This window comes from Roseburia sp. AF22-2LB (assembly GCF_003461125.1).
GTDB lineage: Bacteria > Bacillota > Clostridia > Lachnospirales > Lachnospiraceae > Roseburia_C > Roseburia_C amylophila.
Genome location: NZ_QTWM01000004.1, coordinates 1 through 115,343 on the forward strand (window position 1 = coordinate 1; position 115,343 = coordinate 115,343).

Consider the following 115,343-nt stretch of genomic DNA (forward strand, 5'->3'; position numbering starts at 1 on the left):
GAGTCAGGGCGTTATTTACAGGGATACTCTCGTCCCGAACCCGTGGGACAGTGTCTGAAATGCTGCTTGTATCTGCTGCTATGATTTTACTACTTTGCGTGATAGAATATATTTATATGAGAGTGGTCAAGCGCTCCAGTGATCGGTATTTGCTGACACTGATGCAGCCGCAGAGAGAAGAATAATTTGGAAGGAGGTGCTGTCATGAAAAGAATTGCTGTTGTGGAAGATGAAGTCTATATGCGGGAAGAACTCTGCGATATGCTCCAAAAGGACGGCTATCTTGTGGAGGCAATTACCGAGTTTGAAGATGCCGCTCGGCTCTTGGCAGCCCTCCGCCCTGACCTTGTGATCTTAGACCTGAACTTGCCGGAGATCAGTGGCTTTCAAATCTGCCAGGAGCTAAAGAATAAAACTGCTATCCCCGTCCTGGTGCTGACTTCCAGAGATCAGGTAAAGGATGAACTGCAAGCGTTCCAGTTGGGTGCCGATGAATATTTGACGAAGCCGTGCAGAAAAGATCGACTTCTTGCCAGGGTATCCAATATTCTCAAAAGGTATGAAGGCCGTACCAATCTCATAGAGGGACCAGATTTCCTGTTAGACCAGCAGACCTACACGCTTTATATTCATAATACCTCTGTGGTGCTTCCAAAAAATCAGGGAAAACTGTTGGTCGCTCTTTTGTCCGGCGGCGATGCTCTGGTCACGACGGAGCAGCTTTGCATGGCACTATGGGGAACCACGGAATACATAGATGAAAATGCCTTGCAGGTTAACCTAACCCGGCTGAAAAAAACGATGTCCGCCCTTGAAATGAAGCAGCGAATCGTTGCAGTTCGAGGAATGGGCTACCGTTTGGAAGCGGAGGTGTCTCTATGAAGCAGCTTTGGCACATGATAGAACGGTACTACCCCTGGCTTCTGTTGCTGCTGGGCGTGGATTGCTTTTGCGCTGTCATTCTTTGGATTTCTGACATTCAGGTATTTCAAACCTTGATCGGGTTAGTAGTTCTGACGAGCATCCTTTTGTTTTCAGCGATTCTGTTTGTACTAAACAAGAGGGAGAACACCCACATGGAACTGTTCCGAGATTTCCTCAGTGATCCTACCATCTGCAATGAAGAACGGCTGCTCAGTGCCATTAGTCAGAAAGAAGGAGAATCTGTCCGATTTTTGGCTTCGGTTTTACGGGAATACAAAAACGAGAGTAACAATATGGCGGATGCCCTACGGGACTATGAAGAATACGTGGAGGGCTGGGCACATGAAGCGAAAACGCCCCTATCGTTGCTGACCATGCTCTTGGATAACCGGAACGATGAAATCTCTCCTTCCCTGCAAGCAAAGCTGGATTATGTCCGCAGTCAGCTTCAGGAGGATGTCACGCAGATGCTGTACTATGCCCGGTTGAAGAGCAGTACAAAGGATTACCGATTTGAGGATGTCAATTTGAATGACTGCTTGGGTGAAGTTCTGGAGGACTATGCCCCACTTCTTGAAGAGAAGCATTTTGTCATTCTCAACAAACTGCAATCTGAAACAGTCTATACAGACCGTAGAGGACTTCAGTTTATGTTGGGACAAATCGTTAGCAATGCCATCAAATATAGCAGCGATAGTCCCATGCTTACAATTTCCGTGATACATTCGGAGACTGCAGATATCCTTTCTGTTGAAGATAACGGCATTGGCGTAAAAAAATATAATCTGCCGTACATTTTTCAAAAGGGCTTTACCGGGGATTCTACTGACAGCAGAAAGAAGGCTACCGGTATGGGACTTTACCTGGTTAAGAAGATGGCCGACGATCTAAATCTTCATCTGGAAGCAGCTTCCCAGTGGGGAAAGAGCTTCAAGATTGTCATCTTCTTTCCTAAATTGAGATCCAACGGAGGGAAATAATATAAACAGAAAAACGCCCGCAGGATTTTCTCCTGCGGGCAGCGTGTTGTCAGCTATCCCAAGGCTTGTATTCTGTTACAGTTTTCAAATAGGTTTCGGGATCGCCGTTCAAGATAAGGTCTGCATACTCCAAAGGAGCGTTGTAGATCAAATAATCCAGCTCTGACCGCTGATACATATTGTCAGCAATCTCGTTCTCAACGACGATAGTGTCAATCGCAATCATACTGCCGTCGCTGAATTTCACTTCCACACAGCAATTATCCATATTGTAGGCACAAGATATTAAGGTTTTCATGGTATGTCCTCCATAATTCGTAATATAAAGCGAAAATCCCGTCTGACTTCCTGTTAGAAATCAGACGGGATTTGTCCGTATGCACCCCGGAAACCGTCAGCTAACAGTTGATAAGTAAATTAGTTCCTTATCACTGTTAAGCCAAAGGTTTCTGCGATTTTGAAAGAAAAATGGATGTGTGTTTCTGTTTCCGTAGAGTGATGATATAAGTGGAGGTTTACCCCAGGGGATAGGCTTTTGGGAACGGAGAATATACATTTTGGCGAAAGGATACTTTTTCGCAAAAGTGGTTTTGTTATAGGAGCGTATGATGAAGGATATAGAACAATTAGCAACCCAATTTCGGAAAGCGATTGATGAGGCATTGGAAGCTGGGGAGTTTGATAACGACAGCATATATCGCAGATTTCCACGTGCTTGCTGCGGAGATACGAGTGATTTGTTGGCTCAGTATTTGCTGGATAAGGGTATCAAAACAGATTATGTCTGTGGAACGTATTGGGGTAAAACAGATGGGAATGGACAATCCCATGCGTGGCTGATGGTAGACAAGCGTATTATTATAGATATCACTGGTGACCAATTCAGTGGCAGGTCTACATTTCTTAATTATGACAAATCCGTCTATGTTGGACAGGGAGATGATTTCCATAGACTATTTGAGGTGGAAGATAGAGATATTCATGAACATCGAGGGCTGAGTGCATTGGGCGGTTTTTGTGCGCCGAGACTATGGGATTTGTATAGGAAAATTCTAAAATACATTTAATCATCCGCTTTTTATGGGGATAAAACCATTACCCCACTTTGAAAACCTATTGCATACTTTCGCTATGCAGTATAAAATAAGTGTTCAGGGGAATATTGAGACTGTGGTTCTTTTGTCCCAATTGTAACAGAAGCCGGATGATTACATTAATGTCACAATTGAACTTGATAATGTGGATATAACATCTGCAGAGACTAAGGCTACATATGATGAGATAAAGAAGTATGTGGCTGAACATAATGCCGGCATGAAGGTTTCCAATCTGTATATTTCGCAGGTAAAGAGAAAATGCAGAATTGAAGTTGGAAAGAATTTGTGCGTTGCAACGAGGAGAATAGTTAATAAAGAGAGGCGCATATGCTATGCCAGGTATACTCGTGGTTGAAGATGATGAAAATTTAAATCGTGGAATTACATTTTCACTGAAAAAATCCGGATATGAGGTTTTTTCAGCAGAATCAGTGAAAAAAGCGAAAAGAATTGCAAGTGATAATAATGTGGATGTTACCATTTGTGATGTGAATCTTCCGGATGGGAATGGACTGGAATTTGTAAGGTGGATGAGATGCAATTATAATACATACATTATTTGTCTTACAGCACTAGATCAGGAGATGGATCAGGTCATGGGATATGAAGCAGGGCCCGATGATTATATTACAAAGCCGTTTAGTCTTTCGGTACTTCTTTTGAAAATAGAAGCACATTTCCGCCGCAGACAGGAGAAAACGGAAGCCGGAAAGATGATTTCGGGAGATATCGTATTTATCGCAGGAGAAATGAAAGTCCTGATAAAGAGTCGTGAAATCAGTCTGACAAAAACGGAGTTGAAAATGCTGACTTTTTTTCTTCAGAATCCGAAACAGATTCTTTCAAAAACACAAATATTGGAAAATGTGTTTGATCTGGAAGGGGATTTTGTGGATGAAAATACAATCGCTGTCAATATCAGAAGACTCCGTGAGAAAATCGAAGACAATCCGGCTGCACCGGTCTATATAAAGAATATCAGAGGTCTTGGGTATATATGGAATCAGGAGGTAAGGCAGTGACAAAGAGATATCGCAAGAAGATTACAGTAGTGCTCTCCCTGGTATTACCTGTCATATTATTGTTTGCAATATTAAATTGCTTTACCACATATGTGTTTTATGAAGATTATAAATATAAAATGAATCTTATGACAGAGATTGCTGCAAAGGAAGATTTTTCCGGGCTGGATGCTGTTTCGGAATTGCTTAAGGATAAGGATGTTGAAACCAACGAACAGGGAATGCAATTATTGGAGCAATATGGCTACTGGGGGAATAAAGGGAATGCATTTTATTCGCAATTCCGGCATCAGGTTATGGTGACCGGTGCTGTAAGCACTGTGATATGCGTGCTTCTTTTGACTTTTTTACTTTATTGGAAGAAAAAAGAAGATGCGTGTCATCAGAAAATTTTAGACCGGTTGGAAGAAATTCTGATCAGATTCCGTGAAAATAAATTTGATGCTTTACTGAAAACGGAAAATCATGCAGAACTGGAGAAATTGAATGACCAGCTTGAAGCAATCGGACATCATATTCAGTTGCTAAAGGAAGAAGCACGGGAAGAAAAAGAGAGCACGAAAGAAATGGTTTCTGATATCTCTCATCAGTTAAAGACACCGGTTGCAGCTTTGGATACATGTTTTAGTGTGCTGATGCAGAATGACTTAAGTGCCACAGAACAGGAGGAGTTTCGTATCCGTTGTCGGAGTGCTCTGGATGGACTGGAGACATTATTGCAGTCGCTTCTTGAAATATCCAAGATGGAAACCGGACTGATTCAGATTAATAAGAAAAAACTTCCGCTTATGGATACTGTCATATCTGCTGTGAACCGTACTTATCCTAAAGCGGATGAGAAAGAAATTGAATTCGTTTTTGACTATGAAAAAGAGCTGGAAACATGCACGATTATGCAGGATAAAAGGTGGCTTGGTGAAGCTGTGATCAACGTTCTGGATAATGCAATCAAGTACAGCCCGGATGGTTCAAAAATATTTATCCGGCTACAAAAAAGAAACGATCTTGTAAGAATGGAAATTGAGGATCAGGGAATTGGTATTCCGCAGAATGAGTATCACAAAATTTTTCAACGATTTTACAGAGGAAGTTCCAGGAAGGTCATGGAAAAGAGTGGTACAGGAATCGGACTTTTTCTATCGAGAGAAATTATCGAAAAACACGCAGGTACAATCATGGTAACCTCCGGCAAAAAGAAAAAAGGAAGCACGTTTGTGATTCAATTACCATATGTTGGTTAAATTTTAAGTGAGCAGATATCTTACAATTCTGTAAGACTTCTGCTCGTTTTTTGAAAGTGAAATGAAAGATTGTCCTGCTACAATCTGGATGTAGGTTGAAAAAAGACCAAAGAAAGCGTACTGAAAAGATATGCTTTACAGAATTGAGAAGGAGGCAACACATGAGTGTGATATTAGAAACCAGGCAGCTTTGTAAGTATTATGGCGCAGGTGAGAATCAGGTCAAAGCGGTAAATCAGGTGGACATTCAGATTGAGCAGGGAGAATTTGTCGCAATTGTCGGAAAGTCAGGTTCCGGTAAAAGTACATTACTTCATATGCTTGGAGGGCTTGATACCCCGACAAAAGGCAGTGTTACTTTAGCAGGGAAAGATTTATACAGGATGAAGGAAGATGCCCTTGCTGTTTTCCGCAGAAGAAAAATCGGATTTGTTTTTCAGGCATTTAATCTGGTTTCATCTGTTAATGTCTGGGAAAATATTGTACTGCCACTGGGGCTGGATGGAAGAAAAGTGGATGAAGCGTATGTAAATGATATCATTGCAACTCTGGGGATTGAAAAGAGGATTTACAATCTGCCAAATCAGTTATCCGGAGGACAGCAGCAGAGAGTAGCAATTGCAAGAGCACTGGTGAATCGTCCGGAAATTATATTTGCAGATGAGCCAACAGGAAATCTTGATTCTAAGACCAGTGATGAGGTAATCGCTCTGCTTAAGATGACAGCAAAAAAATATGGACAGACAATTGTAATGATTACCCATGATGACGAAATTGCACAGGTCGCTGATCGTATTCTGGTAATTGAGGACGGACAGGTGGTGGATTTCAGATGAAGACAATAAGCAGGATTGCATATAGCAATGACAAAAAGAACAAGACAAGAAGTATACTGATTATGATGTCCATATGTCTGACTACGATGCTGCTTGTGATTATCAGTACTGTGGGAAATGGAATGATCCGTTTACAGAAAAGTCAGGCGGCAGGCTCATATGGAAGCAATTATGGTCTGTTTGTCGCAGCAGATGCCTCGCAGTTAAAAGAAGTAAACCGCCGTGCGGAAATAGATGCAATAGGAATTATGTGTACAGAAGGTATCATAAAAGGCAATGAAAACGGCGGGTTTGTCTGCATGGATGAGACTGCAAGAAAAATGCTTCCCTATAATAAGGAATATGAGTTAAAGGAAGGAAAGTATCCGGGAGGAACGCAGGAAATTGCCGCAGGAAGAGCATTTTTTCGTGCAATGGGATATGATGATGTAAAGGTCGGAGATACGGTTACACTGGATTACCGTGCAGGGATGCAGTCAGAATATAAGCCGGAAGAATTTGTTGTCAGCGGAATCCTATATGATCGGGATGAGTATACCATCGAGGCATCTTATGTTGCTTTCGGGTCACAGGAGTTTTATGATGAGCACGTCGCAGAGAATGACAGACAGTATAATATTTATTTTACTTTAAATGATTCTGCAAATGTATCTATGAATAATATTGAACCGGTTATAAAGCAGATTGCAGCAGCTTGTGGAATCGAAGAAAAAAACGTTATAGTCAATGATCTCTATTTGCAATGGGTCTTGCAGCCGAGTTATGAAACGATTGCGGTATGTGGAATTCTGATTCTTGCAATTGTACTTTTCTCTGTTGTGGTCATTTATAATATTTTTCAGGTCGGTATTGTCAACAAGATACAGGAGTATGGAAAAATCAAGGCTCTGGGAGCGACAAAAAAGCAGATGAAACAACTGATCTTCAGAGAGGGCATTTTTTTGACCTTTTTTTCAATGCCGGTTGGATTGCTTCTTGGTTTTCTGATTGCAAAATGCGGTTTTAACTGGCTGGTAGAACAGGGAAACCTTGTATCAACCCAAACTGGCTCTATGGGAGTCCAAAATCAGCAGGTGCCACTGTTTTCCCTGCCTGTTATGCTTCTATGTATTTTCGTATCATTTCTTACCGTTGCTTTGGCACTGCGTAAACCAATGAAAATTGTTTCACGGATTTCACCTATCGAAGCAACACGGTATTTAGAAAATGCAGAAACACAAAAAAAAGGAAAACGAAATGGCAGAAAAAATGTCACCGTATTTTCTATGGCAATGGCAAATGTAACGGGTAATCCCAAAAGAACTATTGGTACTATCCTCACAATGGGTTTTTCTTGCGTATTGTTTGTGATTATCTCTAATTATGTGGGAAATATTGACACGGAGCATGAAGCACGTCTTTCCGTTAATCATGGACAATTTGAACTGCAGCTTGACTATTCTGCTGAGTATGATGAAAGATATCCGGAGAATAATCTGGATACGATTCTGACGGATGATCCATTGAATGATTCGCTGATTGAAGAAATCAAAAGCATTCCGGGAGTAACAGATGTTATGACGAGAGAGATTGTCTCTGTAAATCTGAACGGAACAAGATTTCCGGCTATTATTGTGAATAAAAAGGATTTTGATTTTATGCGCCAGGACGGGGATATTGGCTCTATGGACTATGATCAGGCGGTAAAGAATGGTGATATTTTCTTTGGCTGGTCAACGTGGATGGAACAAGATGGGTATGCTCTGGGTGAATCCATTGCATTTGACTTTGAGAATGGAAGTGGAACCTATACCTATCAGGGAAAGATTGCAGGATCTTTTGTAAGTGCGGACACTTATCTTGTCATTCCGGAAGGTGTATATCGTTCCATGAATCCGAGAGGAACAGCCTATGGCTATCTGTGGGTGGACTGTGATAAAAAAGATGTGGCATCTGTAGAACAAAGTCTGAATACTTTGATTTCTGATACTTCGCATATAAAAATGGATACTTATCATGCGCAGTTACAATCTGCCGAATTTGCAAGCAGAATGATGAAGCTTGGCTGTTATCTGTTTATGGCGGTTGTGGGACTCATCGGGTTTATGAATATGGCGAATACCATGATCATGAATATTACGACAAAAAAGCAGGAATATGGTATATTACAGGCTGTGGGTATGACAAATAAACAATTAAATTTATGTCTGCAGTTACAGGGACTGATTTTTACGGTTGGCACCATATGCGTAGCTTTGATTATTGGTCTGCCGCTCGGCTATACACTTTTTTCCTATGCAAAACATAATGGAATATTTGGAATGAATATCTATCATGTTCCAATCGTACCAATTTTTATTATGATTTTTTTGGTTGGTCTGTTGCAGATTGTACTTTCCTGCGTTTTAAGCAGTAATCTGAAAAAGGAAACGCTGGTTGAAAGAATAAGGTATCAGGGATAGCAAGTAATATGTAGTGAACTAGGTCTTAACGAAGAGGAGAAATAGATAACTTCCAATTTGTATGTATGGTAAATCTAAACTGTATTTTAGCAATATTTCCTGGGTGGGGGCAGAAAGCGCCCCCACACCCACGTGAAAATATAATTGCAGGCGATTACATTTTAGCAGATACGCAAGCGTTTCTGAGTAAGCGTCACAGACAACAAAATAAGAAAATTTTGATAAGGCATATCACTGGAATAAGTGAGTGTTTTTTTTGTTTTCAAATATTCAATTAACTGAAAAAGTAAAAAAGTTTTCCTCAGGGGCTGTAAAAATACCTTTCAGCGTTTCGTATTAATGAAAGGGTATTTTTTGCAGGAAAAATAAAAAATTTTCATCAAGAGCCTGTGTTTATGCCCTTCATCTTTTATATATGTGTAAGAACATTTTTTAGCCGGCATAAAAATGATTTTTACAACAGTTAGAAACAGAAATGAGGCGAGAAAAGAATGAAATATGAGTACATGAAGGAGTCAGAGCAGATGATTCAGTACTTCCGGTTTCCGAAGTTTTTGCTAAAACTGCGAATTTCTCAAACTGCAAAATTCCTTTATATGATTTTGTATGACCGGGCGCGGATATCGAGAAAGAATAGCTGGATAGACAAGTATGGAAACGTTTATCTGATATTTCCAATAGATGAATTGTCTGTTCAAATCGGCAAATGCAAATCTTCTGTAAAAACAACATTGAAGGAATTAGATGATGAGGGATTATTGGTTCGCAGATTCGGTGGATTTTCAAAACATAATCATTTATATGTAAAAATTCCATCTGATGAGATAGGTTTACAGCCAGTTGACAATAAGGCGGTTGAAAAGATGGCTATAACAGAGTCAGAAAAGCAACCATCATCTAGCCGAAAAAATGGCTGTGCAGGAGTCGGAAATGTGGCACCTAGTAAAGTAACTGAGAAATATAAAAGAAATAAATATTATGAAGTAAATTAAGGTAGTTTAATATGGAAGTGGGATGACGCTCTGGCTTAGGCTGGAGTGTTTTTTCTGTGGAAAAAACATAAAAAAAATATTATAATAGAAAAGAAATTTTAAGAAAAACGGAGGAGTTAGGAAAATGAAATCGAAATCCGGAAACAAGAAATTATGGATTGCTGTTATTATTTTCGTACTGATGATAGCCGGAGCAATCGATAATCATTCGGATAATAAGAAAGAAAAGTCTGGCAGTGAAAGCTCCGTTGCTACGGAAGCGCAGACTGAAACAGAGACGGAAAGCAATACAGAGTCGGGCGGTGATACGGAGGATTTTGTTACCGAGGGAGTTATCAGTAATACCTATAAGACGGATAGCAGTTCCGCCGGACAGATGCAAGTGCATTTCATAGACGTAGGGCAGGGTGATGCTACATTGATATCCTGTGATGGTCATTACATGCTGATAGACGCCGGTAATAATGACAAAGGAACAACGGTACAGTCCTATCTTATGAGCCAGGGTGTAGAGAAACTGGATTATGTCATAGGAACACATCCGGATGCAGACCATATTGGCGGACTGGATGTAGCAATTTATAAATTTGACTGTGATACGATTATCATGCCAAATGTGGCAAATGATACCAGAACCTATGATGATGTGGTGCAGGCAATGAAGTCCAAGGGCTATCAGACTACTTATCCGGTAGTTGGAGAGACTTATACTTTGGGCGGAGCAACTTTTACCATCGTGGCACCGAATGCAGACTATGGAAATGACATGAATGACTGGTCGGTGGGTGTGCTGGTGCAGAATGGCAACAACCGTTTCCTCTTTACCGGAGATGCAGAAGAAAAAGCGGAAGAGGACATTTTAAGTAATGGAATTGATGTTTCCGCAGATGTCTATGCAGCGGCGCATCATGGAAGCAAAACAGCCACAAGTCAGGCATTTTTGGATAAGGTATCACCAACTTATGTGGTAATCAGTGCCGGTGAAGGCAATAAATACGGACATCCTCATGCAGAGGTGCTGAACCGTCTGCGGGCAACAGGTATATCTGTGTTCCGTACCGATGAGCAGGGTACGATTGTTGCAACATCGGATGGAAATAATATCACCTGGAACTGCTCTCCATCAGAAAGCTGGAAAGCAGGAGAACCTACCGGAAGCAGTGATACTACAAAAAATGCAGCATCTTCCGGAGCAGGAACTTCGAATAATGATAGCAGCTCGTCTGTGGCAAATAATTCAGCTGCAGACAGCACTACATCATCAGGCAGCAGTGATGCAGGTATAGCTGCCGGTACAGCCGGCAGTTCAGCCGGCGAAAGCAGTTCTGTTATGGTACATATTACAGACACCGGTTCAAAATATCATTCGGCAGGTTGTTCTTATTTAAAAAAGAGTGACCATGAGGTGACTTTGTCAGAGGCGAAGAGTATGGGACTGGAACCATGCTCAAGATGTAATCCGCCGCAGTAATGAGAAAACCTAATCGCCAAGCGCCTTGCACTTTTTATAAAGTTAGTATACAATAATTGAAGTTAGAAATAACTAACTTCGTGCAAATCATAGGGACTCCTTTAGAATATGGAGACGGCAATATCCATATTCACCGGAAGAAATATTCTTCCGGGAGGAAAAGTCCTGTATCTGACAAAATGTAAAGAGGAAAGGTGAGTATAGGACATGAATTACTTAGAGATTGAAAAAGTAGTCGGACGTGAAATTTTGGATTCCAGAGGAAATCCTACTGTAGAAGCAGAGGTATATCTTGCAGATGGTACAGTAGGAAGAGGGACTGCACCAAGTGGTGCATCAACCGGAGAATTTGAAGCACTGGAATTAAGAGATGGAGATAAATCAAGATACCTTGGCAAAGGGGTAACGAAGGCGGTAGAAAATATCAATACAATTATCAATGATACAATCACAGGAATGGATGCATCTGATATTTATGCAGTTGATGCGGCAATGCGTAAGGCAGATGGAACCAAAGACAAATCCAGACTGGGAGCCAATGCAATTCTTGCGGTATCCATTGCAACAGCAAGAGCAGCAGCTATTTCTTTAGATATTCCACTGTATCGTTTCCTTGGTGGAATTTCCGGCAATCGTCTTCCGGTACCGATGATGAATATTGTAAATGGCGGATGCCATGCGTTATCATCTGGTCTTGATGTGCAGGAATTTATGATCATGCCGGTAGGTGCACCAAGCTTCAAAGAATGCTTAAGATGGTGTGCAGAAGTATTCCATGCACTTGCTTCTATTTTAAAAGAGCGAGGACTTGCAACCTCTGTTGGTGATGAAGGTGGATTTGCACCTGCATTAAAATCAGACGAAGAAGCAATTGAAACCATCTTAGAGGCAGTAAAGAAAGCAGGCTACGAGCCAGGCAAAGACTTTAAGATTGCTATGGACGCTGCATCCTCCGAGTGGAAGAGCGAAAAAGGAAAAGGATACTATAAGCTTCCAAAGGCTGGTACAGAATATACTGCAGAGCAGTTGATTGAACACTGGGAAGCATTATGTGAGAAATATCCAATCATCTCTATCGAAGATGGTCTGGACGAGGAAGACTGGGAAGGATGGCAGAAGCTTACTGCAAGACTTGGAGACAAAGTGCAGTTAGTAGGTGATGACTTATTTGTTACTAATACCGAGCGTCTTTCCAAAGGAATTGAACTGGGCGCAGGAAATGCAATCTTAATTAAGTTAAACCAGATTGGTTCCGTATCTGAAACCTTAGAGGCAATTAAGATGGCACATAAGGCTGGTTATACCGCAATCAGTTCCCACCGTTCCGGTGAAACAGCAGATACCACAATTGCAGATTTGGCAGTTGCATTGAATACCTGCCAGATTAAGACCGGTGCACCAAGCCGTAGTGAGCGTGTTGCAAAATACAACCAGTTACTCCGCATTGAAGAGGAATTAGGTGACAGTGCAGTATATCCTGGAAAGAAAGCATTTAATGTGAAATAATCGTACTCCTATAGATAAATGATATTCTTTAACAAACACCAAAGAAGCTGCAGTACGGCAGCTTCTTTTGGCGTACCGGGAAAATGGAAGGGTGGTTATTATAGAGGGAAAAAGAAAAAATGCATAAAAAATGGATAAATATGCATCAAACTTAGTGACTATTTGTTTTGCGAAAAAGGTTGAAAAAACCTTCCCGATATGGTAGAATTTTTACAATTTAGGTAGCCTGTGCAGGTTTGGTGCATTTTTTATGCAAAAGGAAGGAAAAAGAGATGACTGACTCTTTTTTTTTGCGCAGGTATCGGAAGAATAGAAAGGACAGGGTGAACAAATGAAAGCTTTTCTTATATTGGAAGATGGCAATGTATTTACCGGAACCAGCATCGGTTCAACACGGGAAGTCATCAGTGAAATTGTATTTAATACGTCGATGACAGGGTATTTAGAGGTACTGACAGATCCATCTTATGCAGGACAGGCGGTAGTAATGACATATCCTTTGATTGGAAATTATGGAATTACACCGGATATGGAGTCAGGACGTCCATGGGTAGATGGATATATCGTAAGAGAATTATCCAGAATGCCAAGCAATTTCCGTTGTGAAGGAACCATTCAGGATTTTCTGAAAAAATACGATATACCGGGAATTGCAGGAATTGATACCAGAGCATTAACCAAGCTCTTACGTGAAAAGGGAACAATGAATGGAATGATTACAACAGATGAGAATTACAATCTGGATGAGATTATTCCAAAATTAAAGGCTTACACCACAGGAAATGTGGTAGATAAAGTAACCTGTGAAGAGAAAAGCGTATTGCCTGGAAAGGGCAAAAAAGTAGCACTGTTAGACCTTGGTGCTAAGAGAAACATCGCCCAGTCATTAAATAAAAGAGGCTGTGAAGTTACCGTTTATCCGGCACACACCACAGCAGAAGAAATTTTAAGCACGAATCCGGACGGAATCATGTTAAGTAATGGACCTGGAGACCCGAAGGAGTGCAAGGAGATTATTGCAGAGATTCGTAAATTATATGAATCTGACACACCGATTTTTGCAATCTGCTTGGGACATCAGCTGATGGCACTTGCAACCGGTGCAGACACATATCATTTGAAATATGGTCATCGTGGAGGAAATCATCCGGTTAAGGATTTAAAGACCAACCGTGTATACATTTCCAGCCAGAACCATGGTTATGCAGTAGATACCAATACCCTGGATGAGAAAATTGCAAAACCGGCATTTGTAAATGTAAACGATGGAACCAACGAAGGATTAGAGTATGTCGGAAAGAACATTTTTACCGTACAGTTCCATCCGGAAGCATGTCCGGGACCACAGGATTCTGCTTACCTTTTTGACCGTTTTATTGAGATGATGGGAGGAACGAAATAATGCCTAAGAATAAAGATATTAAAAAAGTATTAGTAATTGGTTCTGGTCCGATTGTCATTGGACAGGCTGCAGAGTTTGACTATGCAGGAACACAGGCATGTCGTTCTTTAAAAGAAGAAGGAATCGAAGTTGTTCTGGTAAACTCCAATCCTGCTACCATTATGACAGATAAGGATATTGCAGATGAAGTTTATATCGAGCCATTAACTGCAAAAGTATTAGAGCAGATTATCATAAAAGAAAAACCGGACAGCGTCCTTCCTACTCTGGGTGGACAGGCTGGCTTAAACCTTGGTATGGAGCTGGCAGAATCCGGATTCTTAGAGAAACAGGGTGTCAAACTGATTGGTACAACTGCTGAGACAATTTTCAAGGCAGAAGACCGTCAGGCATTTAAAGATACCATGGAAAAAATCGGTGAGCCGTGTGCACCATCCCAGGTAGTACACAATGTGGAAGATGGTATTAAATTTACCAATACCATCGGATATCCGGTTGTACTTCGTCCTGCTTATACCTTAGGAGGAAGCGGCGGCGGAATCGCACATAATGAGACAGAGCTTATCGACATCTTATCCAACGGACTTCGTCTGAGCCGTGTCGGAGAAGTACTGGTAGAACGTTGTATTGCAGGCTGGAAGGAAATCGAGTACGAAGTAATGCGTGATGCCAATGGAAACTGTATTACCGTATGTAATATGGAAAATATTGACCCGGTTGGTGTACATACCGGAGACTCTATCGTAGTAGCACCTTCCCAGACATTAGGTGATAAAGAGTACCAGATGCTGCGTACTTCTGCACTTAATATCATTTCCGAATTAAATATTACCGGTGGATGTAACGTACAGTATGCACTGCATCCGGAAACCTTCGAATATTGTGTTATCGAGGTTAATCCTCGTGTATCCCGTTCTTCTGCATTAGCATCCAAAGCAACCGGATATCCGATTGCAAAAGTTGCTGCAAAGATTGCACTGGGCTATACCTTAGATGAAATCAAGAATGCAATTACCGGAAAGACATATGCAAGTTTTGAGCCGATGTTAGACTACTGCGTAGTAAAAATCCCAAGACTTCCATTTGATAAATTCATCACTGCAAAACGTACGTTAACAACACAGATGAAAGCAACCGGAGAAGTTATGAGTATCTGCAATAACTTTGAAGGTGCCCTGATGAAAGCAATCCGTTCCTTAGAGCAGCATGTAGACAGTCTTTTATCCTATGACTTCAGCAAGCTTTCTGATGAGGAGTTACAGGAGCAGTTACATGTAGTAGATGACCGCAGAATCTGGGTTATTGCAGAAGCACTGCGCCGTGGCGTATCTTATGATAAAATTCATGAGATTACAAAGATTGATAAATGGTTTATTGACAAACTGGCTATCTTAGTTGAAATGGAGCAGGATTTAAAGACAAAACCACTTACCGTAGAGCTTTTAAAAGAAGCAAAACGTATGGAATTCCCGGATAAAGTCATTGCAGATCTTACCGGAAAGAGTGAAAAAGAAATTCATGACATGCGTTACGAAAATGGTATCGTAGCAGCCTTTAAGATGGTTGATACCTGTGCCGCAGAGTTTGAAGCATCCACTCCATATTACTATTCCGTATTTGGCAGTGAAAACGAAGCAGAAGAGACAACACCGAAGAAGAAAGTACTGGTATTAGGTTCCGGTCCAATCCGTATCGGACAGGGTATCGAGTTCGACTACTGTTCCGTACACAGCACCTGGGCATTTGCCAAGGAAGGCTGGGAGACAGTTATCGTAAATAACAACCCGGAGACTGTATCAACAGACTTTGATATTGCAGATAAACTGTATTTTGAGCCGTTGACACCGGAAGATGTTGAGGCAATTGTAAAATTAGAAAAACCGGACGGAGCTGTTGTTCAGTTCGGTGGACAGACCGCAATCAAGCTGACCGAAAGCTTAATGAAGATGGGTGTCAAGATTCTTGGAACCAAGGCAGAAGATGTAGATGCTGCCGAGGACAGAGAGCTCTTTGATGAAATCTTAGAGAAGACCGGAATCCCAAGAGCAGCAGGTGGAACTGTATTTACCGCAGAAGAAGCCAAAGAAGTTGCACACCGTCTGGGTTACCCGGTACTGGTTCGTCCTTCCTATGTATTGGGCGGACAGGGTATGAAGATTGCATACAATGATGAAGAGATTGAAGAATTTATCGGAATCATCAACCGTATTGCACAGGATCACCCGATTCTGGTTGATAAATACCTGATGGGTAAGGAAATTGAAGTAGATGCCGTATGTGATGGTACAGATATTTTAATTCCTGGTATCATGGAGCATATCGAGCGTACCGGAGTACATTCCGGAGACAGTATTTCCGTATATCCGGCACCGACCATCAGTGATGAAGTAAGAGAAATGCTGGTAGAATATACCAAGCGTTTGGCTCAGGCATTACACGTAGTAGGACTGATTAACATTCAGTTTATCGTAATGGACGAGCAGGTATATGTTATCGAAGTAAATCCACGTTCCTCAAGAACGGTACCATATATCAGCAAAGTTACAGGTATTCCAATTGTAGACCTGGCAACCAAAGTTATTATTGGTAATACCATTAAAGGAATGGGTTATACCCCGGGACTTGCACCAACCGCAGATTATATCGCAATCAAGATGCCGGTATTCTCCTTCGAGAAACTGCGTGGAGCAGAAATCAGCCTTGGACCGGAAATGAAGTCCACCGGAGAATGCTTAGGAATTGCCAAGACCTTTGATGAAGCTTTATACAAAGCTTTCTTAGGAGCAGGTGTTCAGCTTCCGAAATATAAGCAGATGATTATGACGGTAAAAGATGCGGACAAGCCGGAAGCAGTCGGTGTAGCAAAACGTTTTGCAGCCTTAGGCTACAAGATTTATGCAACCAGAAGTACTGCAAAATATTTACAGGAGCATGGCGTAGATGCACTGCGTGTCAATAAGATTACCCAGGAGTCACCAAACGTTATGGACTTAATCTTAGGCCATAAGATTGACCTTGTCATCGACACACCGACCCAGGGAAATGGTGATAAGAACCGTGACGGATTCCTGATTCGTCGTAATGCAATTGAGACCGGCGTATACTGTATCACGGCAATGGATACAGCCAACGCACTGGCAACCAGCTTGGAAAATGCCCAGTCAGAGCTTACTCTGGTAGATATTGCAACCGTGAAGAATATTTAAGAGAAAAAACAGCCTCATGTGTTTCGAGTGGAACACATGGGGCTGAAATTTTTGCTGTCAGGCATCTGTAAGAAGCTGCCGGTAGCAGGCGCAGGCAGCGTTTATATAATATATACAAAAACGGAAACATAATTTGAATAAAAATGACAATTGACAAAGAAATGTAAAATGGTTAATCTGATAGGTAGTTGCTGAAGAATCAGCGGGAGTACTGAGCTATGGAAAATGATATGAAATAATCGGATAGGACAATTCATAGATACCGGAATTCTCCGGTGATAATCCCAAATGATATGAGGCAATAAAAATAGAATAGCAGGTCTTTAAGGAGACCAATAAGGTTGAATTATGAAAGAGGAAGATTTGGATGCTGCATATTATATGGAGAAAGAACAGTGGCATTAAGTAACTCACAACAATGGTGGGAAGAAGCTGATTTTGATGTCTTTTTTAAAGAATTAGAAAGAGAACTGAAGTTAAGAATTCCGGATAAATTCTTAAAAGCGCATCGTTGGCGATGATATGAAAGAAGCACTACTAAGGAGAAACAGACATTGCGTGATACAGTAATGAATGAAAAATATTTTAGGGAATATATTTTGGAAGAGACAGGAAGAATAAAAAATTTTCAAAATAAGTTAGAAAATAATGAGGTAAGAGAAGATAGAATTTATTCGGTAAAAAGAAAGATTGATGCTATACAATTTGAATTACTTATTGCAAGATATTCTAGTGGTGAAGATATAGAAAAATTAGAAAATGATTTTATACAGTTATTAAATGATATGCCATTGTATTGGAATGGTAATTCTGGCTATATTGATATGCTGTGGATGATGGCACTTGCAATTTTATTCGATGTAAGTAGAGAAAAGTTTGGTATATTGTCGGATTTGGTAACTCAATATAATCGGAAAGATGCTTTATTGGAATTTTTTGTTAATTACAAAATGCATGGAAGCATAGAACAACTGGAAGGAGACTATTCCTTTGGCTTCCCATATGATAAGCTGTCGGATATTATTGCAAATAAAGAAAAAGCAATTGAAAAAATAAAAGAATATTTGGAAAAATATTGGTATGTGGGACATAAAAATATGGGATGGTACGATATTCATAGAGCAAAAGAAAAATTGTATTACGGTTACTGGAGTTTTGAAGCAGGAGCTATTGCAAAAATATTAAATTTAGATGACAGCAATTTGAAAGATGTACCGTATTATCCATATGATTTGGTTCACTATAAAAGCAATAGTATGTAATCGGGATTAGAGGATATAAAAGGCGTTTTATATGTTGTGGGATAAATTAACGGAAGAGAATTATGTGATATATGTAAACAGAGACATTGATTTAAAGATAAAAGTTTTTGAATTGATGGAGAACGATGAAATATATATCAACTATAAGGGATTTAATTTGACAATACCTATGTTGGTATGGGAGTTTGGTGAAGATTTAAAGTTGGCATCAATAGAAGATGTTCGTATGGAAGGCAACGACCGATTTGATAAACATTTTGTTATTAAAAAAGAGGATAAAGAAAAGTTTTTAGATGAAATATATTTCTTTTTTGTTGATAATCATATGGATTCTGTTTTAAATGAAAAGTATCGAGCAAATTGGTGATAAAGCAAAAAAATATTTTATAGGATGAATATGAAAATAAAAGTAAGAAGAGAAGCTGCTAAATGCACAAATTGTGGAAAACTCTGGATGATGCGAAAAAGGTGCAGCGAATAGAAAAAGCATTAATGGAAAATAAAGTTATCTAATGATACAGTGGTGTATACCAAATGGAGAAAATCAGGGAATGAGAGATTATATTAAAAGTGAACAATATTTCGACGAATTCATAGCGGAAGATACAGCCAGGATTTTAAAATTAACCCAAAAAGTAAATGGCGGAGAAGTTAGACCAGAAAGATTAATGCCAGTAAAACAGGGAATTTTTCGTATTAAACTTGGAATTATAATAGCAAGGTATTCTAAGGGAGATAACATAGCTTGTTTAAGAAGTGATTTTATGGAAATATATGAAGAGTGGATAATGTCCTTCTTTTCACCGATTGCATATAATGAGAATTTAAAGATGCTATCACTTGCAGTCCTATTTGAAATAGAGCAAAAACTGATTACATTAACAAAAAGAAAACTGAAAGAAAAAGAGGTAAAGGACTGGTTGTTGCTTTTTCTGATGGGGGAAAAACAACCTAATTTACCCCTTTTATTTCCAGACAGATTTCAAATAATGAAAGAGTTAGTTAAAGAAAGAGATAAATCAGATTTATTGGAGAAATATTTGAAAGAGGACTGGTATAATAAAGAATACGAGTGTTATGAGGCTCATAAAAGTGACCAGAATATATATTATGGTTACTGGAGTTTTGAAGCAGGAGCTATTGCAAAAATATTAAATTTAGATGACAGCAATTTGAAAGATGTACCATATTATCCATATGATTTGGTCCATTACAAAAAATAAAATTCCCGTGGAGAAAATGAAATGTGGAAAATCCAAAAGAAAGAAAAATTTGATATTTGGGAAAACGACTTATGTTCATTGAAAGTTCAATATGAAGAAAGTAAATGTAGAGTTTATGTTAATTATAAAGGGTATAATGTTGTTGTTCCGATGGGAATATGTGGATTTGAAGATGAAATTCAGGAAAGAAAGATAAAGTATGAGGTTGAGGGAGAAAAGGGAATTTTAAACTCTTTAAGTTATGTAGTCGAGAAAGATAATTTGAGACTGTTTTGTGATATGATATTCTTTTTTTTGACTGAACATAGCTTAGACAGAATGTTATATGAAGAATTTAAATATTAAATAATAGCTGTCCCATTTAAAAGAAACCCACATATGTTCAAGGTTTTCTTGGATTGAACATATGTGGGCTATTCTGTATTGATAATCCTACACCAGCTTCTTTCTTGCAGCCTTTTTCTTTGGTGCCGGCTCGGCAGCGGCTGTTGCGGCAGCCTGATTCTGGCGCTTGCGGAACCGGTCGGCTACATCTTTGATATATTTGTCTGAGGTAAAATGCTTTAAAGTATTTTCATCAATGGCAATCCGGTTATCCATGGTCTTCATGATATCCTGAATCTGGATAATGTCATAGATGTGCGGGTCACGCAAATCAAAGATTTCATTATTAGTAAACTGTAAGATAAGAGGTTTGGAATAATCCTCCGGGTTATCTTCAAGAATCATTGCCTTTTCGCCATTGGATAAATCTACACAGGCACCTCTCGGAAGAATGTGGATGCAAAGAGAAAGTGCACGGACAATCTTTGTATCATATTTTTCCGGAAACTCCTGCAAATATTTCATGGCAACGATTTCGGAAATTGGCTCATTGGTTAGGCTCATGGCGGTCATCCGGTCAAAGGCATCTGCAACCTGTAAAAGCTTTGTGCCGCTGCTGCGGAAAATCTTGGATGGGTCAGCAGTCTCTTCCGGAGCGGAGAGTGTAATAAACTGGGTAATGATTTTTAAAGCATCCGGTGATAACTTTATACTGTGAGTCTGCGGATTCAGATAATCTAAGCTCTTGATATGGCAGGCAAGGATTTTCTTTTCGTCTTCTTCTGTTAAAGGATCCGTTTTTTCAGCAAGCTCGGTCGGAACCAAAAGCCAGCCAAAGTCATAGAGCAGAGCAGCCGTTACACAGGTCTGCTGAAAATCATCCGGCATATTTAACTGGTGAGTCAGCATGGCGACCAGAATAGCAACGCTGATGGAATGCTTGTATACATAATCCGCAGAGCTTCTTAAATTCTGCGCAAAGTTCAGCTTGTGGTCAAGACGGCCATACTGGGACAGAATCGAAGAGACCAGCGTTGGAAGCTTGTCCGGCTGTCTGCCTTTACGAATCATATCCATGCAGTCGCGAAGCTGGAACATGGAAATGGTCTGGAACTGTTCGAAAGCAATATCCTCGTCGGATAATGGCGGAACCGGTTCGGCAGGCTCCAGAATATAAATACCAATCAGCTCGAAATTCCGGATACTTTCGATACCCTGCCGGGTCAGTCTGGTGTCGCGGTCATAAAGCATGACGCCCAATTTATTATAGATAGGTTTAGCAAGACGCATGCCGGGTTTTAAGTCATCTGTCCGTATAAATAGCATAGCGGTTACCTCCTTACAAAATATGTTTTTCTCCGTTAAAATTCCTAGTTCAAATATAGCACAAGCAGAGAGGAAAAACAATCTTGGGATTGAAAAAGAAGTGTAGTTTTTCGTTGCATTTTCATAAGAAAGCCGTCTATAATAAAGGAAGAAAACAAGAGGCGTGATAAATCCATAAAAGAGGATAAAGATATGAAGAAAAACAGTAAACAACGTATGTTTTCCGCATTGCTGATACTGTTTCTGCTGATACAGATGACGGTGCAGGCAGACACCGGCATAAAGGAAAGAGTGGATCTGGCATCTAAGGACACCGGAAGCAGCGTGGAAGAACTGGAACGTCAGAGAGAGGAACAGCAGTCGCAGCTTGATTCCTTGAAAGAATATCAGATAAATCTTTCCGATGAACTGACGGAATTAAATAATGGATTGCAGGAAATCAGCAACGAACTGGCGGATACCCAGGATGAAATTGCGGCGAAAAATGTGGAGATTGAAGCAGCAGAAAGCCGGATTGCAGAGCTGACAACACGTTCTGAGAGCCAGTACGAAGCCATGAAGAAAAGAGTACAATATATGTACGAAAATGGCAATCAGTCTTACCTGGAGCTGCTGCTTGGAGCAAGCTCCTTTTCGGATTTTTTAAACCGGATGGAATATGCCAAATCCATTTATGATTATGACAGGCAGGAGCTTTCTGATTATCAGGATACACTGGCTGAATTAAAACAGCAGAAGGAAGATTTAGAGACGGCAAAAGAAGAACTGCTTGCGGCAGAACAGACGAAGCAGGAGCAGAAGAGCAAGGCAGACAGTCTGGTGGCAGCCCAGCAGGAAAAAATAAGCGCAGCAAAGTCGGACGTTGCAGAGGCAGAGACGGAAATTGCAGATACGGATGCGGAAATCGCAAGACAGAAAGCCTATGAGGAAGAATTAGAGGCACAGAAGGCGAAAGAAGATGCAGCCCGTCAGGAGGAGATTAAGCGTCAGGAAGAGGAACTTATTAACAAGCAGCAGCCGGATGCTTCAGATAATAGTGCAAATCCGGATGGGACATCCACCGGGGATAATGCCACAGGAAGTGATACTTCCGGTGGCGGAACAGTGAATACCAGTGATGTTGCCATGCTTGCAGCACTGATTCAGTGCGAAGCAGGCGGCGAAAGCTATGAAGGGAAGCTTGCCGTTGGAAGCGTGGTCATGAACCGTGTGGACAGCAGTTATTTCCCGGATACCGTGGTAGGTGTCATCTATCAGAGCGGGCAGTTCTCACCGGTAGCCAGCGGTCGTTTCGCAGTAGTGCTTTCATCCGGGGCAGATGCGTCCTGTGTGCAGGCTGCCACAGAAGTGTTAGCAGGCACAAGAACCTTAAACTGCTTATATTTCCGCAGAAACAACGGACTGATTAATGGAACTGTAATCGGAAACCATGTATTTTATTAAGGAAAGCTGAAAATCCGGCTCAATAAAGCAAGTTTCACTTGCAAAAATCCCCTTTCTATGATAACATCAGATTGTCGGGAAAGAGCCGGAAAGGCTTTCTTTTATTTTTTTTACAAAAGATTGTTAAAAAAATAACAATAGTAAAAGGCAAATTTAATTCAGAAGGAGACGAGAAAATGGCACAGAAAGTAGTTTTAGCAGGCGCATGTCGTACCGCAATCGGTAAAATGGGAGGAGCTTTAAGCAATACTCCAGCCGCAGATTTAGGCGCAATCGTAATCAAAGAAGCATTAAACAGAGCTGGTGTTAAACCAGAACAGGTTGATGAAGTAATGATGGGATGTGTAATCCAGGCAGCACAGGGACAGAACGTTGCACGTCAGGCTTCTATCAAAGCAGGTTTACCAATCGAGGTTCCTGCATTTACATTAAACGTAGTTTGTGGTTCTGGTTTGAAATGTGTAAACGAAGCTGCAAACATGATTATGGCTGGTCAGGCAGACATCGTTGTTGCAGGTGGTATGGAGAACATGTCTATGGCACCTTACGCTATGACAAAAGCTCGTTTTGGATATCGTATGAACAATGCAACAATTATCGATACCATGGTAAATGATGCATTAACAGACGCATTTAATCATTATCATATGATGATTACAGCAGAGAACGTATGTGACAAATACGGAATTACCCGTGAAGAGTTAGACGAGTTCTCAGCAAACAGCCAGCAGAAATGTGAAAAAGCAATTGCTGAAGGCAGATTCAAAGACGAAATCGTTCCTGTACCTGTTAAGGTTAAGAAAGAAACTGTTATGTTTGACACAGATGAGGGACCACGTCCAGGCACAACTGCTGAGTCATTAAGCAAATTAAGATGCTGCTCTGGTAAAGAGGGCGGACTTGTTACTGCAGGTAACGCTTCCGGTATCAACGATGGCGCAGCAGCAATCGTTGTTATGAGCGAAGAAAAAGCAAAAGAGCTTGGTGTTAAACCAATGGCTACATGGGTTGCAGGAGCACTTGGCGGAGTTGAGCCGGAAATCATGGGTGTTGGACCTGTTGCTTCTACAAAGAAAGTTCTTGCAAGAACCGGAATGTCTATTGATGATTTCGACTTAATCGAGGCAAACGAAGCATTCGCTGCTCAGTCAATCGCAGTTGCAAGAGATCTTGGATTTGATATGTCTAAGGTAAACGTAAACGGTGGTGCAATCGCACTTGGACATCCTGTTGGAGCATCTGGATGCCGTATCTTAGTTACATTGCTTCATGAGATGCAGAAGAGAGACGCTAAGAAAGGTCTTGCTACTCTGTGTATCGGTGGTGGAATGGGCTGCTCAACAATCGTTGAGAGAGACTAATTCACTCTTTCTGAATAAGTAAATATACCCGGGAAGTGCAAAACGCTTCTCGGGTCTTGCGTTGCAAGTTATAACCCAGAAGGCTTTCGTTTTCGGGTAAATATAATACATGAATTTTTAAGGAGGACTAACATGAAAGTTGGCGTTATTGGTGCAGGTACCATGGGACAGGGCATTGCAAAAGCATTTGCTCAGGTAGAAGGATATGAAGTAGCTCTTTGCGACATCAAGCAGGAATGGGCTGATGGCGGAAAAGAGAAAATTGCAAAAGGATATGCAAGACTGGTAGAAAAAGGAAAAATGACACAGGAAACTGTTGACGGAATCCTTGCTAAAATTACACCAGGTTTAAAAGAGAATCTTTGCGCAGACTGCGATTTAATCGTAGAAGCAGCATTCGAAGATATGGGCGTTAAGAAGACAACATTCCAGGAGCTTGATAAGATTGCTAAACCAGAATGTATCTTTGCTTCTAATACATCCAGTCTTTCTATTACAGAAATCGGAAATGGTCTTACCCGTCCAATGGTAGGTATGCATTTCTTCAACCCGGCAGACAGAATGAAATTAATCGAAGTTATCGCTGGTGTAAATACTCCTGCTGAAACAGTAGAAGCTATTAAGAAAATCTCTGTAGAAATCGGAAAAACTCCGGTACAGGTAAATGAAGCTGCAGGTTTCGTAGTAAACCGTATCTTAATCCCAATGATTAACGAAGCTGCATTTATCAAAATGGAAGGTGTATCTGATATCGCAGGTATCGACGCAGCTATGAAGCTTGGCGCAAATCATCCAATGGGACCTCTTGAGTTAGGTGACTTCATTGGTCTTGACATCTGCCTTGCAATCATGGATGTACTTTACAACGAGACAGGCGACAGCAAATATCGTGCATGTCCATTAATCCGTAAAATGGTTCGTGGTGGTAACCTCGGCGCTAAGAGCGGAAAAGGATTCTATGTATACAACGCTGACCGTACAAAGACCCCGGTTGACGCTCAGTAAAATAAAATTTATGGAGGATTTCAGAACATGGATTTCAGTTTAGATAAGAAACATGAAATGGCGAGAACTCTGTTCAGAGATTTCGCAGAAAACGAAGTAAAACCTCTGGCTCAGGAAGTTGATGAGACAGAAGTATTCCCACAGGGAACAGTTGATAAAATGGCAAAATTTGGTTTCATGGGAATTCCGGTACCAAAGGAGTACGGCGGACAGGGATGTGACCCATTAACCTATGTTATGTGTGTAGAAGAGTTATCTAAAGTTTGTGGTACAACAGGTGTTATCGTATCTGCACATACTTCTCTTTGCATCGACCCAATTATGACTTACGGTACAGAAGAGCAGAAACAGAAATATGTAAAGCCACTTGCAACAGGTGAGAAGCTTGGCGCATTCGCATTAACAGAGCCTGGTGCTGGTACAGATGCCCAGGGAGCACAGACCAAGGCTGTATTAGATGGTGATGAGTGGGTATTAAACGGATCTAAATGCTTTATTACAAACGGTAAAGTTGCAGACGTTTATATCGTAATCGCAATCACAAGTGTTACCGAAGATAAGAGAGGAAGAAAGAAGAAGAACTTCTCTGCATTCATCGTGGACAAGGGAGCTCCTGGATTCTCCTTCGGAACAAAAGAAAAGAAAATGGGTATCCGTGGATCATCTACATACGAGTTAATCTTCGAAGACTGCAGAATTCCAAAGGAAAATCTGTTAGGACCGGAAGGAAAAGGATTCCCAATCGCTATGCATACTCTGGATGGCGGACGTATCGGTATCGCAGCTCAGGCACTTGGTATTGCAGAAGGTGCATTAGACAGAGCAGTTGCATACACCAAAGAAAGAAAACAGTTTGGTCGTTCTATCGCTCAGCAGCAGAATACCCAGTTCAAGCTTGCTGATATGGCAACCAGAATTGAAGCAGCTCAGATGCTGGTTTACAAAGCTGCTATGGCTAAAGCAACACAGAAGGTATATTCTGTAGAAGCAGCAAAAGCAAAATTATTCGCAGCAGAAACCGCAATGGCAGTTACTACAGAAGTAGTTCAGTTATTCGGTGGATACGGATACATCAGAGAATACGATGTAGAGCGTATGATGCGTGATGCTAAGATTACAGAGATCTACGAAGGAACAAGCGAAGTTCAGAGAATGGTTATTTCTGGCGCATTATTAAAATAGTTTCTGACAGATCGGCGCAAAAGGATTTTAAACGAAAAATCATGGCGCACACAAATTAAAAATATAAGGAGTGAATATACCGTGAAAATAGTTGTATGTGTAAAACAGGTACCAGATACAAAAGGCGGAGTAAAATTTAATCCGGATGGTACTTTGGATAGAGCTGCAATGCTCACTATCATGAACCCAGATGACAAAGCAGGTCTGGAAGCAGCATTAAGATTAAAAGATCAGTACGGTGCAGAAGTTACTGTACTTACCATGGGACTTCCAAAGGCTGATGAAGTTCTTCGTGAAGCAATGGCAATGGGCGCTGACAAGGGAATCCTTGTAACAGACCGTGTATTAGGTGGTGCAGATACCTGGGCTACTTCTACTACAATCGCTGGTGCATTAAGAAACCTTGACTATGATTTAATTATCACAGGTCGTCAGGCTATCGATGGAGATACCGCACAGGTTGGCCCTCAGATCGCAGAGCATCTTGGACTTCCGGTTATTTCCTATGCACAGGATATCAAAGTAGAAGGTGACAGCGTAATCGTTGAGCGTCAGTTTGAAGATGGATATCATGTATTAAAAGCAAAAATGCCTTGCTTAGTGACAGCATTATCTGAATTAAACGAGCCGCGTTACATGACTCCAGGCGGAATCTTCGATGCATTTGACAAAGAAGTAACTGTATGGGGCAGAGCTGACCTTAAAGACGTAGATGATTCTAACCTTGGTCTGAAAGGTTCACCGACCAAAATCGCAAAAGCATCTGACAAAGTCCGTAAAGGTGCAGGCGAGAAGGTTGCTCTCGATACCGACGAAGCAGTATCTTACTTAATTGGCAAATTCAAAGAGAAACATATCATCTAATAAAAATAAGGAAAAGTGGTGAATAAAATGGGTTTAGAAGAGTATAAAGGAGTATTTGTCTTTGCGCAGCAGGTAGACAACACATTAAATGGTGTTGCTTTTGAGTTACTTGGAAAGGGCAAAGAACTTGCAAAAGATTTAAATACAGAAGTAACTGCAGTATTAATTGGTTCTGATGTGAAAGGTCTTGCAGATCAGCTTGCTGAGTACGGCGCTGATAAAGTTATCGTAGTAGATGATCCGGAACTGAAGAACTACAGAACAGAGCCATATGCACATGCATTAGCATCTGTAATCAACGAATTCAAACCAGAAGTTATGTTAGTTGGTGCAACAGCAATCGGTCGTGACCTTGGTCCTACTGTATCTGCAAGAGTTGCAACAGGTCTGACAGCTGACTGTACTGTTCTTGAGATTGGTGATTTTCCAATCAATCCGGTTGGAAACCAGGAGCAGAAACACAATCAGTTACTGATGACCCGTCCTGCATTCGGTGGAAATACCATCGCAACAATTGCTTGTCCGGATAACCGTCCTCAGATGGCTACTGTACGTCCAGGCGTTATGCAGAAAATTGCTCCAATCAAAGGTGCAAAAGCAGAAGTTATCGAGTTCAATCCAGGATTTACACCAAACAACAGATATGTTGAAATCATGGATATCGTAAAAGAAGTTAAGAATACAGCAAACATCATGGACGCTAAGATCTTAGTATCCGGTGGTCGTGGAGTTGGTTCTAAAGAAAACTTCAAACTGTTAGAGGACTTAGCAGAAGTTCTTGGTGGAACAGTAAGCTGCTCCCGTGCAGTTGTAGAGAATGGATGGCTTCCAGTTGACTTACAGGTAGGTCAGACAGGAAAGACAGTTCGTCCTCAGATTTACTTTGCAATCGGTATTTCCGGAGCAATCCAGCACGTAGCTGGTATGGAAGATTCTGATCTCATCATCGCAATCAACAAAGACGAAGATGCTCCAATCTTCGACGTTGCAGATTACGGTTTAGTAGGAGACTTAAACAAGATCGTTCCAGCTCTTACAAAAGCTTTAAAAGAGGAAATGGCTGCAAAATAATCCGTTTACGGATGTAATATTTCATCTTGGATGAGTCTCATTTGAGATGTGTGATAAAAGGGTGTCATGCAAACCGGAAGATTTGTGTGATGCCCTTTTTATGTGCTTAGCGGGAAAATTGCAAAGTATGTTGCCTGTAGTTAAACCGCAGGTATTTTTTTTGGTACATACATTGTATACAGTGGAAAAAAGTGGTATTCTAAACAAGGTTTGCAGGAAACTGTTTTGGCAGTGTGGCAGACAAATAATATTGTGGCATCGGCAGACAGATGCAGAAAAGAGGAAGAGACTATGAATAGAAGTAGCAGAACAGTGAAACTCGTTGAGATGGCTCTGTTGGTTGCAATCATTCTGATTCTGGCTTTTACCCCACTTGGTTATATTAAGACACTTGGTCTGGAAATTACATTGATTGTAGTTCCAGTTACAATTGGTGCCATTATTTTAGGACCATTGGGTGGAGCAGTATTAGGAGCAGTATTTGGAATCACAAGCTTTATCCAGTGCTTTGGAATGAGTCCTTTTGGAGCAGTACTTCTTGGCATCAATCCATTCGGAACCTTCGTGGTATGTGTAGTATCAAGAATTCTGATGGGCTGGTTGACCGGACTTATCTATAAGGGATTATCCAAATTCCCGAAGATGAAGAACTGGAAGATTTTAATTGCCAACCTGGCAGGACCAATCTTAAATACCTTTTTCTTCATGTCAACACTGGTAATCTTTTTCTTCAGCTCCGATTACATACAGTCACTGGCAGGCGGCTTAAATCCATTCCGTTTTGTTATTGCCTTTGTAGGTGTCAACGGACTGATTGAAGCAGCAGCCTGTTTCGTGGTAGGAAGTGCAATTACCAAGGCTTTGCAGGTTGCAATGAAAAATAAATAAAGAATATCTGCTTCAGATAAAAAGAGGAATGCTCTGTTTTCGTAATTAGAAAACAGAGCATTTTGTATGCTGGAAATTTGCTGAATATAAGAATGAAGTTATGAATTGTCATAACAAAAACGGTATTTACTGCCACAGATATATTCATATCCAACATGGATGAGCTCATTGTGAATATCATACATTTCTGTATGAAAAAGAAACAATGGGTCACCGGGTGAAATATGAAGAAGATTGGCTTGTTCCGTTGAGGCTTTTACTGCATCAATATAAGAATTCTGTGAACAACCAATGCAGATATCATATTTTTCACGAAATAGCTGATACAGAGAGCTATCTAAAGGTTCTGTCAGCAAAAATGAAAATTTGTGACATGGATAATAATTGTTCTCAATCATAATAGGTGTTGCATCTGCATATCGAATACGTTGGATATAAACAATAGAATCGCCCTCAAAGAGTTCAGCATTATCAAGATGATACTGTTCATATGGTATGACTTCACGTTTGGTTACAATAGTAGATGCCTCCATTTGATTGGCTTTGCATGCATCGGAAAAACTGAGAGTATGTTCCAGTTTACGAAAAATTTTCCGCTCTTTTACAAAGGTTCCTTTTCCCTGTTTCTTAATTAAGACCCCCTCATTACATAATTCAGTAATTGCACGCCTTATGGTAATACGGCTCACATGATATAGTTCAGACAATTCAGTTTCTGTCGGGATTTGCTGACCGGAAATATAAATTCCTTTTTTTATTTGTTCGAGTAAATCATTTTTTAACTGTTCAAACAGTGGTATATCACTGGTTGTGTTCAATTTCATAATAATATCACCTCACAAACATTATAATAACATATAATGTTTTGCATAACAATATGAATTTAAAAAACATCATATTGAAAAGATTATGTGAAAAATTGTATAAAAAGTAATAAAAAGTAAAGGGAAAGTATAAAAAATAGATAATAAAATGTTGAGAATGCTGAAAGTGATTTGAGAAAAAGAAACAATATTGCAATATAACGTTATATGATGATATAATCAATTTAACAAAAGGAGGTGGAAAAATGCAAAAAGAAGCAGACAAGATATTTCAATCAACCTGTATTTTTGATTCTGTTTCAGAAGAGGCATATCCAGGATATGTGGCAATAAAAGGAAAACAGATTCTTGAAGTCGGATGTGGAGATATCCCAAATGAACTGGTGGGTGAATCTACTGAAGTTGTGGACTATGGAGAGGGAACCATTTGCCCGGGATTTGGTGATACCCATACATTTTTCACAGGATATGTAGTGGATTATCTTGGTGTGGATTTATCAGAAGCAGTTAATCTGAAACAAATAGTTGAACGGTTATCAGAAAATCTGGAAATGAATCCGGAGACGGTCGTTTTATTTGGAAATCATTTACAACCGGAGCTGGCAGAAAAAATAAATAAGGGAGGTGAATTGGAACAGGTTAAAAGACCGGTTATTTTATTTACTGCCGGACATGGGTATTGTGCTATGAACAAAGTTGCAGAAGAAGTGTTTGGGTTTACACCAGATACATGCGGAAGTTCAGAGGCAATTTATAAAATTATGAAAATTTATCTGAATGATAGAGATTTTATTATTCCACAGTTTAAGGCATATATGTCTATGTTAAACAGCCATGGGATAACATCTGTAAAAGAAATGGGATTTGATAATTTTTATGGATTTACAGATATATTGGCTGAATTGGAACAGAAAGCAGAATTGAGCCTTCGGATTTCCTTTATGTCACAACCAGTAGGAAAGAAAATGGATTTAGCATATGGAAAAGAAATGAAGAAGAAATATCATTCTGATTTTTTAAGGTTTTCCGGTTATAATCAGATGACAGATGGATTGATTGTCTCAGAAGAGGCAGATCTGATGGAGCCATATGAGGGAAAAGATTATTGTTGCCAAAAGAATATTGATTATGCATTATTAGAAGAAGATGTACTTACAGCAGACCGTGAAGGATTCAGATTTACATTGCATTCTGAAGGGGATGGTTCCTTCCATAAAATTCTTCAGATTTATGATAAATGTGAAAAGGAAAATGGAAGATTAAAGAATCGACATGGAATTACTGATTTGGAATTGACGGGTGCAGTGGACGAAGAAAAAATGGCACAGCTTGGAGTCTTTGGTGAGATTTATACACAGGTTTATAAGTTGGATTCCTGTGAAAATTGGAAACAAGACTATGATGAAAAACTTGGTAGCAGGCGGAGCCGTTATATGAATTATCGTTCAATGGCAGATCATGGTGTGATTTTAAGTGGTGCAACGGATCTTCCGATGTTAATACCGGATATACCTGAGGCAATTTATTATGGATGCGGAACCTATGCCGCAGATGGAAAAGAACCGGTTCAGCCGGAAAATGGTCTGACAATACCGGAAATGTTAAAAACCTGGACAATTGGAAGCCAGTATGCCATGGAACAGGAACATATATTAGGAACGCTGGAAAGCGGTAAGCAGGCTGATATAGTAGTTTTTGACAGGAATCTTTTCAAAACAGATATTGAAGAAATTCGAAAGGCACATGTTTTAAGAACCATATGTGCTGGACAGGATGTTTATAAAGAAATGGAGAATAGGTAAAGGAGGTTTTGCGATGAGTGACAAAACAAAAGCACATTTGAGTGCAAAAACGTTATGGGTACTTTTTATTCTGGGACTTGTAAATGCAGTTATGTATTGTTTCCCTTATATCAGATATGTGTTTTATGATCAGCAGATTGCAGCTATGGGAATTACAAATACCCAGTCAGGAATTTTAATGACAATTTATGCGGCAGCAAATACGATTACATTGATTCCCGGTGGAATATTAGCTGATAAGTGGTCTGTGAAAAAATGTCTAGTAGGCTCTATTCTGGGTTCTGTAGTTATCGGAATTATTTATGCACTTACCATGAATTTTGCAGTAGCCTGCGTATTATGGGCTGGACTTGGTGTGTCTACAATTTTTGTATTCTGGGCAGCAATAACCAAAGCAGTAGGTCAGGTTGGCACAGCAGAAGAGCAGGGAATGTGTTATGGAATTTATTATGCTGCATCAGGTATTATTTCTGCAATTTTAAATGCAGTATGTTTACAGGTAAGCCGTTTATCAGATGACCCATCTACTTCCTTTAGTATTGCAGTATGGGCAATGGTAGCATTTACAGCAGTTGCTTTAATTCTGACAATGATATTTTTTAAAGAAAAAAGTATTACACAGACAAAATCTTCTGATGAAGAATTTAAAATTAAATATGTCGGTGAAGCGTTAAAGAATCCGATGACCTGGCTCTTTTCACTGATGGTATTATGTGCATATGGTCTGTATACAAGTGTATCCTATTTTTCACCATATCTGACGGATGTACTTGGTATACCGTTGGTACATTCATCTTTTATCAGTATTGTGAGAAGTAATCTTATGAACCTTTTATGTCCGATTGGTGGAATTATCGTAGATAAGATTTTTAAATCTTCTACAAAATGGTATATTACTGCATTTGGAATTACAATTGTGATTTATGGTGGAGTATTGATAATGCCATCCAACATCAGTCCGGTACTGGCAACAATTGTTTCTTTGTTACCAAGTGCAATTGGTATGATGCTTTACGGAGTAATCTGGTCGGGATTACAGGAATGTAAATTTAAACCGATATATGCAGGAACTGTAATTGGAATTGCATCTATTATCGGATATTTGCCAGATTCTTTTTACTATATAATTTTTGGAAAGTGGATGGATAAATTTGGAAATAATGCTTATCCAATGATTTTTGGCTTCCTGATGGGAACTGCTGTACTTGGTATGGCTATAACAATTTTAATGAGAAAACTGATTAAGAAAAATAACTAAGAAAGAAGGTATTTAAAAATGCATGCATCAGAATTTAACGTAGAAAAATTTGTTGATATAATTGAAAAGGAAAATGGAACAATCAGTGAAGTATATTTTGTGGCCTGTGGAGGCTCTCTGGTTGACCTTTATTCTTCATGTTACTTTATTAACCGAGAATCATCCACCATGACAGCAGAGTGGATTACCAGTAAAGAATTTGTTTTAACCCCTCCAAAGAAACTTGGAAAACACTCTGTTGTCATTATCTGTTCACATGGTGGAAATACAAAAGAAACGGTAGAAGCAGCAGAACTTGGTGTAAAGGAAGGTGCATTTGTAATTACATATACACATACACCGGGCAGTGCCTGCGACAGTGAAAAATTCCATGCAATTGTCTATGATTGGGAGCCGGAAACATTACAGAAGGATAGACCATTAGGATTAAATTACAGTATTATAAATGAGTTGATTCACAGACAGGAGCCGGAGTATAAACTTTATGAAGGGATGAAGGATGGAATCACTAAATGCGATGCAATTATCCGTAATGCAACAAAGAAGTTTCAGAATAAGGCATGGAATTTTGCAGAACATTATTATAATGCACCATTTTTATATATTATGGCATCCGGTTCTGCATATGCACAGGCATACGGATTTGCAATCTGTTCTCTTCAGGAGATGCAGTGGATGGACTGCTGTTATCTTGATTCCGCAGAATATTTCCATGGACCATTTGAGGTAACAGATAAAGACCATATTTATATCCTCTTAAAATCGGTAGGAAAAACAAGAATGATTGATGAAAGAGCAGAAGTATTTTTAAATAAATATGCGGAAAAATATGAGATTATTGATGCAGCAGATTGTGGAATGGATGCAATAGATGATTCCTGCGTAGATTATTTTAATGCTCCATTGTTCTATGAAATGAGCGTGTTATACCGTACTGCAATTCAGAATAAGAGCGGACACCCATTGGATATGCGCCGGTATATGGGAGTTGTAGAGTACTAGACGAAAGGAGAAACAGTATGAAATATGACGTAAGTGTGGTAGGCTTTGGGGATAACGTGGTAGATATTTATACTCACGAGAATGTACAGTATCCAGGTGGAAATTGTGTAAATCTTGCTGTGTATGCCAAAATGTTTGGTGCAAAAAGGTGTGCCTATATGGGCTATTTTGGTACTGATAAAAATGCAGATCATGTTATTTCTGCGTTGAGGGAAGAACAGATTGAACTGGTAAAGTGTAAGAAAATTGAGGGAGAAAATGGTTATTCCAGATGTACCTTAGAAGATGGTGACCGTGTATTCTTAGATTATAATGAAGGTGGAGTCCGGAGCAGACATATTTATGATCTGGATGAATTTGACTTGGAATATCTTGCAGAATTTGATCTGGTACACAGTGGAAATTACTGTTATATGGAGTCACAGCTTCCAAAGATTAAAGCAGCCGAACTTCCATTATCTTTTGATTTCTCGGATGATTCTGAACCGGAATATTATGAAAAAATAGCACCATTAGTAACATATGCATTTTGCTCCTTTGATGGAACGGATGATGAAGTAAAAAAACACCTTAAGAAAGTAGCCTCTTATGGACCGAAAATTGTGTGTGCATCCAGAGGCGCAAAAGGTTGTATGCTTTATGCAAATAATGAGTTTTTTGAGCAACCGGCATATCCGATTGAAAAAGCAATAGATACTATGGGTGCAGGAGACTCACTTATTACAACTTTTATGGTAGGTTATCTTGACCGTAAGAAAAAAGGTATAGATGATAATGTTTCAATCAAAGAGAGTATAAAAGAGGCTGCAAAGTTTGCAGCAAAAGTATGCCAAATGGAGGGTGCTTTTGGACACGGAAAGGAAGTTCAGATAGATGCTTTAAAAACAAAATAAAAGAATAAAAAACGAATCGTAACACATACTATTCCGGAAAATGCAGTAAGCAAGGAGGAATGGCATGAAATATAAAACGTATCGTATCTGCCTCCTTTCACTGGTGATTCTTGCAGTGATAGGAGGCATTCTTTATTATGCGAATGAGAATGGTGATAAAAGTGCAAAAGGAGAAGGAACATTTGTAACCAGATTTATAGAAAGGATGCCATTTTCATGAGCAGTCAGCAGACAAGTCTTTATATTAAAATCGAAAAGAATTCCGTGGTCAGAGACCGCAATGTCAGATTGTCGGATGTTGCAAAGATGACCGGAACAGATACCGCAATGATACGCCAGCTAAAGCAGATGAAGATTTATTCCTTTCCACAGAAGGCGAAAAAGACAGAATATGTTCAGGTGATGACTTCATTAAAAATAATTGAAATGATACAGGCACAGTATCCGAATGTAAATATTACCAATGAAGGAGAAGCGGATTTCGTCATAGAATATGAGCCCAAACTACAGCCGGGCAAAGCATCAGAGGTTATCAAAACCAGCATTTTATGTATCCTGATTTTCTTCGGGGCAGCATTTACGATTATGGCATTTAATAATGATATTTCAGTGACAGAGCTTTTCCAGAAACTCTATTATCAGGTGATGGGGAAGGAGTCATCGGGGATTACAGAACTGGAAATCTGCTACAGTATTGGTCTGCCGATTGGTGTTATCATTTTCTTTAATCACTTTGGCAACAGTAAAATAACCAATGACCCGACACCGATTCAGGTGGAAATGCGTAAGTATGAGAAAGATGTAGATGATACTTATATTGCCAACTGTGGACGTGGAGGTAAGACCATTGATGTGGATTAGACATATTTTCTTAGGCCTGGTTGGACTGACTGCCGGTGCAGCAGTGGCAGGTGGAACCTTTGCATTCCTGATCATGCTTAATATCATCCCGCGGATGATTGGTAAATCCAAGACGGCAGGAAGGATTTATCTATATGAAAATATGATCGTGCTGGGTGGAATCGGAGGCAATCTTTTGTCGGTCTTTCTTACAATGAGAATTCCATTGGGACATATTTTCTTAGGAGTATACGGTATCTGTGCCGGTTTCTTTGTGGGCTGTGTAGCAGTTGCACTGGCTGAAATATTAAAGACTTTTCCGGTTATATTCCGGCGGCTTAAGGTAAAGACCGGATTGTGGGTGATTCTTTTATTTATGGCATTTGGAAAAATGGCTGGGGCACTTTTCTATTTCATAAGACAGCTGTCGGATTCCTGAATCACAGGGCAGGCAATTCCTTAAACGATAGGGGAATCTACAGGAGAAGTCTGTAGGACAATATGCGGCTAGGGTTGATGTTTTTCGTGGAATGTTATAAAATGAAAATATAAAAATCCGTAAGGAAGAAGTGAAAAAATGATACAGTCAATTGCACGTCAGAGTGTTGTAATCAAATGTAATCTGCAGGCATCTATTATGATGGGAAACTATGAATTCTATTATGCGGCAGGTCTTGCATACAAACTGACCGGAAATATGGCAACAGAGATTTTACAACCACAGCAGTTAATTGAAGAGGTCAACCGGATGCTGGCAGATTATATGACAGATGATGTGCGGGAGCAGCATCTGATTCGGATGTTAAAAGATTACGAACCGGATGATAAACTAGATAAACAAATGCGTGAATTATTTCAGGAGGGACAGACAGAACAGCGTTTGTGGCAGGAATAGGAAGCGATGTTATGGGGAAGAAATTTACAATTGGGGTATTGATTGGAAATGTGCATACAGCACATCCGAAGGACCTGATGAGGGGGATTCGGGCAGCAGCAAGCGGGATGGATGTTAATGTGATTTATTTTCTGGGAACGCAGAGTGTGCGTTTCAACCAGAAATTTGCACTGGAGGATTTTGACTATCAGTACAATACAGTCTACGATTATGCAAAATTAGCGAAAGTAGATGTATTGATTATTGCATATGGCTCTCTTTGCATTTTTCAGGAAAATGAAGATAAACAGGCATTTTTGGATAAATTTGCGGGAATACCATATGTACTGTTAGAAGATGCGACGGATGATCCACGGGGTATCTATGTCATGGTGGATAACTATGGTGGTATGCAAAAATGTGTGGAGCATCTTATTATAGAACATCATTTAAAGCATCTGGTTTATCTTGGGGGACCGGAAGACAATCAGGATGCCATAGAGCGGAAAACAGCATTTTTAAATGTTATGGCAGAACATCATCTGCCCGTGACACCGGAAATGATGGCGGTGGGAGATTATTCGGAATTCGTGGATAATCTTGTAGAACAGCTGCTAAGGGACAATCCGGATGCCGAAGCAATTATATCAGCTAATGATGAAATGACAGTGGCGTGTTATCGTGTATGCAAAGCCCATGGACTCCGGATAGGAAAAGACATTTTGATTACCGGTTTTGATGATGTGGAGAGGGCGCGTTATAGTAATCCACCATTGACGACTGTCTCCCAGGATGCTTATAAAATGGGGCAGATAGCGGTAGAAAAGGCAGTAGATATCTGTGCAGGCAGACCGGTGGAATCTGTCCGGTTGGATGCAGAACTTATAATCCGGGAATCCTGTGGCTGCAAAGTAACACGAAGAGCGAAAGAAAAGGCAGATGAGAAAACAGAGCTGCTTCATATTATTGATGAATTAAGGCTTTTTCAGCATAAATCGTGGCTTGGCCCATTTCTGATCCGGGACCTGATGCAGGAAGCAGAGAATGAGAAATCTTTCTACCGGAAAAGTGGAGAAGTATTTTATCATCTGGGTATACGCAGTTCCCTGCTTTATCTGTTGGAGCAGCCGGTTACCTACGAAAAGGGACAGAAATGGAAGATGCCCCAAAGGATGTATTTAACTATGCACCAATACAGGGAAAATATTCAGGTATTTGAGAAAAAGGAACGTCCATATATAGATGGAAGCTTTGGTGTACCGGATTGTTGCAGCTCCGGTGAAGATCATTTTTCTTATATCAGCTTTCTATTAATTGATGGAAAGCGGCAGTACGGACTATTGATGCTTGAGATTGAACCGGAAGAGATTTCTTTTTATTATATACTGGCATTGCAGCTTGGAACATCTCTCCGTTTTCTGGAAGCAAATATTAAACAGAAAAAATATCGTGACCGGCTGCGGGAAAAGAATGAAGTATTAAATTTTATTGCAATTTATGATGAACTGACAGGAATCTATAACCGCAGGGGACTGATGGAGAGTCTGGTCCGGTTTAATCAGGACAATTTAGGGAAAAAAGCCTGTCTTATGATAGCTGACCTTGACCATTTAAAGGAAATCAATGATAATTTTGGCCATGCAGAAGGAGACTGCGCAATTCGGACAGCAGCAGGAATTGTAAAAGAAGTCTTTGGACAGTATGGAGATGTGGGAAGATTCGGAGGGGACGAATTTGCAGGCATTGTAAGATATAGCGAGATGGAAGAGAAGGAACAGCTCATTTACAATATTCACCAGAAATGTGAACAGTACAATGAACATTCCATGAAACCGTATTATGTTGGAATTTCAGTTGGAGTAGTAGAATTTGTCTGTGAAAAGAAGATTGATTTTATTGAGATGTTTAAGCATGCTGATGAATATCTGTATGAGGAAAAAAGGAAACGGCGCAAGACAGTCTGCCGTAATGTAAATTTCGAGAATTCGTAATAAGCCGGTGTTGAAAAACAAACGAAAATATGCTAGAATAAAGCAAATCATATGGTAACGTTTCCATGCAAATGAAGACGTAAAGAGCGGACAGAAACAGCGGGGAGAAAGATATGCTTACAATTGGAAAAACGGGGTAATACGGATGAAGACAAGAAAGCAGAAAATTCGTCAGGAAAAGCCAGAAGAAATGCAGGAAACTCGGCAGCTTAAAGTAGAAAAAAGGGAAGAAAGAAAGCAGTTGGAAGTAAAGAAAGAGAAGCTTAAGAAAGTAAAGCCCAAAAAGGAAAAGTTAAAGAAAGAAAAGGTAAGAAAACCGAAGAAAGAACGGATTAAGAAGGAAAGACCGGCAAAACAGACGGAAAGAAAGCCACAGCCGAAGAAAACAGGCAACAGTAGAAAGGCTGCGAAGGATAAGGGAATGGGGCTTCGTGGCATTCAGGTAAAATTAATCGGGGCATTTATGATTCCGGTTATCCTGTTTGTTATCATTGGTTTTATGATTTATTCAAAGTGCAGTACTACCTTGAATAGTACATACGAGGCTTCTGCAAATACCAGTGTTGGTACATTGGAAGAGTATCTCGGACTTGGTTTTGAGAATATTGAACTGATGGCAACACGTCTTTCTATTAATTCTACAATTACAAGTTATTATACAGGTTCAGAGGTAAAGTCAGAGTCTATGCTGATGGATGCAAAAGTTGCATTGAGCAATGAATCTACTGCAGACAAATTCATCGATCACATTATAGTTTGTGCGAAGAGTGGAACAGCATGCAGTGAAAAGGGTGCAATCCGTGGAGATGTATATAATGCGTTTGTTGAGTCGGAAGAAGGAAAGAATGTAGAGTCTGAGATTGGCATGGGAAGTATGTGGATCAGCAGCCACCCAGCCATTGATGAAGTCACCGGATATGACAGTGATGAGTATGCATTATCTCTTGTTACCGTTCTTAAGAATAATAGCAATAAATCTGTTGGATATATCATCATTGATGTTAAGACAAGCTTTATCCAGGATATATTAGACAATGCACAGATTAGTGATAACAGCATCAAGGGCTTTGTATTAGAGGATGGAAGCCAGGTGTTAAGTGGAGATAGTGATATAAAATTTACAGATACGGACTTTTATCAGGAAGCATTAACAGGAGAAAATCTGCAGGGTTCTAAAGAAGTGTCTTATGAGGGCGCAGATTATCTGTTTACATACAGCAGGATTGAAGGTACGAATATGCTGGTATGTGCCATGGTTCCGCAGAAAGAGATTATGGCAGGTGCACAGGCGATTCTCAGATATACGTTAATTGCCGTAGCAATATGTGCAGTTATTGCAATCGTGGTAGGTTCCGTTCTTGCAAGCGGAATTTCCAAAGCAATCCGTAAGGTTAACCGTGTCTTAAAGAAGACCTCCGATGGAGATTTGACCGGACAGATTAGCATGAAGCGTAAGGATGAGTTTAATGTGTTGTCATCCAGCATTACCAATATGATTGGCAGTATGAAGGATCTGATTCTCAAGATGACCAATGTCAGTGGTCATGTTTCTGATTCGGCAGTCCAGGTAGGAACCAACTCCGAAGTTTTATTGGAAGTAACAAAGGATATCACGGAAGCAGTGGATTATATCAACAGTGGTATTTCCCAGCAGGCACAGGATACGGAAAGCTGCCTGGAGCAGATGAATGGTCTGGCAGAAAGAATCAATGTTGTACATGAGAATACTGATGAAATCAGCGAAATTGCCCAGGAAGCCCAGGGAGCAATTGAAAATGGTATGGTTATCGTAGCAAACCTTGGTGAAAAAGTTCAGGGTACAACGGAAGTAACAGAGACCATCATCCGGGAAATCAGAGAACTGAACAAAGAATCTATTGCAATTAACAGCATCATCGGAACAATCAATGAGATTGCAGAACAGACTAATCTTTTGTCCTTAAATGCATCAATTGAGGCGGCGAGAGCCGGTGAAGCAGGAAGAGGATTTGCAGTAGTTTCTGAAGAAATCCGTAAACTGGCAGAACAGTCCGGAAATGCGGGTAATCAGATTGGTGAGATTATCAATCATATTCAGGAACGTCTGGCAGCTACCATCGAGACAGCTGGACTTGCAGGCGAGAGCGTTGCATTCCAGACAGAAGCATTGAATAATACCGTTGATGTATTTAAGAATATCAGTCAGCAGGTAAGCAAGCTGGCAGAGGATGTTGAGAAGATTACCCAGAGTGTGGGTGGCATCGAACAGGCAAAAGAAGATACCATGAATGCCATCGAAAGTATTTCAACGACCTCTAACCAGACAGAATCTGCATCTGAAGAACTTGCCCGTAGTACAGAGAAACAGTTACAGGCAGTAGAAGTATTAAATGATGCGGTAAAACGGCTTCAGATGGATGCAGAGGATCTGGATACATCAGTAAGTATCTTCAAGGTACAGTAAGGAATATAATTCGGCAGTCAGGTTTCTGGCTGCCGTTTTTTTCGCAAAGAATCCGTAAGAAGCTGCCAGTGACAGGTTCTGCAGGGCGAGCTTGATATTATGGCATAGAATACATATAATAAGAGTCAGAGTATTTCAAAAGTTTGAGAAATCTAAGAAGTTGAGATAGAAAAGAGGAGAAATAAATATGCAGACAGGAAAAGCAATTTCAGTTCCGGCAATTCTGAAAGTCGGAAATGGCACGTTAAATCAACTGGGAAGTTATTTAAAGGGAGAAGGCTTAAAGCAGGTAGTCATTTTTCTTGGAAATGGTTTGATTGATATGTTTGGTGAGACTGTAATGGAATCACTGAAAAAAGAAGAAATTACAGTGTTGGAGTATAGCGAACTGGATACCGTTGATATCGATGATATTATAACGCTTGCATTTTCCATGCCGAATAAAACGCAGGCAGTTATTTCAATTGGTGGCGGAAAAGTAATCGATGCTGGAAAATATGCCGCATTTTTAAGAAACATTCCGTTTATCAGCGTTCCGACCTCCAGTTCCAGTGATGGATTTTCCAGTGCCAGTGCATCCCTTTTGGTGCACGGTAAGAGAACTTCGGTTCCGGCAAAACTGGCTTATGGCATTGTGGTGGATACGCAGATTATCCGCACGGCACCAGAGAAATTTATTTATTCCGGTATCGGAGATATGATTTCAAAAATCACAGCATTATATGACTGGATTTATGAGGAAAAATGTGGTTACTCCACGGTAAATGATTTTGCAGTTATGATAGCGAAGAAAGCGGTGAACAGTTTTGTCCGGACTCCATATCAGAGCATAAAGGATGAATTGTTTTTAAAAGAACTGGTGGATTCTCTAGCCATGAGCGGAATTGCCAATGAAATTGCCGGAAGCAGCGCACCGACCAGTGGAAGCGAGCACCTGATTTCGCATGCACTGGACAAATTATTGGAAGTGCCACAGTTACACGGTATTCAGGTCGGTATTGCAACCTATATCATGAGCAAGGTGCACAATCACAGATATGTGCGGGTACAGACCGTATTGGAAGAGACCGGATTTTTTGATTTTGCAGCAACACTTCAGATGAAAAAGAGCGATTTCCTTGCGGCAATTGATTTGGCACCGTCTATTAAGCCATTCCGTCACACTTACCTTCACGAAGAAAAATACCGGGAAGAAGCAAAGCGTCTGGTGAGAGAAGATGAAATCTTAAATCGTATATTGGTTGACTGACATTCATAAGGAACTGCCGGGCATCCGTAAGAAGCTGCCGGTGTATGTATAAAAGAAACAATTTTTGCCATACTAAGAGAAAAATATTATATTATTTAGGAAGGTTTTAGCATGGCAAAAAGTGAATCAGAAAAAGATATGCGGCAAAAAAATGAAAATCTGAATAAAACAGTACAGGAGCAGGATGTTGTGGAAAGAAACCAGGCATATAACGAATATGTAAAGCAGGTAACACCAACGCATAATCTTGCCCTGAAAATGTTAAAAGCATTTGTGACCGGCGGAATTATTTGTTGTATTGGCCAGGTGATTTTAAATATTGCACAGAACGCAGGACTGGATAAAGATACTTCCGGCGGCTGGTGCAGTATGATTCTTGTCCTCATGAGCGTAATTCTTACCGGTCTTAATATTTATCCATCAATTGCAAAATTTGGCGGGGCAGGAGCCCTCGTTCCAATCACCGGATTTGCCAATTCAGTGGCGGCTCCTGCCATCGAATTCAAAAAGGAAGGTCAGGTCTTTGGGATTGGCTGCAAAATTTTTACCATTGCGGGTCCGGTAATCCTTTATGGAATCTTTACAAGCTGGCTACTTGGGGTCATATACTGGATATATCAGCTGATAGCGAGGTAGATGGGAAGGGTGTGAGCCACAGTTGAAAATCAGATACAGCAGTGAAACAAAGTTGTGTCAGCGACCCCAGCCGTGCCCGGAGGCAGATTGGGCAAAATCATTGTGAAACAAGAGAATTTTGCCCAAAAGGAGAAGATTCTTATAATGAGATAATAGTTTATTATAGATGTCAGTTTCTCCTTTCTCAAAAAGTTCAATGGAAATATTGAAAAATGTTGAAATTAATTGCTGCCATGGATTTATTACAGCATAACCGTAGATAGAAGTAAAGAAAAGAAACATGAAAAATTTCTGAAAAATACATAAAATGCCAGAACCTGGACATGCTAATCACAAAAAGGAGTGATGACATGTCTGAGGTAAAGGGAAAACAGAGTCTTCGCTTTGCGAAGACTCCTTTTATTTTAAATTCGGCATCAGTGGTCGGAAAGAAAGAAGGAGAAGGACCACTGGGAGAGTATTTTGATGTGATTGGAAATGATGACAAATTTGGATGTGAGTCATGGGAGGAAGCAGAAAGTACCTTGCAGAAGGAAGCAGCAACCCTGGCATTGGGAAAAGCAGGGCTTGTGCCGAAAGAAATCCGTTATATTTTTGCAGGAGACCTGTTGGGTCAGACTATAGCAACATCCTTTGGACTTCTCGACTTTGAAATTCCGCTGTTTGGTGTGTATGGAGCCTGCTCTACGGCAGGGGAATCCATGTCACTTGGAGCAATGTGCGTGGCGGCAGGATTTGCAGAAAATGTCCTGACGATTACATCCAGTCATTTTGCCAGCGCGGAGAAACAGTTCCGATTTCCGTTGGAATATGGGAATCAGCGTCCCATGTCGGCTACCTGGACGGTTACCGGAAGTGGTGCCTATGTATTGTCCACCCAACGGACTCATGTAAAAATCAGTGGAATCACCACCGGAAAAATTGTGGACTATGGAATTCATGATTCCTTAAATATGGGAGCAGCGATGGCTCCGGCAGCAGCAGATACCATAGCAGCACATTTTACGGATTTTGGAAGCAGGCCGGAAGAATATGACCGTATTATAACAGGGGATTTAGGAACTGTCGGACAGGAAATTCTATTTGATTTGCTAAAGAAAAAGGGCTATGACATCGAGAACAATCATTCAGATTGCGGAATCGAAATTTTTGATGCAAAAGAACAGGATACGGATGCTGGCGGAAGTGGCTGTGGCTGCAGTGCTTCTGTTTTATCTGCCTATTATCTTCCGAAGATTATTTCAGGGGAATGGAAAAAGGTGTTATTTGTGCCAACCGGAGCATTGCTTTCCACAGTAAGTTATAACGAAGGGAAAAATGTACCGGGAATTGCCCATGGAGTAATGCTTGAGTATGTGCCGTAACAAAAGCCTGGTAGATAATAAAAAGTAATAATAGTTTTGATAAGAATGATGGAAGAAAGGAAAAGAACACATGGATTATGTGAATGCATTCTGGGTAGGAGGCCTGATATGTTCCCTCTGCCAGATTTTAATGGAAAAGACGAAAATGCAGCCGGGACGGATTATGGTGCTATTGGTATGTTCCGGAGCTGTTTTGGGAGCGATCGGTGTATATCCGCCTTTCGTGGAATTTGCAGGAGCGGGAGCATCGGTGCCATTGTTAGGCTTTGGCAATACGCTGTTTAAGGGAATTAAGGAAGCAGTTGATACTAATGGATTTATCGGAATCTTCATGGGTGGATTTACGGCAACGGCGGTAGGAATCTCTGCTGCATTGGTATTTGCCTATCTGGCATCCCTGATATTTGAACCAAAGATGAGAAAGTAGAAAATCCGCACAGAAGATGCATAGAAAAGGATAGGTTGGAAACAATAAACTTGAAATCAATAAAAAGGAGATATTGAACATGAAGAAATTAAGAAAACTGGTGTTGACCATGATGGTAGTGTGCCTCTTTGGCAGCATGGCAGCCTGTGGTAATAGGAATGGAAATGAAGAAAATACCACGGAAAACGGAGCAGGAAGTAACAATACTACCAATAAGAATGACACAGACAATAAGAATAACACAAATGACAAGAATAATCGTGACAATACCACAAACAATGGAGATAATGGCGACGGTGTGGTAAATGATGTGACAGATGGAGTAGTAGATGGCGCAGAAGATATTGTAGATGGTGTAGATGATGCAGTAGATGATGCCGGAACCGGAATTAAAGATGCTGTGGATGATGCGACAACCGGAACCGATGGAAATGGTAATAATGCAAAAACAGTAAGATAGTTTTGAATAAAGATTTTTAAATGCCAAAAACAGGATTGAAAACTCAATGAAAAGTTTTCAATCCTGTTTTGTATAATATGAGTACCACGATGGCTCATATAAAATTCTCTTGGTGAAAAATTTATTTGTCATCAATACTGTAGTTTGGTGCTTCTTTTGTAATGTGGATGTCATGTGGATGACTTTCTTTTAAGGAAGCAGCAGTAATCTTAACGAAACGGCCTCTTTCCTGTAATTCAGGAATAGTAGGACATCCGCAGTAACCCATACCGGAACGGATACCACCGATTAACTGGAATACGGTATCTTCAAGACTTCCCTTGTAAGCCACACGTCCTTCAACACCTTCCGGAACAAGCTTCTTAGCACCTTCCTGGAAGTAACGGTCTTTGCTTCCGTTTTCCATAGCTGCAAGAGAACCCATACCACGGTAAACTTTGTATTTTCTTCCCTGATATAATTCGAAGGTTCCAGGAGCTTCGTCACAACCTGCGAACATACTTCCCATCATACATACATTACCACCGGCAGCTAAAGCCTTGGTCATGTCTCCGGAGTACTTGATACCACCATCAGCAATGATTGGAATACCATATTCTTTTGCAACTGCAAAGGCATCCATGACAGCGGTAATCTGTGGAACACCAATACCTGCAACCACACGGGTAGTACAGATAGAACCAGGTCCGATACCAACTTTAACAGCATCAGCACCAGCTTCGATTAAGGCTTTGGTTGCTTCGCCGGTTGCTACATTACCAGCGATAACCTGAAGGTCAGGATAAGCAGCTTTGATTTTCTTAACTGCATTTAAGATATTTAAGGAATGTCCATGTGCGGAATCTACAACGATTACATCGACATGGGATTTTACCAGTGCATCGATACGGTCCATCATGTTAGCAGTAATACCAACAGCAGCACCACAAAGCAGTCTGCCCTGGTCATCCTTTGCGGATAATGGATATTTAATCTGTTTTTCAATATCTTTGATAGTGATAAGACCTTTTAAGTGAAAATCTTTATCAACAATTGGAAGCTTTTCTTTTCTTGCCTTAGCGAGAATTTTTTTCGCTTCATCTAATGTGATTCCTTCCGGAGCAGTAATAAGACCTTCGGACGTCATGCTTTCTTTAATTTTCTTTGTATAATCTGTTTCGAATTTCAAATCACGATTAGTGATGATGCCGACTAATTTTCCATTCTCTGTAATAGGAACTCCGGAAATGCGGAAGTTGTGCATTAAATCTTCTGCGTCAGCTAATGTATGATCTGGGGATAAGAAAAATGGGTCTGTGATAACTCCATTTTCGGAACGTTTTACCTTGTCCACTTCCTCCGCCTGAGCCTCGATAGACATGTTTTTGTGGATGATTCCGATACCACCCTGTCTTGCCATAGCGATTGCCATGCGATGTTCAGTTACTGTGTCCATTCCAGCACTCATCATTGGAATGTTCAATTTGATTTTCTTAGTCAGGTAAGTGGTAAGATCAATCATATTAGGAGTAACTTCCGAATATGCAGGAACCAGCAAAACATCATCAAATGTAATTCCTTCACCGATAATTTTACCCATTTTCTCGTTTCCTCTCTTTCTTATTAAAAAGTGTGTAATATAATAAAGCCTTTAATTTCTCAATTCTAGCAAAAAAATAATATACTGTCAATTGTTAAAACAACTATTCCATTTTATATAAAAATATGTTATTCTTTTAGACGGACAACGGGGTCAACCAAGGGTGAACGTTGTCCTTTTTTCAAACAGAGGGGGAAAAAGGATGGAATTTCGACCGTGCATAGACATCCATAATGGCAAGGTCAAGCAGATTGTGGGCGGAAGCCTTAAAGATGAAGGAAATCAGGCAAAAGAGAATTTTGTGGCGGAGCAGGATGCCGCTTATTTTGCAGAATTTTATAAAAAAGATAAGATTTGTGGCGGACATATCATTCTGCTGAATCCGGCAGACAGTTCTTATTATAAAGAAACGAAACGTCAGGCACTGCTTGCGCTTCACACCTATCCGGGCGGTATGCAGGTTGGCGGCGGCATTCATGCAGAGAATGCGAAAGAATTTATTGAGGCAGGAGCCAGTCATGTAATTGTAACATCCTATGTATTTAAGGATGAAAAAGTAAATTATAATAATCTGGAAAAAATTCTTGCAGCAGTAGGAAAAGAGCACCTGGTTCTGGATTTGAGCTGCCGGAAAAAAGATGGCGACTACTATATAGTGACAGACCGCTGGCAGAAATTTACCGAAGAGAAAATCACGCCGGAGTTATTAGATAAATTAAAGGAATATGCGGATGAATTTTTAGTACATGCAGTAGATGTAGAGGGAAAAGCATCCGGCATTGAAGTCCCACTGGCAGAAATGTTAGGAGACTGGGGCAGAATCCCAATTACATATGCCGGAGGAGTCGGCAGTTTTGAAGATTTAAAGCAGTTAAAAGAACATGGAAAAGGCAGGCTTAATGTGACGATAGGCAGTGCATTAGACCTGTTTGGCGGCAGAATGGCATATAAAGAGGTTCTGCAGTATATAAATCAAGTATAAGGAAAAGGAGAACGGCAGTATGAAGTATACAAAACAGGATATTATCCGTATGGCAGATGAAGAAGATGTGGAATTTATCCGGCTTCAGTTTACGGATATGTTTGGAACCTTAAAAAATGTGGCAATCACACGAAGTCAGTTAGAGAAGGCACTGAATAATCAGTGTATGTTTGACGGTTCATCCATAGAAGGCTTTGTCCGGATTGAGGAGTCCGATATGTATCTCTACCCGGATTTAGACACATTTACTATTTTCCCATGGAGACCACAGCAGGGAAAAGTTGCAAGAATTATCTGTGATGTTTATTGTGCAGACGGAACACCTTTCGAAGGAGACCCAAGATACGTATTGCGGAAAGAGATTACGCGTGCAGCAAAGATGGGCTATACCTTTGATGTAGGACCAGAGTGTGAATTTTTCTTATTCCATACCGATGACAATGGCCAGCCCACAACCATTTCCCATGAGAAAGCAGGATACTTTGACTTAGGACCGGTAGACTTAGGTGAAAATGCAAGACGTGATATGGTGCTGACCTTAGAGGATATGGGATTTGAAATCGAGGCATCCCATCATGAAGTAGCACCGGCACAGCATGAAATTGATTTCCGTTATGATGAAGCATTGGCAACAGCCGATAAGATTATGACTTTTAAACTGGCAGTTAAGACCATTGCAAAGCGTCATGGCTTATTTGCAAGCTTTATGCCAAAGCCAAAATATGGAATCAACGGTTCCGGCATGCATATTAATATGTCACTTTCCCGGAATGGAAAAAATATATTTGATGACCCATCCGGTGAACTTGGTTTGAGCAAAGAAGCATATTATTTCATTGGCGGAATAATGAAACATATGAAAGGTATGTCCGCTATCACCAACCCACTGATAAATTCTTATAAGAGACTGGTTCCGGGCTATGAAGCACCGATTTACATTGCATGGTCTGCAACGAACCGCAGTCCGCTGATTCGTATTCCGGCATCCAGAGGAGCAGGAACCAGGGTGGAATTAAGATGTCCGGATCCGGCAGCCAATCCATATCTGGCATTGGCAGTATGCCTTGCAGCAGGCTTAGATGGAATTGAAAATAAGATTATGCCGCCGGAAGAGGTAAGAGAAAATGTATTTGAAATGAGACTTTCCAGGAAAGTGGAAAAGGGTATCGAATCACTTCCGGGAGATCTGATGGAAGCAATTGAAGAGTTCGAACACGATGATTATATCAAAGGGATTTTAGGACCACATATTACAGAGAAATATGCAGAAGCCAAGAAGGCTGAGTGGGCGGACTACAGAGCCCAGGTGACACAGTGGGAGATTGATGAGTATCTGTATAAGATTTAGTTGATGTAAGAAAATGCTACAGGAGATAAGAACTTGATTAATGTTATTGTTGCATTCCCTAAGATAGAAAACGCCAAAAGTATAAAAAATATACTTGTGCGCAGTGGATTTCATGTAGATGCAGCAGTCACAACAGGGGCTCAGGCATTGCAGTATGCGAATTCGTTAGATGGAGGTATATTGGTCTGCAGTCCAAGATTTGTGGACATGATGTATACTGAACTGCATGAATATATTCCTGCTACATTTCAGATGCTTCTCGTTGCTTCGCCGGATATCTGCAATGAGCACGAAGTTGCTGATATTATGTGCCTTTCCATGCCGCTTAAGGTGCACGAACTGATACAGACGGTAGAGACCATGTCTTATACTATTACCAGAATGCGTAAGAAACGGCGTATGGAACCGAAGGTACGGAGCGAAGAGGAAAAACGCATGTTACAGGATGCCAAAGAACTTCTGATGGTACGGAATAACATGAGTGAAGAAGAAGCACACCGGTATATCCAGAAACGGAGTATGGATAATGGAACCGGACTCATCGAGACGGCACAGATGATTTTGAGCCTTATGCATGCATAAGTATGAAAAATAGGTTAAATATAGTAGATTATTTAGAGAGAAGAAAAGGAGATATTATGTATCAGATTAATGAAAACTACCAGAAATTACCAGGAAGCTATTTATTCAGTACCATTGCCAAAAAGGTAAATGCATTTACCCAGGCAAATCCGGATAAGAACATCATCCGTCTTGGAATCGGGGATGTTACCCAGCCAATCGCTCCGGCAATTATTGAGGCTTTACATAAGGCAGTTGATGAGATGGCAGATCCTGCAACCTTCCATGGATATGCACCGGATTTGGGATATGATTTCCTACGTAATGCTATTGTAAAAAATGATTATCAGGCAAGAGGATGCGCAATCGAAGCAGATGAAATTTTCGTATCCGATGGAGCAAAAAGTGATTCCGGAAATATTCAGGAATTATTCGGACCGGATGTAAGAATTGCTGTATGTGACCCGGTATACCCGGTATATGTGGATTCCAATGTTATGGCTGGAAGAACCGGTACCTATAATCCGGATACCCAGATGTGGAGCAATGTAATTTATATGCCATGTACCAGAGAAAATAATTTCGTGCCGGAATTCCCGAAGGAGACACCGGATGTAATTTATCTGTGCCTGCCAAATAACCCGACAGGAACAACCATCACCAAAGCACAGTTACAGGAATGGGTAGATTATGCCAATAAAGAAGGCGCACTGATTATCTATGATGGTGCTTATGAAGCATACATTTCAGAAGCAGATGTGGCTCATACCATTTACGAATGTGAAGGAGCACAGACCTGTGCCATCGAGATTAAGAGCTTTTCAAAGAATGCAGGATTTACCGGAGTACGTCTTGGATATACTGTAGTACCAAAGGATTTGAAATGCAATGGCGTATCTTTACATGATATGTGGGCAAGACGTCACGGCACCAAATTCAACGGCGCACCTTATATCGTACAGCGTGCCGGTGAAGCAGTATATTCCGAAGCTGGAAAAGCACAGTTAAAAGAACAGGTTGCATATTACATGAAAAATGCAAGCGTAATTAAGAGCGGTCTGAAAGAAGCAGGCTTCGAAGTATTCGGTGGTGTAAATGCACCATATATCTGGTTAAAGACACCGGAGCAGATGACATCCTGGGATTTCTTTGATTATCTCTTAGAGAATGCCAATGTAGTAGGAACACCGGGATCCGGATTCGGACCAAGCGGAGAAGGATACTTCCGGCTTACAGCATTCGGAACATATGAGAATTCAGTTGCAGCATTAGAGAGAATTAAGGCATTATAAGTCAGTATCATAAGGATATACGAAAATATGGAAATATGGAAGGGACAGTGATTTTAATTGCTGTCCCTTTTTGGCATCCGATATAACAGGCAATACGGACATTTTGACAATGAGAAAAGAGAATATGTAATTGACCGGGTGGATTTGCCGGCATCCTGAACAAACTACCTTGGCGTAAAAGATACCTGTGTGGTCGTAAATCATACAGCGGGGGCTATATGTTTTACAAGACACCGGAGTATCATCGTGTAACAAGATTCCGGGCGAATGGAGTTCCAATGGATCGTCCGGGACATTATGTATATATCCGCGATGAAGAAGACGGAGATTACTGGAGTGTTTCCTGGCAGCCGGTAGGAAAATCCCTTGACGAAGCAGAATATACCTGCCGTCATGGAATGAGTTATTCCAAATACAGCTGTGATTACAAAGGAATTGCAGCAGAGCAGACCTTAGTTGTTAAGATAAAATTTTACCCGAAGATGTACGATTGGCACATGAAATGACAGAAAGGTTAAAAATTTTATCAAAGTATTCTTTTCCTAAAAAACCTTCTTACGGAAGTAATAAATGCGACAAATGGAAACATTATTTTAGCATCAAGCATATTTGGAAACACACAAAAGGTTGCAGAAAAGAATTATTATGTAGGAACAAATTTAGCGGTTGCAAAACAGGCATTAAATGAAAGACATTTTCTTAACCCAAAATAGCGAAAATCTGGTTAAGAAAGTAAGAATTTAAGAATTAGAAAAATGCTGTAAACCCGCATAAATCAAGGCTTACAGCATATCCAAAAAATAGAGCGATAGACGGGGCTCGAACCCGCGGTCTCGACCTTGGCAAGGTCGCGCGTTACCAACTACGCCACTATCGCATTTGTGCTGAACACGAAACTTACTATACTATAAGAAAAAGGGTTTGTCAAGTGTAATATTAGAAAAGTTTTCACATAAAATACAATAAGCAAGAAAGCAGGAGGACTCCCTTGAGTGCAAAGACAAAGATTGTAGTGCTTCATATGAAGGAACTGATTTACACAGGAATTTTTGCGGTACTTGGAATATTACTGGTATTATTGTTGGTCTATATGTTTTCTCCGGATAAAGATGAGGAGAGCCGGGAGACCATGAAATATGTGGCAGGGGTATATACGTCTTCCATCATATTTAATGATAAAACCGTGGATGTGGAGGTTGTGGTGGATGAGAATAAAATCAATTCCATTTCGCTGGTAAATCTCGATGAAACTGTAACCGCAATGTATCCGTTGATGCAGCCGGCACTGGATAATTTGAAAGAACAGATATATGAAAATCAGTCAACGGATAATCTCAGCTATTCCGATGATAACCAGTATACGTCCATGGTGCTGATTCACGCCATTGATGATGCCCTGGAAAAAGCAGCGGCTGCCCCGGAGACAGAGGCGGAGTAACAGTATAAAATGATACGACAGAAATAGCAAAAGGAAAACAAGAAAAAGGCTTGTCAGTGCCGGGACCAAAAAGCTATAATAATAAAATGGAGAATACAATACGATATGAACTGACACCAAAAAAAGTAAAGAATATTATCATCCAGGTAAAAGCCAATGGCGTAGTAGCAGTAACGATGCCCTATCGCATGAGCAAAAAGAAAGTGGATGCATTTGTGCAGAGCAAGGCGGAGTGGATCCGCATGATGCAAAAGAAGCTTGCAAATCAGCAGAGGATAGATGTGGATGCACTGGAGTGGAACCGGCAGAAAGAGCAGTATTTAAGAGATATACTGCTGAGGGAGTATGAACTGTTTCAGGCTTATCATATTTCTATGCCAACGGTCAGATTCCGCAGCATGACCAGCCGCTATGGGAGCTGCTGCAAGGCAAAGGCATCCATTACTTTGAATAAAGTACTGGCAGACCTTCCGTTAGAATGCGCAGAATATGTTGCTGCTCATGAACTGGCACACCTGGTAGAAGCAAATCACAGCAGACGATTTTATCAGGTGCTGGATACTGTGATGTCAGATCATAGAATACGAGAAAAAAGGTTGAGAGAATATGCGTTATTCCATGGAAAACGCGAGCATGAAGGTGGAAGTTGAGTCTCTTGGGGCAGAACTGAAATCTGTGCTTGGAAAGAAAAGTAACATTGAGTACATGTGGTGCAGCAATCCGGAGTATTACAAACGGAGTGCACCAAATCTGTTTCCGATTGTTGGAAGCTTAAAAGACGGAGTCTATCATTATCAGGGAAAGACTTATGAGATGGAATTAATCTATCATATGAATGGCAACAGACTGGAAATCATATGGAACATTAAGAATACCGGCAAGGAAAAAATGTGTATTTCCCGGAAGCTCCGTTATTTGGACTCTGGTCAGCAGAGAAGAAGAATGCACCATATGCAGCCATTGAACCCTGGTTTGGAAGATGCGATAAAGAGGATTTTAACGGAAGTTTGGAAGAAAGGGAATGGGGACATGCGTTAGCACAGGGTGCATGCTTTCAGGCAGCATACACCATAGAAATTGCAGGAGAAGATTAATTTTCATGCATTTTCTTATCTTCCGCTAAGAGTTCTTCATGAAGTGCAATGGAATCCCAGTTGATATTGTGCTCCGTGAGAACGGCTTTCAGACCGATTCTGGTAAGATGAAGCTTTTTAAATTCCACCAGGAAACGGTCTAAAAGAGCATTATCAAAGCCTTTGAATACCAGCATTTCGTCGGTGAAACCATCGCCGGTATAGACCTCTTCTTTCAAAGGGAAGCCATCAATCCCTGCGAGGGCACCTAAAGTCTGGTTATATTGTTCTTTGGTGATAATACGGATTTTTATTTTTAACCGGAGGCAGAGCATTTTTAATGTTCTGCCTTTGCTGTTTTCTAAATTGTAAAATAATAAAACTGGATGCATAAGGGAAAACTCCTTTCTTAAAGAGGTAGAAAAAATCTGCCATTCAGCCATAAAGTATAAGGTTTCCGGGGGAAAATGGCAAGTATAAAAGATTGCATTTTTATATATTTTTTATTATAATGAAAAATCATAGTTAAAAGTGGGATAAAACGCAAAAAAGTTGGTGTGAATTATGGCAGATATTACAACAGAAGAATTAGAAGAATTAGAAAATGAAGTGGTGTCTAAGGATGACAACATAAAGACCATGCAGGAATTCGTCAGTCCGGAGAGCCTGTATCAGGAGCTGATTGCCAGCGTGAAGAAATATCACCCGTCGACGGATATTTCTTTGATTGAAAAGGCATATAAGACAGCGGATACGGCACATAAGGGACAGGTACGAAAATCCGGTGAAGCATATATCATTCATCCGTTGTGTGTGGCAATTATTTTAGCGGAACTGGAGCTGGATAAAGAGACTATCGTAGCCGGACTGCTTCATGATGTCGTAGAGGATACCGTCATGACAGTAGAGGAAATTGCTTCCGAGTTCTCAGAAGAGATTGCCCTTTTGGTGGATGGCGTTACAAAGCTGGGTCAGTTATCTTATGATGCGGATAAAGTCGAGGTTCAGGCAGAGAACTTAAGAAAAATGTTCCTTGCCATGGCAAAGGATATCCGTGTTATCTTAATCAAGCTGGCAGACCGGCTGCACAATATGCGTACATTAAAATATATGACACCGGAGAAGCAGAAGGAAAAAGCAAGAGAAACCATGGACATCTATGCACCAATTGCACAGCGTCTTGGTATTTCTAAAATTAAAATCGAATTAGATGACCTTTCCTTAAAGTATCTGGAGCCGGAAGCATATTATGATCTGGTAGAAAAGGTTGCACTTCGTAAGAGTGTCCGTGATGATTATGTGCAGAGCCTTGTAAAAGAAGTGAGTAAACATATTGAAAATGCAGGAATCAAGGCACAGATTGACGGAAGAGCAAAGCATTTCTTTTCCATTTATAAGAAAATGGTCAATCAGCATAAGACCTTAGACCAGATTTATGATTTATTTGCCATAAGAATTATCGTGGATAATGTCAAGGACTGCTATGCAGCACTGGGTGTCATCCATGAGATGTATAAACCAATCCCGGGACGTTTTAAAGATTATATCGCTATGCCAAAGCCGAATATGTATCAGTCCCTCCACACCACACTGATTGGACCGACCGGACAGCCGTTTGAGATTCAGATTCGTACCTTTGAGATGCACCGTACCGCAGAATATGGTATCGCTGCCCACTGGAAATATAAGGAAGCTGCCAATAATGGCGGCACAGTGGCTACCACCAAATCAGAGGAAGAGAAGTTAAGCTGGCTGCGCCAGATTCTGGAATGGCAGAAAGACATGTCAGATAATAAAGAGTTCATGAGCCTGTTAAAGAGTGATTTGAACCTCTTTTCTGATACGGTATTCTGCTTTACTCCGTCCGGAGATGTAAAGAACCTGCCAACGGGTTCTACACCGGTAGACTTTGCGTACAGTATCCACTCGGCAGTTGGAAATAAGATGATTGGAGCCAAGGTAAATGGTAAATTAGTTCCAATTGATTACGAGATTCAGAACGGTGACCGTATTGAGATTATCACGTCCCAGAATTCCAAGGGACCGAGCCGTGACTGGTTAAATATTGTTAAGAGTACACAGGCAAAAAATAAGATTAACCAGTGGTTCCGGAGTGAGTTAAAAGAAGAAAATATCGTAAAGGGCAAGGAACTGATTGCCCAGTATTGTAAGGCAAAATCCATTAATCTTACGGATATTAACAAACCGGAATATCAGAGTAAGGTTATGCGGAAATATGGATTCCATGACTGGGATTCCGCACTGGCAACCTTAGGACACGGCGGACTGAAAGAAGGTCAGGTCGTGAATAAGATGCTGGAGGAGTACCGGAAAGACCACCCAATCCAGCTTACCGATGAGGATGTATTGAACAATGTGTCTTCCGAGAATAAGGATAAGGCAGTTCCACAGAAATCCAAGAGTGGTATCCTTGTAAAAGGACTTTATGATGTGGCAGTGCATTTTTCCAAATGCTGCAGCCCGGTGCCGGGAGATGAAATTGTAGGATTTGTCACAAGAGGCCGTGGTGTATCTATTCATCGTACCGATTGCATTAATATCATGAACCTTTCCGAGCTGGAAAAAGTGCGTCTGATTGATGCAGAGTGGCAGCAGGGTGCAGAGCATGGTGACAATGGACTTTATCTTGCTGAGATTAAAATATTTGGTAATAACCGTACCGGACTTTTAGTAGATATTACCAGAATTTTCACCGAACGGGAAATTGATATCAGTTCCATTAATTCCAAGACCAGCAAACAGGGTGTTGCGACCATTTCTATTTCCTTTAATACCAAAGGAAAAGAGGAATTGAGCAGTTTAATAGAAAAAATCCGTCAGGTAGAGAGCGTGATTGATATTGAACGTACTACCGGCTGATAAAATATTAGCAGAATAAATTGCTGATTTATGAAGCATTCAAAGACAGTTCTTATAGAAGAGGAAATTATGACAGAACAGACAGAAGTATTACGATATATTGTGGGACCAGTCTGCACCAACTGCTATCTTCTGGTAAATCATAAGACAGGAGAACTTCTTGTGGTAGACCCGGGAGACCAGGCACAGTTGATTGAAAAGCAGATTGAGAAAACCGGAGCGAAACCGGTGGCAATCCTTCTGACCCATGGACATTTTGACCATGCAGGAGCAGCAGAAGCGCTTGCAGATAAATACCAGATTTCCATTTATGCCCATGAGGCAGAGAGGGAGACCTTGGAAGACCCGGGACTTAACCTTTGCGGGATGATAGGAGAGCATAAGGTCTATCGTGCAGATGTTTTCGTAAAAGACGAAGAAGTATTAAATCTTGCAGAATTTTCCATCCGTGTATTTTTTACACCGGGGCATACCATTGGCGGATGCTGCTATTATATTGCAGATGAGAAGATTCTTTTCAGCGGAGATACGCTGTTTCAGGAATCTGTGGGAAGAACCGATTTCCCAAGAGGAAGTGCATCGGATTTAATCCGGGCAATCAGAGAAAAACTGATGCCGCTGCCGGATGATGTGACCGTGTATACCGGACATGACGAAAGCACTTTAATAGGCTATGAGCGGATGCATAATCCGTATTTATAAGGACGAACCATGATAACAGTATTATTAGATAAAGCAGAATTTGAATATGATATCCATTCGCTGGTAAAGGCATTTTATCCGAAGGAAGAGGTATATGTTTCCACGAAGGATAAGGAGAAAAAAGAAGAGCCGGTACATTATCACATGGATGTACAGTTTGCACCGGAAGAAATCATTTTTTCCTGGAAAAAGGTAGAGCCTTCAGAAGAAAATGAAAATCAGACCGGAATTACAAAACGAGTAGCAGTAGATGATACAAACCGCAAGGAGACAAAGAACAGCCTGAAACGGACGTTGTATCAGCTGCTGTCAGAATATACCGGAGTGGAACTTCCGTGGGGAAATCTTACCGGTATCCGTCCGACGAAGATTCCGATGGCACTTTTAGAAGAGGGTAAGAGCGAGGAAGAAATTGCTCACTATATGAAGGAAACATATTTTGCCTCTGATGAAAAGATAAAACTCAGTATTGAAATTGCAGAGCGTGAGCTGGCACTTTTAAAGAAGCTAGATTATGAAGAGGGATACAGCCTTTATATCGGTATTCCATTCTGCCCGACGACCTGCCTTTACTGTTCCTTTACTTCTTATTCCATGTCAGCCTGGAAAAACCGCATGGATGACTACTTAAGTGCACTGGAAAAGGAACTGGATTATACAGCGGTCAAATTTGCACATAAGAAATTAAACAGCATTTATATCGGTGGTGGAACACCGACCACATTAAATCCGAAACAGTTAGACAGATTGATTCGAAAAATTAAATGTAGTTTTGATTTATCTGATTTAGTGGAATTTACAGTGGAAGCCGGAAGACCGGACAGTATTACAAAAGAGAAGCTTATGGTGCTTCGCAATCATGATATCAGCAGAATTTCCATTAATCCACAGACCATGAAACAGGAGACACTGGATCTGATTGGACGGCATCATACCGTGCAGCAGACAATAGACAGCTTTTATCTGGCAAGAGAACTTGGATTTGATAATATCAATATGGATTTAATCGTAGGACTTCCGGGAGAGAGTCTTTCAGATGTGGCAGATACCATGGAAGTCATCCGGAAGCTTGCGCCGGATAATCTGACGGTTCACTCCCTTGCTATCAAGCGTGCAGCAAGACTGAATATACAAAGAGAGCGTTATCAGGATTTTGAGATTGTCAATACTGCAGACCATATTGCACTGACTTCGAAAGTGGCAGAAGAAATGGGGCTTTTTCCATATTATTTATACCGCCAGAAGAATATGGCAGGCAATTTTGAAAACGTAGGCTATGCAGCACCGGGAAAAGCCGGTGTATACAATGTTCTTATTATGGAAGAGAAACAGAGTATTGTAGCTTGTGGTGCTGGTGCATCCACGAAGCGTGTCTGGGTACAGCCAAATCCCGATGGCACACACCGGATTGAACGTGCCGAGAATGTCAAGGATGTGGCACAGTATATCGCAAGAATTGATGAGATGATAGAGCGCAAGAGCAGGCTCTTTACGAAGGAATAAAAGCGGTTGACATATCAGGGTACGAAAAATATAATAGTTCTGTATGAATACAAATATATAATAAGAAAAATAGATAAAATGCTTATCTCGGAAAATGGAGGAAATTTCATGGCATTGAGTAAGAAGCCGGTTACAGGCATGAAGGATATTTTACCGGAGGAGATGCAGATTCGTGATTATGTGCAGAATGTAATCAAAGAGACCTACCGGAGTTTTGGATTTACACCAATTGAAACTCCTTGTATGGAGAATATTGCAAACCTCACCAGCAAACAGGGTGGAGAAAATGAAAAACTCATTTTCAAAGTATTAAAACGTGGTGAAAAGCTGAACTTAGAGACAGCAGAAAAAGAAGAAGATGTAGTGGATTTTGGTATGCGTTACGACCTTACCGTTCCGCTGGTAAGATTCTATTCCAATAACAGTAACCAGCTCCCATCCCCGTTTAAGGCATTACAGATGGGAAATGTGTGGCGTGCTGACCGTCCTCAGAGAGGGCGTTATCGTCAGTTCATGCAGTGTGATATTGATATTCTGGGCGAGCCGTCTAATCTGGCAGAGATAGAGTTGATTCTTGCGACAACAACAACGCTTGGAAAAATTGGATTTAAGAATTTTGAAATCCGGATTAATGAACGCCGTATTTTAAAAGCAATGGCAGCTTACAGCGGATTTCCGGAAGAAAGCTACGACCTTGTATTTATCATCTTAGACAAGATGGACAAGATTGGGCTGGACGGAGTCGCAGAGGAACTGAAAAAGGAAGGCTTTGCAGAAGAAGCGGTCGATAAGTACTTATCCTTATTTGAAAAAGCAGAAGGTACCGAAAACGGACTGGTTACCTTATGTGATACCTTAATTGAAGCAGGATTTTTAGAGGAAGAAGTAAAGCAGAACCTGACAGAGATTATCGACAGCGTAGAAGCAACCAAAGCAGCAGACTTTAAAATGGTATTTGACCCGACTTTAGTGCGTGGCATGGGTTATTATACAGGAACTATTTTTGAAATAGCTATGCCGGAGTTCGGCGGAAGCTGTGGCGGAGGTGGTCGTTATGATAAGATGGTTGGAAGATTTACCGGCAACGATGTACCTGCATGTGGATTTTCCATCGGTTTTGAAAGAATCATTCTTCTGCTCTTAGAGAGCGGATTTAAGATTCCGGGACAGGCAGCGAAGAAGGCATATCTCATCGAAAAGGGATATCCGGCAGACAAGCTGCAGGAGGTAATTGCACAGGCTCAGAAGGAACGTTCCGAAGGAACCCAGGTATTAGTGGTTCGTATGAATAAGAACAAGAAGTTCCAGAAGGAGAAGCTTACGGCAGAGGGTTATGAAGAATTTGTGGAGTTTTTTAACAAATAAGAGAAGTGAAAGATAACAGCGTCGGAAGCAGAGATGTTTTTGATGCTGTTTTTTTACTTTACAGGAAATTGCTTTCCTGTAAAGTAAAAAACGCTCCACGAGGATGCGCTCTGCGGCGTATAAGGTAGATGTCGCAAGCGACCGCCGCAGGCGCGAGAATGTGCCAAGGCACATTCTTTGTTTCACGAGTAGCGAGAAAAAGCGCAATTTTCGTAGTTATGAAGTTGTCAGGTATCCGTAAGAAGCTGCCGATGGCAGTTTTTTCGGCCTGGGAAGAAAAGGAGAAGGGATTATGAGCAAAATTGTGGGAATTGATTTAGGAACAACCAACAGTCTGGTAGCCGTGTGGGAAGAGGGACATGCACAATTAATACCAAATTCATTTGGAGAATTATTGACACCAAGTGTGGTTAGTGTTACACCGGCTGGAATTACATATGTCGGTAAAGTGGCAAAGGAGAGAATGGTAACACATCCAGAGGAAACAGTGGCTTCTTTTAAACGCTTTATGGGTACAGCAAAAACGTACCGGTTAGGAGAAAGAGATTATAAGCCGGAGGAATTGTCTGCAATGGTTTTAAAACGATTAAAAGAAGATGCAGAGCGTTATCTGGGAGAACCGGTGGAAGAAGCAGTAATTAGTGTTCCTGCCTATTTTAATGATATGGCACGAAGAGCCACAAGAAATGCGGGAGTTCTTGCTGGACTTAAAGTGGAAAGAATTATTAATGAACCATCAGCAGCTGCACTTGCCTGTCATGAGATGCGGCAGGAAGAAGAGAGCACCATGCTGGTATTTGATTTTGGTGGTGGTACATTAGATGTTTCGCTGGTAGAGTGTTTTGAAAATATCATAGAAATAAAGGCGGTCAGTGGAGATAACCACCTGGGCGGAAATGATTTTGATTTATATATCGCACAGGAATTTGCTCAGAAGAATAAACTGGATTGGACAGAAATGAAAGAAGAGCAGCAGGCTGCCATTTTGGAGAGTGCTAATAGAGCAAAGCAAATGCTGACAGAAGAAGAAATGGCAACAATGCAAGTGACTTATCCTGGCGTAGAAGGTCAGATGACAATTTCCAGAAAAGAATTAATCAATTTGACAAAAGCTTTATTTCAAAGAATGTTAAAACCGATACAGAAAGTTCTTGCAGATGCAGAGATAGCAAAAGATGCGATAGATGAAGTGGTATTGGTTGGCGGATCCTGTAAGATGCCGGTTGTGCATAAGTATATAAAACATATTTTAAAGGGAATACCGGTTTGTCTGATGAATCCGGACCAGATGATTGCAATTGGAGCCGGAACTTATGCAGGAATAAAGGAACGTGATACAGAGGTAAAGGATATGCTTCTTATGGATGTATGTCCGTTTTCACTGGGAACATCCGTATATAACAGGGCACATCCGAAGGATAGTTATAATGATGTGATTATTGAGCGTAATAGCGCATTGCCGGCAAGCAGGGAAAAAATATATTATCCCACAAGCCCAAGGCAGAAAAGAGTATTGATTGATGTTAATCAGGGAGAAGCGTTGTATGCAAAAGATAATCTGCATCTGGGTGAATTGAAGGTAGAATTACCGCAAAATGAAGAAACCGTACGAAGTGGTACCGAAGCAATTAAAGTGCGGTTTACATATGATATTAATGGAATACTGGTAGTAGATGTAACGATTATGTCCACAGGAAAAGAGGAGCGACTTGTTATTGTAAATGAAGAGACTGGCATGAGTGAAGAAGAAATAGAAAAGGCAGTTGCAGAATTAGAGAAGATAAAATTTCAACCGCAGGGAGAAGAAGAAAATCAACTGGTATTGGAGCGTGCAAAGAAACTTTATCAGGAGACAACCGGAAATATAAGAGAAGAAATTGAACGTAGAATGCAGTATTTTACAGAAATACTGATATATCAAAATGAACTTGACATAAAGAAAGCACGCCGTTCCTTTGAAGCATATTTAAACCAGATAGAGGAATATTTACAGCAGGTAAATGAACCGTGGGAGAAGATGAATAATTTCTCAGACTGGTATGATGAAGATGAGGATGCAGAGGAAGATGAATTAGCGGAACAGGAGACAAATCAGACCTGGAACGGACCATATTATACAAGCTAGGGAGGAAATGAGAAAATGAGAATTGATGAAGCATTTGATATTCTTGGTATAGAAATAGCAAAGGATAAGAAAAAGATTAAAGCTGCATTTGCTAAAAAAGTAAGGGAATGCCATCCGGAGGAAGATGAGGCTGGCTGGAAAAATTTGTACGATGCATACGGAACTGCGATGAATTATGCGAAAAATGGAGCAGTCTATGCACAGCCGTTACAGCAGGAGGAAAAAACACAGCAGGAGATAAATACTCAGCAGGAAATAAATGCGCAACCGAAAATGGAACCGGAGACTCAAAAGGCAGAGACCACAGAGGAAACAAATCATACTGTGGAAACGGAAGAAAGTCAGAAAGAGTATGAAGAAATCTTTGGACGGATTGAAGATAATACGATTATTTCTCCAGAAAAACTGAAGGAAGAATATGAAGAGCAGTTTAAAAAATTGATTGATGCCGGATATTTTCAGTCTTATAAATGCTGGAAGAAGCTTATGGAGCATGAACACTGGAATCTATATGCCGGGCAGATAGATTTCTGGAAGAAAATGCAGGCGGTTTTAAGAAATACTTCAATATGTGCCAAAGCGGCAAAATACATCGGAAGTGAATTAAAGAAAAGGGAAGATTTGCTGAGACGTACCATGGGTGAGAGAATTTTATCAGAGTCCCATACCGTACAGGCAATGTGCCTTTTTAAAGCGGAAAAATCATTCGGTGCCAGTAAATTCTGGAATGGAAAATATTCTATTGTATGGAAGATGACTGCAGTAAGTGTAGCTCTTTTGGCTGTATTTTTTGTCAGCTTATTTATTTTTAACAAGCCGGATACAACAAAAGAAAAGTCTTATGATTCGTCGGCACCGATCAGTTCATCTAATGTTCCACAAAATGAAAACAGCAGTAATTCATCCACAAGAGGTGGAAGTAAGGATTATAATAGGGATGCTTCTAAAGGAGGAACTTCAAATACTCCTGCAATCGGAGAACTGCTTTCTGCGGATGACTTTAAAGAAGAGATAACTAATTATCTGAATGAAAAATATGGAGAAGGAACCGTTCAGGCAGAGGACCTTGTGTTACAGCCGGTAATATTGGAACAGGGAAGTAATTATTATTGCTATTATAAAGGTCAGCTTTCCTCACAACCGGATAAAAAAGTATTTTCCTGGGGACGCGTAGAAAGCGGGAATCCGGAAGTCTTTGGTGCGTATTGGGGAATAGTCTGTTTTGACAATTTCCAGCAGGCAGAAATTGAACAGGCATTAAAGGAAGAACTGGAAAATACGCTTGGTATCTCAGAAGGAATGATGTATCTGACTTCCTGTGAACCGGCTTTTGCCTATGAGCGTTTTGACATGTCAACACCTGCTTATCATGCATTATATCAGGGTGATTTAGAAGCATTTTTTGAAGAGGAAAGTCAGTGGAGAATGGACTGGCAGGAAAATGACACAACAATTGCAGAGGAAGAGATGATAACAGAAAATGGTGCATGGAACGGACGCTATACGGTGTGGTTCCCGGATGAAAATGTTTTGGATGTAAAAAGTCTTATAGAGGATGGTGTAAAGAGCAGTGGAATAGATAAAGATGCCATCTCAAATATAGAACAGAAGTATAAGATAGAAATCATTGCTTCTGCATTGCCACAGGATTTGTATCATCAGTTGGATGCGATAAAAGGTGAGGAAAAAGAGGGCGTAACGGATATATTAAAGCAGAAGAATCTGTCAGAAGACAATGTTTTCGTTCTGCCATTCATAACAGACTGGTATAATGGAGCAAAAGATTCGGATGGATATTCGGCAGTAGCAAAGAAAGACAATGGAATTTCAGTTATTTATCAGGCAGAAAAAACACAGCCGGAAGTAACATGTACAAAAGAAAAAGGCGTATTTACGATAACCGTTGTACCGGATGATTGTGGCTGTGTGATAGTAATAAATAAAAATGATGCCACTTTTTCTGAAAAAAGTATCACCGTTAATATTCAGATGGATGGAAGGAATTCAAAGAAGCAGACGGTTCAAAAGGTAGAATCCGGAATGGAAAGTTTAAGTGGTGTATTAGAAGTAGATGGCTATTTGTTTATACCATGCGATACAGAACAGACCATAATTCTTTAAAATAATTCATAAAATCCATAGAAGTTATTTTGACGGATTGCCTGCTATGTGGTAAAATATCCAATTAGGTATAGAAGGAAAAGATACACGATTTTTAGGAGGATAAAAAAATGTCAGAATCCATGCAGGGATTACACAGAACCCATAGATGTACAGAAGTATCCAATGCCAATATTGGAGAAAAAGTTACCGTCATGGGCTGGGTACAGAAAAGAAGAAATTTAGGAAGTCTTATATTCATAGATTTAAGAGACCGTTCCGGAATTCTGCAGCTTGTATTCGACGAGCCAAAGGTAGGAAGCGAAGGCTTTGCCAAAGCAGGAACACTGCGTAGCGAGTTTGTTATTGCAGTCGAAGGAACCGTGCAGAAGCGTTCTGCAGCAGTTAATGAGAATTTAAAGACCGGTGATATTGAGGTAATTGCTGAGAGTATCCGTATTCTTTCAGAATCACAGACACCGCCATTTCAGATTGAAGAGAACAGCCAGACGAAAGATGAGATTCGTTTAAAATATCGTTATCTTGATTTACGTAGACCGGATATCCAGCGTAACCTGATGCTGCGTAGTAAAGTAGCATATCTGATGCGTGATTTTATGGCAAAAGAAGGTTTCTTAGAGATTGAGACACCGGTTCTTTGTAAGTCTACACCGGAAGGTGCAAGAGATTATCTGGTGCCAAGCCGTATACATCCGGGTAGCTTTTATGCATTGCCGCAGTCACCACAGCTTTTCAAACAGCTTCTGATGGCATCCGGATATGACCGTTATTTCCAGATTGCAAAATGTTTCCGTGATGAGGATTTACGTGCAGACCGTCAGCCGGAATTTACCCAGGCAGATATGGAGCTTTCTTTTGTAGATATTGATGATGTATTAGATGTCAATGAGCGTCTGTTAAAATACATTTTCAAAGAAGCCATCGGCGTAGATGTAGAACTTCCACTTAAGAGAATGCCTTGGCAGGAAGCAATGGATCGTTTTGGTTCTGATAAGCCGGATACCCGTTTTGGAATGGAATTAAAGGATGTATCTGATATTGTAAAAGATTGCGGTTTTGGTGTATTTACCAGTGCGTTAGAGCAGGGTGGTTCTGTCCGTGGTATCAATGCAGAAGGACAGGGCGCAATGCCAAGAAAGAAGATTGACAAGCTGGTAGAGTTTGCAAAAGGCTATGGAGCAAAAGGACTTGCTTATCTTTCTGTACAGGAAGATGGCAGCTATAAATCATCCTTTGCAAAATTCATGACAGAAGAGGAATTGAAGAATCTGGTAGCAGCAATGGACGGAAAGCCGGGAGACCTGCTTTTATTTGCAGCAGACAAGAATAAAATTGTATGGAATGTATTAGGTGCACTTCGTCTTGAAATTGCCAAAGAATTAGACCTCTTAGACCCGAACCAGTATAATTTCCTCTGGATTACAGAGTTCCCATTGTTGGAGTGGTCAGACGAAGAGAATCGTTATATGGCAATGCATCATCCGTTTACCATGCCAATGGAAGAGGACTGGGATAAGATTGATACAGATCCGGGTGCAGTACGTGCCAAAGCATATGACATCGTATTAAATGGTACCGAGTTAGGCGGTGGTTCTGTCCGTATCCACCAGAGTGATATTCAGGAGAAAATGTTTGAGGTTCTTGGCTTTACAAAAGAGAGAGCACATGAGCAGTTTGGATTCCTTCTGGATGCATTCTCCTATGGTGTACCACCACACGCAGGACTGGCTTATGGTCTTGACCGTCTGGTTATGCATATGGTACATGCAGATTCCATCCGTGATGTCATCGCATTCCCGAAAGTAAAGGATGCATCCGACCTTATGTCCAATGCCCCGGATATCGTAGATGAGAAGCAGTTAGAGGAACTGTGCATCAAAGTGGATGAGAAAGAAGTAGAAGAAAAAGAAGCAGAAGAAGCTGCAGAAAAATAAAGAAACAGATAAAGCATATTTCTCACATAAATAAAAGAGTTATTTATCACAGAATTTTAAACCGTGGTACAATAACTCTTTTTTGATTTACGCGAGTAGCGAGAAAAAACGCATGCTCGCCAGACATCCGTAAGAAGCTGACTTTGACCGGTTTGTATCTGCCGGTGTTTTATCGATATTCACCCATATAGAACAATGCAATCGTTCCAGGACCGGAATGTGCACCGATGGTTGAACCGACATAATTGATTAAGAAGCTGTCGATGCCAAAACGTTCTTTTACAAGATTTGCAACAAACTGTGCATCTTCTAAAGCATCACCATGGCTGATAAATACGATATCATTCTGGTCACGGTAGGAGCCCATCTGCTTTTCCATATTGTCAACCAGGGTAATCAGGGATTTTTTACGTCCACGAACCTTGGAAACCATAATAAGATGACCTTCATCATCTACATGAAGCACCGGCTTTAAGTTAATCATGGTACCAAGAACCGCAGCGGTTTTAGAAACACGTCCGCCTCTGTGAAGGTGGAACAAATCATCTACCGTAAAGTTATGTACCAGATGTAGTTTATTTTCCTCCAGCCATTTTACGGTTTCTTCTAAAGTGGCACCATTTTCTTTCATCTGGACAGCTTTGTGAACCAGAAGTCCCTCGCCCATGGAAGCACAGAGAGAGTCTACGACAACGACTTTATGTGGGAAATTATCTTCTTCCATTTCACTTGCAGCAATTTTCGTACTGGAGTAGCTGCCGCTGAGTCCGCTGGAAAAGGCAATGTGAAGAATATCACAGTCATTTTCCGTGGCAATTTTTGTAAAGATTTCGCGGGCAGTTTCCGGGTTGACCTGAGAGGTGGTAGGCAGAGAGCCGGCGCGCATCTTTGCATAGAATTCTTTGACATCCATTGGATGTTCCCAGTCATAGGTTTTGCCGTCTATAGTATAAGTGAGTGACAGCATGCCAAGATTATGTTCTGCTACATAATCTGCCGGCAAATCTGCGGTAGTGTCGGTGGTAATAATAAATTTATTCATGTGTCCTCCTGTAGTTCTTATATAAAATTGTGGCATAAAATCATACCTTTTTTATTATAGCATAATGAAAAATGAAAATGTAAAATTTTTATAAAAATGAAAAAATATATTTACAAAAAAAGAAAAAGCAGGTATGATTAGAGCCATCTTATTTATCTTTTTTTATCCGGGAGTTTCCTCCCAAATATTCCAAACAGTGAAACGAAATTCAGTATGGAAAGGGGTTTTCTTATTTGAAAGAAATTTTTGAACAGTATGGTGGGGTAATTATAACAGTAGTTGCGATTGCAGCATTAGCAGCACTTGTGACAGCAATTATGGGAAATGGAACCAGTGGCCCCGTTTATGATGCATTTAAGAACTTAATTGATAACTTTGGAAATAACATCGGAACACCATAGGAGGGGATGACTTGGACAGACAGGAACTGGGTATCCGGATGGAGCCGGATTATTTTGGCCCCCTTTGGCGTTATGTTCGGAATGATAAGATTACAGATATTGACTATAACGGAAACCAGTTGTGGATTACAGATGTAGAAAATGAACGCTATCTGATTCGAAGTCATGGCATTACAGAGAAGTTTGTAGAGCAGTTTTCCCATCGGATTGCCAATGAAGTGAGCAAGCCTTTTAACAAGAAAAATAATTTGTTGGAGGCGGAGACCAACACGCTGCGTATCAGTATTGTGCATGAATCTGTTGCCATATCCGGCAGGAGTATCTGTATCCGTAAGTCAATGCCAATGTTGCGTATGCAGGTAAAAAGGATGGTGGAGGATGAGTATGTAGCTGTTCCGGTACTGGAATTGCTGACCAATTGTGTGGCTGCAAAAATGAATTTTGTCTTTTGTGGAGAACCGGGGGCGGGAAAGACAGAATGTGCAAAATTTTTTTCGCAGTTTATTCCGGCAGGAGAGCGTGTCATTACAATAGAGGATAATCCGGAATGGCATTACAGTCAGATTAATCCCGGAAAAGATTGTGTGGAACTGCGAATTAATCCGGATTTTGATTATACCAAAGCCATTAAGACATGTCTCAGACAGAATCCATCCTGGATTATGTTATCGGAGGCACGTTCTACGGAAGTAAAGTCTTTGTTGGAATGCTGGTCTACCGGAATCCGTGGATTTACCACGCTTCATACAGATGATGTGCGTAAAATTCCGGATCGTATTTTAAATATGATGGAGAGCCGTATGGATGCAGACCGCATGGAAAATGATGTATACAGCTATGTTGATGTTGGAATTCTGCTGCGGAAGAAAATGAGTGCAGAAGGAAAATTGTATCGTTATATAGACCAGGTCTGTTTCTTTGTAAGAGAAGAAGGAAGAAATGAAATACATATGCAGGTGGTGGATGGCAATCTTATGGTGAGAGAACTTCCAAAAGGGCTGATTGCGCGTATGAAGCGGCATGGAATTTCCGAGCCATTTGATAATCCGATGATACAACATCGTCTGGAAGGAGAAGAATATGAAAAAGAATGAGCGTTTCGTTGCCTATGGAGGCTGTTATGGATTATTGCTGCTGGCAGCATTTTTATTACAGCTTAAGTGGCAGGGATATATCTGCTGCAGTATTGTATTTGTTCTTGTTATGTGGCGTATGGATAAAGTGTTGAAGGAAGAAAAGAAGCAACAGACCCGTCTGCAGGAAGCAGAATTGTATATGGAGCAGATGCTGTATGCATTTTTGCAGAATCCGAAAATCTTATCTGCACTGGAGACAGTTTGTATATTGTTTGAACCGGGGGCCATGCGGAAACAGATAGAAACTGCAATCTTTCATTTACGAAAAGAATATGACAGCAATATGAAAGAAGAGTTAGATGCGATTGAGCAGCAGTATGAGAATCGCAGAATGAAAGAGATTCATGCGTATTTTCTGATGGTAGAACAGTATGGCGGAGCATACGAGACAACGGTGGAATTGCTTTTAGAGGATTTGCAGAAGTGGATGGAACGGGTCAGACTGCATCAGCAGGACTGTAAGAAATATCGAAGAAATGTATTCTTAGCGGTGGGTTTATCCATTCTGGTATGTGCAATAACGAATCATTTGCTGCCAAAAGATATTGAATTATCGCAACTTTTGGTTTGCCAGATTGCATCAATTCTTTTTCTGTCCTTGGATATGCTGATTTGCTTCCGGGCAATGAAGCGTACCTGCCGCAACTGGTTGAAGGAAAGGGAATCTTATGGAGAAGGGGATGAAAAGAAATATCGTTATGTGCAGTTCCATAAAGGCGTGCGCAGTAATTTCTACCGGAAGTATTTGAGAAAGAAAATGGAAAAGGAATTTCCGCAGTGGTTAATGGACATTTCTTTATTGCTTCAGACTGAAAATGTACAGGTGGCATTCTATCGTATCCGGCCGCAGACACCGGAGGTTCTAAGACCAGCAGTGGATGATATGCTGGAAGAACTTTCACAGAATCCGGAGAGTCTGGAACCATATCTTAATTTTTTAAAAGATTATGATTTACCGGATGTGCATTCTGCTATGCGGATGTTGTATGCATTATCCAACGGCGGATATGGAAACAGTGAAAAGCAGTTAAGTCAGATTTTAAAACGGAATCAGGAACTTTTAGATAAGGCAGAAAGAGAACAAAATCAGGATTCGCTGGCCGGATTATATGCATTGTTTTTAGCCCCGGCATTGACTGGAGCAGGAAAAATGATGATTGATATGACGGCATTTCTGGTGGTATTTTTAGCAAGCGTACATAGATAGGGGATTAGATGGAACAGGTAATAAAAACATATCTTGGAATATTTCTGATGATGCTGCTGTCAACAGTTGGAATAGGTATTGTTGCAGCAGAAGCGCAGATTTGTCAGGCAAGAAATTTTAAATCGGATGTGGTAGTGGAACTGGAAAACAGCAATTATAACCGGGAAGTAATAAATGCCTGTATAAAGCAGGCTGATGAATTGGGCTATCAGCTGCAGGTTAATTTATATGAGGATTCCGGAGCTATAACTGTATGTGAAAATGGAAACGTGCCGCCCGTGGAAAAGGAGGTAACCATGGCGGAGGTGATATTGCATTACGCATACCGGATGGGACCATTTCACAGTAAAACGGAGCATAGTATCCGGGGATTTGGAAGGTAGATTTATGAGAAAAATTATGGAGGATTATGGACAGGCAATCATCTATGCAGTACTTGGAAGTGGTTGTATCGGAGTGTTGTGGTATTTGCTTGGTTATGTCCGGTAAGGGGATAAAAATGCATTTTTTTATGGAAGAATATGGTGGACTTGTGATAGCGGTTCTGGCAGTCATTGTTATGACAGGAATTTTATTTGGACTGTTTTCACAGGGAGGTTATCTTTATGAAATGATAAGCAGGGCACAGGGGGCATTGGGGTAAAACAAATGAAAACATTATGGAAAGAATATGGACAGACAGTAATTATCGTATTAGTGGCGGCAATGTTACTGATATTATGCTTATGGGGATTTCGCATAATTGGAAGTGGGATGGAACGTCCGGCAGCCGGTGCAGATGTTGGAAATAATATGGACGGAAAAATGTTAAAAGATATTCATAGCCGTCAGGTTCCGGTGATTATCTATGAAGATCATCGCATCTTAACGATTGCAGATAAGATAGCGTTATCAGAACTGTTTCACGCAGTGGATGCAGATGGAAAGGAACTTAAGATTGAGATAACTGATATCAGAAATCAGGCAGGAAAAACAGTAGAAGATATTTATGAAAAGGCAGGAATCTATGAAATAGAGGTGCGGGCAGAAGATGCATATGAAAAGCGGACGGTTTCCCGTTTCCGGATTCCGGTAAATGGAGGCGGTATATGAAACAGATGGTATTTGGGGTATTGTCCGGTGGCATTGTCATACTTTTTGTAGTGATGCTGCTGACCATGCAGCATAAGAATGTGCGAAAAGAAGAATTAGAACAGAGTCTTACCGAAGCAATGGAAACAACATTGCAGATGGTACAGGCGGATGCAGACAGAGATTATACTTCCGAAGATATGAGGACATTACTGATTCGAAATCTGGTTCCGCAGATGAATTCCGATTCAGAATTAACTGTTCGGATGATTGCAGCAGATGCAGAAAAAGGATTACTTTCTGTGGAAGTGGAAGAGTATTTTTCGTATCCGGGCGGGAAAGAGGGCAGCATACAGTGCTGCCGTACAATTCTTACAGATGACGATGGGAATGGAGAAGAAACGGAGAAAGGGGAAAAAGAAGTGGCAATGCAGACGGTAATCTTTTATCGCTCCAGGGAAGAAATGGAACAGGGAAAATCTTATTATAAGAAGCTGGAAATACAAAAGGGGGATTACTGTACCTCTCCGGCAGAACCGGTTTGTGATGATTTGAAAAAGAAGTTTTTAGAGTGGCGGGACAGCAAGGATTATCTCGCGGATTTTACACAGTGTGTAGAAGAAAATCAGACATATTATGCAGTATTTGAATAGGGGGGTAAGCATGAAAAAGAAGGTGCGAAAGGGAGTATGCCGTTTCCTTTGCGGATGCATGATTCTTTTTATGAGTCCGTGCAGTATTCAGATGATAAGTGCGGAAACGGTAGAAGAAACTGAGGTGGCAGAATCTGAAAAAGCAGAAGTATTAGAAGCAGAAGTATTAGAAACAGAAGTATTAGAAACAGAAGAAACCAAGCAGTTGGAAGAAATGCCGGATGAATTGACTTCATCTGTTTACGGAAGTGCGCAGACCTGGTATCCGGAAACTTCCGGGTATTTCATATTGATAGTTCGTGACAATGCAGGTGGAAGAACAGCTCGTTACCGGATTGACTGTAATATAGGGGAACGTCATTCCAATGGGATTAATTATCGAATCTATTATAAAATGTATCTGATTGGGGGAGACGAGCTTGGCATTACATTAGAAGATAGGGAATATTATACCAGACATGATAATGCAACTTCTGAAATAGGAGCAAGGGAATATCATCTTCCGGTTACGTTTCGTCTGCCGGAGCTGGGGCATCATTTTGAAGGAGTGTCTACCAGCAACTGCTATCAGACATACTTTGAGAGTATGGAAGAGGAAACCTGTAGTTTTGTGGTGGACACCAACGGATGTGGAATGACACCCTGGGGAGATGATGGCGCATGGCATAATGATAATATCGAAGTAAATTATCTCGAAAATCGTTATACCATTCATTATGATGGAAATGGGGCTACCAGCGGAACTGTTGCTTCTCAACCGGATGTGCTGTATGGAAAACAGATTCAATTACAGCAGAATCAGTATAAGAAAGAGTATACAGTAACCTTGGATGGAAATGGTGGAACATCTGAGGCAGAGAAACTTACCGCGGAAAGCACCTTTGCCGGGTGGGAAGATCATAACAGTTTTTATTATAACGGAATAGAATTTCCGTGGTATGCATTTGATGCCCCCTGTTATGCAAAAGCAAATCAGGATTTACTGGAAAGTTTCGGGTTTAATAAGGCAGCATTAGTAAAACATTTCTATCAGTATGTGATACAGGGCAGGGAACGAAGAATATCCAGTCCATATTTTCGATTGACGGATTATATGAAATATGGAGGGGAAGATTTAAAACAGGCATTTGGCAGCCGGCGTGAGTCATATTTATTACATTGGATAAATCGTGGATATAATGAGCATAGAGAGGGAATAGGCACAATCGGTGTGCCGGAAGCGTTATCGGAACTTTCTGTATACGAAGATAAGGCACAGGTATTAAATTTATCTTCAAAGCATAAGGGAGAGGTTCTATTAAAGGCACAATGGAAGGATGCAGAAGTAATACTTCCATCCGCAAAGCGCAGTGGGTATGCGTTTGCCGGCTGGGCAGACAGGAAAGATGCTAAAGAGCCGGTATATAATTCAGGAGATAAGGTAGTGGTAACGGAGAATCAGACCTTTTATGCCATCTGGAAGAAATCAAAGCCACCGGTTATAGAGCGGACGATATCGATTCAGAATGGAACGGATGGATTCTATACATATGTCTTTGTGCGGGATGGCGGAGATGGAATTAAAAAGACTGCTTTTGCGGTGTGGAGTGAAAACCAGGGTCAGGATGATTTGACGGCAGAATGGCAGATGTCAGAATTAGGAGAAAAAGGGGACTATTTTATAGAGGGGCAAAACTATAATTACCGTTATTATACCTCTGCTGTAAAACATAAGAATGAATATGGAAGGCATCTGATTTCAATTTATGCATATGACAGTCTGGATGGCTATGCAACAGCAGATACGGATTTTTGCTATTGCTTTCCAATCATTTTTGATGGAAATGGAGGCCTGATCGATGGAGAAGAGACAAAGCAGGAGAGCCGATATTATGGGACACCCTATGGAGAAATGCCAGACGCCGTGCGGGAGAACTTCCTTTTCTTAGGATGGAGCACAGAGCCGGATACAGAACAGGACAAAGAGGAAGATAAAAAGCCGGATGTAATATGGCAGGAAAAAGAACTTATCGGGGAAGAAGATGTTTTTTGCCATGCAGGGGAACAGAGATTATATGCACAGTGGGATGAGAGTCCTGTTATTGAGGCAAAAGATCAGTATTATAGTTTGACGGATGCAAGAAGCGGCAGGATTACAGAGGAAATACTTTTGCAGCAGGCATGTGCAAAGGACAGAGAAAACAGCTCAGAAGATAATCCGGAAGGTATCTTAGAGAGCGGAGTAGATGAAGAGAAGAATACTGTTTTTTGCGTGGAAGATTATACGGAAGAAGAGTGGAAGAACTTTGCGCATGAAGGAACCACCACGATTACTTATTATGCAAAAGATGCAGTTGGCAATGTCAGCAGAAAACAGGTTACCGTTTATCTGGTGGATACTACCTCGCAACAGGTGGAGGACAAAGAAAAAACGTTTCGATTTATCAGTGAAAAATATCTTGATACCATAACACAGGATTCTATTTGGAGGAGAGAAGAAAATTACAGACAGTTAGAAGAGGCATTGCAAAGGAATACGGCTTTAGAAGTCTGGAATTTATCACATCAACAGATGAATGAGATGAAAGAATATGAATTGCAGCATAATACTGGAAAAATGACGGAAATAGAGCGTTTTCGGAACAAATTTATCCATTGTATCGGTGAATATGCCGAAATTTAGAAAGAAAGAAGAAATTGGTTGCACAATAAAAATGACTTATGGTATAGTTGGAGAAAAGTGAAAGGAGTTATGAAAAATTGAATCCAAAGAAAAAAATATTGATTTTATCAGGCTGTCTGCTTACAGTGGCAGCTGTAGTTGGTGGTACATTTTTCGTACAGAAGAGCAGTAATCATGTTTTAAACAAAACATTCATAGGAAAATTCCACGAAGCAGAGGAGCATACTGCAACAGGAGTTGTGGTTTGTAAGACGGAAGCATTGCAGGAGGTATTTCAGCAGAAGAAAGAAGAGGTTCTGTTGGCAAAGCAGGAAGTGCCGGATGAATCCGAGGGAAAGAATGAGAAAACCGATAAAAAGGGAACACAGGAAGTGACACCGGGAAAGGAACCAACAGAGCCGGCATCAACTACAGGAGGGCCGGCCCCTTCAGCTCAGAAAAACGCAACGACATCTGGGGGACAGGAACCTGTCGGTGGAATTCCAGCAGCACCATCAAATGCACCATCGGAAACTCCGGCAGCACCATCAGAGACACCGTCGGAAACTCCGGCAGCACCATCAGATACACCGTCAGAAACTCCGGCAACGACACCGACAGAACAGCCGGCAGAGGAAACAAAACCAGCAAATCCATGCCCGTATCCGCTTTGGACAGTGATGAGTTTTGATGATGGAACTATGGGATATTACTGGCCGATGGATTATGATATTGCAGATGCAGTAAGAGTGGACAAGGAATTGTATGAATTACATTATACCAGACTGGTAAGTACAACTTTTGTGGGAAATTATGATGGCGCATATCATGTAAGATTAAGTAAATTCAGTTATCATATTCCGTATGCAGATGACTGATGATAGAAAAAGAAAGGTATATCGAAAACTCCCTAAGGAGTTTTCAGATATACCTTTTCGATTCTGTTCTTATCCATTTTTTCAACCCGGAGCAGGATTCCATTTTCTGTGGTAATGGATTCTCCCTCGTCCGGAAGATGGTCTAAATGTTCTAAGATATAGCCGCCAATGGAATCATAATCTTCTGACTCTAAATGAATCCCCAGTTTTTCGCACATATCATAAAGGTTCATGGAACCATTGACCAGGTATTCTTTTTCACTTAAAGCAGTAATATCAGCTTCTTCATTGGCATCATATTCGTCATGAATTTCGCCTACAATTTCCTCTAATAAATCCTCTAAAGTAACAAGACCGGCAGTTGCACCATATTCATCTAATACGATAGCAATGTTGAGGGAAGAAGCCTGCATTTCTTTTAATAATTCAGCAGTATTCTTATGCTCATATGTAAAGAACGGTTCCCGCATAATAGAGCGGATGGAAAAATTCGTCCGGTCATCATAGAGCAATAAATCCTTTACATTTAAAATACCAATGACATTGTCCGTGGTATCTTCATATACTGGTAATCTTGTATATTTGGCTTCCCGGAAAATCTCTAATAATTTTTCGTAGCTGGCATTGACATCTACGAAAGTCATATCTATGCGGGGAACCATAATTTCTTTTGCTTCAGAATCAGTTAAATCAAACACATTATTAATCATATTGCGTTCTTCATTCTCAATAACACCGGATTCGTGACTGACATTTACGATAGTACGAAGCTCGGCTTCTGTCATGGTCTGCTTCTTGGCATCAGGATTAATATGCAGGAGCTTTAAGAAGCCATGGGAAAGCATATTAATAATAAAGATGACAGGAGTAAGAACCTTCATAAGAAAGCTGACAACTCCGGAGTACGCCAATGCCAGTTTTTCGGAATGTATGGTAGCAATTGTTTTTGGAGTGATTTCACCGAAAATCAGAATCAAAACAGTTAAAATTCCAGTTGATATTCCGGCAGCAACACTTCCGAAAATGCGGATGGCAAGTGCTGTAGAAATAGCAGAGGCGGATAAGTTTACAATATTATTCCCGATTAAAATAGCGCTTAACATCTTAGATGAATGATCCGTGATAGCAAGCACGCGCTTTGCCCTTACATTTCCTTCATCTGCCAAGGTCCGCATCTTAATCCGGTTAACGGTTACAAGGGCGGTTTCAGCAGAAGAAAAGAATGCTGATAAAAGAATCAGTATGACAAGACTTACTAATTGGATGATATCTGTTCCACTCAAATTAGTCCACCTGCAGATTGGAATAGTAATCCGTAAGAGCACTTAAATCTACCTCTGTATAGGATACCGGTTTATTTGCTTCATGATTTTTATAAATGGAGAAGCCTGCCCAGCCTATGATAAGTGCAATGACAACAACGGTAGCGGTATAACCCAGATAACGCTTGCATTTCTCCTGTTTCATTATTTTTTTACGATTTTTCTTTTGTTCTTTATAACGGTCAACTTTTTCCTGACTCATAAGAAATCTCCTTGCAATTTTTTTAATAATAATGGTATTATACACCATGTAGGAATAAAATTGAACAAAAAATTCAAAAACTAATAGAAAACTAATAGAAAACTAATAGAAAACAGAAAAATAGAAGAAGGAAAGAAAAATGAAGCAGGGAATAATTTTTGATATGGATGGAACTCTGTGGGATTCTACAGTCGGTGTGGCAGAATCCTGGAATGAAATATTAAAACAGGAAAAAGTGAACCGTACACCTCTGACTGTAGAGGATTTTCGTGGAATCATGGGAAAAACAATGGATGTTATTGCAGCAAAATTTTTCCCGGATATGCCGGAAAAAGAGCGGATGGAACTTTTAGATAAATGTGGCGAATATGAAAATGAATATCTGTCCGGGCATGGTGCAGTGTTATATCCCGGTGTGGAAGAAACCTTAGCAAAGCTGAAGGAAAAATATGAACTTTATATTGTAAGCAATTGTCAGAGCGGATATATTGAGGCTTTTCTTTCTTATTATAACTTAGGAAAATATATTTCTGATATAGAATGCTATGGAAATAATGAAAAACAGAAGGAAGATAATATTGCTCTGGTAGTATCCAGGAATGCACTTACCGATGCAGTCTACGTGGGAGATATCCAAAGCGATTACGAATCCAGCAAAAAGGCAGGAGTCGCTTTTATCCATGCTGCATATGGATTTGGCACAATTGACGATGAAGTACCGGAAATTGAAAATTTGTCACAGCTTCCGGAAGTGGTAGAGAAAGTATTTGCCGGAAAATAATTAAAATAGAAAACAGGAAACGAATGTAGAAATAAGAGAAAAAGAGTCTTGGTTGTTTGAAAAGAACGAAGCAAGGCTCTTTTTTTGCTTTACAGGAAATTGCTTTCCTGTAAAGTAAAAAACGCTCCGCGAGGATGCGCACTGCGGCGTATAAGGTAGATGTCGCAAGCGACCGCCGCAGGCGCGGGAATGTGCCAAGGCACATTCTTTTTTCTTGCCCGGCATTCGTAAAAGGCTGCCAGTGACAGGTCCTATAGGTTGACAAATAATATTATATGATATATAGTATTGGATATGAAATAGTAATGTGTTAAAAATAATATTATATTTATGAAAATCTGGAGGGAGTGATTGCATGGTATTTAATACAGGCGCAGCACTTCTGGATGCAATTGTTTTAGCTGTAGTATCAAAGGATGAGGAAGGTACTTATGGTTATAAGATTACGCAGGATGTGCGGAAAGCCATTGAAGTGTCAGAATCAACGCTGTATCCGGTGCTGCGAAGATTGCAGAAGGACGGTTGTCTGGAAGTATACGACAGAGAATGTGGGGGCAGAAATCGAAGGTATTATAAGATAACTGGGAATGGAAATGAAAGATTAACATATTATCGGAAGGAATGGGAAAATTATTCTTCGAAAATAACAGAATTATTTTCCGGAGAGGAGAAGATATGAACAGACAGGAGTTTATGAGAAGGCTGGAGCAGTTATTAGAAGGAATTCCGGAAGAGGAAAAACGGGAAGCAATTGCATACTATACCAGCTACTTTGAGGATGCAGGAGAAGAAAATGAAGAGAAGATAATCCGGGAATTAGAATCTCCGGAAAAAGTGGCAGCAACCATCCGGGCAGATTTCCCAGGATGCAATAATAGTGAGACAGCATCTTCCGGTAACCAGCAGAATTATAACGGTGCAAGCCAGAGTATGGGACAGCAGAATTATAACGGTGCAAGCCAGAATATGGGGCAGCAGAATTATAACGGAGCGAGCCAGAATATGGGGCAGCAGAATTATAACGGAACGATCCAGAGGGAAGACAATACCACAAGAAATATTCTGCTTATAATCCTGCTGGTGCTTACTTCACCAATCTGGGGCTGTATTTTAGTAGCAATTGGTGGAACGTTAGCAGGAATTATCGGAGGACTATTTGGAATAGCAGTTGGTTGTGTAATTGGTGGAGTAGCGGTAGTCGGTGTGGCAATTACAATTTTGGTGACAGGAGCAATCTCCTTAGGCTTTATCTCAATGGGAGCCGGACTTCTGATGCTTGCAATTGGATTATGTGCGGCCGGACTTCTGGTTCTGGTATGTGGAAAGTTTCTTCCATGGTTTGCAAAAGGAATTGCAAAATTATGGCAGTCACTGTTTAAGAAGAAAGGGGGCGCTTGCGCATGAAAAAAGCATTAAAAATTATTTTTGGTATTGCATTAGGCTGCTTTCTTTTAGGCTGCGTGGTATTAGGAATTGGAATTGCAACCGGTGGAACCATGCGGGAATTTGTAGAAGCAGTGCAAAATAATAAATTTGCATTTCATTGGGATATAACTGACTGGGAAGGACAGGATAAAGGAACAGCCAGTACAGAAGAGGCTGCATTTGCACCGGAAGATGTGAAATCACTTGATATCGATATGGATGCAGGAATGTTGAAAGTAGTCAAAGGAAAAGGCAAAGAGATTAAGGTAATAACAACTTCTAAAAATGCAGAGATAGAGACTGTATTGGAGGACGGAACATTAACAATCAGCGAAAATTCCCATGCAGCATATTGGGGAGATGGAGTGCATCGTTTACAGGTGGTTATTGAAGTGCCGGAACAGCTTGAGTTAGAGGAACTTTCGGTTGAAGTAGGAGCAGGAAATATTGATATAAAAGAAGGACTGCTGACGACAGCATATGCAAGCTTGGATGTGGATGCCGGAAATCTTGATTTTTCCGGTGAAGTAAAAGGTGATTTAGACGCCAATTGTAATGTGGGAAATATGGAATTGAAATTAACCGGAGAGCAGCAGGATTACAATTACAGTTTAAGCTGTGGTGTTGGTTCTATAAAAGTAGGAGATATTTCTGTTGCCGGACTTGGCAGAGATGATGAAATCGATAATGGTGCAGATTATGATATGGATATAAACTGTGACGTGGGAAATGTTGATGTAATTTTTGAAAAACGATGAGAAACACGCTTTGCGGGCTGCCAGCATAAAAATGATAGCAGATAATGTGAAAAGACATTGCCTGCTATCATTTTTTATAAAATTATTTACTTGGAAACCCACTCATTTACATCATTGATTTTACTTAAAACCGGGAGCAGAATCAGGCAGAGAATAATGCCGACAACACCCTGGACGATATTGAATGGAATACCTGCAGCAGAAGAAGCAATTCCGGTAGCAAGAGCAGCGGAGGAGAAAGAACCGCTGGCAAATGCAGCAAGACCTGCTTCAAACAGGAAGTAGCCAAGTACCATAAGAGCCTCACCTACGATACCGCCGATAACAACGCGGACACTGCGGTTAGCTTTGGAAGAAATGTTAAGCCGCAGTTTGTGGAACAGAAGTCCGGCGATGCATGCGGTCAGAGCCTTGATGATTAAAGTGGCAGGAGCCCAGGTCATATAGCCGGAGAAAATATCAGCAAACATGGAGCCGATACCAGCGGCAAGTGCACCAATTCCAGGTCCTAAGATAATACCACATAGGAGTACCAGTCCGTCTCCTAAATGAATATATCCAAAAGTTGGTGTAGGAATCTTAATAATCATAGTTGCAATGCAGGTAAATGCAGCAAGCAAGGCCGCAGTAACCATTTTCTTTGTATTTTTCATAATAAAGTAAATCCTTTCTTTGGTATGTGATCTGCAAATCGTTTTCCCTATCATATGTAAAATGTGGTTTGATTAAAATAGCCAGATATAACAAATATGACCATGTCAGTTTAAAGACAAAAGGAGTATACAAATTTTTACGATTGCCGAAATGCTCATTCATTGATAAAATAGTCACGGAAACATGACTACAAAAAAGGAGATAAAATAATGAAGAAAGAAGTTCGGATTGCATTATATATAGTTTCTATAGTGTGTGTGATTCTGCTGGGTGCAGCAATGATATATGCATCCCATCACGGTGGAAGCATCCGCCAGAAGGACAGCCGGCAGACTGCCGCAACAGCAGGGACAGAAGCGGCAGAAGACAGCAAGGATAAAAATGGAGAATCCGATTTAAAGACCAGTGATAAAACTGACGGTAAAAATGATGCGGAAGCCGGAAAGGATGCAGCTTCTGAAGATGCAGATAAGAATACGGAAAAAAATGAAGAAACAACAGATGTAACAGAAGATACAACACTGATATTTACCGGAGACGTACTTTTTGCCAATTCTTTTAAAACAAACTATGATGCCGGAGGCATAGATGCTGTCATAGATAATGGCATGAAAGAGCTGCTTGTAAATGCAGATATTACCATGGTAAATGAAGAATTTCCGTTTAGTAACCGGGGTACCCAGATGGAGGACAAGCAGTATACCTTCCGCACAGACCCATCCTATGCAGCCGCATTAAAGGAAATGGGCGTGGACGTGGTCACTCTGGCAAATAATCATATCCTCGATTATGGAAGGGAAGCATTGAGTGATACGTTTACAACATTAGATGGACAGGGCATTTTATATGCCGGAGCAGGGGACAGCGTAGAGCGGGCGCAGGAAGTGCAGATAATAGAAGTAAATGGGAAAAAGTATGGATTTCTTGCAGCATCCCGTGTACTTCCGGTTGCCGGCTGGAATGTAGAAAGCGCAGTACCGGGAGTCCTTTCTACTTATGATGAAACGCGGTTTGTCAATGCCATTGCCGAAGCACGCAGTCAGTGTGATGTGCTGGTGGTTTATGTCCACTGGGGCTTGGAACATCAGGAAAAACCGGAGGCATATCAGAGAACACTGGCACAGAAATATATTGAAGCCGGTGCAGATGTAGTGTTTGGTGCACATTCCCATTGTCTGCAGGGCATTGAATATATCGACGGAAAGCCGGTGTTTTACAGCCTTGGCAATTTTGTTTTTGGCAGCAGCATTGAGCGCACCATGGCAGTGGAAATGGTAGTGGATAAGGATGGTGCAATTTCTTATAAGCTGGTGGGAGCAAAGGCAGAAAATGGAAAGACCAGACAGATGAATGAATTAGAACAGCAGCAGTTGAATGACTATATCAACAGCATTTCCTTTGGCGTAACGGTGCAGGATGACGGAACCGTAACACCACAATAAGAGACAGCAGAGTATGAAACAGTATTGGTACAATAAGCTGAAAAGAAGTGCATAAAAATACCGGATTGCGATAGAGTAGTAATAAAAGAAATTGCCGGGAGATGGAATGAACAGTTCGAAACGGGAAAACTTACTGAATCTGGCACTGGATGCAACGGAAGAGGAAAGACAGCAGTCCTTAAACTTAAATGTAGGATATCAGGAAGAAACGGACACATGGGAAGTCATTGTAAAATATACCGGAAGTCTCAGAAAATTAGAGGAGATATTTCCGAATATTGAAGTTACAGAACTGAGCAATGAATATGCAGTTATCCGGCTGCCGGAGGCTTTGATGGATGCGGTAACAGACCGGACAGAAATTGAATATATGGAAAAACCAAAGAGGCTCTTTTTCTCTGTACAGCAGGGAATCAGAGCCTCCTGCATTACGCCCCTTTATACAAGAAAAATGGGGTTAGGGGGAACGGGATTGAGTGGGAAAGGTGTGATAACGGCATTTTTAGATAGTGGCATCGATTACAGACACCCGGATTTTAGAAAGGAAGATGGAAGCAGCCGGATTCTGGCAATCTGGGATCAGACCATTGCAGGAAATCCACCGGCGGGATTCCGGCTTGGAACGGAATACGACCGGGACGTAATCAATGAAGCATTGCAGCAGGAGGATATACAGGAGGGGTACCGTATCTGCCCCAGCCGGGATTTATCCGGGCACGGAACCCATGTGGCAGGAATCGCAGCGGGAAATGGAAGATCATCCAATGAAAGAAACCGGGGCGTGGCATATGAAAGTGATTTGCTGGTGGTAAAGCTTGGCACACCGGGAAAAAATTCTTTTCCAAGGACAACAGAGCTGATGCTTGGAATGGATTATATTCTCCGGAAAGCACTGGAACTTAAGCAGCCGGTGGCAGTAAATATAAGCTTTGGCAATACCTATGGTTCCCATGATGGAACCTCTCTTCTTGAAACCTATTTATCTGATATGGCAAATTACTGGAAATCGGTTCTGGTGATTGGCACCGGAAATGAAGGCAGTGCCAGAGGGCATACCTCCGGGCAGCTTGTAATGGGAAGAGAACAGGAAGTGGAATTTGCAGTAGGAGAATATGAGCCTGCGTTAAGCTTACAAATCTGGAAATCCTATGCGGATATTTTTTCCATCCGGATGACACATCCCAGTGGGAAAACGGTGGGGATTATCCGGCAGCTGCAGGGCCCCCAGAGATTTACTATCGAAGGAACGCAGGTTTTATTATATTTTGGAGAACCAAGCCCTTTCAGTCCTTTTCAGGAAATCTATTTTGATTTTCTTCCGGTGGAAAATTATATCGACAGCGGAATCTATAAAATAACGCTGATACCGGAAAAGATTGTAACCGGGGTCTATAATATGTGGCTGCCTTCCCTTGCGGTCATCGGAGAAGCAACCGGATTTTTATATCCCACAGAAGAGACAACGCTTACAATTCCATCCACTGCCTATAAGGTAATTTCGGTGGGGGCCTATGATGCAAGATATAATCAGGTGGCAGCCTTTTCCGGGAGAGGGTTCACCAGAGAGACCAATCAGGTGAAACCGGACATCTGTGCGCCAGGGGTGGACATTGAATCCTGTGCACCGGGCGGCGGTTATACCGTACGAAGCGGAACTTCAATGGCAACGCCATTTGTAACCGGGACGGCAGCACTTTTTATGCAATGGGGAATTGTAGAGAAACATGATGCTTTTTTATATGGGGAAAAAATAAAAGCATATCTCATCCGGGGAGCAAGACCACTGCCGGGATATTCTTTTTTCCCAAATCCAAGGCTGGGCTGGGGTGTATTGTGTGCAGCGGACAGCCTGCCATCGGATGCCGGATGAATACGGTTGTGCTTTTATGACACTTTTCTGAATAAATATTGTAAAAAACGATAATTTGATGTACAATTAAATAATGCAGGAAGGAATGTATAGACAGAAAAATATATATTTTTTGGAGGGGCTATGCAGGAGAAGAATACGCTGGATGAATTGTTTAAAGGGAAAAAAGGATTTGCGGAATGTTACCAGACTCTGCAGTTATTAAGTGAAAGTACCGATGATTATTTATTTCTGGCAGATTTAAAAGAGGGTAAATTTTATTTCGCCAGCAATGATATATCAAAGAGATATGCATTGCGCATGGATGAAAACAACAGCTGCGGCATAGATGACTGGAAAGATATTGTATATGAAAGAGACTTAAACCAGTGGGTTAATGATATGGAATCTATCTGCTCTGGAAAAAGCCTGATACATGATTTGGAATACCGGCTGGTAGACAGAAACAGCAATCTGGTCTGGATCAGCTGTCGTGGGAAAGCTGAACTGGATGAGGATGGAATCCCTTATGTAATGGTGGGAAGAACATCAGATACTGTCCTTTTGGGAAAGACAGATTCACTTACCGGACTTTTTAATAGTACTAAATTAATGGAACATCTGGATGAAATGCTGAACAGCAGAAAAGAAGGTGTTTTACTTGTTCTTGGTGTGGATAATTTTAAAAATATCAATACGAAATATGGAAGAGGCCACGGTAATTTTATTTTAAAGAGGATTGCGGCTCTTCTGGAAAATAGTATTGATGAAAACATAAAAATTTATCGTCTGGATGGTGACCGGTTTGCAGTTAATTTTGTGGGATATGATATGGAGGCTGTGCGTGAGGTATACCAGAATATACAGATGAAGATGATGGAGAACTGTACCTTTTCAGCAGGTGCAGTCTGCTATCCGATGTCCGGAATCAAGGATGCCAATACACTGTTTAACTATGCGGAAAGTTCTCTGGACCGTGCCAAGAAGAGCGGTAAGAACCGGTTGATTCTTTTCTCAGCAGAAGATTATGAGAAACAGTTGTCGGTTATTGACTTAACAGAAGAAATCAGAAAGAGTATCCGCAACCAGTGTGATGGATTTTATCTTCTCTTCCAGCCACAGATTGGGATGAGTAATTATGAAGTAGTGGGAGCAGAGGCACTGCTTCGTTTCCGCTCAAAATATCATGGGGTGGTGTCACCAAATCTTTTTATTGGAATATTAGAGCAGAGCGGAATGATTGTGCAGGTGGGAAAATGGGTATTAAAGGAAGCCATTGCCCAGTGTGCAAAGTGGCGGCGTTATAATCCGGAATTCCGTATGAGTATTAATCTTTCTTATATACAGTTACAGCAGCCGGATTTAAGCCAGTACATTTATGATTTATTAGAACAGGAAGGAATTCCCGGAGAAGCTATTATTCTGGAACTGACAGAAAGCATGCAGTTACAGGATTATACCAAATACAATCAGTTATTTTATCAGTGGGGCAAGCGTGGTATACAGATTTCCATGGATGATTTTGGAACCGGATATTCCAGCTTAAGTTATCTTAAGAGTCTGGCAATTGATGAGATTAAAATTGACCGCTGCTTTGTCAGCCGGATTAATATGAGTGCATACAATTACCGGCTTCTTCGTAATATTTTGGAACTGGCAAGAAGTGCACAGATCCGGGTAGTATGTGAAGGGGTAGAAACACCGGAGGAATTACAGACACTTGCAGAGCTTGCACCTGAAGTTTTACAGGGGTTCTATTTCAGTAAACCGATTGAAGAAGAGCTGTTTGAAAAACAGTATATTTTTGGACATGTAGAGGAAGAACGGTGGCAGGAAGATTGTGGGAATAGCACAGTGATTCTGCCGGAAGCAGGAGATGGTACCGATTATAAAGCAATATTAGACCAGTTAGAAGAGATGGTCTATGTCATAGATGCGGAAAGCTATGAGTTATATTATATGAACTCTGCCGGACAACGAATCAGCGGCGTCAGTGATTATGCCGGCAAGAAATGTTATCAGGTATTAGAGGGCAGGGAAGAACCGTGCCCAGATTGTAATATGGCAAAATTAAAGCATAAGAAGTTTTTGACCAGATATGCAAATAATGAATTCTTAGGAACCCAGATGTTGATGAAGGATAAATTAGTAAACTGGGGCAATAAGGCAGCACGCCTTCAGATAGGTATTGACATGAATACCATCAATATTTCCATGAGCAGGCTGGAAGAACAGTTAGAAGTGGAAAAGGGCATTGTGAAAGCCTTGGAAGAGGCGAAAGAAAAAGAAAATGAAGCTGATATCATCAGTGAACTTCTTCATCATACCGGGGAATTTTATCAGGCAGACCGCTGCTATATCTTTTTATATTCCAAAGAGGCAGATAGCTGGAGCAATGTCTGTGAGTGGTGTGAAAATGAGATTCAGAGCCAGCAGCTTTACCTCGCATCAGTACCGGGTGACCGGGTAAAACTGGTGATTGGCAGTCTGAAGGAAGACAGACCGGTTATTATCAAAGATGTGGATATGTATCGGGAGTCAGCACCGGATTTGTGGAAAATATTAGTGCATCAGGAAATACGCAGGCTGATGCTTCTTCCATTGTTAAATGAAGGTCATTTATTTGGATTTATTGGTGTGGATAATCCGAAATACCGCCCAAATGATAAGACTTTTCTTGCCAGAATACGTCCTTTTATTTCAAATATACTGATTCGTGACGGAATGATGGATGTAAAGAGTGAAATGATAGCCCGTATGACGGGTATGCTGAAGGAAGAAAATATATTACAGTCTGTAAAACTGGGACTGTGGACGCTGGAACTGGATACGGTCAATGGAAAGAACCGTCTGTATGTGGATAAGAGCATGCGCAGCATTCTGGGCATAGACGACATTATGAACAGCGAGGAATATTTCAGGTTCTGGTATGATAACATCAGTGATGGTTATTACGATTATGTACAGAATGCATTACATGATATTATTACAACCGGAAAGATTATTGAGATGGAATATACCTGGAATCATCCGGAACGTGGAAAAGTGACAGTACGCTGTGTTGGAGTGCTTGGTCATCAGGAAAATGGTGTCTATACATTAAAAGGATATCATCGTATCAATAATGATATGATTCGGAAAAAATTTTTAAAGAGTCAGGAATATGAACGTATGGAGTATAATGAGAAGAAACATACCATTTATTTCCATACAAATCGTTCTATGTTAAAGGGAAATCAGCTAAAAGAGGTTGGATTTCCGGAAAGCTGGGAGGATGGAATGGTACATCCCCATTTCCGGGATGTATTTCATGCAGCGTTTACCGGTGTAGAATATAGAAAAGAGAATCAGGTATTAGAAATTCTTTTAAAAAACAAGCAGGATGAGTTTGAATGGTTCCGTCTGGATATCTGTAAAATCGGAGACCAGAAACAGGATGAAAATTTGAGGATAGTTACTATTTATCAGATTGAAGATCATCAGAATATCCAGTTAAAATATTTACAGAGAGAGGACTTTTATCAGGCAATGCTGTCGGAGACCGTGGCATATGCTGAGGTAGACCTGAGTAATGGTAAGATTCAAAGCAGTGGTGGACTCTGGAAAGATTACGTAGCAGAGGGCGAGCGGGAAGCATTAAATTATATGAAGGTTTTCAACCGTCATATTGATGAACTGGTATTAGAGGAAGACCAGTTTGGATGCTATGATGTATTAGAGCAGGAAAAGATGGTTTATAATTATAACAGTGGAACGGCTACTGTGAATTATCAGCTTCGCAGAAGGATGGCAAGAGGAAGTTACCACTGGATGGAGCTTACCGTACATGTATTTCAGGAGCAGGTAACAGAAAATATGTATGCACTGCTGTATCTTAAGGATATAGATGGACAGAAACGCCGTCAGCAGGAACAGGAGCGTGCAGCCAATACCGATCCGTTGACGAACGTACTGAACCGGCGGATATTTGAACAATATACCAGCCATTATGTATTAGAAGAAACAAAGAAAGGGGAAGTGTGTGCACTTCTTATATTGGATATTGATAATTTTAAACAGATTAACGATACCAAGGGACATCCATATGGAGATAAAGTATTGCGTACTTTTGTGGATACCATTCATGAAAGCTTCCGCTGTACCGATTATATAGGAAGACTTGGTGGGGATGAATTTGTAGTATTGTTTAAAGGATTTGGCTCAAAGAAAACATTGGATAAGAGACTGGCACGGATGCAGGAACAGCTGCGGGAGAAGCTTCCGACTCCGGTATCCTGCAGTGTTGGAATCACCCTGATTAGAAAAGACAGCTATAACTATGAAGACAGTATCAGGCAGGCAGATAAAGCTTTGTATACAGCGAAGCATAAAGGAAAGGATACCTGTTGTTACTGGGAAGAGTCAGAAAAATAGGCATTGACGGAGACAAAAGGTATATGTTATGATGATGGCGTATCAGGGAGTAGTTCGCACCGGATAGCCGGTGTTGTATTTTTCGTCATCACGTTATCTGAAGAGGGATAACCGGAATATACACTGCAGAGGAACGAGACTTTTACCGTATTATTTTGATGCGGTAAAAGTGCTCGTTCCTTTTTTGCTTTACAGGAAATTGCTTTCCTGTAAAGTAAAAAACGCTCCGCGAGGATGCACACTGCGGCGTATAAGGTAGATGCCGCAAGCGACCGCCGCAGGCGCGGGAATGTGTCAAGGCACATTCTTTGTTATGCATAGTTGATACCCGGTAACATAAAAAGCAGGAGGTTAAGCGTATATGAAAGCATATTGGAATTGTACGAAAGAGCAGTTGGAAGAAATGTTTGGCTTTCGGGAAAAAGGATTAACAGAAGAAGAAGTAGAAAGAATACGAAAAGAGACAGGCGAAAACCGGCTGAGCGAGGGCAGACATAAGAGTCTGTTACAGGTGTTTTTAAGTCAGTTTTGTGACTTGATGGTCATAATCCTGATTATTGCAGCAATTATTTCCATGTTTTCCGGAAATGTTGAGAGCACTATCGTAATTTTTCTGGTATTACTTATGAATGCTGTTCTTGGTACGATACAGTATAGGAAGGCAGAAAAATCACTGGATAGTTTGAAGGATTTGGCGGCACCAGCGGCCCGGGTTATCCGGGATGGAAAACGTCAGGAGATTGCATCCAAAGAGATTGTGCCCGGGGATTATGTAATCTTAGAAGCAGGGGACATGATTGTGGCAGACGGAAGAATTCTTCGCAATTATTCCCTGCAGGTCAATGAAGGCTCACTGACAGGAGAGTCTGTCAATGTAGAAAAAAATGAAGAAGTATTGCCGGAAGAAGTACCGTTGGCAGACCGGAAAAATATGGTATTTTCTGGAAGCTTTGTAACATATGGAAGAGCGGAGGTACTTGTAACAGCAACAGGAATGGAAACGGAATTAGGAAAGATTGCCGGGTTGATGAATCAGACGAAGGAGCGGAAGACTCCGCTTCAGATAAGTCTTGATTCTTTCAGCAAAAAGCTGGCAATACTGATTATGGCAATCTGTGCACTGGTCTTTTGTCTTGGCATTTACCGGAAGATGCCGGTCATTGATGCCATGATGTTTGCTGTTGCACTGGCAGTAGCGGCAATACCGGAAGCATTAGGCTCCATCGTTACAATTGTGCAGGCAATGGGAAGCAGGAGAATGGCAAAGGAGCACGCCATTGTCAAAGAATTAAAAGCTGTGGAAAGCTTAGGCTGTGTATCGGTAATCTGCTCCGATAAGACGGGAACACTGACACAGAATAAGATGCATGTGGAAGAGGTTTATCTGAATGGTATGACTTGTAAACCGGATGAGATGACCTTGGAGTCCAGCCTGCAAAGGCTTTTTTTATACAATGCTATTTTAAATAATGATGCCAGCATAACGGATGGAAAAGTACTGGGAGATCCGACAGAATCTGCCCTGTTGGAAATGTTCCACGAAGTCCGCCTGAATCAGGACAGAACGGAAAATGTAGGGCAGCTTACCATACAGGAAGAAACGATTCGAAATATGATTCCGAGATTAGAAGAAATTCCATTTGATTCTGAACGGAAATGCATGAGCAGTAAATACCGGCTGCATGGCGAAGAAGAAATTATTTTTACAAAAGGAGCAGTAGATGTCCTTTTAAACCGTTGCATAAATGTGGCATATGAAGAAGAGATAAGACCGATGGATAATGTAGAAATCGCAAAAATCCAGAAGCAGAATCAGCATTTTTCTGAAAAGGGACTCAGGGTACTGGCATTTGCATGTAAGAAGTCCGGGGGAGAACTGACGGTGGAAAAGGAAAATGGACTTACCTTTTTAGGATTAGCTGCCATGGCAGACCCGCCAAGGGAAGAATCCATACAGGCAGTAGCAGATGCGAAGCGGGCGGGAATCCGCACCGTAATGATTACCGGAGATCACAAAATCACAGCCGTTGCGATTGCAAAGCGTATTGGAATCTATGAAGAGGGGGACCTGGCATTAACCGGAACAGAGCTGGATGCCTGCCCGGAAAAAGAACTGGAAGAAAAGATTGATAAAATATCTGTTTATGCGAGAGTGTCACCGGAGCATAAGATACGGATTGTAAAAGCCTGGCAGAAGAGGGGCAATATCGTTTCCATGACCGGAGATGGTGTAAATGATGCACCGGCATTAAAGCAGGCAGACATCGGAGTAGCCATGGGAATAACCGGAACGGAAGTGGCAAAGGATGCGGCAGCCATGATATTAACAGATGATAACTTTGCTACGATTATTAAAGCAGTAACGAACGGAAGAAACATTTACCGTAATATAAAAAATGCTATTTTATTTTTACTTTCCGGCAACATGGCAGGAATTTTATCTGTATTGTATACATCCCTTTTGGGGCTTCCGGTTCCATTTGCTCCGGTGCATTTACTGTTTATTAACCTGCTGACAGATTCCCTTCCGGCAATTGCCATTGGCGTGGAACCGCAGGATGCAGGTTTGTTGGAAGAAAAACCAAGGAAGACATCGGAAGGAATTTTATCTGGAGAGACATTCCGGCGAATTATGTTGCAGGGCTTATGCATTGCGGCATCCACCATGGCAGCATTTTATATCGGAAATGGAAAGGGTGCGGCAATGGCATCCACTATGGCATTTGCAACACTGACATTGGCGCGTCTTTTCCATGGATTTAACTGTCGTGGAAACAAGAACATTTTTGCATTGGGCTTTGCCGGAAATCCATACAGTATCCTTGCATTTGTGTCTGGAAGCGTGCTGCTGGGACTGGTGCTTTTTGTACCGCCGCTGCGGGGGTTATTTTCAGTAGAATTATTGTCTGGTCCTGCTGTGATTGAGATTATTCTGTTGGCAGCACTTCCGACCGTTGTCATCCAGATGGTCAGAGGAGTGAGAGAGTTAAAAAAATAAGCCAAATTTGCGCCGGTGTCCGGGAAGAAGCAAGCTGCTAAAATGCGACCGTTCTAAGAAAGTGTTTTTTCTTTCTATATTAAAATAGTCTTTCCAATGTTTGACATCTCGCCCCGTCTGTCCGTCGGAGTACGGATGCATTATCGGAATCTGCACAAGGGCTCTTAGAATTTCGTCTGTAACCGGCAACACTGGCACAGGGATGTGCCAGTGAGGCGCAATTGAACACGGATGTAAATTTGCGCCGGTTGCCAGCCGAAATCAAACACAATATCGAAATTCTTATGTGCCCTTGCAGATTCCAGTTCGCATCCGCTTCCGACGGACAGATGGGGTGAGCAGTCAAAGCAGCGGAAAGACAATTTATTATCAGAAAAAACACTTTCAAGAACGATAACGCATTTCATCAAAAATTTCTTCCCGGACACCGGCTGCAAATTTGTGCTTGTATTTTTCTCTCTGTCCTTAGCCTATCTGGCTGCATCAACTCTTGACGGAAGCTGTCCTGCGACATATACTAAGCTTAATCACAGGGTAAGGAATGAGACAGATGTATCGGAAAAAGATAATCAGGCATTTGGCACTGCTGTGGAGCATCCTGTTTCTGGTAGCCATTGCAGGCGCATCCACCAGAACAGAACAGGTTTCCCCGGCAGAGAAAGAAGCCTTTGCAGTAAATTACATAGAGTTAAAGAATGTCCGTCTTTTAGATACTCCGGATAAGATGTTATCCAGAGAGGAGCAGATGCAGAATACAGGCATTGCGGCATTGACACTAGGCTGCAGCGGTAGACTGGCGAACCATAGGAGAAATATTGGAATGCTGTTCTGGCTGCTGTTGGTGGTACTGCCACAGCTTTTTATGGGACGCATTCAGAGAAACCGGAAGAAGCATGGCGATAATGTACTAAGGAGCCTGATGTTAGCAAGGTTTGAGCGGAAGGCGGACGGAAAGAAGGAAGCATTGGCACCCGCATATTAAATACATAAAATAATAATATGCGAGGTGTAAGAAATGAATATTTTTATCTGGATTATGATAATCTTAGGTGGTGGAGTAGGAATTCTTTCCTGTGCTTATCTGGTACTGGCAATGCCGGTACTTCTGGTATGGAAGATTTGCCGGAAGGTAAAATATCACATTGGATTATTTGATTAGAAGATAAAGAAAAAGAAAAGAGGATTCTGGAATCTGGCGGCAGGTCAGAAAACAGAGTCCTTTTTTTACTTTACAGGAAATTGCTTTCCTGCAAAGTAAAAAACGCTCCGCGAGGATGTGCACTGCGGCGTATAAGGTAGATGTCGCAAGCGACCGCCGCAGGCGCGAGAATGTGCCAAGGCACATTCTTTGTTATGCATTTTCTAAAATTTTTATGAAAACCATGATATTTTTCGAAAGTGAGATGTAAAAATGTTCGGAATAAGGTAATATAAAAAACAGAGTGAGAAAGAAAAAGTAAAATAGAAAAATAAAAAATGGAAAACGAGAGAATATCATATGCTTCAGATTCAACACATTTATAAGGAATATAAGACCGGAAGTCTGGTGCAGAAGGCACTGGATGATGTCAGCTTAAATTTAAGGGATAATGAGTTCGTGGCAATCCTCGGGCCGAGTGGTTCGGGAAAGACCACATTGCTTAATATAATCGGAGGACTCGACCGTTATGATAGCGGAGATTTGATTATCAATGGAATATCCACGAAGAAATACAAGGATAGGGATTGGGATTCTTACCGGAACCATACCATTGGTTTTGTGTTTCAAAGTTATAATCTGATTCCCCATCAGACGGTACTTGCAAATGTGGAACTGGCATTGACCATTTCCGGTATCGGTAAGGCAGAGCGGAAGAAACGAGCCGTTGCGGCATTAGAGCAGGTGGGACTGGGAAACCAGTTACACAAGAAGCCAAGCCAGATGTCCGGTGGACAGATGCAGCGTGTAGCCATTGCAAGAGCTTTGGTCAATGACCCGGATATTCTGCTGGCGGATGAACCGACGGGAGCATTAGACAGTGACACCAGTGTGCAGGTCATGGATTTGCTGAAGGAAGTGGCAAAAGACCGGCTGGTAGTTATGGTAACCCATAACCCGGAATTAGCAGAGCAGTATGCTACCAGAATTGTTAGATTAAGTGATGGAAAAATTCGTGCTGACTCCAATCCTTATGAAGTGGATGAGGCAATGCTGAAGGAACCAGAGCATAAAAACATGGGAAAATCCTCCATGTCATTTCTTACGGCATTGTCCTTAAGCTTTAATAATTTAAAAACGAAAAAGGCAAGAACCCTGCTGACTTCCTTTGCAGGCTCTATTGGAATTATCGGCATTGCACTGATATTATCTCTTTCTACCGGTGTAAATAAATATATCAAAAATGTAGAGAAAGAGACCTTATCCGAGTATCCGCTGCAGATTCAGAGTACGGGATTCAGCCTTGCATCCATGAGCCTTGGAATGGCAGATTCCGAAAGTGATACGGAAAGTGATGACGAAAATGCCGAAACAGATAAAGAAAATTCCGGGGATAAAGTAAAAGTCATTAAGATGGTAACCAATATGTTTTCCACGATGGCATCTAATGACCTGGAGGCTTTGAAAAAGTATCTTGATGAAGGAGACAGTGGAATTGAGCAGTATACTACAGCGGTGGAGTATACTTATAATATCAGTCCGCAGATTTTTAAGGAAAATGAAGACGGGATACGTCAGGTAAATCCGGACAAATCTTTTGATGCAGTAGGTCTTGGAACTTCATCTGGTTCCAATAGTCTGATGTCATCCATGATGAGCACGGATGTTTTTTATGAGATGCCGGAAAACAGTAAGTTATATGAAAAGCAGTATGATATTAAGGAAGGACGCTGGCCGGAAAATTATAATGAGTGTGTGGTGGTGCTTACTTCCAATGGCGGAATTAGTGACTTTTTACTGTATACATTAGGTCTTCGTGACCCGCTGGAATTAGATGAAATGATACAGCAGTTTGCCAGTGAGGAAAATATCGAGACGCCATCTGATTTTGGAACTTATACTTATAAAGATCTGGTAGGAATCCGGTTTAAGCTGGTGAACAGTGCAGATTATTATACTTATGATGAAGAGTATCAGGTCTGGAAGGATAAGTCGGACAATGAAGATTTTATGAAACAACTGGTGGCAGATGGCGAAGACCTTACGATTGTAGGTGTTGTGCAGCCGGCAGAGGGAAGTAAGGCCGCATCCTTAAGTGCAGGAATTGCATATCCAAAATCCCTGACAACGCATGTGGCAGAGGAAGCAGCAAAGAGTGAGATAGTAAAACAGCAGCTTGCAAATCCGTCAGTAAATGTTTTTACCAATGAAGCGTTTGGTGAGGTAGATAAGGAAAACGGATTTGATATGCAGTCGCTGTTTACCGTAGACAGTGAAGCTCTGGAAAAAGCCTTTTCCTTTGATGAAAGTGCCTTAAGCGGGTTGGAAAATTCTATGGGGGATATGGGAAGTGCCGATTTGTCCGGAGCATTTTCCATGGATGCTTCTTCCATGGGTCAGTCAATTTCTGCGGAAGAAATGCAGACAATTGCAGGCAGTCTCTTAGAGGGATACCAGCAGTATGCAAAGGATAATCCGCAGGCAGATTATTCGAATCTGTCCCAGTATTTTATGAACTATTTAAATACGGAAGAAGCCCGGAAAATTTTATCCGATAATATCAAAGAGATTATTACGGCAAATGGCATGGTAACTATTACACCGGAGCAGATACAGAGCCTCATCCAGCAGATTATGGGTGGATATCAGCAATATGTCATAGACCATGGTTATACCGCCCCGGAGAAATTTGATGAGTACTTAGCAGAATATTTGCAGACAGAGGAAGCCCAGGGGATCATAACAGCGTGGGCATCTGAGATATTTACAGGTAGTGGAAATATTGAGATTACGCAGGAGCAGATGCAGAAATTGTCTTCTGAATTATTTGCAGGTTATCAGACTTATGCACAGAATAATGGATTACCTGACCCGGCAAAATTGGGAGATTCTTTTGCGGCATATCTGAATACAGCAGATGGTCAGCAGAGAATTGCAGCCGGACTTTCGAATGTTATGAATGTGGATGCAGTACAGCAGCAGATGATGACGGCAATACAGCAGTATATGCAGCAGGCAGTGACACAGATGGGAAACAAGCTGCAAAGTGCCATGGCATCCGGCATGCAGGTGGATGAAGAAGCATTTTTAAATGCATTTCAGATTAATATGAATGAGGATGAGCTGACAGAGCTTTTGATGTCTATGGGTTCTGCAACCGGAACAACCTATGAGAATAACTTAAAGAAATTAGGCTATGTGGATTTTGCAGTGCCAAGCGGAATTAATATTTATCCGAAGGATTTTGAAAGCAAGGAGCATGTGGTAGAAATTTTAGATGCATACAATAACCGCATGGAAAAGGAAGGCAGGGACGAGCAGGTGATAACCTATACCGATATGGTAGGAACGCTGATGTCTTCCGTAACCGATATTGTGGATATTATCACATATGTACTGATTGCATTTGTGGCAATTTCGCTGGTGGTATCTTCAATTATGATTGGTGTCATTACTTATATCAGTGTGTTAGAGCGAAGAAAAGAAATCGGAATCCTAAGAGCTATCGGAGCATCGAAGCGGAATGTTTCCCAGGTATTTAATGCAGAGACCTTTATTATCGGACTGTGTGCCGGACTGATTGGAATCGGATTTACACTGCTTCTGATTATTCCGGTCAATGCGATTATCCATAATCTTGCAAATACAACCGATGTAAGTGCGGTGCTTCCGGTAGTTCCGGCACTGGTGCTGATTTTACTCAGTATCCTTTTGACACTTCTGGGTGGTCTGATCCCATCAAAGAAAGCATCGAAGAGTGACCCGGTAACAGCACTCCGGACAGAATAATGAGATTGACATTTTTTGAAAAACATTTATAATAAGTAGCAAAGCTACCTAAAAGGAGTGAAATTATGGCAGTGAAGATGCCGCTTGGACTTCGGATTGCAATTATAGACCGGGCATTCCGTCGCAAAATGGATGAATGGGCAGAAGAAATCGGAATTACTGCCGTTCAGCTTCGGGTATTAGGCGAAGTCAGTCTGATGGAAGATAATGGAGTGGAAGAAGTAAATCAGAAGGACTTAGAACATATCGAGCAGGTGACACATCCGACAATGACGGGAATTATAAAAAGGCTTGAGGCAAAAGGATTTTTAATCTGTGCACCAAGTGAGAATGACCGGCGTTATAAGAAAATATCCTGTACGGAGAAATCCCGTGGAATTCATAAGGAGATTGCGAAGAAGGAAGCACTGGTTGTAAAAGATATGTGTAAGGATTTTACACCGGAGCAGAAGGAAGCATTTCTGCAAATGACAGAGATGATGTTACAGAATATTTCCTAAGCATAAAATAAAAGTGAAATCGGAAGAGGAGGAAGTTGCCGTGTAAATTTCCTTTTCTGATTTCACTTTCGTTTTGAACTAATAGGTAGCTTTACGACTTAATGAAAGAAAAATGGAGGTAATGATTATGCCAATGCATAAGAGAGAAAGTTTGATTTATACGGTGTTAATGTGTTTTACCATGGTATTATGGATGAGTATGTATAATGTAGCACTGCATATGGGAACACTGAATATGGAAGTAATAAGAGAAGGCTGGCTGGGATTCCCGCTGGCATATGTATGCGCAATGTGTCTGGATTGGCTTCTGGTATCTAAAATTGCAAAGGGATTTGCATTTCGTTTTCTGGTAAAACCGGAAAGCAGCACAACGAAAAAAGTGATTGCAGTTTCCTATTGTATGGTAGTTCCGATGGTAATTTTCATGTCCTTATACGGTGGACTGGAAGCCTGCGTAAAAAGCGGAGCATGGAATATGCTTCTGATTATCTGGCTTACCAATATTCCAAAGAATTTTATTATGGCACTGCCGTTTCAGCTTCTGATTGCAGGTCCGTTGGTAAGAAAGATTTTTCGGACAGCATTTCCGGTTGGAACCGTATTATTAGAAGCAGAAAGTGGAAATCCTGTATAAGAATTCCTCTTGTAAAATCCAAACATATGTGCTAACATAAAACAAGAACAAATGTTCTTGAAAGGCATTGATATGAATGGAAATAAAATCTATTTATGTATTGATTTAAAATCTTTTTATGCATCGGTGGAGTGCGTGGAACGGGGATGGGATCCGCTGACTGCCAGGCTGGTAGTCGCAGACCCGGAACGCTCAGAGAAAACCATCTGTCTTGCCGTATCACCGGCGTTAAAGCAGATGGGAGTTCCCAACCGGTGTCGTGTCTTTCAGATTCCCAAAGAAATTCCATATAAGATGGCACCACCCCGTATGCAGCTATATATTGATTATGCAGCGGAAATCTATGGCGTATATCTAAAATATATTGCAAAAGAAGATATTCAGGTCTATTCCATTGATGAAGCATTTTTGGATGTGACGGATTATCTGCATCTCTATCAGATGACAGCAGTGGAACTGGGCAGAAAAATTATGCAGGATATTTTAGATACGACCGGGATTCCTGCCGCCTGTGGAGTAGGAACCAATCTCTATTTAGCGAAGATTGCTTTAGATATTATGGCAAAGCATGAAACAGACCGGATTGCCTATCTGGATGAAGCACGCTACCGGGAGAAGCTCTGGAAACATAAACCGCTGACTGATTTCTGGCGGGTGGGGCGTGGAACGGTAGAGCGTCTATCGAATATGGGCATCTGTACAATGAAAGAGATTGCCCATGCCAGAGAGTCTTTATTATATAAGGCTTTTGGCATAGATGCAGAGCTGTTAATTGATCACGCATGGGGAAGAGAACCGGTAACGATAGCGGACATCAAGGCATATCGGCCGAAGAATACATCCTTTTCCAGCGGTCAGGTGCTGCCGCGGGATTATGAGTACGAGGAAGGTGTACTGGTGGTAAAAGAGATGGCAGATTTATTGTGCCTTGACCTGGTAGACCAGGGCCTTGTAACATCCCATATCAGTCTGGTAATCGGTTACAGCAATCAGAAATGCTTTGAACCGGCGAAGGGAAGCACAACGTTGCGCAGTGCAACCAGCTCCAACCGCCGGCTGCTGTCTTATGTAGAGCAGCTTTATCGGAGAATTGTAAGACCGGGAGCATATATCCGGCGGATTACATTGACTTATACCGGCGTAATGGCAGAAGATTATCAGCAATTTGATTTGTTTTCAGACCCGGAAGAGACAGAGAAGGATGTGAAGGCACAGCGTGCAGCAATCTCCATCAAGCAGCGCTACGGCAGGAATGCTATTTTAAAGGGAATGAATTTGGAAGAGAGTGCAACGACAATAGAACGAAACGGTCAGATTGGAGGGCATAAGAGTGGCGTATAGAAGAGACACCATGGGAGCCGGACAGCAGGAAAACGCATCCGGCTGGAATGAGAGAGAGAATCTGAGAAGAGAGAAAATGGACATCGAAGACCGTGCCAAGCAGTTTATGCCCTTCGATGCCCTGAAGGGCTTTAAGGAAGCACTGCGGAAGAAGGAAAAAGAGAAAGGGTATTGATTTTTTTGACAAAATGATATAAATATATATCTGTAGCATTGTATAGATACAGGGAGTAGATTCCACAAAACAGCTAGGAAGCTGAATCGGAATGCTGAGGGAGGAAAAGAAAGAATGATTCGAATCATGCTTGTAGAAAGTGATAAACTTTTGTGCAAGGAATATGCATTAGAAATAGCCCGGGATGAAGAATTTGCATTGGTAGCGGTAACGGGGCGGCAGAGTGATGCAATCAATATTCTGACAGAACAGGAAGTAGATGCAGTAATTGTAAATTTGGAGTTAGAAGAAGGTGACGGAATCCATCTCATTATAGAGATGAAACGGAAGTTAAAGAAACATCCGGAAATTATCGTAACAACAAATTATGGTTCGGAGCATTTTCTGCATAGCATCAATAAGTTAGATATAGATTTGGTTTATAAGAAAAATAACGAATTATTTTCACCAAAGAAAATTATTGAAATAATTAAGCTGACCGCACCAACGACTGCAGATGGAGAAAGCGAATATCATAATGGAAGAAAGGTAATCTATACGGAACAGGAAGAAACCGAAATTCAGTATGTACTGGCATGGGGTGAACTGATAAAAAGCGGTTTTGAGCCGGACCGAAAAGGAACCAAATATCTTGCAAGAGCAATTGGGATTCTGTTGGCTGTTCCCAATGGTACGTCAATCCAGATAACGAATGATGTTTATCCGCAGGTTGCACAAGTATATCAGACATCAGTAAGTGGTGTGGAAAAATCAATTCGAAACGTAATAGAACGGGTATGGTCAAGGCCAGATAAGGAGATATCATACCTCAAGAATCCAGAATGGAGAGGCTCAATACAGAACAAACCATCGAATACAGAGTATATTCAGTGTGTGGTCAGACGATTGAGGAATGTTTTACATTAAATAAATACTTACAAGATAGAAGAAATTTGAATTTCTAAGGAGATTCAGATTTCTTTTTTTACTTTACAGGAAATTGCTTTCCTGTAAAGTAAAAAACGCTCCGCGAGGATGCGCACTGCGGCGTATAAGGTAGATGTCGCAAGCGACCGCCGCAGGCGCGAGAATGTGTCAAGGCACATTCTTTGTTCTTTATGCGAGAAACTCGCAAAGTGTGCTTTTCGTAGTTGCTCTGCATTGCAAGAAATTATGGTTATAGTTATTGGTAAAAATGCACAACCAATTCGTACTTCGTGCATGAGTGTAACCGGTTTTTATATATAATTCGACTTAAAAAATTTTTGGCTCGACCTTGAATCTGCTGGAAAGCGGTAAAGGAAATTTTGAAAAAACAGCATAAAACAAGGAATTTGGAAGAAAAAATATAATAAAAATAAGGGTGGCACAAAAGTCGAATATAGGGTGCTGAAAAGTCGAATTTCAGACAAAAATAAGTCGAATATTTTTCCTTGAAAGTCGAATGGAAAAGGGGAAAAATAGATAACAGACAGGATAAAAACAGAATAATAAAAGTGGAGAAAGTTATGGGATTTCAGGTAAAGTATGAAGAAATTACCAGCATTCGGGAACTGATTCTGGCACAGCTTGACCGGTGGATAGAGCAGATAGATGCGGTAAGATGCAGTATTGTAGAGATTGCTACCATGCCGGAGATGCACGGAGAGGCAGCAGAGCATGTAAGAAGCTATATGTGGGATTATCATATGAATCTTGCAAATATGATAAAAGATACGATAGAAACCTACCGGAGCAGCTTTATACTCTATACAGACTGGTATTATAACATTGATTCTGACCAGATGGCAGAGATGTCTCAGGATTCCATGGAGGGACTGGAGGAGAACATTCAGGGAGCAAGATCAGACTTTGATGCGGTAGCAGAGGAAGTAGCGGATATTGAGAGAGAACTGTCTGCTTATCTTGATGTGGGCAGATTTTCTACAACCTGTATGGAAAGCTGTTTTGACAATGCGCTTGCCGGAGTGCAGAATGTCCGCACACAGATAGGGGAATATGAAGAGGCACACAGCCATGCAGATATGTATCCCATCGATATGATGGTAGGTTATCTTCGCAGTATTATTGGTGGACAGTTAGGTGGCAGTAGTGCTACAATCAGTGCATATGATGCATCGGTTGTGAATGCAACAGAGTCCTTCCAACTGGCACAGATGATGGATGGAATGTTAAGTACATATCTCGAGCAGGTGAAGGACAGGGTAAACTCCTGTGAGGAGTTCTATGAACTGCAGCAACAGCAGTGGCAGGAATCTATCCGACTGAGAACAGAAGAAGGCATTGTGAAAACACTTGTCGGAGTCGGAACCATGATTCTAGGAGGAATGCTTGTCGTAGCAACCTGTGGTATGGCACTTCCTTTAGTGGCTACAGTAGGAGTAATGGCAATTGGCGCAGGAACAGCAGCATATGGCTTTTCAAATACAGTAGAAGGTGGTCAGGATGTTTATGCAGGAGTAACAGGAGACCCAAGAATGGTATCGGTTAATCCAATCCGTGATACAGTATTTGCCAGCAATCCGGAACTCTATTATTTAATAGGAAATGCGTTGACAATCTCAGCTTCTATGATACTGACCGGAGGAATGGCAGCAAATGCAGCAGTAAGTGCAGGAACATCCATAGGAAGGGCAGTAGTAACAGAGTATGCAAAGCAGGGACTGACAATGGCAGCCAGCAGCTATGTGGAAAAGAGCATGACAGAAGAAACCAACAGTCCACTGGCAGGCTTTGTAGTTGGTTCACTAACCGGAATGGCAACATATGGAACGCTCAATGAGGCAGAGCTGGAAGTAGTAAATAACGTAAAAAGACCGCAGCAGTTGGGGAATATAGGGGAGAGTGGTAGTAACTCGGTGTATTCTTATGATGGTGTAAAGCAAGCATCAGAATATTTACAGAGTCAGGGTGTTCCAAGAGTATATAGAAAACAGATATTGGAGTCTTTCAATGTAGAAACAATAAAACTTCAAACTGCTGGAGACAGTACATATGGTTTGAGATTTTATGGCGGAAATGCAAATACAGAGGGAAGATATTTATTTGAAACATTTTCACCTTTAACAAATCGTCAGAATTTAGCTTTACCATATGAGTGGAATAGAATGACGGGGATTCAGCAGTTCCAAGTTAGAAGTGGAACTATAATGATTACAGGAAAGACTGCTGCTCAGAAGAGTTTTGGCAGTCAGTATATTGGTGGTGCCAATCAATGGTAGCCTGTGAAAAGGGAATTAGAATTATTACGTGATTATCTAAAAAATGGATATGAAGATGATTCAAAAAGAGTAGCTGCCTTAATTAGTTAGAAGAAAATAAGTGATCGTAATATTATGGATTGAAAAGGGAGGCATGATAAATATGCTTATGGAAATGTTGGAAAAATTGGATAGTTTAATAGCAGTATTAGCAACAGGTTTGATTACTTTCTTTATTACAAAATATAAATATTATAAGAATATTCCGCTAGATAAATTAGAAATAGCCTATAATAGAATATACTATCCAATTTATTGTATAACAAAAAGTAATATAGATATTCAGAAAAATATAGAGAAATGTAAAGTGTATTTAACTAAATATAGGAAATATGCAGATAAAACTACATTAAGAGTATTTGAAACTTTGGAGGATACTAAATTTAATAATAGGGCATATGAAAAATTTAAAAAAAATATAGACGAAATGAATACGAAGATAAGAAGACGATTAGGATATTTGGATTCAAATATAATTACGACATATAAATATTTAAGTTTATTTGAAAAAAATATGCTAAGAATAGCGCTTGAGCTAATAGTTATATATGTGCTAACTTTTATAGTGAGATATGCAAATGGAAAATGTGCTAAAATTTTTGCATATATAGATTTTTTCTTTGTTTTAGTATTGGCAATAGAGGGGATATGTATGATTGTAATGGGGTTTGTAATTGGATTTAAGGAAGTATTCCTATCAACTAAAATAAAGAAAAAAGATATATCTAAAGAATAGGGGATAGTATTATGGAATACAAGCAAATGAAAATGCGTCCTATTAATAATAAAAGGGAAGCAATTATTTTTTTGAATCAAATGATTGTATTAACAGATAAAAGAATGAATCGTTTAAAAAATGCAATTAATGATGTGGAAAAATTGTTAAAGGAATATGAGGGAAAATATAAAATAAAAACAACTATTTATCAAGCATATGCAGAAAGAATAGAATGTCTTACAATGTATATTTGTAATATATTGGGAGACGAAACGAAAAATGCTGTTTCCTATAGACAATTTAGAAAAATATTAGCTAAAAAGGTAACACAGGGAAACGAAGAATTTACACTCAGACCATTAGAAAAAGAAATAATAGATTTGCTTGATGCTATGAGAGAACAGCGAAATTGGGGGCATCATGTTCCACAATCATTGTTTGCAAGCCAGGAAAACTTTATGGTAAACGAACAAAATGGTGGAAAAAAATTATTTGAAACTTTTTTCTCTTCTGATGAGGTATATATTTCTATATGGGAATATCACGAGATAAAATGGCTTATTAATTTATATGAGTCTTCAAAGATAGCATATGAAAGTTATCGGAAAGTGTTTCAATGTATGAAGAAAGATTATTCTTTGTTAATTGGAAAGAATATGAGAATTAAGAGAATTGAAGAACCTGATGCACGTCCATTTCAATTTAGCAAAATAGCGGAAGAATCTTTGAAAGCAAATTCAAAGCGAAGTTAAGAAGAAGGTGTATTATAGGGCAAGAAATGAAAACATAAGATGTCATCTATATATTATAGTATAGAATCCCCCTTGACACCCATAGTATAATAAGAAGAAAACCAAGGATGAGAGGATGATAATTATGAGGCGTTCCAGACAGATGTCGGAATCAATAGAACTTGGAATCGTGCTGGCGTTGGCTGGAGGATTTATGGATGCATATTCCTATATGTGCAGGGATGAAGTATTTGCTAATGCGCAGACGGGAAATATGTTATTGCTCGGAATCAATTTATCGGAGAGAAACTGGGGAATGGCACTGCGTTATCTGTTTCCGGTGCTGGCATTTGCGGTGGGAATAGCGCTGGCAGATGTAGTACGGGTACATGCAAAAGATAAGAGCCTGTTTCATTGGCGGCAGCTTTCTGTATTATGTGAAGCACTGGTGCTATTTGTGGTATGCTTTTTTCCACAGAGCATGAATCTGGCAGCCAACAGCTTAACATCACTGGCATGTGGAATACAGGTGGAGAGCTTCCGGAAGATACATGGCAATGGAATTGCAACCACGATGTGCATCGGAAACTTAAGAAGCGGGACACAGAACTGGTGTGATTTCCATTATACGAAGAATAAAGAATCCGCGTTTAAAGGAATGCTGTATTATGGCATTATCCTGATGTTTATAATAGGGGCGATTATTGGAAATGCCTTTGTGAAATTATTGGCAGAGAAAGCAATTTTGATATGTGCAGCCGTGTTGTTCATGGCATTCATTATGATGTTTGTAGACAAAGAAAAAGCTTTGGAGCAGTAGTATTACTGCTTCAAAGCTTTTTTGATTGCGGTAAAGCTTTCTTTACTGATAACATGTTCCATTTTGCATGCATCTTCTGTTGCGATTTCCTTTGGTACACCAAGACTTTCTAACCAGGTAGAAAGGAATTCATGACGTTCATAAATCATTTCTGCAATTTCACGACCGGAATCGGTAAGATAGATGAAACCGGAATCGGTTACCGTAATATGATTCTTTTCTCTTAAATTCTTCATTGCTATGCTGACACTGGATTTCTTAAAGCCAAGTTCATTGGCAATATCTACAGAACGAACCACAGGAAGCTTTTTGCTCAGCATAAGAATAGTCTCAAGATAATTTTCTGCTGATTCATTTGTTGCCATATAACAACACCCCCATTAATGTTTTTTTCTATAATAATACATGAATTTAGGTAAGTATAACATATTAAGCCGAACATATCAAATCATAAAATGAATCTAAAAAATGCTTCTTAATGATAAAAAATTCTCAAAAACGTTCTTGACAACTAATGATAGTTAGAATATACTAACCAATGAAATGAGAAAAAATTAACAATAGCACAATAGAAAAGAGGAGAGTATGATGCCTTTATCTATGGTAAAAGAAGGAGAGCCGAACGTAATTAAGAAGGTCGGCGGTAAAGAAGAAACAAGAAGATTTCTTGAGAACCTTGGCTTTGTTGCCGGTGGTACAGTAACAGTAGTATCTGAGGTAAATGGAAATATGATTGTAAATGTCAAAGAATCCAGAGTAGCAATTGGAAAAGACATGGCAAATAAGATTATGGTGTAACAGCCAGAAGGAGGAAATTATGAAGACATTAAAAGAAGTAGCCTGCGGTCAGACCGTAAAGGTGAAAAAGCTGTCCGGAGAGGGACCGGTAAAGAGACGTATCATGGACATGGGTATTACCAAGGGCGTGGACGTTTATGTAAGAAAGGTTGCTCCACTGGGTGATCCGGTAGAGGTGACAGTTCGTGGCTATGAGCTTTCTCTTCGTAAAGCAGATGCAGAAATGATTGAAGTAGAATAAATTTTTTTGCATATAGGTTAGTAAATGCTAACATAAGGAATGCTAAGCTAACATTGAAACAGCCCGACTAACAAAAGAAATATCGGACTAACAGCATAGAAAGGCTCTATGCAGGAAATTTAAAAATGATAAAAGAAAGAAGAAAAGAGGAGTAAAAAAGATGGCGATTAAAATTGCATTAGCAGGAAATCCCAACAGTGGAAAAACCACATTATTTAATGCTCTGACAGGTTCTAACCAGTTCGTAGGTAACTGGCCGGGCGTAACTGTAGAGAAAAAAGAAGGAAAGTTAAAAGGTCATAAGGATGTAACAATCATGGACTTACCAGGTATCTATTCCTTATCACCATATACACTGGAAGAAGTTGTTGCAAGAAATTACCTGATTAACGAACGTCCGGATGCAATCTTAAATATTGTAGATGGAACCAACATCGAGAGAAACCTTTATCTTTCTACACAGTTAATGGAACTGGGAATTCCGGTTATCATGGCTGTAAACATGATGGACTTGGTAAAGAAATCCGGAGACCAGATACATATCGACAAGCTTTCTAAAAAATTAGGATGCGAAGTAGTTGAGATTTCTGCATTAAAAGGAAACGGAATCATGACTGCAGCAGAGAAAGCAATCGAAGCAGCAAAACAGAAAGCAGCAGCTCCGGTACATGAGTTCTCGAAAGAAGCGGAGGACATCATCCGCAAAGCAGAAGAAAAATTAGGAAGTGACATTCCGGAAGAACAGAAACGTTTCTTTGCAATCAAACTTCTTGAGAAGGATGATAAGATTGCAGAGCAGATGAAACAGAAAGCAGATGTATCTGCAGAAATCAAAGAAATGGAAGATGCATTTGATGATGATACCGAAAGTATTATCACAAATGAAAGATATGTATATATTTCAAGCATTATTGGTGAGTGTATTACCAAGAATGGCAAGAAAAAACTTTCTACTTCCGATAAGATTGACCGTATCGTAACAAACCGCTGGCTGGCACTGCCAATCTTCGCAGTAGTTATGTGGATTGTATATTATGTATCTGTAACAACAGTAGGTTCTATTCTGACAGACTGGACCAATGATACCTTATTTGGTGAATGGATTATTCCGGCAGCACAGAGTTTCTTTGAAAATATCGGATGTGCAGACTGGCTGACAGGCCTTATTGTAGATGGTATTATCTCCGGTGTTGGTGCAGTTCTTGGATTTGTACCTCAGATGCTGGTATTATTTATCTTCCTGGCATTCTTAGAGTCCTGTGGATATATGGCCCGTGTTGCATTTATCATGGACCGTATCTTCCGTAAATTCGGTCTTTCCGGAAAATCATTTATCCCGATGTTAATCGGTAGTGGTTGTGGTGTTCCTGGAGTTATGGCATCAAGAACCATTGAAAATGACAGAGACCGTAAGATGACAATTATGACAACAACATTTATCCCATGTGGAGCAAAACTTCCAATCATCGCATTGATCGCAGGTGCATTATTTGATGGAGCTTCATGGGTTGCACCAAGTGCATATTTCGTTGGTATCGCAGCAATCATCTGCTCCGGTATTATCTTAAAGAAAACAAAGATGTTCGCTGGAGATCCGGCACCATTCGTTATGGAGTTACCGGCATATCACTGGCCAACAGTTGGAAACGTATTAAGAAGCATGTGGGAGAGAGGCTGGTCCTTTATTAAGAAGGCTGGTACCATCATCCTTTTATCAACTATCGTAGTCTGGTTCTTAATGAACTTTGGATGGACAGACGGAAGCTTCGGAATGTTAAGCTTTGACGGACTGGAAGGAACCGCGCTGGAAGCTGCTCAGGCAGAATGTATCTTAGCTAAGATTGGTAATGCAGTTGCATGGATTTTCGCACCTCTTGGATGGGGTAACTGGAAGATGACAGTTGCAGCTATTACCGGATTAATCGCAAAAGAGAACGTAGTAGGAACAATCGGACAGTTATTCGGATTTGCAGAAGTTGCAGAAGACGGAGCAGAAATCTGGGGTAACCTTGCAAGCAGCATGACTGCACTTGCAGCATATTCTTACTTAGTATTCAACTTACTGTGTGCACCATGTTTCGCAGCTATGGGTGCAATCAAACGTGAGATGAACAATACAAAATGGTTCTGGTTCGCAATCGGATATCAGTGTATCCTTGCATATGTTGTATCCTTATGTATCTTCCAGATTGGTTCCTTAATTACAGCAGGAACATTTGGAATTGGAACAGTAGTCGCATTCCTTTTAATCATCGGATTCATTTATCTTTTGTTCCGTCCTTATAAGGAAAGCCAGACATTAAATGTAACAGTAAAAGCAAAATAATCCGCCATAACAGAAAGGAGTGATTACGATGGGTACAGTTATTGTTGGAACTGTAGTTGTAGCAGTCGTTGCACTTATAATTCGAAGCATGGTAAAAGACAAAAAGGCAGGAAAATCACTGCAGTGTGGTGTGAACTGCAAGCACTGTGATGGACATTGCCATTAATCTAGATTGGAGGCAGGCATGACGCAGACGACACAGACCAGAGACAAGATAATCAAGATGCTGAAAGACCGGGGATGCCGGATGACAAAGCAGCGTCGTATTCTTTTGGATATTATCTTAGAAGATAACTGCTCCAGTTGTAAGGAAATTTATTACAGAGCGTCCAAGAAGGACAAAAGCATTGGAACAGCAACCGTATACCGTATGCTCAATGCATTGGAAGAGATTGGCGCAGTTACAAGAAAAAATATAATCGTAGTAAATCTGGATGACAAGGCAGAAGAAGCATAGCCCTCGTATCCGAAAAAATTTAAACAATGTATAAGAAAAGCCCGGAGCAATCCGGGCTTTCCATGTTGAACTTTTACATAAACTGCGCCATCATATCGCTGGAGTAGACCACGCTGAGAAGAACCACAGCAATGGCAGAAAGGATAATTCCTATGATGGAAGTAATCATTCCGGCAGTAGCCATAGAGTTGTTATATGGCTTGGCTTTCTTGGAAAGAATTGCTGCAAAAATGCCCACAATACCAAGTCCAATCAGATAGCCGATGCAGGAAAGTACCAGACTGATGATGCCAAGAACAAGAGATACAATGGAAAGCATCTTTGCTTCGTGTTCATCATCATAAATCGGAACGTTGTTATAGAGCATCTCTAAGCGGATACGTCTTGATTTGCGCAGCATAACAAACATTGGAATTGCCAGCAGGATAAATGACAGGGAATTAATTGCAGAGAAAGTATTGATCTGGGACACAATATTTCCGGCATCGAAAATTCCGGTGGAAAGCAGGCTGGCAAAATCAACAAGGGCATGGAAAATGACAAGCATCCAGAAATTGCGGGTAGATGCATATATCGTACAGAATAAAATACCCATCAAAGCAGCAGAGATAACCTGAATCAGCGCACTTGTAAATTTTACTCCGGAAAGGATATTTACAAAATGCATCAGACCAAAGAGAACACCGCCTAAAACAATGGCACCGGTAATGCCTTTTCTTGTTTTTGGAAAACTGTTCAGTAACAGATTAAAAATGACACCTCGAAAGACCAGTTCTTCTACCAGTCCAACCAGAAAAATAGCAACTACATAGAAAATAATTTCCAAAGCAGGTCTTACATTTCCCGCTTTTGACATACCGCAAAGATAAATCTGTGCAATAAGGCTGAACAGACAGTAAACCACAAAGAAACCGCCGGTATATAAACTTCTGAGCCAGCCGGCAACATTTTCCGTAAAGATGCGGGCATAACCAATCACAAAGGTTATAATCAGGAAAACAATCAGAATGATAAATTCTGCGATTGCCTGAAGCAGGTAGTCGTTTTGTTCGTTTAATACCGGGATTTTTCCCATAACAAAACCAAGTCCCAACAGTAACCCGGTAAAAAGAATAACCGCTACAACAGACAGCACGATCCCAACGGGTGCTGACAGATTTTTAAATTTTTCTTTCATTGTAAAATACCTCTCCTTAGTAAATAAAATATGCGTTCATTATAGCATACATTTCCGGAAGTACATAATGAAATGTAAATGATATATAATTCCCTTTTGTGAAAATTATACAAATACAATAGTGTGTTTTATCTAAAATGCTAATTGACAGAAAAAAGTAAAATGTTTAAGCTATTAAGTGATTGTTGAGTAAACAATGGGAGTGTGGGCTATGAAAATAACACTTACATCTTTTATAGAATAAGGAAGTTCATATATGTCGGAATTCTCCGGCAAGTATCCCAAATAATTTATAAAACAATTTAATATAACATAATTGCAAAAATAAGTTGGGAGGATTGCCTGTAAAAAACAGGCAGTTCTTCTGATAAAAGAGGAGCTTAAACATGAAGAAAAGTAATGTGGCAGGGTTAATTGTTATAGCATTATTTGTAATCGGAATAGCTGTTGCATTGATGCAGTATAAAAGAGAACAGACATATTCGGATGAACAGAAAAATGTTCTGGCGTCAGAAAAAGTAGTATTGAGTGCAGATGAGAATTTGTTTGGAATGACAACAACAGATGCACCGGAAAATTATGATATTATCAAGGATTATTATGAGAATTATGATAACGCAGGATTGGAAAAGTATGTTATTCCAATTGCGTTTATGGATGAAGAATCATACATATTTGGAATAAGAGAAACAAAGTATTGCCAGTATGTTTATATAGATGATAGTCAGGATATAGTAGTAGAAATGACTAAGGAGCAAAGGGAAAAATGGATAAGTAAGTTAAAAGAAAAAATAGATGATATATTACAGCAACAAAAAGAAAGTAAAGTATACAATTTTAATTTTGAGAAAGATTATAAAACTTTGCAAATTGATGTTACAAAAGAAGTATTAGACCAAGAGAAAATGACTTCTTTTATGTCTTATCTTACAGCATTGTTATATCATTCGGAGATATATCAGGTCCTTAATGGAAATACAGATTGGGCAGTTCAGGTTATTACAGAGGATTGGGACACCGGAAAAGAATTAATTAATATAGAATATCCGGATGAAGGATTCCGTTTATCGGATGAAAATTGGGAAAATATATAAATTGCTTAGTATGATATTAAGAATGTTTTGATATAAGAGGAAAGAAAAATATGACGAGAGATTTTTCGCCAGGGGCAAAAGAACTGTTAATGCAAATTTTTTCAGATGTGCAGCAGGTTGATACCAGATATATCGGAACAGTTGCAGGACTGGTAACAGCAGGAAATGCAATAATTACATATTTTACAGATTTAGCAGATAATATTAATCCGAATGGTGGAAATCTTGATATAGAAAAATTAAGAACAACACTGGAGGCTGACAGGGAACGATTAGACCAGATGCAGCAGAGTGTTGTAAGAAATTTAATGAAAGATGGAAAGGCAGAAGAAGCAGCAGAGTATATTATTTCCGTTTCAAGATTAAATCTGACGTATGATGAATTTGAAGCACTTTCTAAAAAGGAGCAATTAGAGTATATAAACCGTATTGCAACATGGGTACTATCAATCATTCCGGAAGTAGAATTAGAGGATGGATTATATGAGGTTACAGTTCCACTAGGGGTAGATATGACGGCAACCTATTGTGTCAGCGTGAAGGGAACAACAAATTTTGGAAACCAATCAACGATTAACTTTGCAATAGAGAAACAACAGATAATGCTACAGTCTTTTAAAATATCAAGTGAATATTTGTTTGATAATAAACTTTCAGTAGCAGGAGAATTGAGCGAAGATGGTGAGGCTTCAGTTTCAATTATTGCAACCGAAGGAAATATGGAAGTGTCATTAGGACATGGTATATCACTAGGAACATCAAGTGTGAAGTATGAAATTGAAAAAACTCTTGAAGATAATGTAAAAGTAGCTTCATCTATTGAAGTAAAAAAAGCAAACAATACAGAAATGCCAGAATGGGAGGCAATTCCAATAACGGTAAAAGAAACAGCTATGGAAAGGAATCCTATACCAGAACATGAGTATCAGATAGATGGAGAAAAGGTTCGCGATTTAGCTATAGTTTTAGGAATAGCATATGGCTTGTATTTTTTGACAAAATGGGCAGTTGCAGTGGCATTTATGGCACCCACGGGTGGAGCGTTAATAATGGGGGCTTTGGTAGCTCCATAAGGATTAGGAAAAGAAAAATGAAAAAGAAAAACATAGTAAGAATAATCATTATAGTATTATTTGTAATCGGAATAGCTGCAGCGCTGATGCAGTATAAAAGAGAACAGACAGCATTGGAACAGCCAAAGGTTGGGGAAGAACCGGAGACAGTAGTATTAAGTGCGGATGAGAATCCGTTCGGAGTAGAGATAAAAAAGATAAATGAAAATTATGACCTGACAAAAAATTATTATAAAAATTATGATAATAAGGGATTGGAGAAATTTGTTATACCTAATGTCACTACAGATGAAAGGTCATACATTATAGCATTAAGGGAATCGGGATATTGTAAATATGGTTATATAGATGAGGAAGATAATATAATAGCGGAAATGACGGAAAAGCAGAAAGAAGATTGGATTGGCAATACAGAGGCGGTTATTCATAAAACAGTATTATCGGCTGATGGAGAAGATTTGTATAAATTTGCTGTATCAGAGAATTATACGATGATTGAAGCTGATGTATCAATTAATGCACATGCTACGAAAGTTATGGATAATATAATGCGTTTGCTGGAGGAGATTGAAATATATCAGATACTTAATGGAAACGATAATTGGACAGTTAATATAGTGACAAAAGATTTTGAAACGGGGCGAGAACTTTCTAATATCAATTTTCCGAAGGAAGAATGGAATTTGTCAGCAGAAATGTGGGATGAATAAAATGCAGTAACAGAATAATCTTAGTTCATTAAAGATAGGCGAAAGAATTGAAACATAACAATTATATACTTTAGAAGGAAAAGAAGAATGAAAAAGAAAAAAATAGTAGGGATAATCATTATAGCATTGTTTGCAATTGGAATAGTGGCTGCACTGATAGTATATAAAAAGATGCAGATGGTGCCGGAAAAATCACAGGTCGGGGAAGAACCGGAGACAGTAGTATTAAGTGCAGATGAGAATCCGTTCGGAATAGAGATAAAAAAGATAAATGAAGACTATGATTTGACAAGAAATTATTATAAAGATTATGACAATACAGGACTACAAAAGTATATCATTCCAGTTATTTTTACAGATAAAAGGACGTATATTGCCGAGATGAGAGAATCCGGATATTGCCAATATGGATATGAAAGTAAAGAAGAGGGACTGGTTGCAGAGATAACAGAGCAGCAGCGAAAAAATTGGCTGGAGTTAACAGAAAAGGATATAAAAAGAGTAATAGAACAAAATAAGGATGAAGAATTATATCATTTTAGAATTAGTGATGATTACAAAATACTTTATCTGGATGTATCAAAAGAAATATTAAACAGTCAAAGTACCTTTACGGCAAAGATGAGCTCACTTATGACTTTGACATATGATTCAGAAATATATCATGTATTGAATGGAAACAAAGACTGGTCATTACAGATTATCGTAACTGATATGGAAACAGGAAAGGAATTGGAAAATATAAAATTCCCAGATGAGGATTATAACTTATCAATTGAAACCTGGGACAACCTGTAAAAATAGGTGGAGCATCAATTGCAACTGCTACTGTATTACCATAAGAAAATGGAGGAAATAAGAATGAAGAAGAAAAACATAATGGGAATTATAGTGATAGCAATATTAGTGATAGGAATTGTGGCAGCGCTTGTAATATATAAAAAGGAGCAGGCAATACCGGAGAAAACAGAAACAGGAGAAGAAGAGGATACAATTATATTAAGTGCAGATGAAAATCCGTTTGGAATGGAAATAAAAAAAATAAATGAAAATTATGATTTGACGAAGAATTATTACAAAAATTACGATAACACAGGATTACAGAAATTTGAAATTACAGCTATATATACGAATGCAACTGATTTTATAAAAGAAATACGTGGAGCAACTGAGTATTGCCAATATATATATTTGGATGAAAAAAAGAACATTATTATAGAGTTGAATGAAAAACAAAAGGAAAAATGGATAAAGAAAGCCGAAGAAAATATTAGTAATGAATTAGAACAAACAGATGAAGATGAATTGTATAAAATATCGGTTTCGGATGATTATACCGAAGTTAATTGTCAGGTAGCTCAGAAGGCAAACGGACTTACATTTACGGCAAAACTAATGATTATATTTTTTAATTCAGAAATGTATCAGATATTAAATGGGAATGCAGAGTGGTCAATTCATGTTGTTGCAAAGGATTTATCTACAGGAGGAGAGTTGGTAAACATTGATTATCCGAAAGAGGTGTTTTCTATAACAGAAGAAACCTGGGACAACCTATAAAAAATGAAATTGAACGGGAGAGAAAATATGATGAGAGATTTTTCACCTGGGGCAAAAGAACTGTTAATGCAATATGTTGATGATGTTATTGCTTCCGGTGTATGGGAAACAATTGGGAATGGAAAAGGAGAGTTTAATCAGGCGGGACAGGACTGGTTGAGCAAACTTGGTATTTCAGACTATTTGGATAATATGGAAGGATATTATCAGAATATTATAAGCAAGCATTCTACAACAAAAGAAGAGATTGAGCAAATTTTTTCAGATGTACAGCAAGTTGATACCAGACATATCGGAACAGTTGCCGGATTGGTAACGGCAGGAAATGCAATAATTACATATTTTACAGACTTAGCAGATAATATTAATCCGAATGGTGGAAATCTTGATATAGAAAAATTAAGAACAACACTGGAGGCTGACAGGGAACGATTAGACCAAATGCAGCAGAGTGTTGTAAGAAATTTAATTAAAGATGGAAAGGCAGAAGAAGCGAGGAAGTCTACGGATTTGACGAATTTGGTAATGATATTCGGACTGCAAAAGATATCTTTAAAGATTCTTTACAAAGCTTCGGATTTACCGGTTATCAGATGGACAGCGTTGGTGCACTATACTTTGCACAGGCAAGACGATATGATGCCGGAGTTGGCAGATTTATCAGCGAAGACTTTATAAAGGGGCATATTGCTGCGCCATATACAATGAACCATTACAACTATTGCTGGAATAGACCGTTGGATTTGGTTGATTTGAATGGTATGGAACCAGTAATAAATATAGTAGACGAATTTAATAATATAGGAAAAAGTAAGTCGGAAGAAAAAAGCTTGATAGATTTTCCTGACGAATTTTTGGGTGGAATGAACAAAGAGGAGAATTCAATTCCAGAGGAGTATGATATTAAGAAAATATTAGAAATCCCGATGAATGAAATCAATGAGCAGGAAAAAGCAAGTAATAATGATAATGAGAGTAATAATACGGATAAAAATGATGATAGTGACAAAGATATCCCGATTGGTGTGCTGGGATTATCAGGAAGTATTGGGGCTGGAGCATATATGAGTGGAAGTGTGCAAGTTGTGTGGGATTTAAATGGTAATATTGCATTACAGGTTTCTGGTGGAACTGGAGCAGAAATCGGTCAATCCGGAAATGGAAGTATTTTTTTGGGGGCGTACAAGGCACAGTCGATATATAGTTTGGAAGATTTTGGAACAGAAGAAGGAGTAACAGTAGGTGAAGGTTTAATCTTTGGTGGAGGTGCGTGGCAGACATACGATGATAATGGAGATTTAAAACATATTGGGGGGTATGGAAGTATAGGATTTGGCGAAGAAGGGACATTAGCATCAGGTCATGTGACAATGTCTAATACATGGACAATCTGTTCAGGTAATATATTTGAATGGTGGAATAATTTATGGGAAGGAGAAGAAGAAGGGTGTTTAGAGTGAAATATAAGAAAGAACAAATCTTGAAGGGACTTCGTTGCTTTTCAATAGAAATAGCAATTTTATGGACAATTATTTTAATAGATACTTTAATAAGCACATATTATGGGAAGTATTCTGGTATACATTTGTCACAGGTTGTTGCAAGTATACCGAAGGAATATATGAATAGTGAAGAGTCTGAACATTACAAAACGGATAATGAATTTCTGATACAATCAAAGGAAAATGCTTATATGATTTATGGAATTGAATTGTCCAATGTCGATGAAAGCAGCTTGATAACTTTCCTGGATGAAGAGGATTTAAAAAAGTTAAAGTCAGCAAATTCATTCAGTCAGATATTAGAGGGAATCCAGGATGGAGTAGGATTCCTGTGGGGAGATGTGGTTACAGGAAATACAAAAAAATCATCTTATACATGTTATTATTTTTCTTCAATAGAAGAAGGACATGATG

General features: G+C 40.3%; 106 protein-coding genes, 1 tRNA gene and 3 pseudogenes (1 of these 110 running past the window's edge). 98 read left to right on the top strand and 12 right to left on the bottom strand.

Translation table 11 applies throughout. From position 1 onward, the window contains the following. The 3 genes from DWX96_RS14445 to DWX96_RS07280 all read left to right on the top strand — a co-directional run. Positions 1 to 185: hypothetical protein (locus tag DWX96_RS14445; RefSeq protein ID WP_147337971.1), on the top strand; the 185-nt coding region annotated here is incomplete at its 5' end. Between the two features lie 19 nt (positions 186 to 204). Beyond that, positions 205 to 882 carry a response regulator transcription factor gene (locus DWX96_RS07275; RefSeq protein WP_055228678.1) on the top strand — a complete coding sequence of 226 codons (678 nt, stop codon included), beginning with the start codon at positions 205 to 207 and terminating at the stop codon, positions 880 to 882. Continuing rightward, positions 879 to 1,904 (top strand): sensor histidine kinase, encoded by a 1,026-nt coding sequence (locus DWX96_RS07280; protein WP_055228679.1) that lies wholly within the window; start codon positions 879 to 881, stop codon positions 1,902 to 1,904. Before DWX96_RS07275 ends, DWX96_RS07280 begins: the two co-directional genes overlap by 4 nt. A gap of 49 nt (positions 1,905 to 1,953) precedes the next feature. Here DWX96_RS07280 and DWX96_RS07285 read toward each other — a convergent pair whose 3' ends face one another. Further along, positions 1,954 to 2,202 (bottom strand): DUF6061 family protein, encoded by a 249-nt coding sequence (locus DWX96_RS07285; RefSeq protein ID WP_033121501.1) that lies wholly within the window; start codon positions 2,200 to 2,202, stop codon positions 1,954 to 1,956. 310 nt (positions 2,203 to 2,512) lie between these two features. Here DWX96_RS07285 and DWX96_RS07290 point away from each other — a divergent pair, with 310 nt between their 5' ends. The 16 genes and pseudogenes from DWX96_RS07290 to DWX96_RS07370 all read left to right on the top strand — a co-directional run bounded on the left by DWX96_RS07290 (position 2,513) and on the right by DWX96_RS07370 (position 19,948). Continuing rightward, the gene (locus DWX96_RS07290) at positions 2,513 to 2,971 is read left to right on the top strand and encodes a hypothetical protein (protein WP_118057124.1); all 459 of its coding nucleotides are present in this window, start codon (positions 2,513 to 2,515) and stop codon (positions 2,969 to 2,971) included. A gap of 91 nt (positions 2,972 to 3,062) precedes the next feature. Further along, a pseudogene (locus DWX96_RS14880) lies at positions 3,063 to 3,284 on the top strand (23S rRNA (uracil-5-)-methyltransferase RumA); the annotation flags it as partial. Positions 3,285 to 3,333: 49 nt separating this feature from the next. After that, a complete protein-coding gene (locus tag DWX96_RS07300) occupies positions 3,334 to 4,023 on the top strand; it encodes a response regulator transcription factor (protein WP_118057125.1) in 690 nt (229 codons plus the stop codon). Next, a complete protein-coding gene (locus DWX96_RS07305; protein WP_118057126.1) occupies positions 3,999 to 5,264 on the top strand; it encodes a sensor histidine kinase in 1,266 nt (421 codons plus the stop codon). Before DWX96_RS07300 ends, DWX96_RS07305 begins: the two co-directional genes overlap by 25 nt. 161 nt (positions 5,265 to 5,425) lie before the next feature. Beyond that, complete coding sequence (locus DWX96_RS07310) at positions 5,426 to 6,100, top strand: ABC transporter ATP-binding protein (protein ID WP_118057127.1); 675 nt, start codon at positions 5,426 to 5,428, stop codon at positions 6,098 to 6,100. Beyond that, complete coding sequence (locus DWX96_RS07315) at positions 6,097 to 8,541, top strand: ABC transporter permease (protein WP_118057128.1); 2,445 nt, start codon at positions 6,097 to 6,099, stop codon at positions 8,539 to 8,541. The genes DWX96_RS07310 and DWX96_RS07315 overlap by 4 nt, the downstream gene beginning before the upstream one ends. A 491-nt stretch (positions 8,542 to 9,032) precedes the next feature. Further along, complete coding sequence (locus DWX96_RS07325; protein WP_118057129.1) at positions 9,033 to 9,533, top strand: replication initiator protein A; 501 nt, start codon at positions 9,033 to 9,035, stop codon at positions 9,531 to 9,533. A 124-nt stretch (positions 9,534 to 9,657) separates the two neighbouring features. Beyond that, positions 9,658 to 11,004: a ComEC/Rec2 family competence protein gene (locus tag DWX96_RS07330; RefSeq protein WP_118057130.1), complete on the top strand. Its 1,347-nt coding sequence runs from the start codon at positions 9,658 to 9,660 to the stop codon at positions 11,002 to 11,004. A 207-nt stretch (positions 11,005 to 11,211) separates the two neighbouring features. Further along, complete coding sequence (gene eno / locus DWX96_RS07335) at positions 11,212 to 12,510, top strand: phosphopyruvate hydratase (RefSeq protein WP_117947700.1); 1,299 nt, start codon at positions 11,212 to 11,214, stop codon at positions 12,508 to 12,510. A gap of 331 nt (positions 12,511 to 12,841) precedes the next feature. Then, positions 12,842 to 13,912 carry a carbamoyl phosphate synthase small subunit gene (locus tag DWX96_RS07340; RefSeq protein WP_022243003.1) on the top strand — a complete coding sequence of 357 codons (1,071 nt, stop codon included), beginning with the start codon at positions 12,842 to 12,844 and terminating at the stop codon, positions 13,910 to 13,912. Then, complete coding sequence (gene carB, locus DWX96_RS07345) at positions 13,912 to 17,118, top strand: carbamoyl-phosphate synthase large subunit (protein WP_118057131.1); 3,207 nt, start codon at positions 13,912 to 13,914, stop codon at positions 17,116 to 17,118. Before DWX96_RS07340 ends, carB begins: the two co-directional genes overlap by 1 nt. Positions 17,119 to 17,459: 341 nt before the next feature. Further along, the gene (locus DWX96_RS07350) at positions 17,460 to 17,639 is read left to right on the top strand and encodes a hypothetical protein (protein WP_199535133.1); all 180 of its coding nucleotides are present in this window, start codon (positions 17,460 to 17,462) and stop codon (positions 17,637 to 17,639) included. A gap of 33 nt (positions 17,640 to 17,672) precedes the next feature. Then, positions 17,673 to 18,380 carry a PoNi-like cognate immunity protein gene (locus DWX96_RS07355; RefSeq protein ID WP_118057132.1) on the top strand — a complete coding sequence of 236 codons (708 nt, stop codon included), beginning with the start codon at positions 17,673 to 17,675 and terminating at the stop codon, positions 18,378 to 18,380. 31 nt (positions 18,381 to 18,411) lie between these two features. Then, on the top strand, positions 18,412 to 18,747 hold the full coding sequence (locus DWX96_RS07360) for a hypothetical protein (RefSeq protein ID WP_118057133.1): 336 nt from the start codon (positions 18,412 to 18,414) through the stop codon (positions 18,745 to 18,747). Positions 18,748 to 18,931: 184 nt separating this feature from the next. Further along, positions 18,932 to 19,603, top strand: coding sequence for a PoNi-like cognate immunity protein (locus DWX96_RS07365; protein WP_158561827.1), 672 nt, complete (start codon positions 18,932 to 18,934; stop codon positions 19,601 to 19,603). Positions 19,604 to 19,624: 21 nt separating this feature from the next. Beyond that, positions 19,625 to 19,948, top strand: coding sequence for a hypothetical protein (locus DWX96_RS07370; RefSeq protein WP_118057135.1), 324 nt, complete (start codon positions 19,625 to 19,627; stop codon positions 19,946 to 19,948). A gap of 87 nt (positions 19,949 to 20,035) precedes the next feature. Here DWX96_RS07370 and DWX96_RS07375 read toward each other — a convergent pair whose 3' ends face one another. Further along, a complete protein-coding gene (locus DWX96_RS07375) occupies positions 20,036 to 21,253 on the bottom strand; it encodes an HD-GYP domain-containing protein (RefSeq protein WP_118057136.1) in 1,218 nt (405 codons plus the stop codon). Positions 21,254 to 21,445: 192 nt separating this feature from the next. Between DWX96_RS07375 and DWX96_RS07380 the strand changes: the two genes are divergently transcribed. From DWX96_RS07380 to DWX96_RS07410, 7 genes are all read left to right on the top strand, one after another. Then, positions 21,446 to 22,696 carry a cell wall hydrolase gene (locus tag DWX96_RS07380; RefSeq protein WP_118057137.1) on the top strand — a complete coding sequence of 417 codons (1,251 nt, stop codon included), beginning with the start codon at positions 21,446 to 21,448 and terminating at the stop codon, positions 22,694 to 22,696. Between the two features lie 176 nt (positions 22,697 to 22,872). Then, positions 22,873 to 24,057: an acetyl-CoA C-acetyltransferase gene (locus DWX96_RS07385; protein WP_117841801.1), complete on the top strand. Its 1,185-nt coding sequence runs from the start codon at positions 22,873 to 22,875 to the stop codon at positions 24,055 to 24,057. Between the two features lie 132 nt (positions 24,058 to 24,189). Continuing rightward, complete coding sequence (locus DWX96_RS07390; protein ID WP_022244335.1) at positions 24,190 to 25,062, top strand: 3-hydroxyacyl-CoA dehydrogenase family protein; 873 nt, start codon at positions 24,190 to 24,192, stop codon at positions 25,060 to 25,062. A 27-nt stretch (positions 25,063 to 25,089) separates the two neighbouring features. Beyond that, on the top strand, positions 25,090 to 26,244 hold the full coding sequence (locus tag DWX96_RS07395; protein WP_022244336.1) for an acyl-CoA dehydrogenase: 1,155 nt from the start codon (positions 25,090 to 25,092) through the stop codon (positions 26,242 to 26,244). An 81-nt stretch (positions 26,245 to 26,325) separates the two neighbouring features. Then, on the top strand, positions 26,326 to 27,108 hold the full coding sequence (locus DWX96_RS07400) for an electron transfer flavoprotein subunit beta/FixA family protein (RefSeq protein WP_022244337.1): 783 nt from the start codon (positions 26,326 to 26,328) through the stop codon (positions 27,106 to 27,108). 27 nt (positions 27,109 to 27,135) lie between these two features. Then, entirely contained in the window at positions 27,136 to 28,179 is a 1,044-nt protein-coding gene (locus DWX96_RS07405; protein WP_117699200.1) for an electron transfer flavoprotein subunit alpha/FixB family protein, read from the top strand. Positions 28,180 to 28,470: 291 nt separating this feature from the next. Beyond that, complete coding sequence (locus DWX96_RS07410; protein WP_118057245.1) at positions 28,471 to 29,067, top strand: ECF transporter S component; 597 nt, start codon at positions 28,471 to 28,473, stop codon at positions 29,065 to 29,067. A gap of 98 nt (positions 29,068 to 29,165) precedes the next feature. On the opposite strand, the gene DWX96_RS07415 is transcribed toward DWX96_RS07410, so the two are convergent. Then, complete coding sequence (locus DWX96_RS07415) at positions 29,166 to 29,891, bottom strand: GntR family transcriptional regulator (RefSeq protein ID WP_117699199.1); 726 nt, start codon at positions 29,889 to 29,891, stop codon at positions 29,166 to 29,168. Between the two features lie 245 nt (positions 29,892 to 30,136). Here DWX96_RS07415 and DWX96_RS07420 point away from each other — a divergent pair, with 245 nt between their 5' ends. From DWX96_RS07420 to DWX96_RS07485, 15 genes are all read left to right on the top strand, one after another. Then, complete coding sequence (locus tag DWX96_RS07420; RefSeq protein WP_117698961.1) at positions 30,137 to 31,693, top strand: amidohydrolase; 1,557 nt, start codon at positions 30,137 to 30,139, stop codon at positions 31,691 to 31,693. Positions 31,694 to 31,706: 13 nt separating this feature from the next. Then, a complete protein-coding gene (locus DWX96_RS07425) occupies positions 31,707 to 32,951 on the top strand; it encodes an MFS transporter (RefSeq protein ID WP_158561532.1) in 1,245 nt (414 codons plus the stop codon). A gap of 18 nt (positions 32,952 to 32,969) precedes the next feature. Next, positions 32,970 to 33,953, top strand: coding sequence for an SIS domain-containing protein (locus tag DWX96_RS07430; RefSeq protein WP_227700321.1), 984 nt, complete (start codon positions 32,970 to 32,972; stop codon positions 33,951 to 33,953). Between the two features lie 17 nt (positions 33,954 to 33,970). Next, the gene (locus tag DWX96_RS07435; protein ID WP_117698959.1) at positions 33,971 to 34,846 is read left to right on the top strand and encodes a PfkB family carbohydrate kinase; all 876 of its coding nucleotides are present in this window, start codon (positions 33,971 to 33,973) and stop codon (positions 34,844 to 34,846) included. A 64-nt stretch (positions 34,847 to 34,910) separates the two neighbouring features. Continuing rightward, positions 34,911 to 35,066: a hypothetical protein gene (locus tag DWX96_RS14260; RefSeq protein WP_156454679.1), complete on the top strand. Its 156-nt coding sequence runs from the start codon at positions 34,911 to 34,913 to the stop codon at positions 35,064 to 35,066. Then, a complete protein-coding gene (locus tag DWX96_RS07440; RefSeq protein ID WP_117698958.1) occupies positions 35,063 to 35,707 on the top strand; it encodes a stage V sporulation protein AA in 645 nt (214 codons plus the stop codon). Before DWX96_RS14260 ends, DWX96_RS07440 begins: the two co-directional genes overlap by 4 nt. Further along, positions 35,697 to 36,125, top strand: coding sequence for a stage V sporulation protein AB (locus DWX96_RS07445; RefSeq protein WP_117698957.1), 429 nt, complete (start codon positions 35,697 to 35,699; stop codon positions 36,123 to 36,125). Before DWX96_RS07440 ends, DWX96_RS07445 begins: the two co-directional genes overlap by 11 nt. Positions 36,126 to 36,263: 138 nt before the next feature. Continuing rightward, positions 36,264 to 36,581 carry a DUF3837 domain-containing protein gene (locus DWX96_RS07450; protein WP_118057138.1) on the top strand — a complete coding sequence of 106 codons (318 nt, stop codon included), beginning with the start codon at positions 36,264 to 36,266 and terminating at the stop codon, positions 36,579 to 36,581. Between the two features lie 11 nt (positions 36,582 to 36,592). After that, complete coding sequence (locus DWX96_RS07455; protein WP_118057139.1) at positions 36,593 to 38,551, top strand: GGDEF domain-containing protein; 1,959 nt, start codon at positions 36,593 to 36,595, stop codon at positions 38,549 to 38,551. A 145-nt stretch (positions 38,552 to 38,696) separates the two neighbouring features. Then, entirely contained in the window at positions 38,697 to 40,994 is a 2,298-nt protein-coding gene (locus tag DWX96_RS07460; protein WP_118057140.1) for a methyl-accepting chemotaxis protein, read from the top strand. 187 nt (positions 40,995 to 41,181) lie between these two features. After that, entirely contained in the window at positions 41,182 to 42,243 is a 1,062-nt protein-coding gene (locus tag DWX96_RS07465) for an iron-containing alcohol dehydrogenase family protein (protein ID WP_117841808.1), read from the top strand. A gap of 111 nt (positions 42,244 to 42,354) precedes the next feature. Further along, positions 42,355 to 42,879, top strand: coding sequence for a SpoVA/SpoVAEb family sporulation membrane protein (locus DWX96_RS07470; protein ID WP_118057141.1), 525 nt, complete (start codon positions 42,355 to 42,357; stop codon positions 42,877 to 42,879). 350 nt (positions 42,880 to 43,229) lie between these two features. Beyond that, a complete protein-coding gene (spoVAD, locus tag DWX96_RS07475; RefSeq protein WP_118057142.1) occupies positions 43,230 to 44,243 on the top strand; it encodes a stage V sporulation protein AD in 1,014 nt (337 codons plus the stop codon). A 70-nt stretch (positions 44,244 to 44,313) separates the two neighbouring features. Further along, on the top strand, positions 44,314 to 44,670 hold the full coding sequence (gene spoVAE / locus DWX96_RS07480) for a stage V sporulation protein AE (protein ID WP_118057143.1): 357 nt from the start codon (positions 44,314 to 44,316) through the stop codon (positions 44,668 to 44,670). A 79-nt stretch (positions 44,671 to 44,749) separates the two neighbouring features. Next, positions 44,750 to 45,130, top strand: a complete 381-nt coding sequence (locus DWX96_RS07485) for a hypothetical protein (protein ID WP_199534351.1) — start codon at positions 44,750 to 44,752, stop codon at positions 45,128 to 45,130. 121 nt (positions 45,131 to 45,251) lie between these two features. Here the strand turns inward: DWX96_RS07485 and guaB are convergent, their stop codons facing one another. Next, the gene (guaB, locus tag DWX96_RS07490) at positions 45,252 to 46,709 is read right to left on the bottom strand and encodes an IMP dehydrogenase (protein ID WP_117947682.1); all 1,458 of its coding nucleotides are present in this window, start codon (positions 46,707 to 46,709) and stop codon (positions 45,252 to 45,254) included. 202 nt (positions 46,710 to 46,911) lie between these two features. On the opposite strand from guaB, the gene hisA reads away from it, so the two are divergent. From hisA to DWX96_RS07515, 5 genes and pseudogenes are all read left to right on the top strand, one after another. Beyond that, positions 46,912 to 47,691, top strand: coding sequence for a phosphoribosylformimino-5-aminoimidazole carboxamide ribotide isomerase (gene hisA, locus DWX96_RS07495; protein WP_118057144.1), 780 nt, complete (start codon positions 46,912 to 46,914; stop codon positions 47,689 to 47,691). A gap of 19 nt (positions 47,692 to 47,710) precedes the next feature. Further along, positions 47,711 to 49,039 carry a type I glutamate--ammonia ligase gene (gene glnA, locus DWX96_RS07500; protein WP_118057145.1) on the top strand — a complete coding sequence of 443 codons (1,329 nt, stop codon included), beginning with the start codon at positions 47,711 to 47,713 and terminating at the stop codon, positions 49,037 to 49,039. Between the two features lie 33 nt (positions 49,040 to 49,072). After that, positions 49,073 to 49,621: an ANTAR domain-containing response regulator gene (locus DWX96_RS07505; protein ID WP_117698948.1), complete on the top strand. Its 549-nt coding sequence runs from the start codon at positions 49,073 to 49,075 to the stop codon at positions 49,619 to 49,621. A gap of 56 nt (positions 49,622 to 49,677) precedes the next feature. Next, positions 49,678 to 50,892 carry an LL-diaminopimelate aminotransferase gene (locus DWX96_RS07510; RefSeq protein ID WP_117841815.1) on the top strand — a complete coding sequence of 405 codons (1,215 nt, stop codon included), beginning with the start codon at positions 49,678 to 49,680 and terminating at the stop codon, positions 50,890 to 50,892. 75 nt (positions 50,893 to 50,967) lie between these two features. Then, positions 50,968 to 51,383, top strand: a pseudogene (locus tag DWX96_RS07515) (GH36-type glycosyl hydrolase domain-containing protein); the annotation flags it as partial. Between the two features lie 313 nt (positions 51,384 to 51,696). Here DWX96_RS07515 and DWX96_RS07520 read toward each other — a convergent pair. After that, a tRNA-Gly gene (locus DWX96_RS07520) sits at positions 51,697 to 51,769 on the bottom strand. Positions 51,770 to 51,880: 111 nt separating this feature from the next. Here DWX96_RS07520 and DWX96_RS07525 point away from each other — a divergent pair. The 3 genes from DWX96_RS07525 to DWX96_RS07535 are packed head-to-tail and all read left to right on the top strand — an operon-like array spanning position 51,881 to position 53,368. Continuing rightward, a complete protein-coding gene (locus DWX96_RS07525) occupies positions 51,881 to 52,330 on the top strand; it encodes a hypothetical protein (RefSeq protein ID WP_022244363.1) in 450 nt (149 codons plus the stop codon). Positions 52,331 to 52,386: 56 nt separating this feature from the next. Then, positions 52,387 to 52,980, top strand: a complete 594-nt coding sequence (locus DWX96_RS07530; protein ID WP_118057146.1) for a M48 family metallopeptidase — start codon at positions 52,387 to 52,389, stop codon at positions 52,978 to 52,980. Next, on the top strand, positions 52,964 to 53,368 hold the full coding sequence (locus DWX96_RS07535) for a hypothetical protein (RefSeq protein WP_242988757.1): 405 nt from the start codon (positions 52,964 to 52,966) through the stop codon (positions 53,366 to 53,368). The genes DWX96_RS07530 and DWX96_RS07535 overlap by 17 nt, the downstream gene beginning before the upstream one ends. A gap of 52 nt (positions 53,369 to 53,420) precedes the next feature. Here the strand turns inward: DWX96_RS07535 and DWX96_RS07540 are convergent, their stop codons facing one another. Continuing rightward, positions 53,421 to 53,795, bottom strand: a complete 375-nt coding sequence (locus tag DWX96_RS07540) for a DUF3783 domain-containing protein (RefSeq protein ID WP_158552127.1) — start codon at positions 53,793 to 53,795, stop codon at positions 53,421 to 53,423. Between the two features lie 172 nt (positions 53,796 to 53,967). Here DWX96_RS07540 and DWX96_RS07545 point away from each other — a divergent pair, with 172 nt between their 5' ends. The 7 genes from DWX96_RS07545 to aspS all read left to right on the top strand — a co-directional run bounded on the left by DWX96_RS07545 (position 53,968) and on the right by aspS (position 66,033). Beyond that, positions 53,968 to 56,283 carry a RelA/SpoT family protein gene (locus tag DWX96_RS07545; protein ID WP_118057147.1) on the top strand — a complete coding sequence of 772 codons (2,316 nt, stop codon included), beginning with the start codon at positions 53,968 to 53,970 and terminating at the stop codon, positions 56,281 to 56,283. Positions 56,284 to 56,352: 69 nt separating this feature from the next. Beyond that, a complete protein-coding gene (locus tag DWX96_RS07550) occupies positions 56,353 to 56,985 on the top strand; it encodes an MBL fold metallo-hydrolase (RefSeq protein WP_118057246.1) in 633 nt (210 codons plus the stop codon). Between the two features lie 9 nt (positions 56,986 to 56,994). Continuing rightward, a complete protein-coding gene (gene hemZ, locus DWX96_RS07555) occupies positions 56,995 to 58,488 on the top strand; it encodes a coproporphyrinogen dehydrogenase HemZ (RefSeq protein WP_118057148.1) in 1,494 nt (497 codons plus the stop codon). Positions 58,489 to 58,596: 108 nt separating this feature from the next. Then, positions 58,597 to 59,853, top strand: coding sequence for a histidine--tRNA ligase (gene hisS, locus DWX96_RS07560; protein WP_118057149.1), 1,257 nt, complete (start codon positions 58,597 to 58,599; stop codon positions 59,851 to 59,853). Positions 59,854 to 60,145: 292 nt separating this feature from the next. Further along, on the top strand, positions 60,146 to 61,978 hold the full coding sequence (locus tag DWX96_RS07565) for an Hsp70 family protein (RefSeq protein WP_118057150.1): 1,833 nt from the start codon (positions 60,146 to 60,148) through the stop codon (positions 61,976 to 61,978). A 15-nt stretch (positions 61,979 to 61,993) separates the two neighbouring features. Beyond that, positions 61,994 to 64,099 (top strand): hypothetical protein, encoded by a 2,106-nt coding sequence (locus DWX96_RS07570; RefSeq protein ID WP_118057151.1) that lies wholly within the window; start codon positions 61,994 to 61,996, stop codon positions 64,097 to 64,099. 110 nt (positions 64,100 to 64,209) lie between these two features. After that, positions 64,210 to 66,033, top strand: a complete 1,824-nt coding sequence (gene aspS, locus DWX96_RS07575; protein WP_117699154.1) for an aspartate--tRNA ligase — start codon at positions 64,210 to 64,212, stop codon at positions 66,031 to 66,033. Between the two features lie 169 nt (positions 66,034 to 66,202). On the opposite strand, the gene DWX96_RS07580 is transcribed toward aspS, so the two are convergent. Continuing rightward, on the bottom strand, positions 66,203 to 67,075 hold the full coding sequence (locus DWX96_RS07580; RefSeq protein ID WP_022244372.1) for a DegV family protein: 873 nt from the start codon (positions 67,073 to 67,075) through the stop codon (positions 66,203 to 66,205). 233 nt (positions 67,076 to 67,308) lie between these two features. Here DWX96_RS07580 and DWX96_RS14425 point away from each other — a divergent pair, with 233 nt between their 5' ends. The 9 genes from DWX96_RS14425 to DWX96_RS07615 all read left to right on the top strand — a co-directional run bounded on the left by DWX96_RS14425 (position 67,309) and on the right by DWX96_RS07615 (position 75,062). Then, entirely contained in the window at positions 67,309 to 67,476 is a 168-nt protein-coding gene (locus DWX96_RS14425; RefSeq protein WP_022244373.1) for a hypothetical protein, read from the top strand. A gap of 11 nt (positions 67,477 to 67,487) precedes the next feature. Then, positions 67,488 to 68,570: an ATPase, T2SS/T4P/T4SS family gene (locus tag DWX96_RS07585; RefSeq protein ID WP_330408398.1), complete on the top strand. Its 1,083-nt coding sequence runs from the start codon at positions 67,488 to 67,490 to the stop codon at positions 68,568 to 68,570. Beyond that, positions 68,557 to 69,819, top strand: a complete 1,263-nt coding sequence (locus DWX96_RS07590; RefSeq protein WP_118057152.1) for a hypothetical protein — start codon at positions 68,557 to 68,559, stop codon at positions 69,817 to 69,819. The genes DWX96_RS07585 and DWX96_RS07590 overlap by 14 nt, the downstream gene beginning before the upstream one ends. A gap of 8 nt (positions 69,820 to 69,827) precedes the next feature. Continuing rightward, positions 69,828 to 70,202: a hypothetical protein gene (locus DWX96_RS07595; protein WP_117698834.1), complete on the top strand. Its 375-nt coding sequence runs from the start codon at positions 69,828 to 69,830 to the stop codon at positions 70,200 to 70,202. A gap of 116 nt (positions 70,203 to 70,318) precedes the next feature. Continuing rightward, positions 70,319 to 70,462, top strand: coding sequence for a hypothetical protein (locus DWX96_RS14265; protein WP_156454680.1), 144 nt, complete (start codon positions 70,319 to 70,321; stop codon positions 70,460 to 70,462). Between the two features lie 5 nt (positions 70,463 to 70,467). Continuing rightward, positions 70,468 to 70,911: a hypothetical protein gene (locus tag DWX96_RS07600; RefSeq protein WP_118057153.1), complete on the top strand. Its 444-nt coding sequence runs from the start codon at positions 70,468 to 70,470 to the stop codon at positions 70,909 to 70,911. After that, positions 70,908 to 71,543 carry a hypothetical protein gene (locus tag DWX96_RS07605; RefSeq protein WP_118057154.1) on the top strand — a complete coding sequence of 212 codons (636 nt, stop codon included), beginning with the start codon at positions 70,908 to 70,910 and terminating at the stop codon, positions 71,541 to 71,543. Before DWX96_RS07600 ends, DWX96_RS07605 begins: the two co-directional genes overlap by 4 nt. 10 nt (positions 71,544 to 71,553) lie before the next feature. Beyond that, entirely contained in the window at positions 71,554 to 74,205 is a 2,652-nt protein-coding gene (locus DWX96_RS07610; protein WP_158561828.1) for an InlB B-repeat-containing protein, read from the top strand. Between the two features lie 77 nt (positions 74,206 to 74,282). After that, the gene (locus tag DWX96_RS07615; RefSeq protein WP_118057156.1) at positions 74,283 to 75,062 is read left to right on the top strand and encodes a hypothetical protein; all 780 of its coding nucleotides are present in this window, start codon (positions 74,283 to 74,285) and stop codon (positions 75,060 to 75,062) included. A 32-nt stretch (positions 75,063 to 75,094) separates the two neighbouring features. On the opposite strand, the gene DWX96_RS07620 is transcribed toward DWX96_RS07615, so the two are convergent. Both DWX96_RS07620 and DWX96_RS07625 read right to left on the bottom strand, forming a co-directional pair. Further along, entirely contained in the window at positions 75,095 to 76,345 is a 1,251-nt protein-coding gene (locus DWX96_RS07620) for an HlyC/CorC family transporter (RefSeq protein ID WP_117698829.1), read from the bottom strand. Position 76,346: 1 nt separating this feature from the next. Further along, positions 76,347 to 76,586, bottom strand: coding sequence for a hypothetical protein (locus DWX96_RS07625; RefSeq protein ID WP_022244383.1), 240 nt, complete (start codon positions 76,584 to 76,586; stop codon positions 76,347 to 76,349). Positions 76,587 to 76,725: 139 nt separating this feature from the next. On the opposite strand from DWX96_RS07625, the gene DWX96_RS07630 reads away from it, so the two are divergent. From DWX96_RS07630 to DWX96_RS07645, 4 genes are all read left to right on the top strand, one after another. Then, the gene (locus tag DWX96_RS07630; protein ID WP_118057157.1) at positions 76,726 to 77,367 is read left to right on the top strand and encodes an HAD family hydrolase; all 642 of its coding nucleotides are present in this window, start codon (positions 76,726 to 76,728) and stop codon (positions 77,365 to 77,367) included. A gap of 355 nt (positions 77,368 to 77,722) precedes the next feature. Beyond that, the gene (locus tag DWX96_RS07635) at positions 77,723 to 78,046 is read left to right on the top strand and encodes a PadR family transcriptional regulator (RefSeq protein ID WP_022244385.1); all 324 of its coding nucleotides are present in this window, start codon (positions 77,723 to 77,725) and stop codon (positions 78,044 to 78,046) included. After that, the gene (locus DWX96_RS07640) at positions 78,043 to 78,771 is read left to right on the top strand and encodes a DUF1700 domain-containing protein (protein WP_158561829.1); all 729 of its coding nucleotides are present in this window, start codon (positions 78,043 to 78,045) and stop codon (positions 78,769 to 78,771) included. The genes DWX96_RS07635 and DWX96_RS07640 overlap by 4 nt, the downstream gene beginning before the upstream one ends. Next, on the top strand, positions 78,768 to 79,550 hold the full coding sequence (locus tag DWX96_RS07645) for a DUF4097 family beta strand repeat-containing protein (RefSeq protein ID WP_118057159.1): 783 nt from the start codon (positions 78,768 to 78,770) through the stop codon (positions 79,548 to 79,550). The genes DWX96_RS07640 and DWX96_RS07645 overlap by 4 nt, the downstream gene beginning before the upstream one ends. Before the next feature lie 86 nt (positions 79,551 to 79,636). On the opposite strand, the gene DWX96_RS07650 is transcribed toward DWX96_RS07645, so the two are convergent. Continuing rightward, complete coding sequence (locus DWX96_RS07650) at positions 79,637 to 80,203, bottom strand: ECF transporter S component (protein ID WP_022244388.1); 567 nt, start codon at positions 80,201 to 80,203, stop codon at positions 79,637 to 79,639. Positions 80,204 to 80,413: 210 nt separating this feature from the next. On the opposite strand from DWX96_RS07650, the gene DWX96_RS07655 reads away from it, so the two are divergent. The 16 genes from DWX96_RS07655 (at position 80,414) to DWX96_RS07720 (ending at position 103,991) form a co-directional block, all read left to right on the top strand. Beyond that, positions 80,414 to 81,646, top strand: a complete 1,233-nt coding sequence (locus DWX96_RS07655) for a CapA family protein (RefSeq protein WP_118057160.1) — start codon at positions 80,414 to 80,416, stop codon at positions 81,644 to 81,646. Positions 81,647 to 81,752: 106 nt separating this feature from the next. Then, positions 81,753 to 83,516: a S8 family peptidase gene (locus DWX96_RS07660; protein ID WP_118057161.1), complete on the top strand. Its 1,764-nt coding sequence runs from the start codon at positions 81,753 to 81,755 to the stop codon at positions 83,514 to 83,516. A gap of 123 nt (positions 83,517 to 83,639) precedes the next feature. Beyond that, positions 83,640 to 87,908 carry an EAL domain-containing protein gene (locus DWX96_RS07665; RefSeq protein WP_118057162.1) on the top strand — a complete coding sequence of 1,423 codons (4,269 nt, stop codon included), beginning with the start codon at positions 83,640 to 83,642 and terminating at the stop codon, positions 87,906 to 87,908. 361 nt (positions 87,909 to 88,269) lie between these two features. Beyond that, positions 88,270 to 90,906, top strand: coding sequence for a cation-translocating P-type ATPase (locus tag DWX96_RS07670; RefSeq protein ID WP_118057163.1), 2,637 nt, complete (start codon positions 88,270 to 88,272; stop codon positions 90,904 to 90,906). Between the two features lie 550 nt (positions 90,907 to 91,456). Beyond that, complete coding sequence (locus DWX96_RS07675) at positions 91,457 to 91,888, top strand: hypothetical protein (RefSeq protein WP_118057164.1); 432 nt, start codon at positions 91,457 to 91,459, stop codon at positions 91,886 to 91,888. Positions 91,889 to 91,921: 33 nt separating this feature from the next. After that, positions 91,922 to 92,065, top strand: coding sequence for a hypothetical protein (locus DWX96_RS14430; RefSeq protein ID WP_197420839.1), 144 nt, complete (start codon positions 91,922 to 91,924; stop codon positions 92,063 to 92,065). Between the two features lie 339 nt (positions 92,066 to 92,404). After that, positions 92,405 to 95,833 carry an ABC transporter ATP-binding protein/permease gene (locus DWX96_RS07680; RefSeq protein ID WP_118057165.1) on the top strand — a complete coding sequence of 1,143 codons (3,429 nt, stop codon included), beginning with the start codon at positions 92,405 to 92,407 and terminating at the stop codon, positions 95,831 to 95,833. 65 nt (positions 95,834 to 95,898) lie between these two features. Then, the gene (locus DWX96_RS07685; RefSeq protein ID WP_118057166.1) at positions 95,899 to 96,333 is read left to right on the top strand and encodes a MarR family winged helix-turn-helix transcriptional regulator; all 435 of its coding nucleotides are present in this window, start codon (positions 95,899 to 95,901) and stop codon (positions 96,331 to 96,333) included. Positions 96,334 to 96,460: 127 nt separating this feature from the next. After that, entirely contained in the window at positions 96,461 to 96,967 is a 507-nt protein-coding gene (locus DWX96_RS07690; protein WP_118057167.1) for a DUF2798 domain-containing protein, read from the top strand. A 72-nt stretch (positions 96,968 to 97,039) separates the two neighbouring features. After that, positions 97,040 to 98,308, top strand: coding sequence for a Y-family DNA polymerase (locus DWX96_RS07695; protein WP_118057247.1), 1,269 nt, complete (start codon positions 97,040 to 97,042; stop codon positions 98,306 to 98,308). After that, a complete protein-coding gene (locus tag DWX96_RS14175) occupies positions 98,298 to 98,483 on the top strand; it encodes a hypothetical protein (protein WP_147326048.1) in 186 nt (61 codons plus the stop codon). Before DWX96_RS07695 ends, DWX96_RS14175 begins: the two co-directional genes overlap by 11 nt. A 114-nt stretch (positions 98,484 to 98,597) precedes the next feature. Then, positions 98,598 to 99,389, top strand: coding sequence for a sporulation initiation factor Spo0A C-terminal domain-containing protein (locus DWX96_RS07700; protein ID WP_118057168.1), 792 nt, complete (start codon positions 98,598 to 98,600; stop codon positions 99,387 to 99,389). A 581-nt stretch (positions 99,390 to 99,970) separates the two neighbouring features. Continuing rightward, positions 99,971 to 101,683 carry a T7SS effector LXG polymorphic toxin gene (locus tag DWX96_RS07705; RefSeq protein WP_118057169.1) on the top strand — a complete coding sequence of 571 codons (1,713 nt, stop codon included), beginning with the start codon at positions 99,971 to 99,973 and terminating at the stop codon, positions 101,681 to 101,683. 142 nt (positions 101,684 to 101,825) lie between these two features. Beyond that, the gene (locus DWX96_RS07710) at positions 101,826 to 102,458 is read left to right on the top strand and encodes a hypothetical protein (RefSeq protein ID WP_118057170.1); all 633 of its coding nucleotides are present in this window, start codon (positions 101,826 to 101,828) and stop codon (positions 102,456 to 102,458) included. An 11-nt stretch (positions 102,459 to 102,469) separates the two neighbouring features. Further along, complete coding sequence (locus DWX96_RS07715; RefSeq protein ID WP_118057171.1) at positions 102,470 to 103,192, top strand: hypothetical protein; 723 nt, start codon at positions 102,470 to 102,472, stop codon at positions 103,190 to 103,192. A 124-nt stretch (positions 103,193 to 103,316) separates the two neighbouring features. Continuing rightward, the gene (locus DWX96_RS07720; RefSeq protein WP_118057172.1) at positions 103,317 to 103,991 is read left to right on the top strand and encodes a YoaK family protein; all 675 of its coding nucleotides are present in this window, start codon (positions 103,317 to 103,319) and stop codon (positions 103,989 to 103,991) included. 2 nt (positions 103,992 to 103,993) lie between these two features. Here DWX96_RS07720 and DWX96_RS07725 read toward each other — a convergent pair whose 3' ends face one another. Then, the gene (locus DWX96_RS07725; RefSeq protein ID WP_117699268.1) at positions 103,994 to 104,356 is read right to left on the bottom strand and encodes a metal-dependent transcriptional regulator; all 363 of its coding nucleotides are present in this window, start codon (positions 104,354 to 104,356) and stop codon (positions 103,994 to 103,996) included. A gap of 220 nt (positions 104,357 to 104,576) precedes the next feature. On the opposite strand from DWX96_RS07725, the gene DWX96_RS07730 reads away from it, so the two are divergent. The 5 genes from DWX96_RS07730 (at position 104,577) to DWX96_RS07750 (ending at position 107,813) form a co-directional block, all read left to right on the top strand. Then, positions 104,577 to 104,789 carry a FeoA family protein gene (locus DWX96_RS07730; RefSeq protein WP_117699278.1) on the top strand — a complete coding sequence of 71 codons (213 nt, stop codon included), beginning with the start codon at positions 104,577 to 104,579 and terminating at the stop codon, positions 104,787 to 104,789. A 19-nt stretch (positions 104,790 to 104,808) separates the two neighbouring features. Continuing rightward, entirely contained in the window at positions 104,809 to 105,030 is a 222-nt protein-coding gene (locus DWX96_RS07735; protein WP_022242378.1) for a FeoA family protein, read from the top strand. 160 nt (positions 105,031 to 105,190) lie between these two features. Continuing rightward, on the top strand, positions 105,191 to 107,356 hold the full coding sequence (gene feoB / locus DWX96_RS07740) for a ferrous iron transport protein B (protein WP_118057173.1): 2,166 nt from the start codon (positions 105,191 to 105,193) through the stop codon (positions 107,354 to 107,356). 28 nt (positions 107,357 to 107,384) lie between these two features. After that, positions 107,385 to 107,522, top strand: a complete 138-nt coding sequence (locus DWX96_RS07745; RefSeq protein ID WP_117699280.1) for a FeoB-associated Cys-rich membrane protein — start codon at positions 107,385 to 107,387, stop codon at positions 107,520 to 107,522. Positions 107,523 to 107,540: 18 nt separating this feature from the next. Continuing rightward, the gene (locus tag DWX96_RS07750; RefSeq protein WP_117842055.1) at positions 107,541 to 107,813 is read left to right on the top strand and encodes a Fur family transcriptional regulator; all 273 of its coding nucleotides are present in this window, start codon (positions 107,541 to 107,543) and stop codon (positions 107,811 to 107,813) included. A 73-nt stretch (positions 107,814 to 107,886) separates the two neighbouring features. Here the strand turns inward: DWX96_RS07750 and DWX96_RS07755 are convergent, their stop codons facing one another. Beyond that, positions 107,887 to 108,990, bottom strand: coding sequence for a CPBP family glutamic-type intramembrane protease (locus DWX96_RS07755; RefSeq protein WP_118057174.1), 1,104 nt, complete (start codon positions 108,988 to 108,990; stop codon positions 107,887 to 107,889). Between the two features lie 386 nt (positions 108,991 to 109,376). Here DWX96_RS07755 and DWX96_RS07760 point away from each other — a divergent pair, with 386 nt between their 5' ends. From DWX96_RS07760 to DWX96_RS07790, 8 genes and pseudogenes are all read left to right on the top strand, one after another. Next, complete coding sequence (locus tag DWX96_RS07760; protein ID WP_117842053.1) at positions 109,377 to 110,084, top strand: hypothetical protein; 708 nt, start codon at positions 109,377 to 109,379, stop codon at positions 110,082 to 110,084. Between the two features lie 50 nt (positions 110,085 to 110,134). Further along, the gene (locus DWX96_RS07765) at positions 110,135 to 111,157 is read left to right on the top strand and encodes a hypothetical protein (protein ID WP_118057175.1); all 1,023 of its coding nucleotides are present in this window, start codon (positions 110,135 to 110,137) and stop codon (positions 111,155 to 111,157) included. 17 nt (positions 111,158 to 111,174) lie between these two features. Continuing rightward, on the top strand, positions 111,175 to 111,867 hold the full coding sequence (locus tag DWX96_RS07770) for a hypothetical protein (protein ID WP_118057176.1): 693 nt from the start codon (positions 111,175 to 111,177) through the stop codon (positions 111,865 to 111,867). 87 nt (positions 111,868 to 111,954) lie between these two features. Then, positions 111,955 to 112,665, top strand: coding sequence for a hypothetical protein (locus DWX96_RS07775; RefSeq protein ID WP_118057177.1), 711 nt, complete (start codon positions 111,955 to 111,957; stop codon positions 112,663 to 112,665). A gap of 63 nt (positions 112,666 to 112,728) precedes the next feature. Next, the gene (locus DWX96_RS07780) at positions 112,729 to 113,427 is read left to right on the top strand and encodes a hypothetical protein (RefSeq protein ID WP_118057178.1); all 699 of its coding nucleotides are present in this window, start codon (positions 112,729 to 112,731) and stop codon (positions 113,425 to 113,427) included. A 548-nt stretch (positions 113,428 to 113,975) separates the two neighbouring features. After that, positions 113,976 to 114,131, top strand: a pseudogene (locus DWX96_RS14955) (RHS repeat-associated core domain-containing protein); the annotation flags it as partial. Between the two features lie 33 nt (positions 114,132 to 114,164). Next, positions 114,165 to 114,887 carry a hypothetical protein gene (locus DWX96_RS07785; protein ID WP_242988758.1) on the top strand — a complete coding sequence of 241 codons (723 nt, stop codon included), beginning with the start codon at positions 114,165 to 114,167 and terminating at the stop codon, positions 114,885 to 114,887. Beyond that, positions 114,884 to 115,343, top strand: partial view of a hypothetical protein gene (locus tag DWX96_RS07790; protein ID WP_118057180.1) — the 5' portion only. 131 nt of this gene lie beyond the right edge of the window; only the first 460 of its 591 coding nucleotides appear in the window; its start codon is at positions 114,884 to 114,886; its stop codon lies beyond the right edge, outside the window. Before DWX96_RS07785 ends, DWX96_RS07790 begins: the two co-directional genes overlap by 4 nt.

Coding starts and splice junctions, on each gene's coding strand:
- DWX96_RS07715 (WP_118057171.1), top strand. CDS start 102,470: ATGGAATACAAGCAAATGAAAATGCGTCCTATTAATAATAAAAGGGAA.
- aspS (WP_117699154.1), top strand. CDS start 64,210: ATGTCAGAATCCATGCAGGGATTACACAGAACCCATAGATGTACAGAA.
- DWX96_RS07365 (WP_158561827.1), top strand. CDS start 18,932: ATGAGAGATTATATTAAAAGTGAACAATATTTCGACGAATTCATAGCG.
- DWX96_RS07440 (WP_117698958.1), top strand. CDS start 35,063: ATGAGCAGTCAGCAGACAAGTCTTTATATTAAAATCGAAAAGAATTCC.
- DWX96_RS07370 (WP_118057135.1), top strand. CDS start 19,625: ATGTGGAAAATCCAAAAGAAAGAAAAATTTGATATTTGGGAAAACGAC.
- DWX96_RS07380 (WP_118057137.1), top strand. CDS start 21,446: ATGAAGAAAAACAGTAAACAACGTATGTTTTCCGCATTGCTGATACTG.
- DWX96_RS07510 (WP_117841815.1), top strand. CDS start 49,678: ATGTATCAGATTAATGAAAACTACCAGAAATTACCAGGAAGCTATTTA.
- DWX96_RS07605 (WP_118057154.1), top strand. CDS start 70,908: ATGAAACAGATGGTATTTGGGGTATTGTCCGGTGGCATTGTCATACTT.
- DWX96_RS07735 (WP_022242378.1), top strand. CDS start 104,809: ATGAAGACATTAAAAGAAGTAGCCTGCGGTCAGACCGTAAAGGTGAAA.
- glnA (WP_118057145.1), top strand. CDS start 47,711: ATGAAGTATACAAAACAGGATATTATCCGTATGGCAGATGAAGAAGAT.
- DWX96_RS07680 (WP_118057165.1), top strand. CDS start 92,405: ATGCTTCAGATTCAACACATTTATAAGGAATATAAGACCGGAAGTCTG.
- DWX96_RS07285 (WP_033121501.1), bottom strand. CDS start 2,202: ATGAAAACCTTAATATCTTGTGCCTACAATATGGATAATTGCTGTGTG.
- DWX96_RS07305 (WP_118057126.1), top strand. CDS start 3,999: ATGGAATCAGGAGGTAAGGCAGTGACAAAGAGATATCGCAAGAAGATT.
- eno (WP_117947700.1), top strand. CDS start 11,212: ATGAATTACTTAGAGATTGAAAAAGTAGTCGGACGTGAAATTTTGGAT.
- DWX96_RS07770 (WP_118057176.1), top strand. CDS start 111,175: ATGAAAAAGAAAAACATAGTAAGAATAATCATTATAGTATTATTTGTA.
- DWX96_RS07655 (WP_118057160.1), top strand. CDS start 80,414: ATGAAGAAAGAAGTTCGGATTGCATTATATATAGTTTCTATAGTGTGT.
- guaB (WP_117947682.1), bottom strand. CDS start 46,709: ATGGGTAAAATTATCGGTGAAGGAATTACATTTGATGATGTTTTGCTG.
- DWX96_RS07300 (WP_118057125.1), top strand. CDS start 3,334: ATGCCAGGTATACTCGTGGTTGAAGATGATGAAAATTTAAATCGTGGA.
- DWX96_RS07445 (WP_117698957.1), top strand. CDS start 35,697: ATGTGGATTAGACATATTTTCTTAGGCCTGGTTGGACTGACTGCCGGT.
- DWX96_RS07310 (WP_118057127.1), top strand. CDS start 5,426: ATGAGTGTGATATTAGAAACCAGGCAGCTTTGTAAGTATTATGGCGCA.
- spoVAD (WP_118057142.1), top strand. CDS start 43,230: ATGTCTGAGGTAAAGGGAAAACAGAGTCTTCGCTTTGCGAAGACTCCT.
- hemZ (WP_118057148.1), top strand. CDS start 56,995: ATGATAACAGTATTATTAGATAAAGCAGAATTTGAATATGATATCCAT.
- DWX96_RS07385 (WP_117841801.1), top strand. CDS start 22,873: ATGGCACAGAAAGTAGTTTTAGCAGGCGCATGTCGTACCGCAATCGGT.
- DWX96_RS07760 (WP_117842053.1), top strand. CDS start 109,377: ATGAAGAAAAGTAATGTGGCAGGGTTAATTGTTATAGCATTATTTGTA.
- DWX96_RS07670 (WP_118057163.1), top strand. CDS start 88,270: ATGAAAGCATATTGGAATTGTACGAAAGAGCAGTTGGAAGAAATGTTT.
- DWX96_RS07430 (WP_227700321.1), top strand. CDS start 32,970: ATGCATGCATCAGAATTTAACGTAGAAAAATTTGTTGATATAATTGAA.
- feoB (WP_118057173.1), top strand. CDS start 105,191: ATGGCGATTAAAATTGCATTAGCAGGAAATCCCAACAGTGGAAAAACC.
- DWX96_RS07775 (WP_118057177.1), top strand. CDS start 111,955: ATGAAAAAGAAAAAAATAGTAGGGATAATCATTATAGCATTGTTTGCA.
- DWX96_RS07535 (WP_242988757.1), top strand. CDS start 52,964: ATGAAGGTGGAAGTTGAGTCTCTTGGGGCAGAACTGAAATCTGTGCTT.
- DWX96_RS07275 (WP_055228678.1), top strand. CDS start 205: ATGAAAAGAATTGCTGTTGTGGAAGATGAAGTCTATATGCGGGAAGAA.
- DWX96_RS07360 (WP_118057133.1), top strand. CDS start 18,412: ATGTTGTGGGATAAATTAACGGAAGAGAATTATGTGATATATGTAAAC.
- DWX96_RS07730 (WP_117699278.1), top strand. CDS start 104,577: ATGATGCCTTTATCTATGGTAAAAGAAGGAGAGCCGAACGTAATTAAG.
- DWX96_RS07640 (WP_158561829.1), top strand. CDS start 78,043: ATGAACAGACAGGAGTTTATGAGAAGGCTGGAGCAGTTATTAGAAGGA.
- DWX96_RS14260 (WP_156454679.1), top strand. CDS start 34,911: ATGAAATATAAAACGTATCGTATCTGCCTCCTTTCACTGGTGATTCTT.
- DWX96_RS07280 (WP_055228679.1), top strand. CDS start 879: ATGAAGCAGCTTTGGCACATGATAGAACGGTACTACCCCTGGCTTCTG.
- DWX96_RS07545 (WP_118057147.1), top strand. CDS start 53,968: ATGGCAGATATTACAACAGAAGAATTAGAAGAATTAGAAAATGAAGTG.
- DWX96_RS07665 (WP_118057162.1), top strand. CDS start 83,640: ATGCAGGAGAAGAATACGCTGGATGAATTGTTTAAAGGGAAAAAAGGA.
- DWX96_RS07540 (WP_158552127.1), bottom strand. CDS start 53,795: ATGCATCCAGTTTTATTATTTTACAATTTAGAAAACAGCAAAGGCAGA.
- DWX96_RS07435 (WP_117698959.1), top strand. CDS start 33,971: ATGAAATATGACGTAAGTGTGGTAGGCTTTGGGGATAACGTGGTAGAT.
- DWX96_RS07780 (WP_118057178.1), top strand. CDS start 112,729: ATGAAGAAGAAAAACATAATGGGAATTATAGTGATAGCAATATTAGTG.
- DWX96_RS07405 (WP_117699200.1), top strand. CDS start 27,136: ATGGGTTTAGAAGAGTATAAAGGAGTATTTGTCTTTGCGCAGCAGGTA.
- DWX96_RS07455 (WP_118057139.1), top strand. CDS start 36,593: ATGGGGAAGAAATTTACAATTGGGGTATTGATTGGAAATGTGCATACA.
- DWX96_RS07720 (WP_118057172.1), top strand. CDS start 103,317: ATGAGGCGTTCCAGACAGATGTCGGAATCAATAGAACTTGGAATCGTG.
- DWX96_RS07725 (WP_117699268.1), bottom strand. CDS start 104,356: ATGGCAACAAATGAATCAGCAGAAAATTATCTTGAGACTATTCTTATG.
- DWX96_RS07390 (WP_022244335.1), top strand. CDS start 24,190: ATGAAAGTTGGCGTTATTGGTGCAGGTACCATGGGACAGGGCATTGCA.
- DWX96_RS07465 (WP_117841808.1), top strand. CDS start 41,182: ATGCAGACAGGAAAAGCAATTTCAGTTCCGGCAATTCTGAAAGTCGGA.
- DWX96_RS07410 (WP_118057245.1), top strand. CDS start 28,471: ATGAATAGAAGTAGCAGAACAGTGAAACTCGTTGAGATGGCTCTGTTG.
- DWX96_RS07290 (WP_118057124.1), top strand. CDS start 2,513: ATGAAGGATATAGAACAATTAGCAACCCAATTTCGGAAAGCGATTGAT.
- DWX96_RS07375 (WP_118057136.1), bottom strand. CDS start 21,253: ATGCTATTTATACGGACAGATGACTTAAAACCCGGCATGCGTCTTGCT.
- DWX96_RS07595 (WP_117698834.1), top strand. CDS start 69,828: ATGGAACAGGTAATAAAAACATATCTTGGAATATTTCTGATGATGCTG.
- DWX96_RS07590 (WP_118057152.1), top strand. CDS start 68,557: ATGAAAAAGAATGAGCGTTTCGTTGCCTATGGAGGCTGTTATGGATTA.
- DWX96_RS07635 (WP_022244385.1), top strand. CDS start 77,723: ATGGTATTTAATACAGGCGCAGCACTTCTGGATGCAATTGTTTTAGCT.
- DWX96_RS07315 (WP_118057128.1), top strand. CDS start 6,097: ATGAAGACAATAAGCAGGATTGCATATAGCAATGACAAAAAGAACAAG.
- DWX96_RS07460 (WP_118057140.1), top strand. CDS start 38,697: ATGAAGACAAGAAAGCAGAAAATTCGTCAGGAAAAGCCAGAAGAAATG.
- DWX96_RS07650 (WP_022244388.1), bottom strand. CDS start 80,203: ATGAAAAATACAAAGAAAATGGTTACTGCGGCCTTGCTTGCTGCATTT.
- DWX96_RS07750 (WP_117842055.1), top strand. CDS start 107,541: ATGACGCAGACGACACAGACCAGAGACAAGATAATCAAGATGCTGAAA.
- DWX96_RS14265 (WP_156454680.1), top strand. CDS start 70,319: ATGCATTTTTTTATGGAAGAATATGGTGGACTTGTGATAGCGGTTCTG.
- DWX96_RS07600 (WP_118057153.1), top strand. CDS start 70,468: ATGAAAACATTATGGAAAGAATATGGACAGACAGTAATTATCGTATTA.
- DWX96_RS07765 (WP_118057175.1), top strand. CDS start 110,135: ATGACGAGAGATTTTTCGCCAGGGGCAAAAGAACTGTTAATGCAAATT.
- spoVAE (WP_118057143.1), top strand. CDS start 44,314: ATGGATTATGTGAATGCATTCTGGGTAGGAGGCCTGATATGTTCCCTC.
- DWX96_RS07695 (WP_118057247.1), top strand. CDS start 97,040: ATGAATGGAAATAAAATCTATTTATGTATTGATTTAAAATCTTTTTAT.
- DWX96_RS14430 (WP_197420839.1), top strand. CDS start 91,922: ATGAATATTTTTATCTGGATTATGATAATCTTAGGTGGTGGAGTAGGA.
- DWX96_RS07395 (WP_022244336.1), top strand. CDS start 25,090: ATGGATTTCAGTTTAGATAAGAAACATGAAATGGCGAGAACTCTGTTC.
- DWX96_RS07705 (WP_118057169.1), top strand. CDS start 99,971: ATGGGATTTCAGGTAAAGTATGAAGAAATTACCAGCATTCGGGAACTG.
- hisS (WP_118057149.1), top strand. CDS start 58,597: ATGGCATTGAGTAAGAAGCCGGTTACAGGCATGAAGGATATTTTACCG.
- DWX96_RS07470 (WP_118057141.1), top strand. CDS start 42,355: ATGGCAAAAAGTGAATCAGAAAAAGATATGCGGCAAAAAAATGAAAAT.
- DWX96_RS07755 (WP_118057174.1), bottom strand. CDS start 108,990: ATGAAAGAAAAATTTAAAAATCTGTCAGCACCCGTTGGGATCGTGCTG.
- DWX96_RS07625 (WP_022244383.1), bottom strand. CDS start 76,586: ATGAGTCAGGAAAAAGTTGACCGTTATAAAGAACAAAAGAAAAATCGT.
- DWX96_RS07690 (WP_118057167.1), top strand. CDS start 96,461: ATGCCAATGCATAAGAGAGAAAGTTTGATTTATACGGTGTTAATGTGT.
- carB (WP_118057131.1), top strand. CDS start 13,912: ATGCCTAAGAATAAAGATATTAAAAAAGTATTAGTAATTGGTTCTGGT.
- DWX96_RS07325 (WP_118057129.1), top strand. CDS start 9,033: ATGAAATATGAGTACATGAAGGAGTCAGAGCAGATGATTCAGTACTTC.
- DWX96_RS07415 (WP_117699199.1), bottom strand. CDS start 29,891: ATGAAATTGAACACAACCAGTGATATACCACTGTTTGAACAGTTAAAA.
- DWX96_RS07660 (WP_118057161.1), top strand. CDS start 81,753: ATGAACAGTTCGAAACGGGAAAACTTACTGAATCTGGCACTGGATGCA.
- DWX96_RS07685 (WP_118057166.1), top strand. CDS start 95,899: ATGGCAGTGAAGATGCCGCTTGGACTTCGGATTGCAATTATAGACCGG.
- DWX96_RS07580 (WP_022244372.1), bottom strand. CDS start 67,075: ATGAATAAATTTATTATTACCACCGACACTACCGCAGATTTGCCGGCA.
- DWX96_RS07570 (WP_118057151.1), top strand. CDS start 61,994: ATGAGAATTGATGAAGCATTTGATATTCTTGGTATAGAAATAGCAAAG.
- DWX96_RS07330 (WP_118057130.1), top strand. CDS start 9,658: ATGAAATCGAAATCCGGAAACAAGAAATTATGGATTGCTGTTATTATT.
- DWX96_RS07710 (WP_118057170.1), top strand. CDS start 101,826: ATGCTTATGGAAATGTTGGAAAAATTGGATAGTTTAATAGCAGTATTA.
- DWX96_RS07450 (WP_118057138.1), top strand. CDS start 36,264: ATGATACAGTCAATTGCACGTCAGAGTGTTGTAATCAAATGTAATCTG.
- DWX96_RS07550 (WP_118057246.1), top strand. CDS start 56,353: ATGACAGAACAGACAGAAGTATTACGATATATTGTGGGACCAGTCTGC.
- DWX96_RS07485 (WP_199534351.1), top strand. CDS start 44,750: ATGAAGAAATTAAGAAAACTGGTGTTGACCATGATGGTAGTGTGCCTC.
- DWX96_RS07610 (WP_158561828.1), top strand. CDS start 71,554: ATGAAAAAGAAGGTGCGAAAGGGAGTATGCCGTTTCCTTTGCGGATGC.
- DWX96_RS07745 (WP_117699280.1), top strand. CDS start 107,385: ATGGGTACAGTTATTGTTGGAACTGTAGTTGTAGCAGTCGTTGCACTT.
- hisA (WP_118057144.1), top strand. CDS start 46,912: ATGGAATTTCGACCGTGCATAGACATCCATAATGGCAAGGTCAAGCAG.
- DWX96_RS07645 (WP_118057159.1), top strand. CDS start 78,768: ATGAAAAAAGCATTAAAAATTATTTTTGGTATTGCATTAGGCTGCTTT.
- DWX96_RS07340 (WP_022243003.1), top strand. CDS start 12,842: ATGAAAGCTTTTCTTATATTGGAAGATGGCAATGTATTTACCGGAACC.
- DWX96_RS07565 (WP_118057150.1), top strand. CDS start 60,146: ATGAGCAAAATTGTGGGAATTGATTTAGGAACAACCAACAGTCTGGTA.
- DWX96_RS07675 (WP_118057164.1), top strand. CDS start 91,457: ATGTATCGGAAAAAGATAATCAGGCATTTGGCACTGCTGTGGAGCATC.
- DWX96_RS07420 (WP_117698961.1), top strand. CDS start 30,137: ATGCAAAAAGAAGCAGACAAGATATTTCAATCAACCTGTATTTTTGAT.
- DWX96_RS07700 (WP_118057168.1), top strand. CDS start 98,598: ATGATTCGAATCATGCTTGTAGAAAGTGATAAACTTTTGTGCAAGGAA.
- DWX96_RS07630 (WP_118057157.1), top strand. CDS start 76,726: ATGAAGCAGGGAATAATTTTTGATATGGATGGAACTCTGTGGGATTCT.
- DWX96_RS07425 (WP_158561532.1), top strand. CDS start 31,707: ATGAGTGACAAAACAAAAGCACATTTGAGTGCAAAAACGTTATGGGTA.